Here is a 115,343-nt window from a genome sequence, read left to right as displayed (position 1 = left end):
CAGCAAAGCGCCTTCCGGCCCTTTCAGATCCTGGATCACATAATTGGGCGGTTCAATTCCTGACCATTCCTGCACTCCGAAATTCGGTGCAGCCAGATCAATATGGATATTGGCCGCGTGAGCCAGAGGCGACATGTCGCCGGGCCCGTGCCATGCGGTCTTCACTCCGAACTGCTCCGCAAAAATCTGAAGCTTTCTGGCCGGAGTGATACCTCCGATCTGACTGATATGCACCCTTATATAATCGATCAGGTTTTCCGCGATCAGCGTCTTCCACTCGCAGGGATGGTTGAACAGTTCTCCGATAGCTATGGGGATATCTGTCTGCTCCCTCAGCCTGCGCAGCCAGTTTGTCTGTTCAATTGAAACCGGATCTTCCAGGAAAAACAATTCATACGGTTCCAGTCCTTTTGCCAGCCTGACAGCCGTCATCGGAGAAACTCTCTCATGTACATCGTGCACAAGCTGTATTTTATATCCCAGCTTTTCGCGGATACCCGCAAACAGTCCGATGGTACTGTGCAGGTATTCCTGTTCATCCAGATAAACTCCCGGCTGTGCCCCTGCCGGCGCTGTGCCCGGAACCAACCCGTAGCTTTCGCCGCCGTAGCCCCCGCACTGGCAGCGGATGTGTGTGATGCCCATTTCCTGAAAGCGCCTGATATTCTCGCACAGCTCTTCCAGATCTCTTCCATCTGCGTGGCGGTAGACAGGAATCCCTTCCCGGCATTTTCCCCCGAACAGCTGGTAGAGCGGCATGCCCGCCATCTTTCCCTTAATGTCCCACAGAGCCATATCCACGCCGGAAACAGCATTGTTGGCAATCGGGCCGTTCCTCCAGTAACCGTTCTGATGCATCAGCTGCCAGAGATCCTCAATTCTGTCAACCTCACGCCCCCGAAGCAGGGGGTCCAGATATTCTTCAATTACTGTCATTACCGCAAGATGCCTGTAGGCAAATGTGGCGCAGCCCAGGCCGTATAAACCTGGCTGGTTTGTCTCCACCTTTACCACTACCAGATTGATCCCTTCCGGCGCAGTACAGATTGCTCTGATTCTTTGAATCTTCGTGCTCATTTCGTCTTCCTTTCTTATCATACGTCAGTTGTCCTACATGTAAATGTAAATTTTATTTTCTCATTCTTCCGCCGTCTCCTGGTATTTCATTACATTTGCAACTTATTCCAGAGGCTGCGGCGCTAAGCTGCGCATAAATGCAATTTGTGTGCATGTTTAGGGCAATGAAGTCAAGCGGCTGAATTGTTGCAAATTGGTTATTTACGCACTTTGTCAATTCCATTCTGCATGTGTTCATACATGCAGCTTCTCGCCTGTTCCGCGTCGCCCCTTTCGATGGCCTGTAAAATCTGTTCATGATAATGAATCCCATCGTGATATCCGAAGGTCTTACGGGTGAGCATCTGGCTTTTCTTATTCTCCTGAAAGATTCTGTTCAGGCTCTTTTCCAGAAGCGGGTTCCCTGAGGCATGGCAGATGGCTCTGTGGAAGCTGATATCTGCGGTCACGAATTTCTCGATGTCCTCGCGGCTTTCGACCATAATTTTCAAATATTTCCTCAGCTTCTTCACCAGCTCCGGACTTTTGTTCAGCGTCGCCAGATAACAGGCTTCACTTTCCACAATCCGGCGGAATTCCAACACCTTCTCCGCATTCCGGCAGTCTTCAGCCGTTATCTTATTCGCGTTGGACTGCTCCTCCACCTCGTCGTCAATCAGGAACGTGCCTTTGCCGTGAACGCTTTCCAGCACGCCAATTCCCGCGAAATGGCTGACTGCCTGACGGATGCTGGAACGGCTGACGCCCAGCTCTCCGGTCAGTTCATTTTCCGAAGGTATCTTCTCTCCCACCTTCCAGTTCCCCGACTCAATATTTGACTTCATGTATGCAATTACTTGCTGTGTTATATTCTGATGTACTATTTTACTCAAAGCTCTGCATTCCACCTCATCTTGTCTGACAACTGATAAGTTAAAAATACTCTTGATTGCCCCGGTTGTCAATGCATTTTTATGAATCAATTCTTTTTCAGCAAAATCCGAAAATTTTCTTCTGATTTTTTGTTACTTTTTACTTACTTTGTGGAACAGCTCATGCTGTTCCACCGCCTCTTCAAAGGCATGTGTTACGGGATACTCTGGAGTATACATTGTGGAACAGCGCAGCTGTTCCACCGCCCCTTCAGGGGCATGTGTTACGGGTTGCCCTGCGGGTGCACCAGCAGCTGTTGATACACTTCACGCTTCGAACAGCCCCGGTCCTTTGCTACCTGCTTCATCGCTTCCTTCTGCTCCAGGCCCTGGCCGGTATAGTATGCCATGTGCTGCTCCAGCGTCATTTCCTTCCAGGCTTCCTGGCTTTCTTTGTTTTTTTCTTCTCTGGATTTGCCCTCCAGGACAAGCACACATTCCCCTTTTGGCGTCTCTTCCTGATAATGGGCGCAGGCTTCATCCAGTGTCGTCCGGAAAGCCGTCTCATGCTTCTTCGTCAGCTCCCTGCAGACTGTAAGCCGCCGCGTTCCCCCCAGAAACTCCCTCAGCTCCTCCAGTGTCCTGCACAGACGGTGAGGAGCCTCATACAGGATGATGGTCCTGCTTTCTTCCTTCAGCTCTCCGAGCACTTCTTTTCTTAGTTTTTTATCAGAAGGCAGAAAGGCTTCAAACGCGAACCTCCTGGTGGGCAGCCCTGACAGAGTGAGCGCCGTGACACAGGCCGCGGCTCCCGGCAAAACAGTCACTTCTATGCCAGCTTCCCAAGCAAAGGCCACCAGTTCCTCCCCTGGATCTGATATTCCCGGAGTGCCCGCATCAGTAATCAGGGCGATATCCAGCCCTTCTTTCAGTTTCTCCACAAGCTCCCGGCCTTTGGAAATTTTATTATATTCATGATAGCTGGTCATCGGCGTATGGATGTCAAAATGGTTCAGCAGCTTGATGCTGTTCCGGGTATCCTCCGCCGCTATCAAATCTGCTTCCTTTAACGTCCTCACCACCCGGAAAGTGATATCTTCCAGATTCCCAATCGGCGTGGCGCACAGATATAGTTTTCCTGCCATCGCTCCTTCCTTTCCCGGGGCTGTCAGCGCCCGTCTCCGTAGATTTCCCGGATCTCATCCGTGTATACGTTTGGCCGTTCATAGACGATTAGGGGCCGTTCCACTTGAATACGGGGATTCCCACCCTTACAGGCCTCCAGCAATACCATGTTAGGCTCCTTGTCCACGTACGGGTAAACCAGACGCATCCGCTTAGGCTCCAGGCGGTATTTCATCAGCATGCCCATGATCTCTGCCAGGCGGAACGGCCGGTGAACCAGATAAAACCGTCCCCGCGAAGTCAGCACGGCAGCCGTTTCCCGCACCAGGTCCTCCAGCGTGCAGAGCACCTCATGCCTGGCAACCGCTTTTGCTTCATTCGGATTCACCAGCCCATGGCTGCCCGTCATATAGGGCGGATTGCTGACAACCACGTCAAAAGAAGCCGGGCCAAAGATGGCCCCGGCTTCCTTAATATCTCCTGCGACAATGCGGACCCTTCCTTCCAGATGGTTATAGGCCACGCTTCTTCCGGCCATTTCCGCACTCTTCTCCTGGATCTCCAGTCCGGTAAAGGATTCCCCTTCCGTCTTGGCCGCCAGAAGGATCGGCAGGATACCGGTACCTGTACCCATATCCAGCACCTTTTCTCCGGGCTTCACCCTGGCAAAGCCCGATAAAAGGACTGCGTCAATTCCATAGCGAAAGCCTTCCTCCGACTGGATGATAAAATATCCGTTCTGAAGGTCGTCCAGGCTCTCATGTTCCCGAAGCACTGCCGGCATACGGCGGTTTCCTCCTGTCTGCTTATTCTTTGATCTTCTCCAGCTTTTCCAGCTCTTTCAGCTCCTCAGGGGTCAGTTCTTTTTCTTTGTCTTTTTCTTTGCTGTCTTTGTTCTTCTTATGGCGCTGCTTCATCTTCAGCTCTTCTACACGGTATTCGCGGATCTCTTTTTCATCGCCCGCTTCCACGAGCACCTTTACCGTCTGTCTGAGTACGCTTACGCTCTGGACCTCGCCCTTCAGCCCTTCCGGCGTCATGACCGTGTCGCCGTTGTTGGGCAGCTTCTTGTTTAAATATTCATAGGTTTCCTGCTCGTTCTTCAAGCAGCACATCAGCCGCCCGCAGGTACCGGAAATTTTCGTCGGATTCAGGGACAGGTTCTGCTCCTTAGCCATCTTGATCGACACTGGCGCAAAATCCGAAAGATACGTATGGCAGCAGAGCGGCCTTCCGCAGATCCCGATGCCGCCGAGAATCTTCGTCTCATCCCTGACGCCTATCTGCCGCAGCTCAATTCTCGTCTTAAACACCGCCGCCAGATCCTTCACCAGCTCTCTGAAGTCCACCCGCCCGTCAGCGGTAAAATAGAAGAGCACCTTGCTGTTGTCAAAGGTGTATTCTGCGTCGATCAGTTTCATATCCAGCTTCCGGTCTGCAATCTTCTTCAGGCAGATCTGAAAGGCCTCTTTTTCTTTTCTTCTGTTGGTCTCTTCCTTGGACTTATCCTTCGGCGTCGCAACGCGGATGACCTCTTTCAGCGGCTGCACGATTCTGGACTCCTCCACCTCTTTCGGGCCCAGGACCACCATGCCATATTCCACGCCTCTGGCGGTCTCAACAATTACATGGTCTCCCATTTTAATATCCAGCGCTTTCGGATCGAAGTAATATACCTTGCCCACGTTCCGAAATCTGACTCCAATGATCTTTATCATTCCTAATTCTCCCTAATTGTCAGGAACAGAAGCTCCATTACAAGGTCAAAATTGACATTGGCACGGAGGCGGCTGTCTGCCATATGAATGGCGTCAATGATCTGCTCCAGCCCCTCATAGGAGCTGACAGACGCCCGTTCCTTAATATAATTGATCTCCTCTTTGAAGACGAGATTATCCACTTCCTTAGTCGCTTTAAAAAGCAGCACATCCCTGAACCACATGGTGAACAAATCCAGATAATCATATATGTTCTGTTTTTCCGCCGACATTATTTTAATCGCATCCACAAGCTCATAGACTTCCATCTCCCTGGAATGCTTCAGGATGCGGAGCGCATTCTCCGTCAGCTCCGTAAATTCAGCGGAATTGGCCATCTGCTGGGCCTTGCCGACATTCCCCTGCGCAAAAGAGGCCTGTACCTCTGCCTGATAGTCCGGAATGTGCATCCTGTCCATCAGGTAGTCCTTCACCAGACGGTCCCCCACCGGCTTCAGGCTGAGGATCACACATCTGGAAGTGATCGTCGGCAGCAGTGCGTCCGGATTGTCTGCCAAAAGCATGACGACCGCATAGGCCGGAGGCTCTTCTATCGTCTTCAAAAGAGCGTTCTGAGCCTGGAGCGTCAGCTTGTCGGCATCATTTACAATATAGATCTTGTAAGGGCTTTCATACGGCTTGATACCTACGTCGTTAATCAACTGATCCCGGATCTCGTCGATTCCAATAGAATTAGGCTTCTCATGGGTGATGTTTATGATATCGGGATGGTTCTTATTCAAAGCTTTCTTACAGGATGCACATTTCATGCAAGGCTCGATTCCGTGTTCCTGGCATTGCAGCGTCATAGCAAACAGAGAAGCCAGCAGCTTCTTGCCTGATCCATGTTCTCCGCCAAATATATAGGCATGGGATACCTTGCCTAATCGGATTGCGTTCTGGAGATGGGATATAATTTCCTCATGTCCAACTACGCCGTCAAACCCTGTCAATTCCCCCTGCTCCATCATTCAATCACCTCCCTGTAAGATTACACAGTACAGTATATCATAATTTTCAAACAAGATACAGCCGTTTTTTTATTAAATAATTTCCAGGGAAAAGAGCGGCAAAGGGGGGATACCCCCTCACCGTCCAATTTGAAGCAATAGATATGCCTTTATTTCCTGCAGGCATTGTGACAATTCCCCATTATTCAGGAACCTGCGTCTGATACCTGCAGCCTGTATTTTTTCTTCTGAGAAGTCCTCGCAGTCCGCCAGGTACCGGCGGCACATTTCTGCGTATTTGGGCTCCGGCTGTTTTTCTTCTCTCTGGATCGCGCGTTTCAGGCGGATGCCGTCTTCGGTCTCAATATACAGCGGGCAGACCTTATCTTCACCGAAGTATCCTTTTATCTTCTCGTAGGATTCCAGTGTCCCTATTCCGATATAATCCTGGCAATCCAGGCGGAACTGGCCTTCGTCTGCCGTAAAATAATACCACGGGCCATAAACTGTGTCATATACCCGTTCCTCTATCAGCTTTCCTGACAGCCGGAGCTGGACCAGCTTCAGTTCATCAGTAAAATAATATTCCCGGCCGTTCTGTTCTCCGCTGCGGATCGGCCTGGTAGTATAGAGGATGACCTGCGCCAGTTTCAGATCTTTTTCAGCCAGCAGCGCTTCATAGATGTGGTCTTTTCCGGATGCACTTTTTCCTATAATATAAAAAATCTTTCCCATACCCGATTTCTCTCTCCCTTAACCATATGCGGAATGCATTGCACCGCCGCACAAATACTCTGATGCTTATAATCGTTAATTACATTTCTTTTTCAATCTTAAACCGGCAGTAAACCGCATAGGCCATGACAAACAGGTAAGCCCCCAAAAGGAGCAGCACCGCCGCCAGCGGAAATCTCATCGCAGCAAATACGATCAGGAGAGCGCCGAAAATATATTTTTGCAGGTCATACGCCTTTGCCTTCGCTTTATAGCTGATCGCAAGGTTCCGTTCGTCTTTTGTCTCTATCTCAATTTGTCTTATGATCTCCGGATTTTTCTTAAGCATCCGGCGCCCGAGTACGTTGCCAACTCCCTGGCTGAATATCCCGCAGCCAATACCTATTAAAAGATAGGGAAGGACCTGTAAAAAACCACTGGCACCAGTAAATAATACCAGCATACAGAAGCCTCCAGCCAGCAGCAGCGCTCCGGCGGTGATCATCGCATAATCTGTCACTTTTCTGTTCATACGCCTTCCTCCTCATAAATGAATATGTCTTCGATGCTCATGCGGAAATAGCGGGCGATCTTAAAGGCCAGAATGATTGAGGGATTGTAACGTCCATTTTCCAGCGACCCGATCGTCTGCCGGGACACTCCCAACACCGATGCCAGCTCTTCCTGTTTGATACCCTTTAATTTTCTTATCTCCTCCAACCGGTTCTTCAAACCCGCACCACCTCCAAAAGGAAAGTTTACTTTCCGTAAACAGACTATACATCTTTTAACATAAAATGTCAAGCATACTTTCCATATTGCATCACGCTTTCCCCTACCAGGCCACAGATCAGTTCTATATGACTGAATCGTCTGTTCTGCTAAAAGCTGAGTGCCCGGACCGCGGGCCTGGTTTCCGCAAGTTTCCGGCCCCGTCTATATGAATAAAGCACTGCCGCATGCCTGTTCAGCGCTTCCTGGAAATTCGGAGCGTCCAGTATGATAAAATCCGCAGGATTCCCCACCCTGATCCCGTAAGAAGATCCCAGATGCAGTGTCTTTGCCGCATTTTCTATTGATACATTCCGAATAATCATAACGCTCTTGTTCCTTTCATTTTTCATCCAGAACGCTCTCCCGTTCTGACATCGCTGCATTTAACATTCTATCATCTTATCAACTTCTCTGCAAAGCACAACTTACGCAGCCAGCCCCGGCCGATTCAGCGGATATGGGCCAGATAAAAGAGGCGCCGCAAAAACTCCGGGTACACACATTTCTGCAGTACCCGGAGCTATTATTTTCTGCAATATAAAATTGAATCTATCAATCGTGCCGTAAAACCCTTGCTTTAACTATAGGGATCGTCAATTACGTTCAGAATCATACTATTCCCTCTGTCAGAAAATGAATACAATATCATTCCTTACTCTTTTTATGCTTCTATATTCATGAAAGTCAGAAAACAGGACCGGTCAGTATTAATCATATCCAGAAACAGAGACTTCCTGAAAAATGCCTGTGATTACTATATCCAGGCATTTGAATCTTAAACCTTAAAACGGTACCCGACTCCCCAGATCGTCTCTATATATTGGGGCTTAGCCGTATTGAATTCGATCTTCTCCCGGATCTTCTTGATATGCACCGTCACGGTCGCGATATCACCGATGGATTCCATATCCCAGATCTCCCGGAACAGTTCTTCTTTTGTGAACACCCGGTTGGGATTCTGAGCCAGGAATGTGAGCAGGTCGAATTCTTTCGTCGTAAAGTTCTTCTCTTCTCCGTTGATCCAGACGCGGCGGGCTGTCTTGTCGATCTTGATCCCCCGTATCTCCACAATGTCATTCTGGGGCATCCCGCTTCCGATCAGCCGGTCGTACCGGGCCAGATGAGCCTTTACGCGGGCCACCATCTCACTGGGGGAGAAAGGTTTCGTCATATAATCGTCTGCTCCCAGGCCCAGGCCCCGGATTTTGTCAATATCATCCTTCTTTGCCGAAACCATGATGATCGGCGTGTTCTTCCTGTCACGGATCTCACGGCAAATCTCAAAGCCATCTACCTCCGGAAGCATGAGATCCAGAATAAACAGATCATACTCCTCATTCAACGCCCGTTCCAGGCCTGTATCGCCCCTGTTCTCAATTGCCACTTCAAATCCTGACAGCTCTAGATAATCCTTCTCCAGATCTGCAATTGATTCCTCATCTTCTATGATCAGTATCCTGCTCATCTACCGGTACCTCCTGATATTTTCTAAGCACAAAATGCATTACCGTGCCAACTCCTTCCTTGCTGGTCGCCCAGACCTTTCCGCCGTGATCCTCCAGAATTTTCCTGACAATTGATAACCCGATTCCGCTGCCGCCTCTGGTAGAATTCCGGGAAGCATCTGTGCGGTAAAATCTGTCAAAGATTCTGGACAGATCCTTCTGGGCAATCCCTTTTCCGTTGTCCTCAATTTCAACCTGAATAAAATCGCCCACATCTCTCAGCCGGATATTAATCACGCCCCGGGCTTTATCCATGTATTTAATAGAATTGCTCACAATATTGTTGATCACCCGTTTCAATTGCTCCGCGTCGGCGATTACTACCTCGTCTTCCTCAAGATAGTTGAAATAGGTCAGCTCAATATGGCGGGATTCCAGTTCAAGGCTTAGTTCCTCCACACAGTCTTCAAAATAATCTGACACATGGATCTTCGTAAAGGTATAAGGAATTCTGTTCGTATCAATCTTGGAATAAAAAGTCAGTTCGTTGATCAGACGGTCCATCTCATTGGCCTTATTGTAAATCGTCCGGATATACCGGTCCATTTTCTCAGGCGTGTCAGCCACGCCGTCCATGATACCCTCCACATAACCCTTCACAGCCGTGATAGGGGTCTTCAGATCGTGGGAAATATTGCTGATCAGTTCTTTATTGTCCTTGTCAAAATCTACTTTTTCCTCCGCGGACTCTTTGAGCCGCTTTCTCATATCTTCAAAATCCTCACAGAGGTCATTTACCTCCTTCACACCATTGCCTTCTACCGTGAAGTCCAGGTTGCCGTCCCTGATGTTCTGCGTCGCCTTCTTCAGCTGGTTCAGCGGCGTAACAACTCCCCGGTAAATCCACAGGCTCATAGCAAGGCTGGTCGTCACCAAAATCAAAATCACAATCACGACCATGTCAAACATCCAGTTTCTCATCCCCGGAAACACCTGGTTCATCCGGGTGATCAGGAAAATACTTCCTTCCGCCCCGTCCTGGAACACAAAATCTACCTGCTTGACCAGGGACTGTTCCTCTGTCCGGATATACATTCCGCTGTCAGAGCTGGCATAAGAATCCCCATATTTCGGAAGGGAATCCAGAAGCTTACTGTCGCTGATCGTCGTCGATCCATTATAGTAAATGCTGTCTCCCTTGCGCACTGCCAGATAGGCATTGTCCTCATCCAGGTCTTCATTCAGCTGATTCAAATACGAATTATCCTCCAGTCGCTCGGGATGCTCTTCAGCCTCCTGCTTTAACGACTGGAACTCTGAATCCATCATTTTAGATATCATCAGGGAATTATTATATATATTTTCATATGTGGGATTTTCAATTCCATATTCTTTCCCGATTGCCTGCACTTTATAATGCATGAGGCAATAAAACGCCACCCCCGTCAAGATGACAGGAATAAAAATTATTGCCAGAAATGCGATCGCAATACGGGTCTTCAATCTCATACTGCCTTTCATCTTCATGAAAATCTTCCCTTTTCTGCACTTTCCTCAATATAAAAATGCCAAAAATCTATGTTCATTATAGCATACCACTTTTTCATTTTCATCTAAACTTACTGGTACGATTCTAAAGTTTTTATAAAAATTACGGTTTTGCTTCCAATTGGTCGGTGATGGGGGGAGGGTTTTGGATACCCGGACGAGAGGCTGGGAGGAGGCGGGGCGGAACAGGGACGGCGCCATGGAAGGCTTCGGCCTGAAGTTCTGCTAAACGGCCATCAGCACCTACAGGGAGGGACCAGGGCAAGTCCGGTAGAAAGACTGATGTCTTTCTATCCTCCGTGCCCTTCAGGTATTGTGCGTGAGGCACAATACCTGCCCTCCCTTCCGGCGCTGCTGCCCGCTAAGCAGAACTAATCAGGCCTGCAGAAATCCATGGTGCCGTCCCTGTTCCGCCCCGCCTCCTCCCAGCCTCTCTGGTGATCTAAAACTCTTCACCCAAGTTCTCCGAAAGTGTCATCAGGATGATTTCAGACAGTAATTACTGGCTTATCGCAGCCGACTGGCGCCAGTATTTCTTTATTAAATTTCGAAATCTACCGCCTGAGACTATCGGGGTTCCACCCCTGGCGAGAGCCATTGTACCGTCTGGAACAGCCAAAAAAGCAGCGGGGGACCTCCGGCGGTTGCGGCCTGTTGGGCAGACCTCTGCAGGGTTGTTAGTGATTCTTGACTTCCGGAGGCCACTCTCCAGGGGGCGTCCGCTGTGCCTCAAGCACGGCGGGCGAGGGGGACGGAGGATGGAAGGCATCAGGCCTTCCACCGGACTTTCCCCGGTACCCCTGGAGAGTGGCCTCCGGAAGTCTTAGAATCACTTCAACCCGAAGCCCAGTCTGCCCGGCAGGCCGCAACAGCCGGGGGTCCCCCGCTGCTTTTCGTCCGGGTATCCACCCACCTCGCCACAAAACCGTAATAAGGCCATGTACCGCCGTTTTTTCCGGTCAGCACATGGCCTCTTCACTTTTTAGGAGTTTTTTCTATTAATGGGTGCCGTCTATGATCGCTCCCTGCTCTTTGAGGATCTTCTGAAGTTCGCTGACGTCCTCTTCCAGTTTTCTGGGAGATATGCCTTTTTTCACACAGAGGGCTGCCGCCGCTCCTGCTGCCTGTCCCGTTACCATTGTCTGATGAAGGTATCTCAGGTATGCGTCGCGGTCTGTAGATACGTGTTTTCCGGCTACCAGCATATTTTCCACATCCAGCGGTACCAGGCACCGGTACGGGATATCATAGGAACCGCCGTCCTGGGGGCAGACCTTTTCTACCTGGGCGATCGTGTTCTTATCGACGGTATGGTGAGCGCCGGCTTTGAAATGGCTCTTGCCGATTACATCGTCAAATTCCTGCCCTGCCGCCACATCATCTCTGGTCAGACGATAATCGCCCATAATCCGGCGGCCTTCACGAAGGCGCATCTCCGGGCACATTCTGGTCAGATATGCGTGCTCAAAACCGGGAATGTATTTTCTGAAGAATTTGATTGCCATGGCGTTCTGCCTGCGGCATTCAATCTCACCTCTGGAAAGATCCCACGCGTTATCTGTCAGAACAAAGGGTACCTGGGAGGAGTGCTGCATGTGGGCCTGAATATGGCCGTCCTCGCGTGGTGTCAGGAAAAATCCGACGCCGCTGAACTCATGCCATTCTCCTGTTTCCAGTCCTTTCTTGTGGAATTCCGTAAAGCCCATCATTTCGCCGAACATAGCCGGATCATCACAGGTTTTGTAGAATTCCAGAGCCTTCTGATGGGCTTCTTCCTTCCTCTCGTCCGACCAGTGGGGAAGTGTATGCTCAAACCACACGATCTGATCCGGATTCGAGTGCACCCAGTCCATGAGCTCATCCCAGTTCACGCCGTCCATAGTGAAGGAAATGGTGTGAGGCTGCACGGTCTCTTTATCCACATATTCATAGGGCGCGCCGGCACGGACTGCGATATCTCCTTCACCGGTGCAGTCAATGATAACTTCACCGTTAATGATCATCGTCCCGTTGGTGTTCTCAACTACAACTCCCGTCACCTTGCTTCCGTCCTGCACAACGTCGACTACAAGGCTGTGAAGCAGAAGTTCTACGCCTTCCTCTTCCATCATCTCAAAAATTGTCAGCGAGAACCAGTCGGGGTCCACATAGGAGAAGGTGTATCCGGCTTCAGCCCTGTGCTCCGGTTTTAAATGCGGGAGCGCATGGCCTTCCTTCAGCATCCTGGAATGGATCTCTTCGATGATTCCTGCGGCATCCTGTTCACCCAGCGGGTTAAACAGATGGGCAAAGGCGAATCCGGGAGGTCCGGAGAAGCACAGCTGGCCGCCCAGAGAGCCAACACGTTCAATCAGCAGTGTGGACGCGCCGCCGCGGGCCGCCGCAATTGCCGCCGCCACGCCGGAGGTTCCGCCGCCGCACACGATTACATCATATTTTTTTTCGACAACTATCTCTTTTCTTGGCATATCAATCCCTCCAATACGTCACTAAGAAAGTCCCAGACGGCGGCCTCTCTGTTTTTTCAGCCTGACCGCCCGGCCGGTTCTGTTATTTTTTGAACTCTTCAATGGATTTCGCTATTTTTCCATCCGGAAGCGCCACAGGCTCCACGATTCCCTCGCTGTGCAGCGCCCAGGGAAGGATGATCCCGTCGTGGCCGCCGCGGCCGCCTACTACCACCACTTCCACGTCTTTCGGCGTCCGGGTCACAGGCATCGGATGGCGGTTAGCAAAGCTGGCCGGACGCACCGGCACCAGTCCCCGGTTCCGCACCATCGGAACCTCATGGTAGCAGTATGTATGGATGTGCTCCTGAATCATTTCCTTCGTATAGCCGTCCTTCTTCAGCATCTTCCCGTGATCCGGCGTCAGGCAGACCACCAGCGGGCCCGGCATGTACGCGTTGTTAGATCCCAGCGTGGAGCAGCAGTGCGTGATCGTATCCAGCAGATCATGGCCGTTCAGGCTCAGGAAGTCGATGACGTCATGGATCGGCTCGGCCTTCAGCACGTATACTGTCGTAGTTTCGGAATCGTAGTGCTCTTCGTTGATCATCTTCCATTCCGCAAGCTCCGGTTCTTCTGCGAAGCAGTAGGTGAACTCTGCCTGGGATGCGATGCAGTCCAGGTCACAGACGCCGGGTACAGAGCGAAAGACATTCATGATCACCAGGTTCACGGCCCGGCCCAGGGTGGCGTTTACCGGCCAGCCGGGACCCTGGCAGCCCTGTTTTCCGGAAAGTCCGATTTCCTGAGCGATGGGGCCTGATACCAGCACCAGATTGCCGCCCGGATGGGAGGTGGTCACAGACTGGTTCAGATTGTAGGCCTTATTGTTCAGCGCCTTAAAGGCCGCAACCAGCACCGGCATGGCTTTCGGCTTGCAGCCTGCCATAACTGCCGCGATGGCAACGTCTTTCACTGTGACGGATTTGCCGCTAGGGCCGCTGGGGTCACAGAGCACCGTATCCTCGTCAAACGGGCAGTATTCCATCATCTTTTCATAGCGTGCCTTCGTGGGAGGGATGATCGGCAGCCCGTCGCTGATATGCAGCTCGTTGAAGTAATCATTGATTTCTTCCAGACCCGCGCAAGGCTCTTTCTCGTCAGGCTCTTCAAAAATCTTCGGAAGCAGCCCGTCCTTTGCAGGAGGAATCTGATCCATCTTAAAATCGATGTGAGCCAGCTGTTCCAGCTCTTCACCGTTAGAAGTCAGGGAGCTCAGGATATAATCCCATTTTTTATCCACCTCAGCAGCAACCTCTTCTACAGTGGTAGACTGCATGATATCCACAGAGCAGAGGCAGAGATGGCCCGCTCGGTAGACGCCCACGCCTTCTGTGATCGCGGTTCCTGGAGGCGCCGTCATGTAGACGGCCGGGATACCAAGCTTTTCAAGTTCCATGGTGACGACGGTGGTGGAGGAAGAGGTTCCCATATCACCGAATGCCACAATTGCTGCGGTAGGCTCTTCTTTTGCCAGCATCGCTGCATAATCCGCCAGCATCGCCGCATCTTTTCCACGGACTGTTTCCGTATATTCTACCCAGTTTGTAATCCCCAGCTCAGTCAGATGCTCCTTGATCCGGTCGAACACGGTATAATAATTACAAAAACCGAGTTTCGTGTTGTTGTAAAACAGGATCTTGCCATTTCTCAGTTCATCCAGCGTTGGCCGTTTCGCCAGGGTTATCATTGTTCTCTCCTGATAGCCCCTGGGGTCCAGCAACGGGTTAAATTGTTTTCCCATAAGCTTTTTTCTCCTTTTCATCTTTGTTATGCTAAGATTATCTCATCTCTGTTTCAGGACTTCAATAGTTCCAAAACACATGTCATTTTCTGACAGTTGCCAAAATATTGACAGTCCATTTTCTCTCTTGACATACTTTTTAAAAAATTAATTTCTCCATACACACGATTTACTCTGAAAGTTCCGGACGGCAGCCGGGCTGAGGGCATGCCTGCATGCGCCGAAGCACGGATATCGGACGGACAAGGAAGTATGAACAAGCAGGCCGACAGGCCGGATTGTGAATACTTCCGGCAGCTGTGAGAGCGCCTAAGGCGCGGAACAGCTGACTTTCAGAATTCATAATGTTCGCGTCAGCGAACATGTCCGATTACCCAGAAAGTTCCGGACGGCAGCCGGGCTGAGGGCATGCCTGCATGCGCCGAAGCACGGATATCGGACGGACAAGGAAGTATGAACAAGCAGGCCGACAGGCCGGATTGTGAATACTTCCGGCAGCTGTGAGAGCGCCTAAGGCGCGGAACAGCTGACTTTCAGAATTCATAATGTTCGCGTCAGCGAACATGTCCGATTACCCAGAAAGTTCCGGACGGCAGCCGGGCTGAGGACATGCCTGCATGCACCGAAGCACGGATATCGGACGGACTGTTTTTCACTGCTCCCCTCCCTTTTGATATCCCTGGGAATATACATTTTTCCTGGGCTGTCTGGGTTTGGGCGGGGGATAATACCCCACCCGCTCCCAAAACGGCGCGTTATATTCATATAGCACATCCGTCAGCGCAATACCGATCTCCGGGTCCATCATCACCGGATGAGCAACCCAGCTCCCGCCTGGCGCCATGAGCTCTATGCGGTACCGTATTTCTTGTACTCTCTCTTCATAGGTCACGCCTGGACGGTCCAGAATTCCCTGATTGTCAAAGCCCCCGACAAAGCACAGCTCTTTGGCATGCTTTTTTTTCAGTTCATAAGGATCATTCTGTACCTGCAGCGGATTCAGGGCGTCTATGCCCAGCTCAATGAAATCCTCCACGAGCGTGGCGATGTAACCGCAGGAATGGTGTTCATACAGCATTCCTTCACCCTGCACTGCTTCAATTATGCGTTTCAGGCGCGGTTTGAAGATTTCCCTCCAGACCTCCAGAGACATGAAAGTATTCCTGGCCTCTCCGTAATCGTCATGGAACTGGATCTTATCCGGTTTATAGTATCTGGCAATCAACTGGATCTGCCTGATCCTATAATCCGTCAGTGCATCCAGGAAATCCTCCACGGCCTCCTGCTCCATTAAAAGATAACAGAGGGCGTCTTCAAAGCCGGTCAGCGCGTGAAGCTGCTCAAATAACCCATTTACTATGATTACGCTGCTGATCTTATTCTGCCGATCCCAGCCCGCCGTATCCTTCGCCGCACACTCCTCCCAGTCCCAGCTTTCACAGTCGGGCATCGTTAACTCATCCCGCCAGTTCTCAATATCGGTCAGCCGTTTGGTTCCGGCTGTCACCATCGGCGACGGGTCACCTGGGTTATAATCCCAGGATATGCCAAAGCAGTCCGTACCCCGCCCGAATCCGCTGACTCCCTCACGGGTGGCCGTATACAGGCAGGTATTTTGGTCCAGATACTGAGACGGCACCCAATACGGCTCCTGATGATGATAAGCCATTAAGATATTCTCTCTCGCTGTAATCATAGGCACTCCTTCCCGTTATTCGGTAAAATCCTGATAATTTTCTGCAGTGCACATGTTGCCGGAAATTTTTACAGCCGCATACTCATCGCCACCCTCTTTAAAATCAGAATAGATATCTTTGGTTGTCTCACCGTCACGGCACACGCTTAACATGCCTTCAACCATTTTTTCTGCGAAGTCCATGGCGTCGTAATAGCAGGTAGCTCTCCAGCAAGCGCCGGACTCATTGGCCCACTCTTTGATAGCAAGCTCGCCTCCGGCACTGACGAGGATCGTTTTCTCCTCCAATCCCGCCGCTTCTACCGCACGGCAGGCGCCCATTGCATAGCTGTCAACAGAGCCCATAATAATCCATGCTTCAATTTCCGGATGAGCGGAAAGGACAGCCGCCACCTGATTATAAGAAGCCTCCGTATTATCATTGCTGGTAGCTTCTGCCGCGCAGTCCGCCATGAACACATTACTCTCCGGAATTCCCGGCAGTCCGCCGTTCAGCTCGTTCATAAAGCCGTCGATTCTGGCCAGGTCTGAACGATACTTACTGTTGGTATTCTGGATTACGCCCACCTTAGACAGGTCAGACAGGTCGACGCCTGTAGATTCCCAGTTCTCAGCGACCCACTTGCCACAGTTAGAGCCTACGCCTTCCGCATCCAGCTCCACGTATGGGGCAATATTTTTACCGTCGCCGTCCTGCAGCTTCAGGGTTTCACCAATGACCGGAATTTCCGCATCATCGAATTTCTGTACGGCTGCCGGGGCGCTTCCTTCATCGACGATAAACAGGAAGGCGCCGTCAATCTTCTGCTCAATGGCCGTATCAATCTGCGAAAGCTGCGTATTGATATCACGATTGGCATCTGCGGAAAGAACTTCAAAATTATTCTCTTCTCCCAGGGTCTTCAGGGCTTCTTCAATCTGCTGGATCCACTCAACGGTCATTGAAGTGGCGAAATACTCAAAGGTCAGCTTTTCTCCGCTGTCTTTTCCTGACGATGATGATGCTGAGGATGCTGATGCCGCAGAAGAGGCAGAAGACCCAGTACTTTCAGTCTTGCTCCCCGATGTACTCGCAGGACTGTTCCCCGATCCGCCGCAGCCGCCAAGTACCAGGGCTGAACACAATAAGATCCCGATTGCCATTTTCACCTTCTTCATTTCTTTTCCTCCTTAAATTTTGTGCCGCTGCATTGCTGCCGCAGCCGTTTTATGATTCACGCGGAGCTATCTGACCCGGACCGGCCGAAGTTCTCAGGCAGAAAGCCCCGAAGTGATCATTTAGCCAGCTTCTTCCTGCGGAAGAAGTCAAAGATCAATGCGGCGATCAGCAGCAGGCCCTTCGCCACCACCTGCCAGAAGGAAGATACATTCACAACTGTCAGGCCGTTATTAAAGCACTGCATGATCAGAAGGCCGATAAAACATCCTGCCAGATTCCCTTTTCCTCCGGTAAAAGCAACTCCGCCCAGGATCGCGGCTGTTATCGCGTCAAATTCAGCTCCGGATCCCCCCGCAGGCTGCCCGGAATGCATTTTCGCGGTCATCAGCACACCCGCAAACGCTGCAATCATCGCACTCATCACATAAAGGATTGTGCTGATCCTCTTCGGGTTCAGCCCTGCCAGACGGGCCGCCTCCGGATTCCCTCCCACCATGTAGACGCTGCGCCCAAACACAGTTTTAGCCAGAACGAATCCGAATATAATAAACAGAATCACCATCAGAATAGCCGGGAACGGAATGCCCAGGATCTTCATGGAGCCTATTTCCACATACACCTTGTCATTAACAGGAACTGATTTCCCTGAACAGATCAGGAACGCCACTCCCTCGCAGACAGACGACATTGCCAGTGTTGCGATAAAGGGCTGCAGCCCAAAGATGTTGACCAGGCAGGAATTGGCGATTCCCACTACAGAACTACAGATCACTACAATCACAATTGCCAGCGGCCATGGAAGCCCCGTGTTGATTAAAAGCGCCGTCATGACTCCGAACAGAGAAGCTATATGCGCGCTGGAAAGATCGATATGCCCGGCAATAATCAGGAATGTTTCGCCGATTGCCAGCAGGCCGATTGTGGATGCCGCCATCAGGATGTTGGTCATATTCGTGTAAGTCAGATAATTCCTGTTCATGACTGTAAAAAAGGCTATCACAAGAATCAGCACGATCAGCATCATGACTTCATTCGACTTAAATAGGCTTATTCCCTCCTGTTTGCCTGCTTTCACATTATTTTTATTGTCGTTTTTCATTGTTTTTTCCTCCATCATGCAAAACAGTCCGCATCGCGCATGGCAAGCCGCAAAATCAGTTCCTCTGACAATTCCTCTTTGCCCAGGCGTCCGGTGATACTCCCCTCCTTCATGACCACTACCTCGTCACAGACGTTCAGTACCTCAGGCAGCTCTGAGGATATGAAGATAATCCCCAGCCCTGATTTTGCCAAATCGCAGACCATCTGATATATTTCCGCCTTTGCACCCACGTCGATGCCCTTCGTCGGCTCGTCCAGGATCAGCACCTTCAGATCCGCCAGCATCCAGCGGCCGAGGATCACCTTCTGCTGATTCCCTCCGGACAGCTCCATGACGATCTTATCCGCGGAATGCGTCTTGATTCTGTATTTGTCAATCGCTGATTTAGACAGCTGCCGCTCCTGTTTTCCGTCTATCACGCCGCCTCTGGCGATGGTCTTCAAAATCGGGATGGTCAGATTGTCGCGTACCGACCTTCCCAGCACCAGTCCCTGTTCCTTCCGGTCCTCCGGACAAAGGCCGATACCTGCATTGATGGCATCTCTTGGGCTTTTAATTCTGCACTGTTTACCATCCACATATATCTCGCCGCTCATCAGCTTGTCAGCGCCGAATAAAAGCCGCATGGTTTCAGAGCGCCCCGCTCCTACAAGGCCTGCAAAGCCCAGAACCTGGCCTCTGTTGAGGGTGAAGCTGACGTCATGCACATATTCCCCTTCCAGATGCCTGGCTTCAAGAATCACTTCTCCGATCTTATCATTCCGCTCCAGCATCGAGTAGGCATCTCCGATATTCCGGCCCACCATCCTGGATACCAGATAATTTTCCGTGGCATCCTCTGTCCGGATGTCCTCCACAAAGCAGCCGTCCTTCAGAATCACGATTTTATCAGTGATCCTGAACAGCTCCTTTAGCCGGTGAGAGACATACAGTATAACCTTCCCATCTTTCCGGAGCCTTTCGATCAGCCCGAAGAGCACATCTATTTCCGCATCCGACAGAGAAGCCGTCGGCTCGTCAAAAGCGATAATCTTACTGTTCCGGCGGTAGGCTTTCATAATTTCCACCATCTGCTGATGAGCCACCGACAGCCGGTTAACCTTTGTCTGGGGCGAAAATGGCATCTGGAACAATTCGATGATCTTTTTCATTTCTTCATGTGATTTCCGGAAATCTACGATTCCTCCTTTTTTACGGTACAGGTCTTCCATAAACACGTTTTCCGTTACGGAAAGCTCACCGATCAGCTGACGTTCCTGGTAGATGACGCTGACCCCGGCCCTGATAGCTTCTACCGGGGAAGTGAATCTTACTTCTTCACCGTTGATATAATACTCTCCCGAATCCGCGCATTGTGCTCCGCTCAGAATCTTCAGCAGGGTGCTCTTGCCCGCCCCGTTTTCACCGAGAAGCGCGCAGACTTCTCCGCCGTCTGCCCGGAAACTGATGCCATCAAGGGCCTGGACGCCTACAAAGGCTTTACTGATATTTTTAAATTCTACATAATTCCCCATGTTTTCCCCCAATCTTCCGCGGTTGGCTATCCAAGAAAACCTTTTAAGACAATATTTTTAATTTTCGTCATTTCCTCCAGTGTGGTGAGCCCCTCATTGCCCATACCGCTCATCTTCTGGCCGCCAAAGGGCTGCATCTGGTTCCGATATACGGAGGAACCATTGACCACCATTCCGCCGGTCTGCACTTCCCTCGCCACTCTCATGCCCAGCTTCCAGTCGTCTGTCATGACACAGCCGGAAAGGCCGTAACGGCTTCCGTTGGCGATCTCAATCGCTTCCTCCACCGTATCAAACCCGATGACCGGCCATACCGGGCCGAATATTTCCAGATCCTTAGCCACATCCATATCCTTAGTAACTCCCGCCAGGACTGTGGGCATATAAAAGGCTCCAGTCCTCTGGCCGCCGCACAGCAGCTTCGCGCCCTGGGAAATGGTATGCGCAACCTGCGCCTCTACTTCCTTCGCCGCCCGCTCGCTGATCAAGCTGCCGATGAATTCACCCTTCGTATTGGTGCGGTCCGTGTTGCCCAGGCATTTTTCCATCATTTCTTCTACGTTATCGTCATACCCTACTTCAATTTCCCGGACCAGCTTCACCAGCTTTTCTGTAAACTCTTCTATCACGCTGTTATGTACGATGAACCGTTTAGAGGAAATGCAGATTTGCCCGGAATTCCCTTTCCTTGCTCCGCAGGCGCTGGCTGCCGCCTTATCTATATCGGTATCCGGCATCACGATGAATGCGTCGTTCCCTCCCAGCTCCAGCGTGCAGGGCGCCAACCGCTTAGCCATGATTTCCGCGATCCCGATTCCCACCTGGGTGCTGCCCGTCATGCTGACGGCATCCACGCCGGGATTCTTCACCAGCCAGTCTCCTACTTTGGAACCGCTTCCCGTTACGATCTGCAGCGCATTGCCGGGCACACCTGCCTCCAGCAGCAGCTCTGTGATCATAATATCTGTCAGCGGATTGTCCGTGGGCGGCTTTACTATGACCGCATTGCCCGCCGCCAGGGCGGGGGCCACCTTGTAACTGTACAGAAGCATCGGGGCGTTAAAAGGAACGATAGCAACTACTGTTCCCAACGGCTCATGGGTCACCATAATCATGTCCGAGGCGGTCCTCCCGTCGTGCCCCGGCTCTGACCCTGGAACCAGTAACTGGCCGTCAAGCCGCTTGGCCGACTCCATGTATCCCGTAAATACAGAAGCCGTCTGATTATATTCAAAGATTGTCGTGCCCACATGCTTTCCGCATTCTCTGGTACACACGGCGATGATCTCCTTTTTATGCTCTTCCAGCAGACGCACAAACCTCTGGATGATTTTCTCCCGCTCCATCAACGGGATTGCCGTCCACTCCTTTTGGCCTTTCTTCGCATTGTCAACAGCCCGCTGGACGTCCTCTTCGGTCGCCATCGGAATGGTATCCAGAAACTTCCCGTTGGCCGGATTGATAACGTCAATGGTCCTTCCATCGCTGGAATCTGTTTTCTGCCCTCCAATCAGCATTTTCATAGTCTATTTCCTCCGTTCCTTCTGCAGCCGGGAATATTCGTTCACTCTCTGAATCAGATATTTGAAGTCTTTCATTTTCGTGGTTCTGGGATATGCGCACTGGGTATTCGGCGTCTTATCCTTATTATTGAAGATCGGGTGCTTCAGCATCAGCTCCAAAACCTCCCCGTCGTTATAACCCCATTCTTCAAAATCTCTATCCTGGGCGATGTGAAGATCGGCGTTCAGGTCCATAACCCAGTCAATCAGCATCTTGACTTCAAATTCACCCTCCGGCACTTCCTTTTTGGTAATGGCATTGTAAGCTTTTCTGTATTTCTCCTTACAGCCCAGCCCGTTCCATTCGATCACCGCGGGAAGCACCATGCCGCAGGCATCTCCATGGGGCATATGGAAGGGTTCCTCAGACATGGGATGGGTGATGACGTGATCCTGGCCGATGCTGGCAATCCCCAGGGAAAAGCCAGCGTACATGGAGCCCAGGCTCATCATGTTAGCCCATTTCGCCACCGCCGGATTAGCCACAAAGGGCCGGATCGCCTCACCGATCAGTTCCAGCGCCCTCAGTGAGAACAGTTCTGTAAAATCATTGGCGTTCATATTGGTATAAGACTCCAGCGCATGAGTGAACGCATCCACTGCCGTCGCTGCCGCCACTCCCGTCGGAAGCCCCGCCAGAAGGTCCGGATCCATCAGCGCATAGGTCGGGAGTATGGCATCGTGCATCGGCACCAGCTTGAACCCGTTCTTGTCACAGATCACCGCATTCCTGCATACCTCACTGCCTGTCCCCGCTGTGCTGGGAACCGCGATGATCGGATAAGTCTTGTGCGGAAGGGGCCTGGACGGGGGCCAGCTGTTGAAGTCCATCACATGTGCGTCTGTCTCACCAACAATCGCCACTCCCTTCGCCGTATCCATGGTGCTTCCGCCGCCGACTGCGATCAGGACATCTACATTAAAATCATGTGCGGCGGGTATCGCCTCATTTTCAATGGTGACCGCCTCAGGATTCGGCCGGATATTGGTAAATAATATGTATTCTACATTTTCAGCGGCCTTCAGCATATCTTCAATGGGCTGGATGACGCCCGCCGCGTAAAGCCCCGGATCTGCAATCAGCATGACCCGTTTCCACTCTTCGGTTTCCAGAATCTGCGGGATCACGGAAATGCATCCGGAGCCCTGGTACAATCTCTGCCTGATCCCAAACTGTAAATACTTTTTCTCTCTTGCCATAATGGTTTTCCCTCCTTGCGAATGAACACGATAAGACGCAGTTCATGTCAATTTTTTCACTAATTTGTTTGCAGAATTCTGTTTTGTTATTTATTCTTATCATAGATTTTAGACATTTACAACAAATCAGAAGGACTTGTCAAACTTCACCCTTGACAGAATCTTGACACCTCATTTCAATCATCAAAACGCACAAAAAAATCATTAGTTTTTAGCTTCATTCCAGCAATATTTCATTTATTTATGATCTTTCATGGACTTATAAGGAATAATTTTACAATTCTCCCTTTCAATTTTCTCCTTTTTGATTTAAAATAGAACACAACAAATTTGTGTATGTACTTCTAAGGAGTGAACACTATGTCAGCTAATCACACGTATCGGTCACACTTCAGCCAGCTGTTAAGCGCTTTCCGCGTATCAGGGACGGAATTGGCAGACGTCCTTCATATCGATTCTTCACTGGTCAGCAAATGGAAGAATAATAAGCGGAGTCTCAAGGGGAATTCCCCTCTTCTGAATAGCATTGCGGACTATTTTATATCTCTGGATGCTTTTTCAGACTACAGCAACCTGCGCTCCCTTCTGAGCGCGGAATTTACAAACCTGGATTCTGCTACTCCGGAACAGATCCGGACCGCTCTGAAGCGCTGGCTCTTAAGCACAGTCGACGCCCAGGCAGAGACCCTTTCGCTGCACGACTATCTGAGCAGCAGCAGGAAGGGCAAGGAATACACCCATTTGCAATTCCGCGGCAACGAGGGCAAACGCGAGGCTATCCTTGGCCTGCTGCGCCTGGCTCTGACGCTGCCCTCCGGCCAGGAGCTATGGTGTCTGATGCAGGACACCCAACGATGGTTTACAGAGGACGACACCTACATCAACACCTGGGAATCGGTAAATCTGGCTTTTCTTGCAGCCGGCAACTCAATCCGGGTCATACATACAATTGACAGACATTATGACATGCTCGCAAAATCTCTGCTGTCCTGGCTGCCGCTATACCTGACCGGAAAAGTGATGCCGTATTTCCTTTCCTCACACACCTCCGCCGAATCCATCAGCAAAAGCGTCATTCTGCTGAAGGATAAAATGCTTCTGTATCAGCTTTCACCGGCAAATAATTCCTTCGAAGGTACGACCTTTGCTGTAAGCAATGAAACGGTCCTGCAGGAAGCTTACCAGCTGCTCCAGTTTCCATTCAGCTATGCCACGCCCCTGTTCACGGCTTATTACCGGAATGATCACTACAAATACGCCCATTTTCTCTCACAGATGGTCAATCTGGATGAGGATCAGTACGTTTTCATGCGTTTTCCATTTGTGAACGTGATACCCACTGTTCAGATACAGGAGATCCTGGAAGAAAACCAAGTGGACGACGAAACGAGGGAACGGACGCTGCAGGCCTGCAGCGCGCTGAAGACGGACGCCCGCAAGAACACGGGCCGCCATTTCCGCTACCTGATTCCCAAAACCCAACTGGAGGCGCTGCTGTCTCAGGAACAGATCGTGTTGGATACGCTCTCCTTTTTCTCCGGCAAACCGCTGTATATATCCAACGAGACCTTCCGGAACCTGCTGAGAAAGCTTTCTTACCTGCTGGTCAGTGAATCCCATAAGAATATTCACGAAATCACACTGCTGGAGGATGTTCATGCAAAGCAGCTTCGCAACCTGAATATGTTTGTCAAGAAAAATACCTGCACCAGCATTTTCAACACACCGGAGCACTTCGGCACGGAGGAAGAGCCGCTGCTTCTGACTACCACGGAATCATCGCTCATTCATTCACTGTACATGTTCTGCGACCAGCTCTGGAACCAGGCGCTGCCGCAGAAACGGGAACGAACATATGTAGCCAGACAGCTTCAGATTATGGTGGAAACTATATACCCTTCTACCCCCCCCCCCCCCCCGAATCTGATAACTCAAAAATGAGGACGAAATCGTCTGATTATTTACGATTCCATCCTCATTTTTTTCGTATGTCACATTCAATTAACTGATCTCTCCAAGCTCCGCCGTTTTGCCAGTATCCGGTAGACGAACGTGAGCAGAATACCCGCCGAATTCAGGCCCACCGCAATCAGGAAAGCCCTCTGATAGCTTCCGTCCGCCGTATAGACATTTTTCATGATCGTTGGCCCGAAGAACCCGGCCGCCGCAAATCCGATGAACATGATCCCGTAATTGACACTGTTATTCCTGGCTCCAAACTGATCCGCCGTAAATCCGGGATACACGCCCATAAAGGAACCAAAACAGATGCCTACCAGCGCGATCCCCAAATAAAAGGTCCCCGTACTGCCCGTGCTGCTGAAATAAAGGCTGATCAACCCTGCCACAGACAAGACACAGGCCAGTGTAAGCGTGCTGATCCTCCCGATCCGGTCAGATAGCCATCCGGCTGCCAGGCGGCCGGCCGCATTGAACAGAGCCAGCACCGATACCGCGATGCCGGCCGCGGCCGCACTCATGCCGATCATGCCCGAAGCAACGGCAGACGCCTGGGAAATAATCATCATACCACAGAAGGCTCCGCAGGTGAGCAGCAGGATCATCGCATAAAATACCGGACTTTTCAGCATCTCCCGCCAGCTGCAGTCGCGCACGGCCTTTTTCTCCTTTTTCTCAGCCGGAGGGGTCCAGCCGTCGGGCACAAAATCCGCCGGGCACTTTTCCACCAGAAAGGAACAGCCGCAGATCAGGACCAGGAATACAACTCCGACGATCTTAAAGGCGGCGGGCGCATCCAGACGGCCCACGATCACCGTAACCACGGGAGGCAGGATCACTGATGAAAGGCCATAAGTCGCAGTCGTGATGCCCCCGACCAGTCCCCGCTTATCCGGGAAAAATTTCACACAGCTGCTGATCGTGCAGCCGTAGGCCATGCCCAGCCCCAGGCCGCCGATTAGGCCGTAAGCAACGATCAGGGCGCCGATACTCCCGGCAAAGCCGGAAGCCAGCATACCGCCTCCGAACAGCAGACCGCCGACCAGTATTACCTTTTTCGGCCCAAACCGGTCATTGAACCAGCCTCCGGATATCATAGTAATCGGACCGACAGAATTGGCGATTGTATAGACGATCGCCAGGTCTCCGGACGTGACCGTGACCCCGTGCAGGGCGCTCAGGTAATCCGCCATCGATGAAGCGAACACGCTCCACGCGTAAATTGATCCAAGGCATAAATTTGCCAGACAGCAGGCTGCGAGAATCAGCCATCGTTTTCTTGTGTAATTCATAGTGACCTCCCCGTTTCTTTTTATTTCCACGAATTAACAAGCGGTTCAATCAACCGTATGGCACGGACAATTGCCGTTTTCCGCTCATAATTCATGAATAAAGTATGACAATTCGGGGGGCCGCTGTCAATCTATGCGGATTTTTTGTCCAGAAAGGGTAATTGACAAAACAGTTGTCCATTTCTCACAGCATGTCAGATCCCACATGCCGCCACACTGTTCGATAGTCTTTTTTCAGCCAGGAACCAATGGGTATTTAGCTTAAAACACCAGCTCTGCAACAGCGCTTTCATGCCGGTTCAGGAAGCAGCTATATACCCCGTTTTTCCACACGCCCTTCTTTCCGCAAAACACATTCTCCGGAACCGGCAGGCCATATTCAGCAAATGAAAAACTTATGGTCTTTTCTCTATCTGAATGATTGATCATCAGCAGCCGTTTCCTTCCCGGTTCCTGAAGGTACCAGAACGCGGCGACCCTGCCAGCACCCAGATCCAGCGGTACTGCTGTTTGCCCTGCAGGCTTCAGATGTTCATGGATCAGGCGAAGCCCTTCCTGGTTCAGCATACCGAGACGGTCTCCCAATATCACGTTCCCACCTGAAAATACAACTATATTCGCCCAGGTCTCCGCCTCATACCGGTCAAAAACAGGACCGCTCCGCCAGCAGTGCCTGCCGGTATTCCTCCAAATCTCTCCCATCGGGTTCAGAACATTCGTCTCCTCCTCAAGAGAGGTGTCTATTCCCCTTACTATCATAAAATCCGGATCAATCCGGAATAACCTCCCGTTTTCCCAGAAATTTATCTGAAGATATTCCAGTATCCATAGAACATGTTCCCAATGATTATGGATATCCACACCTATTCTGCAGGAATCAGCATAACCCGCTCCGCACTCCGGAGGATACGCGCAGCCAAGGATATGACTGCCATGCCCCACAGCTTGACGAACTATCTCAAACACTCTGCGCACGGCATCATACGGTCCGCAGCCGGCATCGTAAAATTCCTCAGCCTCCAGCAGCGCATCTACAAAATCCACTTTAAATATCCGGAATCCGGCCTGAAATAATCTTTTATACGTCTGATAGAGAAATTTTTCCCCTGCCGGATGGGTAGGGTCTATTACATAGAACTGATCCACCTGAAGCAAAGTATGGTCCGCGTTCCTAAGCAGCATCTCCCCGTTCCTGAGGGCCGGATAAGAGAGCGGATGGATTTCACAGCCATTCGTCCAAATCCCGGGGATCAGTCCTCTTCGGCTGATTCTTTCAGCTAGGGCCTTCAGGCCGTCCGGAAAACGATAATTCGCATACCATTCTCCTTCCCGGTGCTCCCAGCCCATATCGACAATTACACACTTAACCGCCTCTTTCAGCACTGGGTCCTGTTCTATACAGTCTGCATTTTCCCAAATATCTTCCTGTCTGAGCGCTGAAAAATAATAATCCCAGCTATTCCATCCGATCAGAGGTTCTGCAAATGCTTTTTCCGGAATGACAGAAACGTGCCTTCCATACGCACTGACCGCTTCAACAGGAATCAGCCCCTGATAAATAAAACTGACCTCCGTTCTCAGAACAGAGGCCAGCCCCTGCCCTTTCGGAAAAGTGGTTTTTCCGCTTATCCATACTGTATTCTCATCTATGCGGGTCACTGTATACAGATGAAGATTTTTCTGAGGGATTTCCGTCCCTATGAGCAGGCAAGGGCGATGAGGCCCAAAAAACAATCCCGATAACCGGCTGTCTGGTTTTGTCGACGCCCCTGTATTCAGAGGATAAAGCCCGCAATCCGAAACATACCTGCCTGCACACGGCACCTTCAGATCACCACGCCCCTGCTCCGGCAGGATAAAGCTCAGGGACCACCCAAGGCTTCTGCAGGCTAAACGGCCGTTTCCTTCCCATTCCATCTGCAGTTGCCAGCATTCCTCCTTTTTACGCATATAAATCCGCAGCGTCATATCCGCCAGCGTACCCAGAAACTCCAGGCTCTTCTCTGTCTCGTTTACCAGGCTCATCCGAAAATCTTCCGAGGTCAGGCAAACAGATTCCTTCAGAATTACTTCTGCTTTCATATTTTGAAATCCCGTTCCCAATACACTCTGTATGTTCATTTCACTTTCCCTTCTCTTTTAATAACGTTAGTTATATTCAGAAGCCAACTTTTATTATCATATTTTCCCCTTTCATAATTGTCAATAATTTATTGTGTAATATTGTGGTTTTTTATATTTTTTTTACTATTCTATTGACTTTTTTATACAATCATTATATGATATCAATCATAACGAACGTTATGTCAGGAGGAAACTATGGCAGTTACCAAACAACAAATTGCCGATTATCTCGGCATATCCAGAACGGCTGTATCACTAACCTTAAACCGTTCTCCCAAATGTACTGTCTCTAAAGAGTGCCAGCAAAAGATCATAAATGCCGCAAAAGAACTGGGCTATCCCCTACAGAACACTGAAGTCCTGCCTCCCAAGATCTGCGTGGCCGCCTTTAATATGGATAACAAGGCTGCCATGAGTACTAATAACAACGAGCTGCGCTTGATTGACGACTACATCAGCAGCCAGGGCTATAACATCGTATTTCTAAACGTGTCGAAAAGCGAACATTCCATGAATCGTTTTTATGACTATATCAACAGCGGAGACGCCGACGCTCTTGTTATGCTTTCTGTCACCGATCCGTCTGTCTGCAGCCGTATTGCGGACGGTTCAATTCCCTATGTAATTTTTTCCGAAATTGATAACCAGCCCGGCAATACGTGTTTTCCGGATACATACGAAATTACCCGGCAGATGATGCAGCGCCTCATCAAAATGGGTCATCGCAGAATCGCCTTTTTTACACTGATGTTAGAATATCCGCAGCAGAAACACATACTGAACGGATATAAAAGCGCGCTATCTGAAGCAGGAATCGACTATGACCCTGCCCTTATCCAGGTGAGCAGCCTTCATGACGGAGGTGAACTAGCCGCCCGGATGGAATATCTGGGTATAAAATATACGGCTGCAATCTGCGCTAATTCTGTCCTTCAGTTTGGCGCCCTGAACTGGATGCAGCAGCACGGCATACAGGTGCCTGCGCAAAAAAGTCTTCTTGGCTACGGCATGACCGACTTGGTCACGCTGGCCAAACCTGAACTGTCAACATTCTATATGGATTCAAAAGAGTATATCGAAAGCGGGATGAAATGTCTGATGGAAAGTATCAAAACCGGAAAACGTAATTTCCCCTGCTACCGGGTGCAGAAAGGAGGGTTATATGAGGGCGGCACTCTGGCTCCGCCCATGTAGAATGAGACATTATAAAAGGAATAGCAACCACAGAGGATCAGGTTCAACGTCCCAATGTCTGCACCTGAAACCGGAATAAGCCAACCAGGCGGAAATGAGATTCTCCGCCGCTTCTTCGCCGCCACTCTGCACTTGTTACTATTCCATATAAAACGGACATGTTCACACATGTGAACATCACCGATTTTGAAAGCCGGCTGTCCCGCGCCTTTGGCGCTCTATCAGCCGCCGCCGGTATCCATGGGCTTCTGCATGCAAGCATGCTTCGCCTCACGGCTGCCGCCCGGAACTTTCATAATAAATTATAAAGCAAAGGGCGAGGGAGTACAATATCTTTTTAAAAGAAAGGAATTCAATCAATGAAAAAGAAAAGTTTGACCGCATTGCTCTTATCCGTTGCTGTTACTTCTGCTCTTTTTACCGGCTGTGCCGGCAATGAATCATCAACAACCACTTCAGGTTCCAACACCGGCTCAGCCTCTGCTTCTTCAGGTGCCGCAGCTTCTTCAGACGACGGTAAAACCTCCAAAATCTCCGGCGAGTTGGAAGTTGCCGTATTTTCCAACGGCGAACTGATGGATAAATTCTGGAATACAGTTGTAGAAGAATTTAATTCTCTGTACCCGGATTGTAAAGTCACGCTGAACGCCAGCCCTAAAATTGAAGATACTGTCCGACCCCGTTTTGTATCCAACACGCCGCCGGATATTTATTATATGGGCGGGACAGCCAACGCTGATGAAACAGCTCTGACACAAGACGGACAGTTTATGGACCTCAGTGAGTTTTACAACACTGCCGAAGCCATTGGTTATGACGGACTGTTAAAAGACAACATGGCAGTAGAGCTTTTTAACCGCTCCGGCGACAGCATCTACGGCATGGGCTTTGGCTACAGCGTCTGGGGCTATTATTATAACAAAACCATGGCCGAAGAATACGGCTGGGAACCTCCGACCAACTGGGAAGAATTCTGCGAACTTGCTCCCAAAATCAAAGAAAAGGGAATCTATCCCATCATACATCAGGGCAAATACCCGGATTATATGGGATACGGCTTGATACAACCGGGAATTGCCACTGATGCCGGGAAAGATTTGCTGCTACAGATGGGCAATCTGGACACCAGCGCCTATGATTCCAAAGAGGTAATTTCCGCTTACGACAAGCTGGAACAACTGGTGAAAAATGACTGGACTCCCGCAAACGCTCTTTCCCTGACACATACAGAAGCACAGATGGAATGGCTGCTGGGCAAAGCTTTCATCATCCCCTGCGGCAACTGGCTGGAGGGTGAAATGGCGGAGGATATTCCGGAAGGTTTTGAGATGGCCTTCATGCCCTCTTTCTGGCATGACAGCACCAATACGTCTACCTACGTAGGCAGCAGCCCCCGTATTTCTATCGCGGCCAATACCAAGAATCCTGAGGCGGCGAAAGCCTTCCTCCAGGTTTTATTTTCTAAAAACGTCACCCAGGCCGTCGCAGAATGCCAGATGGGTATCCCCTGCATGAGGGACGATCTTGAGGGCGTAGAACTCACGGCCTCCAATCAGGATATCCTGAAACAGGTCTCCGAGGGCAGCGTTCAGATCATCAACGAGGTCGGTGGCTCCGGCAATTTCGAGCCTTACGCCGAACTGAGAACAGCTACCACAAACGCGATCTCATCTATACTAGGCGGCCAGAAGACATCAGAAGAGGCATTAGAAGGAATTAAACAGGAAGCCGACAGAATTGCTGCAGATGATGGCATTGCAAAAATAACCATATCTTAAATCAATTCCCGATGCGCAAGACCGGGCGGCCCATATCTGCCAGCAGCAAATAGGGCCGCCTAATTTTTTCTACGAAAGGCAGGTTACTTTAAATGAAAAAAACAGTTCTATCACTGCCGCAGAGTCGTAATTTCCGGAAAAGAACCGGCTTTCTGCTGCTGTTTACACTGCCTACACTGGCATTATTTACTTTATTTGTACTGATACCCATTTTCCAGGGAATCTACTACAGCCTGTTCCAATGGAGCGGCATCAGTTCCAACATGACCTTTCTGGGACTGGATAACTATAAACGCCTGTTTGGTGATTCCGTAGTATGGACTGCCCTGCTGAACGATCTTAAAATTGCAGCGATCCGGCTGGCCTTTACGCTGATTATTTCTCTCACACTGGCTCTGCTTTTAACCCGTTTTAAAATATTTGCCAATCAGTTTTTCCGCAAAGTGCTGTTTTTTCCGGTCATGCTTTCGGTGGTGGTTATCTGCACCATCTGGACGATGCTTTACAATCCTAACTTTGGCGCTCTGAACTCTTTATTAAGCGTAATCGGTATACAGCCTCCTCCGGCCGGGTGGCTCGGAGACTTCGGAACCGCGCTCTACGCCACGATTCCTCCGGCTATCTGGTGTACGACAGGATTCTATATGTTGATTTTTATTTCTGCCATAGAATCCATTCCGTCCTCCCTTTTTGAATCTGCAAGACTGGACGGCGCAAGCATTTGGACAGAAATCAGATACGTAATTCTTCCTCTGATAAGGCCTCAGCTAAATTTCTGTGCGATTTATGTGGTGATTTCTTCTATGAACAGCTCTTACCTGTTCGTAAGGCTTCTGACCAATGGCGGACCTAACAGTTCCTCCGAGGTGCTGGGTACTTATATGACCCTTAACGGTTTCAGCTATCATCAGTTCGGCTACGCTTCTGCGATCGCTGTTTTGATACTGGTATCTACCATCATCCTGTCTCTGATACTGAATAAAATCTTCCGGTCAGAGACCTACGAATTATAGAAGGAGGAATTCATATGTCCGTTAAAGCGCAAAAACCCAAGGCAAAAATAAAAGCAAATTCAGTTGTCGGAAACATCATCCTGTGGCTGGCTGTTCTCGCTGTTATTCTTCCCTTGGTATGGGTATTTCTGACTTCACTGAAAAGTAACCAAGATTTTTATTCCAACGTGTGGGGGCTGCCCAAGGAATGGGTGTGGAGTAATTACGCCCGGGCCTGGGAACGCGGTAATATCGGTTCCGGCGTAATCAATAGTGTTGTCGTATCACTCGGAGCTCTTGCGGTAAACCTGGTCTGCTCCACAACCTCAGCCTATGCTCTGTCCCGTTTTGAATTCCGCGGACGGAAGGCTCTGTATGGCCTTTATGTGGCTGCGATCATGGTACCTAGCATCATCACTCTAATCCCGCAGTATTTTATGCTCCTTCAGCTGAATCTTCTGGACACAAGGCTGGGCCTGATTTTAGTATACGGCTTATCCTCCGTTCCCTTTTCCACTTTCATGCTCTTTGGTTTTTTTAAAGCCCTTCCTCATGAATTGGAAGAGGCAGCCATGATTGACGGTGCCGGTTATATTAAAACCTTCCGCACCATCATGCTTCCTCTGGCCCAGCCAGGAGTTATCACTGTCATGATTGTCAATTTCATTGACTACTGGAACGAATATTACAAAGCCATGAGCTACGTAACCACCCCGTCTAAGCTAACCATACCTGTAGGGCTGGTACAATTTACCCAGCAATCGCAGTACCGGATTGACTGGGGTGCCTTGATGGCCAGCAATATCATCATGATTATACCAACTATTGTTGTTTACTGCATTTTCCAAAATTCAATACAGAAAGGATTAACTGCCGGAGCAGTAAAAGGCTAACCCTTATGAATATGAACAATCTTATTTTTGACTTCCCGGACTACAGAATTGAGTTTTCACCCGGCTGTGCCGGATTCCCCTCTTCTCTCAAGCTAAAACAGCGTCATGAGAAAGAGCAGGAGCTGCTTCGCAGCCAGGGATCATGGCTGACCATCCAGGCAGCAGACGGTACGGACATCGTCCCCGTACTGCCCGATGACTACAAACCCAAAACTACACAGTCAGACGGCACCGTTCTCATAGATTTCTGGAATATCCCCCTGACTGCCCGCGGAAAAATTCTGTCGGACTGGTTCTTAAACCTTTCCTACGAACTGAACGAAGACGGCGTCGGGTTTATTCATTTATTTTTCAGCGCGATGACGCTTCCGCTGCCAGATCTGAAGACCTTCCGCCTAAGAATCCCGCTGAACTTTCAGGCTGAGAAAGTAACCTACGGCTATTGGCGCCGACCTGAATCTATCAACAGCAGTTCCATACAAGCTGTAGATTCCTTTGTCCGCAATCAGACAGAGAAAAAGAATCTCCGTTTCAGCCATGAAATTATACCCCTGATCGGCTTTGATTACGGCATATCCCCGGAAACCATATCCTGTCACTTTGAATGGATGGCAGAGGGGCAGAATTCCATAGGCGCTGATCCGAAAAACGTTTCCTCCACCCTCATCTGGGAACAGGGAGAGCCCACTCTCATTTTCGACTTTATTGAAACTAATATTTCTTCCAATGAGCGCCCTTATCAATGGCGTAACCAGATGGGCTTTGTCCTGGGACAGACTCCGAAAGTCCGCAGGCATCCGCCTTTAAGAGTCTACCATTACCTGGATCTGTTCCGGCGCTATCCCACAGATAACCAGATTCAGAAAATGGCGGCAGAGGGGGCGGATGTTCTGATCCTGCACGAGGGCTGGCGCGCCGATCTTCAAAACGGAGGCGTGCCGTACACACCTTCAGAATTTATGCGCGTAGTAAACTGCTGCCACCGGTACGGAATCCGGGTAGCCCCCTATATCCGCGGCAATGAATCTTCAGTCCGGGAAAATCAGGCGTCCTGGTTTAATTTCATCCTGCAGAAGGACTTTGACGGCCTGTACTCCGATTACGGCGGACCAGCCGGTTATTACTCTCAGGATGAGACTTATCCCGGCGGGCGCTTTGCTTATAAGGAACATTACAAAACCATGAAAGCCCTCAAGAATCAAACCATTGGAAAAGACGGAATCTTTTATCTGCATACCGGCCCCTTTTTCAGCGGCAGCACCCTGCCTTCCCTGGTAGACGGTTACACTTCCGGCGAGGGAGAAAAGGGTATTATGCTGTCGTCCCGCCGGGCCCATGCGTATTTCAGCGAGTCGGCACTCGGTCCCGGTTCCCTATGGACAGCCGCGTTTCCAGAATATAAAACCGGCAAAATCCTGCCCTATATGGCCAACATCGGACAAACTCCGCATGTAACTCTGGGCGTACAGCTCCGCAGTTCTTCCCTGGCGCATCCGTCGGAGCCCGACTGTGTCACCTTTGCGCGGCCGTTGTGGAAGCTGTACGGCCTGATGCAGGGGGAGCGCGATCTGCAGTTCTCCAACGATCAATGTGATGAAGAAATCCGCTGCGACAGCATACAAACAGGGGGAGCCCTGTATCGGCTCCAAGACGGTACCACCCTCCTGATCCTGTCTAATTTCAGGGATAAGAGCGCCCGTTGTACGGTAAATGTGCCATGGCTTAAAACAGCCACGGGCCAAGCCTGCTACCGGCTTTCCACCGGCGAGAGCGGTACTTCCTGCATCCGCGAACAGGACACAGACGCAAGAAGCTTCTCTATGGAGCTCCCTCCTTATGGGATTGGAGGATTTCTGATCTGCCCCGAAAATGAAAAATGGAGAAAACGGGTTGCCAAATATCTCCGTCCCTATCCGCAGCCTGATCAGACGGCTCAGTCCTATTGGAATTCTGTCGAACAGATGCGGCGTCTCCGCTTTGAGCCTGAAATTTCAGAAAAACAATATCTTCGGGTGCATATATCAACCCTGGCCCTGGGATGGGAAGACGCCGTCTGGTGGGATTTGTTCGACTCTGTATATGAACTTTATATCACCCCAGATAACGGGGTCCGGACTTTTCTGGGCTACATCGGGAATAATGGTTTTATGACAGAACCTCCGTCCGCGGAAGAAAAATTATGGCCCGGAAAGCAGACACCCTGGATCCCTCTTCACAAATTGCTCCCCAAAGGCCGGACATTGGTGGAACTCCGGGCTCGGCATCTGGGAGAGGACTTTTATTCCTTCGCCGAAGCCGATTGCGCACCCGAACCGGATCGTCAGGTACGGCAAATGATTTATATGAGCGAGCTGGACAGCGACAGAGCAAGAATGACATTTTATGTCTGTTTAAGTTAAAGATGGGATTGCGGCCTGGCAGGTGCGCATAAATGGGGCTGTAAAAAAACAGCCCTAAAGAAAAATCGCTGAGGTCGTGAGACTTCAGCGATTTTTGGCCGTCCAAGATGTGATCAACAGAAATTTCTTAAAGTCATACTCTTTGCTTTCATGGAAAACGGGGGTTCCTGTATCTTCTTGATGGCATGAAGGCACCTTCCTATGCCACCTTTGGCATCTTCATCCGAAATGAACTTACGGACTCCATCGAACAGATTTTCCTGGATGTGAATTCCTATATTTTCCAAAAGGACCATGTGGATCTGGAACATACCTACATCGATGGCACGAAAATAGAGGCCAATGCGAACCGCATACCTGGGTGTGGAAAAAATCCTGTACAAAGAACAGTGAAAGGTTTTTGAAAAGATATCGCTGCTGATCGATGCTATAAACAAGGAAGTGTTAGGATATTTCAATCTAAAACTTGAGAAGCGGCAAAAATATGCCATCGATTATGTTTCAAAACTCCTAGAAATGTACAAGAAAGACACCGGACTGGATGGAAGAAGATTCCACTTTAAATGCAAGCGAGCTGTTAATAAGAATCCATATGGGAGAACGGAAAAAATCTACGAATGCGAATCCTGTGAGGGCTGCCAATATAAAAGAGAATATGGTCCTAAGGCATCGGGCAACCGAACGATTCGTATGAATGAGGGGTTGACCGCCATACATCAGGAAGTAATTTCAAACCTTGAGTCAGTACACGGAGCACTTTTAAGAATGAACCGTAGTATCCAGGCAGAGAGGACGTTTGGCATTTTAAAACGGGATAAGTTATACAAAAGACTCTTGTGGTTTCAACCTTTATAAATATCATAATAAAAAGCAGAGAAAAGAACTAGCGGCTTAAAAGCCAAAAGTGATAGACATAGCCTTATTAAGTGTACACTTTTTTACGAGTAACATTAAGAATGACATGAAATAGTAATTTAAGAAAAGAAGGAATCGCCAGAACTGGCATTTGCCGGAACTGGCGATTCCTAATTAAGGACTTATTTTACAGCCCCTATATCTGTTATCATCTTGTCTCAAAGAGGATCGCTCCCTGACCCACAAGGTTTTCCTGAAGCTCTTTTATATCTGCCTGCAGTGCTCTCGGGGTGACGCCCTTCTTCACTGAGAGGGCTGCGGCGGTTCCCGCAGCCTGGCCTGTCACCATAGTCTGATGAAGGTATCTCAGATATGCGGGACGGTCGGTTGAAACACATTTTCCGGCTGCCAGCAGGTTTTCAATCTTTTTCGGCAGCAGACAACGGTATGGAATATCATAAGAGCCGCCGTCCTTCGGGAAGGCCATATCATTTTTGCCCGTATGGCATACAGCCAGTGTGTCCATGGCTGCTACATGATAGCCGCCCGCCTTGAAGGAACTTTTTCCAATCGTATCCGGGAACTGGCGGCAATCTGCCACGTCATCCCTTGTCAGCACATATTCGCCCACGATGCGCGGCCCTTCTCTCAACCGCAGTTCAGTACAGGTGCGGGTGATATACGCATGTTCAAATCCCGGCACATAATTCTTGAAGAATCTCCAAGCGATCATGTTCTGTTTCCGGCATTCAATGTTACATCTGGTCAGATCCCACGCGTCTGTCGGAACTGCGTGGTCAACCTGTGAGGAATGCTGGAAATGAGCCTGGATGTGACCGCCTTCCTTGGGTGTCAGGAAGAAGCCCGCTCCCGAATAAGGATGCCAGTCTCCGTTTTTCAGGGCCATATCCCGCAGCTCGTAAAAGCCCATGATCTCTCCCAGTTCCTTAATATCATAACATTTTCTGTAATATTCTTCTACCTCTTCCCTCGTATTGGCATTTTCATAGGGGAAGATCAGCTGCTTAAAGGAAAACTGATCCGGATTCGTGCGGATATAGGTCAGCAGTTTATCCCAGTCAACACCGTCCACCGTAAAAGCCAACGTATGCGGTTGAATCGTATCTCTGTCTACGCAGGCGGTTTCCGCTCCTGCCTGCATAGATACATAACCCTCGCCGGTACAGTCAACAACTACCTGTCCGTGAATCGTGTTGCGTCCGTTGGCATTTTCCACAGCTACTCCCGTCACGGTATCACCATCTTTTTCCACGCCAACCACCAGCGTATCCAGCAGTAATTCAACACCCTCTTCTTCCATCATTTCAAAAACAAGCGCTACCCACCAATCCGGGTCTATATAAGAAAATGTGTAGGCCGCTTTTTCACGGATGGGGCTTCTCCATTCAGGCAGCGCATGTCCGCTCTTCAACAGTCTCTGATATGTCTCTTCTACGATTCCGCCCACATCTCTCTTTCCCTGTGAGTTAAACAGCCTGGCATAAGCGAATCCGGGAGGGCCGGAAAGGCTCATCTGCCCTCCGAGTACGCCCGTCCTTTCAATCAGCAAAGTCTTCGCGCCGTTTCTGGCGCTTGCAATTGCCGCGGCTACGCCGGAAGTTCCTCCGCCGCAGACAATTACGTCATATTTTGTATCATATCCCATGATATTCTTCCTTTCTTTATTTTTTATTTCCGTTTAAAATCCTCAAGAGATTTTGCGATTGTTCCATCCGGAAGTCTCAGCGCTTCCACACATCCTTCGCTGTGCAGCGCCCAGGGAAGGATAACGCCAGAGTGTCCTCCGCGTCCGCCGATGCAGACAACTTCCACATCTTTCGGAGTACGGGTAACCGGAAGCGGATGCCTGTTCTCCCATTCCTTCGGACGGACCGGTACAAGCCCTCTGTTCCGCACCATCGGAACTTCATGGTATACGTACTGATGAATGTGTTCCTGAATCATTTCTTTGGTATACCCTGCCTTTTTCAGCATGATGCCATGGTCGGGAGTCAGACAGACGATCAGCGGGCCAGGCATGTATGCGTTGTTGGAACCAAGCGTCGTGCAGCAGGCTGTAATCGTATCAAGAAGATCATGGCCGTTCAGGCTCAGGAAGTCGATGATATCATGCAGCGGCTCTGCCTTTAGTACATATACTGTTGTTGTTTCTGAATCATAATGATCCTCGTTAATCATATTCCACTGTGCCAGCTCCGGTTCTTCCGCAAAGCAGTATGTAAATTCGGCCTGAGAGGCGATGCAGTCCAGATCGCAGACTCCCGGAACAGAACGGAACACATTCATCATGACCAGATTTACCGCACGCCCGATGGTGGCATTGGCCGGATATCCCGGTCCCTGACAACCCTGCTTACCCGAAACGCCTGCCTGCTGCGCGATCGGCCCGGATACCAGGACCAGATTTCCACCCGGATGAGAAGTTGTAACCGACTGATTCAGGTTATATTCTTTATGATTCAGCGCTTTGAAAGCCGCCACCAGGATCGGCATGGCGTTGGGCTTACAGCCTGCCATGATTGCGGCAATCGCTACATCCTTTACCGTCACGCATTTACCGCTGGGTCCGCTGGGATCACAGAGTACCAGATCTTCCTCAAAGGGGCAATACTCCATCATTTTCTCATAGCGGGCGCGGGTGGGCGGGATAATCGGCAGTCCGTCGCTGATGTGCTCTGCGTTGAAATAATCGTTGATTTCTTCCAGATACGCGCCAGGCTCCTTCAGCATCTCTTCCTCTGCTTCTACTGTAAACGGAAGAATTCCATCCTTCGCAGGAGCTATCACATCCATTTTAGCGTCAATGTGGGCCAGCCGTTCCAGTTCCTCTCCGTTGCTGGTCAGCGACGCAAGGATATAATCCCATTTCTTATCAACCTCAGCCGCCACTTCCTCTACAGTGGTAGACTGCATGATATCCACGGAACACAGGCACAGATGGCCTGCACGGTATAAGCCTACGCCTTCGGTAATTCCGGTTCCTGGAGGCGCTGTCATGTAGACAGCCGGAATTCCAAGCTTTTCAAGTTCGATGGTCACTACCGTGGTGGAAGAAGACGTACCCATATCGCCAAAGGCGACGATGGCAGCTACAGGTTTTTCTTTTGCCAGCATGGCTGCATAATCCGCCAGCATGGCTGCATCCTTGCCCCGTACCGTTTCCGTATACTCCACCCAGTTGGTGGCCCCGATCTCAGTCAGATGCTCCTTAATGCGGTCGAACACCGTATAGTAATTACAGAAGCCGAGCTTTGTATTGTTGTAGAATAAAATTTTCCCGCTCTTTAATTCCTCCAGCGTCGGGCGCTTTGCCAGCTCAATGACTGTCCGGTTCTGGTATCCCCGTGGGTCCAGGATTTGATTTAAATTCTGTGACATTTTTATATCTCCTTTCTCGTTCTTTTCCTCTTGCCTTTAACTTTAAACCATATTTTTTTTACCTACAATTCACTTTGCGCCCAGCAAAGATTCCGAAAATGAATAAAGCCCACCCGTAACATTTTCTTATATAATAAAAAGGCGTTGTGCTGCAACGCCTTTTTACTTTAATGCTGGACAGTGATCCACTTCACTTCTGTATATTCTTCCGCCGAAAAGGAACTGTTTTCTCTTCCAACGCCGCTCATTTTCACCCCGCCGAAGGGCGCCCGGGTGGAACCTACGACCGTAGATTCATTGATATGTACCATCCCGGCTTCCATTTCATCTGCCAGCTCCAGGGCCAACGAAATATCGTTAGTCAGAATGGAGCTGGAAAGTCCATATTCATTATCATTGCACAACGCCAGGCCCTGCCGGGCATCCTCCGCGCGAACGACGCTGATAACCGGGCCGAAGCACTCCTCATAAAATACCTTCATATCAGGAGTGACATCTGCGAGCAGGGTCGGCTCATAAAAGGCTCCTTCATGCTTCCCTCCGGCAAGCAGCTTCGCTCCCTTGCCAACGGCGTCACTGACCAGCTCATCCAGCACCATACACTGTTTTTCATGAATCAGCGGCCCGACAATCGTATCCGGGCTGTGAGGATCTCCCACCGGAACTTTAGCCGCTTTTTCAGCCAGCGCCTGGCAAAAATCTTCATACACAGGCGCCTCAACCACTATCCTGCTGGTAGCCATACAGATCTGTCCCTGGTGGAAGTATCCGCCGAAGGACGCCAGCTCTGCTGCCTTGTCCACATCAAAATCCTTTAAAATCAACATGGGATTTTTTCCGCCCAGCTCCAGGGAATACCGTTTCAGCTTGCCGGCCGCCTGCTGGGCCAGCTTTCTCCCTACCTCGCTGGAGCCGGTCAGAGCGACCATCCGGACTCTCGGGTCCATAGCCAGGGCATCTCCCACCGTCTTTCCCGATCCCGGCAGCACGCTCAGCACTCCATGGGGCAGCCCCGCATGTTCAAAACACTCTGCAATGACCAGACCCGACAGAGGCGTATAGGACGCGGGCTTTAAGATAAATGTGTTCCCCATCGCCAGCGCGAAGGCAACCTTGTCAATCGCCAGAAACAACGGATAGTTAAATGGGGCGATCCCCACAACCACCCCCAGGGGATTCCTCACGTAATAGGACAGATGGTTATGATACTCTCCCTGTATGACGCCCCCGCCAATCCGGCTGCACTCGCCCGCCGCCGTCCGCAGCAGATCCACGCAGCTCCCGATTTCCGCGGACATCTTGACATACGAGGAACCACTCTCGTCGATCAGATCCGGAAGAAATTTTTCCGCGTTGGCTTCCATGTAATCCGCCGCCCGTAGCAGGATTTTTTCTCTCTCCTTCGCCAGCGTTTTCCCCCAGCTTTTTCTGGCTTCGTAGGCTCCGGCCAGCGCATCCTCTACTTCCTTCGGCCCGGCCTGCGGCACTCGGCAGAAAACCTCTCCGGTGGCCGGATTCACGTTTTCGATCCAGGCTGCAGTTTCCGGCTGTATCCATCTGCCGTTGACAAAAAGGTCATATATTCGCATCGCTTTTCCCCCTATTTCAGCATTGTGCGCAAGGCCTCAACCGTCCCTTCCAGTCCGAACCCGTACTTGTCATATAATTCCGGCCCGTCGCCAAATCCGGGATACAGCTGGGGTATTCCCATGCGCTTAAATTTACAGTCTAAATTTTTGTCCGCAATTACTTCCGCCACGGCGCTGCCCAGCCCTCCGATGGTGTAGTGATCCTCCAGTGTTATAATGCCGCCCGTCTCTTTTGCGGCCTTCACGATCGCATCCTCATCCACCGGCTTCAGCGTATGCATATCCAGAACGCGGACGGATACTCCCTCTTTTTCCAGGGAATTGGCAGCATCTACCGCCTGGCTCACCATGACCCCGCAGGCAATGATCGTGATGTCCTTGCCGGCTCTCGTCTCTATCGCTTTTCCTACCTGATAGTCCACCTCGCCCGGCTGATAGACCACCGGCTCTCCCTTGCCTCTTGCCAGCCGGATATAGACGGGGCCGGGATAATTCTCTGTCGCCAGCAGGATATCCCTGACAATCCCCGGATCGCCGGGCACAATTACCGTCATATTCGCCATGGATCTCACAAGCGCCAGGTCTTCCATCGCGTTATGCGTCGATCCGCCCGTAGACGTCAGTCCTCCGTTGGTCGCGACAATCCGAACCGGAAGGTTCTGGTAGCAGATATCTGTCCGCAGCTGTTCACAGGCCCGCATGGAAGCGAAGGTTGACATAGTAGTAGCATAAGGGATATTCCCTTCCAGCGCAAGCCCCGCGGCCATTCCGAACATGGTCTGCTCCGCGATCCCGGCATTGATGAAGCGCTCCGGGAATGCTTTTTTACAGCCCTTCACACTGCAGGTCCTCATCAGATCTGCCGTCAGCACATAGATTTTCTTATTTCTTTCTCCCATTTCCTGCAGGGTATCCCCGCAGATGGTTCTCGATGCCGCGAACTGGCCAAAGTTAAAGGTAACTCCCATATCACTCACCCCTTTCCTGATCCCAGGCCTTCTGCACTTCTGCCAGGGCTTTCTTCATGTCTGCTTCACCCAGGGAACCCGCATGCCAGTCCGGGTTATTCTCCATAAAAGAAACACCCTTTCCTTTAACGGTATGGCAGATCACAGCCGTGGGAACCTCCGAATCCGCCGGAGGAAGCTGGTCAATGGCATCTACAAGCTGTTCCATGTCATGGCCGTCCACCTCTGCCACATTCCAGCCAAAGGCTTTCCATTTATCGGCATAAGGCTCCATCCGCATCATTTCTTCTGTAAAATCATCCAGCTGCAGACAATTCCGGTCCACGAACACCACGAGATTTCCCAACTTGTACTGATGAGCGTTCAACGCCGCTTCCCAGGTGGTTCCCTCCTGAGATTCTCCGTCTCCCACTAATACAACGACCCGGTGCTTCTCCTGGTTCACCTTTGCCGAATAGGCCATGCCGCACGCAATCGGCAGCCCGTGCCCAAGGGAACCAGAGGAGGTTTCAACTCCCGGAAGATTTACCTTGCAGGGGTGCATGCCATAAGCGCTGTTCAGCTTTCCATAGGTCCGCACGATCTCGTCAAAATCAAAAAAGCCCCGTAAAGCCATAGTGATATACATGCCCACGGCACCGTGCCCTTTACTGAGAATAAACCTGTCCCGTCCAGGCATACGGATATCCTTCGGATCCACATTTAACCCATAATGGTACAGGGCCGTCATGATATCTGTCATGGACAGGTCCCCGCCTATGTGTACGCTGCCCTCAAAGGTTCCGCACAGCGTCAGAAGATTTCTGCGCATCTGATACGCTTTTTCTTTTAATTTCATTACTGTTTGTTTATCGGCCATAATTTCCTCCCTTCTGGATTTTGCCGTCTTAACATTCAAGTAAAATTTTTGGATATTTTGACTCTTTAAACAATTCAAACGCTTCCAGCGCCTGGGACAGGGGCAATATCTTGCCTATGATCTTATCCGTCTGCACGCGGGGCATCAGGTTTACTGCCCTTGGAAACAGATAATGACTGGTAAATACAGTCTGGATGCTGGCTTCCTTCATATATAATTTATACAGATTCAGCGGCATTTCGTATTCAGGCGGAAATACCGCGAAATATGTCACCTTTCCGCAATGCGCCACCATATCAAGGCATACGTCTGCCGCCTTTGGGGAGCCCGATACCTCAAACACGTGATCAAAACCACAGCCACCGGTAATTTCTCCGCTGCGAGCTTCCAGATCGTCCGACAGCGGATCCAGCGCATATTCCGCCCCCATGGACAGCGCCAGCTCTCTCTTCTCACGCACAGGGTCAATGGCGGTAACCTTAGCCCCTCCTGCCAGAAGCACCATGTTCAACAAAATAGAACCGATTCCGCCGATTCCCGACACTGCTACTGTCTGGCCATGTTTGATGCCTGCCAGATCCATGGCCCGAATGGTGCATACAGCCGGTTCTACCAAAGAATATTTTTTCAAATCTGCATCCGCCGGGATTTTATATACCGCACTGATGTCTGTAACTATATATTCACTGAAAGCAGCGACCGGTTGCGCGTGCAGGCAATACTGAGGCAGCCCTTTCTTACACATCGGGCATTTTCCGCAGACCGCTATGGGTGCCACCGCTACCTTGTCACCTAAATGAAATCCATACCCCTCCGTACCCTGTCCTAACTCTACAATCACGCCAGATGCTTCGTGACCCAGGGGAATTCCCGGCTGTGCGCCCAGTACGCCCATCGTCACCATATGCACATCCGTCGCACACAGCGCCGCATAAGCTGTTTTAATCTTCACCATCCCCGGCAGTACCGGGGGGATTTCCACATCTCTCAGCTCGATCCTGTCTTTCTCTGCAAAATAAACCGATTTCATTTTATTCATTGAACTACCTAGCTTTCCAGCCAGAGAACGCCGGCGGTATCTCCGCCGGCTGCCTCCGGTTTTCTGATTCTTCTACTTTTTTAGTCCAGGCCGGCCTCTGCTCTGATCTCATCAATGGTTTCCCACTTAAAGTCAAGCACCTTGCAATACTGGAGATCAGGATCATAGTAATCCTTCCAATTATCCTGGGTAATTACGCCTGTGGGCAGATCTTCCGCCGCCGGAAGATTGCTGGCGTCGTAGCCCTCTTCAAAAATCATGTGAATCAGGTCGATGCCCGCCGTCGCTGTCAGATCCGGGCTGTTATAGCCGGTACAGAGCATTTCGCCGTTCTCCAGATATGGGAACATTTCCTGGCCGCCGTCCGCGCAGCATGCAACATAAATATCCTTGCCCGGCGTCAGGCCTGAATCCTTAATCGCTTTGATCGCGCCTGCCCCCATAGGATCAGAGCCGGTCATGATCAGATTAATGTCCGGATTGCCTGCGATGATATCCTCGGTTGCCGCCAGGCCTCCTTCATTCGTCCATGCGCCGTCTCCGTTTACCGCAACAACTTCAAAATCCCATTTCTCGCTGGACAGTTTTCCGTTGTCTCTCAGCTCATTAAACATATTATAGGCTTCCATATAAGCATCTTCTTCGCTCGCAAAGGCGTTGCCCTGCTGCGCCGCACGTTCATATACAATACCTGCCATCATTCCGGTCATGCGGCTTTCATCAATGGTATGGCCCATGACGCCAAGGATCATGCCTGCTTTAATATGCTGGCCCTCAAAGAAATCACCCACATATACGCCGGATTCCCAGCCACCGAAGAAATTATTGGCCAGCACGGAGGTGATCACTGGTACATCTGTTGCAAAATCCACACCGCAGCCGATCACCGGTATTCCTGCCTCAACTGCTCTCTTCACATCCGCTTCAGCGGCGATGACGTCCATCGGATTCAGAATGATCGCATCAACTCCGTTCGTAATCATCGCCTCTACATCGGCGCTCTGCTGTGAAATGTTACCATCCGCATTAAACATTACCAGTTCATAGCCGTATTCTTCACATTTCGCTTTCGCTGCTTCATGCATCTGGGTAAAGAAGGAACTGCCCATCTGTCCCATGGACAGGCCTATTACCAGACCGCCTTTTTGTTCCTCCGGAAGAGCTTTGTCAATATCCGCGCGGCTTTTCATATCCGGATTCACAACGCCGCTCAGATTATTCCTCTCTGATACCGTATAGATTTCATGTACACCGGAGCTGCCGGAGCTCTCATCTGTGGATGAAGCTGCAGCTGCAGAAGAAGATGAAGTGCTGGAGGCCGCAGAGGAAGCGCCTGAAGAAGAAGCTTCCGGTGTTGCGGCAGCGCCGCTTCCTGAGGTGGATGTGGCTTCTGTCCCGCAGCCTGCCATCATTCCTGCTACCATTCCTGCTGACACCAGGACCGCCAGCAAACGCTTTACCTTTTCTTTTTTCATTTTAATCTCCTTTCGTGTGTTTAATTTTACAATTACTGCTTTTTACGTCCCAGGCTTTGCAGAAGGACGGAGGCAATAATAATAACACCTTTTACAACTTTCTGAGGGTATGCGGCAATGCTCAGAAGATTCATAATATTTCCTATTAACGCCATAATCAGGACACCGATGACTGTATTTACAACCGAGGCTTTGCCTCCATTGAGATTTGCGCCGCCAATTACCACTGCAGCAATCGCGTCCAGTTCATATCCGCCTGATACCGTAGCCGGCGTGCCGATAGCCGCCCGGCAGGTAACGAAAATACCAGCCAGCGCGCTCAGAACGCCGCAGACTGTGTACGCGGCCGCCTTGTACACATTAACATTGATACCGGACAGCCGTACCGCCGTTTCATTGCTTCCGGAAGCAATGGTAAGCCGTCCATAGGTGGTATATTTCACCAGGAAGATGAACAGAATTACAAACGCCAGCGCGACATATACCGCAACCGGCATACCGATCAGAGGATCTCTGACCTCTGCAAATGCCACCAACGCTTTTGTCGCCGCTGTATCCGGCAGACGTATGGGCTGGCCGCTCGTCAGTATGTACGCGATACCCTGTGCGATTGTCATAACCGCCAGCGTCGCTATGAAAGCCGCCATTTTGCAATAGGCCACCAGCACTCCATTCGCCAGCCCGACTAACGCACCGATGAGCGCTGTCAGGACTACGCAGCCCATGAGCCCCGGAACTGTCACCACATTGCCTCTTTCCAGAAACAATGCAATCACCACGCTGCCCACGCCCAATATCGCACCGCAGGACAGATCAATTCCTCCTGTCATAATTACCAGCATGCTGCCGATTCCCAGCAATACATACGGGACCTGCTGCCTCAATACGTTCGTTATGTTCCTGTAAGTCAGAAAATTCGAAGACAGGCATGCTGAAACAATGATTAACAGTATAAAAATAATAAGGGTATTATTTTCCTTAAAAAATTTCTTATAGTTAAATTTCTTTAACGCTTTTGCCTCGCTCATCTTATAGCCTCCGCAATTGTATTTTTGACCTTTAGTTAACGCCCATGGACAGGGCGATCAGATTGTTTTCCGTTAAATCTTCTTTCCGCAGTTCACCGGTGATTTCTCCGCCGCGCATGACAATGACCCGGTCGCACATGCCCATGATCTCCGGCATTTCTGACGATATCATGACAATCGAATATTCTTTTTCTGCGAAATCATTGATGATTTTATAGATTTCCCGTTTTGCTCCAACATCTACACCGCGGGTCGGCTCATCCAGAATCAGTACCTTGCAGTTAGAAGCCAAAAGCTTGGCAATTGCTACCTTCTGCTGATTCCCTCCTGACAGACTGGAAGTGTCGTCTTCCATACTTCCAATTTTGATAGATAGCTGCTCTACTTTTTCATTGACGAATTTAACCTCTTCTTTTTTAGACAGATATCCCATTGCCTTCCGGAACTGCTTCAGGCAGCCCAGTGTAATATTGTTCCTTATGGAAAGCTCCAGCAGGACTCCCTGTGTTTTGCGGTCCTCGGGTAACAGGCCTATCCCTTCCCGGATGGAATCTCTCGGGCTCCTGATTCTAATTTCCTTCCCGTCCAGAAATATTTTCCCTCTGTCTTTTTTGTCTTCTCCGAAAATCGCGCGGATGGTCTCTGTCCTTCCGGCGCCCACGAGCCCGTTAATGCCCAGCACCTCGCCTTTATGTACTTCAAAGGACACATTTTTCACCTTGCCTGCCACACAGATATTTTCCACTGAAAAATTCACATCGCCGATTTTTGCGTTTCTCGGCGGATATTGCTCCTGCAGCTCCCGTCCGACCATCATGTTCACTAGTTTTTTCTTTGTGATCGAGCTGGTTTCTACCGTATCGATATAATGGCCGTCCCGCATGATCGTGACCCGGTCGCATAGTTCCATGACCTCCTCCAGCCTGTGGGAGATGTAGATGATCGCCACTCCATCTTCCCTCAGCTTTTTCAGAAGCCGGAACAACTGAACCACTTCATTATTGGACAGCACAGAAGTGGGCTCATCCAGAATCAATACCGACGCATTTCTGGATAACGCTTTGCAGATTTCCACTACCTGCTGATAGGCGACCGAAAGATCACCCACTTCATCTGTCGCGCGGATATTGGAAAATCCTGTTTCGTCCAAATAGTGCTGCGCCCTTTGCCGGAGCTTTTTCCATTTAATAACTTTTCCATCGCTGTTCAGATTGTCAATAAAAATATTTTCTGCCACCGTCAGGTCATTGACCAGCATCAGTTCCTGGTAAATGATTGAAATCCCCAGATTCATCCCATCTCTCGGATTTCTGATATTAACAGGTTTTCCGTCGATTAAAATCTCTCCCTCATCTTTGCTCAGGGAGCCGACCAATATTTTCATCAGTGTGGATTTTCCGGCTCCGTTCTCACCCATCAGGGCATGAATTTCGCCTCTTCTCACCTGCAGGCAGGCATGGTCCAAAGCCTGGACACCGCCGAAACGCTTGCAGATATTCCTCATCTCTACCTGATATCCTGCATCGCTCATAAACGCCTCCTATCTTGCCAGCATATATCCGCCGTCGACTGTCAATACTGCCCCTGTAATCTGCTCCGCGGCCTCACTGGCCAGGAATACGGCCGCCGCCCCTATTTCAATGGGTTTTCCAAAACGTCCTGTCGGAGTGCAGGACAGCCAGTATTCGGTCCATCCCTTTGTCTCCCCCTCATCCGGGACTCCTGTCACCAGATTTGTCTCGGTATAGCCCGGAGCTATGGCGTTCACCCGTATTCCGTATTGCGCCCATTCATAGGCGAGACATTTCGTCAGCCTGTCACCCGCCGCCTTCGCAGCGTTGTAGGAACAGCTCTTCTGCGGGATATTTACGATCCTGGAAGAATTTGATGTAATGTTGATAATTCTTCCATATTTCTGTTTCTTCATCTGCAGCCCGGCATAATGGCACATCAGAAAGGTGCCGTTCAGATCCACGTCAAGTACCCGGTACCAGCCGCTTAAGTCCTCCGTATCCTCCATCGGATCAAAAGGAGTGGCTATTCCGGCATTATTCACCAGTACGTCCACTTTCCCGTAATCATTCGCCACTTGCTCTACAACTCTTCTGGCATCCTCCTGCTTAGTTACATCTCCGCCATAAAATCTGTAGGTTCCTCCTATCGGCGTCAGCTCCCGGATGGTTTCCTCTGCGCTCTCCTTCTTCCGGCACATAATCGCCACATCTGCCCCGCTCTCAGCCATTGCCCTGGATATTCCTCTACCGATTCCCTGATTGCCTCCGGTGATCAGAACTGTCCTTCCCTTCAGGGAAAAGGCATCTCTCATAGATTCTATCATCGCTTCACGCCCCTATCTTGAACAGTCAAACACCAGCTTTGCATATTTTCCGGACTTCTGGTCCGCATATGCCTGGCTGCATTCATCCAGAGAATAAATTTTCTCAATTACGGGTTTAAAATTCATCTGCGGAAGCATATTAACCGCTCTGGGAAAAGACTCCTGGGCCAGATACATCCCCTGTATCCGCAGCTCTTTCCGGTATGTATATTCCAGCAAGTTCATAGACATCTCATAATCCCGCCGGTACATGGACATGAAGACCAGATGCGCGCCTCTGGCGGCGAAGTCCAGGGTCTTTCTGGCAGCCGGTCCGTTACCGGAGGATTCGATGATCACATCAAAGCCCTTTCCTCCTGTCAGTTGTTTCACTTGTTCGTCAATATCCTCATCCATTGGGTTCAGAACATAATCAGCGCCCATCTCTATGGCCCTCGCGCGTTTTCCTTCCATCGGTTCCAGCACCGTCACCCGGCCGGCCCCGCTTCTCTTCAGAAGCTGCGCCATCATAAGCCCGATACCGCCGCCGCCCGATACCGCCACATGAGCGCCCAGCCGGAAATCTGCCAGCTCCACTGCACGCACTGCGATATTGAACGGTTCCGCGAGAGCCGCATCCAGCAACGTAACTCCTTCCGGAAGCTTATAGACCTGGTCCTCATGCCACACGATGTATTCTGCCTGGGCTGCCCCCAGCCCTTCCGCGTGTTCACAGAACTGGGACTGCCCGCTCAGGCAGTAATCGCAGCTTCCGCAGGTACGGTAGAAATTTCCCGTCACCTTGTCTCCCACCTTCAGGCCTTTTTTATTCGCCTCAGGTCCCAGCGCTTCAATAATGCCGGACAGTTCATGCCCGCAGGGTGACGGAACCGGCAGATCAAAATAGCCCTCCAGCAGATGGGGATCGGAACCGCACACCGACGCATAGGCAACCTTGATCAGCACATCATCTCCATGGACCAGCTCCGGCTTCGGAACCTCCAGACAGGCCACCTCTCCCCTTTCCTTAGTCTCTTCATTATAGGCTCTTACCAGCATAACCGCCTTCATATTCCATTCCTCCCTTTACCAGATAGTCACTCCGCCATCGATGATGAAATCGCTGCCTGTCGCATAGGAAGACAAGTCAGAAGCCAGGAACACAACAATTCCCATGATCTCATCCAGGGACGCAAAGCGGCCCATGGGGACTTCATTTTCCACATAGGTCTCCAGGGCCGACATGTCCATATTGTCATGAAGACCGGATAAAATCATTCCCGGACTGATACTGTTGCACCTGATGCGGTCCTCTACATAACTGACAGCTATTGATTTTGTGAGCTGAATCACTCCTGCCTTAGCCGCCGAATAAGCCACCATGTGCTGGCTCATATCTTTTCTGCTTCCTTTATTAATGATGTGCCCCGACATGGAAGCTGTATTTATGATAGAACCTCCGTTGCCTAATTCTTTCATTTTATTAGCCGCAATCCTGTCCACCAGGAACATTCCCGTAAGGTTCACATCCAGCACCCGGTTCCACTCTTCAAGATCCATCGAAGAAGGATTATCATCTCTTCCTCCGATCCCGGCGTTGGAAAAAACAACATCCAGTCTTCCGAACCGGTCCACAGTCTCCCAGATCATCCGTTCCACATCCTCTTCATCTGCCACATTGCCTGTGACCTTCTCCGCCCGGCAGCCATACCGTTTCTCAATTTCCCGGCAATTGGCATCCAGCGCCTCTTCCTTGCCGCAGATATCCATCAGAACCACATCGGCCCCTGCCTCGGCCAGCGCCGCCGCACAAGATCTTCCGATACCGCCCGCGCCCCCTGTTACAAATGCTGTCTTTCCCTTTAAGCTAAGCATGTCATAAATACTTTTCAGCTGGCTGATCTGTAATGGTTTCATCATTCTTCTCCTTTTCGCTCTCCTTTAGTTTTTTAGTCCTGAAGCTCAATCAGGTTCCCGTCCGGATCTTTCAAAAACACCCAGTGCTCTTCCGGTGTCGCCCGCATATCCGGCGGGAAGAAAAATTCAATTCCATCCCCCGTCATTTCTTCATACACTTTAAAAATATCATCCACCCTCAGGCAGATATGGGTATAGCCTGGACGGTTCCACCGCACATCCTCCCTGTCTGCAGCAGGCGAAAACTGAAACACTTCTATTACAATTCCGTCCCCGGACTTTAAAAAGCAAAAATCAGAAAAAGCCCCCTCCGGAAGCTGGTAGAGCTGACGATGCCTACCAATAAACTCTTCTGAGAACACGCCTTTCATCTCAAGCTCAAATCCAAAATACTTTGTATAAAACTCAATTGTCTTATCCATGTCCTGAACCGTCATTCCCACATGCAAAAAGCTTGCACCCATCATATGTCTTCCTCCCTGCTATTCAAGATTTCCCGGAACCGGCTACATCCAGTTTAAGCTGGCCGCAGCTCATTCCCCCTTTATTTTTGGGCATAATGCACAATTATTCTTTTATTTCTTACAGAGATTATATGGCTTTGACCATATACAGAGCAATTCAAATACCGTCACCCTATCCATTCCAATTTCGAATAACAAATTATAGTTTTTGTGGCTAGGTGTGGGTGGATACCCGGACGAAAAGCAGCGAGAGGCGAAGCGGAACATAATTCTGCAATTTAAAGGGGCACTCCCATTTTTGCTATGCTCCCCTTTAGGCAGACAGATGAATTAATAAAACTGTTTATCTGGAGGGGAGTTTTATTATGCCCAGAGGAATATTACCAGAAGTGAAGCTGCGGGCTGTAAAAGATTACATTTCAGGAAACGGATCCTATCTGTCACACGCCAGCGAACTTGGAGTGGGTAAAACCGTTTTTAGAAGATGGGTTAACAAGTACAAAACATTCGGTGAATCCGCTTTCATAAGAACCGGGCACAATCAAGCCTATTCAGCCTCCTTTAAAAAATATGTTGTTGAAACATATCTAAACGGAGAAGGATCTTACAGGGAACTGGCGGTCACCTATAACATCCCTTCCGAAAATACGATCAGACAGTGGATTTTGAAGTATAATGGACATGAAACGCTGAAAGCTTCCGGAACAGGAGGGAATGCTATCATGACCAAAGGAAGAAACACATTTATCAGGTGATTAAAGAGGAACATGGAGAACACCATTACCCGAGCCGCTCCTTATGTAAACTTGTCGGCATTACAAGAGCGGCTTACTACAAATGGCTGAACCATATAGAAACAGCAAATGACCGGCTGAACAAACAGATTTCCGACCGGTTGGAAGCAATTCATCAAGAACATCCTGACATGGGATATCGGAGATTGAATGACAAACTCCGTCACGATCATGGCATCAAAGTAAATGATAAGAGGATTCTACGTATATGCAGGAAGCAGCAGATAAGGTCAAACTTGAATATCGTTATGACGGCTGTACCAGACCATCGAAAAATCCAGCTTTTATAGCAGAAAATATTTTAAACAGAGACTTTCATGCAGATAGTCTGAACAAGAAATAGGTAACTGATGTAACAGAGTTTAAGTATGGCACTTCCTTTGACCATATCCATAAGCTATACCTGAGTGTGATTCTGGACTTATGTGATCATCGTCCAGTTGCATATGTGTTAAGTGATCACAATAACAATCAACTGGTATTTGATACATTCGACCAGGCAGTAAAGAACAATCCGGGAGCTCATCCAATCATTCATAGTAATCGGGGATTCCAATATACCTCCCGTGTATTTTACCAAAAGCTGATAGACGCAGGAATGATACAGAGCATGTCCCGAGTGGCGCACTGTACGGATAATGGACCTATGGAAGGATTCTGGGGGATTCTAAAACGTGAAATGTATTATGGGAGGAAGTATCATACCAGAAAGGAACTTGTACAAGCGATAACAGCATATATAGACTATTACATAAATGACCGCCCGCAAAGGTGCCTTGATGTATTAACACCATTTGAATTTCATGAACGGTTATTAGCTGCGTAAAATATTGCCCGGCACAAACCGGGCAACACAAAAATTTATATATTTTTTTCATTGTCTACTTGACGGGTAGCACACCACATAATAAGGAGCACCCCATTTTTTTGTTAATTTTTCGATACTGTTTTCATCCGGAAGTGGTCCAGCACCAAAGCAAATACCAGGAGCAGGCCTTTGGCCACTGACTGCCAGAAGGAAGATACTCCGACTACCGACAATCCCGTGTTGAAGCATTGTATGATCATCAGGCCGATGAAGCAGCCTACCATAGTTCCCTTGCCTCCTGTGAAAGCAACGCCGCCCAGCACTGCTGCTGTGATCGCGTCAAAATCTGCTCCGGAAGCCGCCGTGGGAGCTCCCGTATGCATTCTGGCGGCCAGGATGATGCCGACCAGGGCGCCTATGGCGGAACTGAGCACATAGAGGACTGTGCTGATCCGTTTGGGGTTTATGCCGGCTAAATGTGCCGCTTCGGCATTTCCGCCGATGATATATACCTTCCGGCCGAAGGTGGTCTTTTTCAGGATGAATCCGAAGACCAGAAAGCTGACGATTAAAATGATGACCGGAACGGGGATCCATCCAAAGAGCTTGTAGGTTCCCAGATTGATGAAAGAACGGTTAGTTACACCGATCGGGCGGCCGTCGCTGATGATGTATCCTACGCCTTCACAAATGGAGGCGACCGCCAAGGTGGCGATAAAAGGCTGGATGCTGAAAACATTGGCCAGCGTTGAATTTATAAGCCCTACAACCGCACCTACCAGCAATACCAGAAGCATAGCCAGCGGCCAGGGCATTCCGCTTTTGATCAGCAGTGCTACCATGACGCCGCTCATGGCAGCCAGGGCAGAATTAGAAAGGTCAATGTGTCCGCCGATGATCAGGAATGTCTCACCGATGGCCAGCAAGCCGACCGTCGTGGCCGAATAAAAAATATTTGTAGCATTTTGAGTGGAAAAGTAATTGCCGTTTAGCACTGAAAAAACGATTACCACCACAATGAGGATCAAAAGGAGTATTGCACTGTTTGATTTTAATAGCATTTCTGAAAGTTTGAGTTTTTTCTTATTTTCCATGTCTTATACCTTCTGTTTCCTAGAATCATTCATCGCTGCGGAAAGAACTGTTTCCTCCGTACAGGTATCCGCCTTTCGGTTAAACCTGCCGGTTATACGTCCTTCATACATGACAATTACATTTTCACAGACGTTGATCACTTCTGTCAGTTCTGAAGAGATGAAGATCACCCCGATCCCCCTTTTGGCCAGATTGTGAACCATCTGATAGATCTCTGCTTTTGCGCCTACGTCTATTCCTTTGGTCGGTTCGTCCAGGATCAGAATCCGGGGATTGGCCGCCATCCACCGGCCCAGGATAACCTTCTGCTGATTTCCTCCGGACAGCTCCTTGGCGATCTTTTCTATGGACGGCGTCTTAATATTGAAGCTTTTTACAGCTTCCTGTGAAACCTTCTCTTCCCTGGCCCGCTTCAGAACCCCGCCTTTGGATACCTGTTTCAGAACGGATAAAGTAATGTTTTCACGGACGCTGCTGCCCAGCACCAGACCCTGGGTTTTCCGGTCCTCCGGACACAGGCCCATACCATACCGCATGGCGTCTCCCGGCGATTTAATCTTCACCTGTTTACCATCAATATAAATTTCGCCTGAAGCCAGTGGGTCCGCTCCGTAGATCGCACGCATAGTCTCAGTCCGCCCGGCGCCCACCAGTCCGGCAAAGCCCAGTACCTCTCCCGCATGGAGCTGGAAGGACACGTGGTCGATCTGGTCATTACACAGATCTTTCACCTCAAGCAGCACTTCTCCCATAGTTTCATTCCGGTCCAGAGCATTGTAGACGTCGCCCAGATCCCGGCCTACCATGTGTTTTACCAACTGATCGGTAGTTGTCTCCCCTGTATTTACTGTTGTCACGTAATTCCCGTCTTTTAATATCACTATCCGGTCTGTCAATTCAAACAGCTCCTTCAGGCGGTGGGATACGTACAGGATCACCCGCCCTTCCTCCTGAAGCCGCCGGATGATCTTGAATAATCCATGAATTTCTGTCTCCGTCAGGCTGGCTGTGGGCTCGTCAAAGGCGATCACCGGACATTTCCTGCGGACTGCCTTGATGATCTCCACCATCTGCTGATGGGCCACTGATAATTCCTCTACTTTCTGGGTCGCTTTAAACGGCAGCCCGAACATATCAATCAGGTTCTGCGTGCGTTCATTCGCATTTTTATAGTCAACAACGCCGTGCCTGGCAGGTATGTTTTCCATGTAGACATTTTCCATAACCGTCAGGTACGGCACCAGCTGCCTTTCCTGATAAATAATATTAATGCCGTGTTTTATGGCATCCAGCGGCGACGCGAATTCCATCTCGTTCCCGTCCAGATAGATCTTTCCTGAATCCGGAGTATATACGCCGCTCATGATTTTCAGCAGCGTACTTTTCCCGGCTCCATTCTCTCCCAGAAGCGCTACAATTTCTCCGCTTTTTGCTTCAAAGCTGATGCCATTCAGCGCCTGAACTCCGGAAAAGGCTTTTGATATATTTTTTAACTCTAGTTTATGCTCCATATGCATTTCCCCGGTTTCTTTTCCTAATGCTAGGAGCCGTCGCTCCGGCAGAGCATATGTCTGCTTTTGAAACAGCTCCATTCATTGAATCAGCCTGCTATATAATCTGTATAGTTTTCATATGTAATTGCCGTACCGGAAATTGTCCTTGTCCCGTAAGTCTGACCATCGGCGATGTTGTCAGAATATACTTCTTCCAGCGTAGCCTCGCCGTTGATTACGGACAACAACCCGTCCACTACAGGCTCTGTGAAGTCCATTGCAGTATAATACACCGTCGCATACCATGGGTTTGTAGTTCCGCCTTTCCATTCTGGAATCGCCTGCTCGCCGCCCATGCTGACCAGGATCGCAGTTTCAGCTGCCCCTGCTTCCTCAATGGCACGGCAGGCGCCCAGCGCATAATCATCCTGAACACCGATCACCACCCAGGAGGTCAGATCCGGATGAGCGGCCAAAACAGCGCCCGTCTCCGTATAACCACCGTCTATGTAGTCCGCAGAGCTGGCAGAAATATCTGCTATAAAATAATTTTCCTCAGGGATCTCCGGCATCTTGGCCTTCAGCTCTTCCACAGCGCCTTCATGTCTCAGCACGGCATTTTCCGTCAGTGTATTCGTCACCATGATCACGCCTACCTTCGAGGGATCACTTAAATCAACGCCTGTGGATTCCCAGTTATCAGCTACCCAGTCTGAAGCTACAGTACCGCAGCCCGCCGCATTCAGAACCACACAGGGAATCAGCCAGTTGCCTGCGTCATCTTTCAGCGGTAAAGACTCCCCGATCATCGGAATTCCCGCTTCAGCCACTATCTCAGCCGCCGCAGATGCGATTCCTTCGTCAGCAATGTGCATGAAGATACCATCCACGCCCTGATTAATTGCATCATTGAGCTGATCCAGCTGTGTCGCAGAATCTCCGTCCGCGTCAAATGTCAGAACCTTAAATCCATGCTCTTCCCCCAGCTTCTCAAGAGACGCTTCAATATTCTGGTTCCACTCAGAGGCCAGAGACTTCATCATTAACGCTATGACAATCTCTTTATCTTCACCGGCTTTGGAGGTACCGGCTGCGGAAGAAGTGGATGACGCTGCAGAAGATGATGCTGCACTGGAAGTGCTTTTCGATGTCCCTGCTGATCCCGATGTTGTTTTTGTCCCTTCATTCCCACAAGCCGTCAGGCTAAACCCCAGAGCCAGGCATAATAACCCAGATACCAATTTCCTTGCTTTCATTTCGTACCCTCCTTTGATAGATAAATAAAAGTTTTGCTTCTGTCCCATTACCCGTCTTGTTTCAATCAGTGTATCTTTTTTGTCAGAAATTAACAATTCTTTCTTCCACCCTCAACGATTCCAAATTAGAATAAATGACAGATTATTCATATTCTTTTGCTATTTTTTATACAATATGTACATATTTTGACATATAACACTTACAGCTCTTCCGCCCGGGCTGCTCCCCGGCAAATCGAAATATTACTCCCCTTTTCCGCCATGTATTTGCTATACTAATATGGACATGTCCGCCTCCGGGGACATTGCAGGTCATGAAAACTGATTGCGTCCGCCACAAGCACTTCCGCAATCACCGTCGCTATTCGCGATCCGGGACTTTCATAGAAAAAAAGGAGTCGTACAAATGAAGGAAAATCTAATTACAGAAATCGAACAGAATATGCTTGGCTTCCTTGACAATGCACAGATGCGCCAGCTCCATCAGGTACTGGAACATTGTCTGTGGAAGGTGGATATCTGTCCGAAAAAGGAGAACCCTGCTGATGAATACTCAAAATCTAATGAAAAGCTGCTGGAGCTCTTCCTTTCTTCTAAAGGAATTGAAGGCTGCTCTGATAAGACGCTCCGGTATTACAGCATTACGATCAGGAACATGATGAAAATAGTCAGCAAGCAAGTCCAGCACATAACTACTGACGATCTGCGGGAATACCTCGGCGAATACCAGCAGCAGCGGGGCTGCAGCAAGGCTAACATTGACAATATCCGAAGGAATCTTTCCAGCTTTTTTTCCTGGCTGGAGGATGAGGATTATATTTTAAAAAGCCCCGTGCGCAGAATTCATAAAATCCGGACCGCCAAGACTGTAAAAGAAACTTATTCAGATGAAACGCTGGAATTAATGCGGGATAACTGCAATTCGCTGCGGGATCTGGCCATCATCGACCTTCTGGCTTCCACCGGTATGCGTGTGGGTGAACTTGTCAGGCTGAACCGGAACGATATAGATTTCGAGAGCAGGGAATGCGTAGTATTCGGAAAGGGCAGCAAGGAACGGCCGGTCTATTTTGACGCCCGAACGAAAATCCATTTAAAAAACTACCTGAACAGCAGGACAGACGCCAATCCCGCTCTGTTTGTGACACTCAATCTACCCCACGACCGTCTGCTGGTGAGCGGCGTTGAAATCAGGCTCCGGAAGCTGGGCAGCAAACTAAATCTCCAAAAGGTACATCCACACAAATTCCGCAGGACTCTGGCTACCCGGGCGATTGATAAGGGAATGCCTGTGGAACAGGTGCAGAAGCTTCTGGGGCATTCCAAAATTGATACAACCATGCAGTATGCAATGGTAAATCAAAATAATGTTAAAATGTCTCACAGAAAATATATTTCATAATTTTTCTGTTCCGTTTCCAGATTGGTGAAAAAGGCATAAGATGCTTTTTTTAATCAGCCGCCCCGCAACATAATCCGTATTGTGGGACGGCCGCTTCGATTGCCTTTTTTAGTGCAGGACGGTAATCCATTTTATATTGGTATATTCTTCCGCTGAAAATATACCATTTTCACTTCCAGGGTCACATCCCTCCTGGCAGGTAATCATCGGATTTCCGGGTATCAATTCTGATAGGCTCTGACATGCTCTTTATAGTCATCTGCGGTAATCATGCTGCCCGATATACCCACGGCCGCATAAGTTTCATCACCGTTCCTGTATTCCTCATAGATCTCAGAAGCATCCTTGCCGTCCCGGCAGATTTCCAGCATCCCTTTAACCATAATTTCCACAAAATCCATGGCATCGTAATAACAGGCCGCTTTCCAGCAGGCCCCCGCCTCATTGTCCCATTCCTTTACCGCAAATTCACCGCCGCAGCTCACAAGAATTGTATTATTTTCCATGCCCGCAGCTTCCACCGCCCGGCAGGCGCCCACTCCAAAGTGATCCGTGGTAGCGACCATGATCCATGTCTCTATTTCCGGATGCGCTGCCAGCAGGGGCGATACCAGATTATAGGCGTTCTGGGATTCATCGTCATTGGTCTCGGAAGCTATATCCGCTTCATAATAGTTTGTCTCCGGGATATCCGGAAGTCCGGCCTTCAGCTCCGTCAGGAATCCATTGCCGCGGCCCAGGTCTGACTGATATTTGCTGCTGGATATGGTGATTACACCAACCTTGGACATATCAGACAGATCCACGCCACAGTCTTCATAATTCTCACAGACCCATTTTCCGCACTCTCCGCCTACAGATTCCGCGTCCAGCTCTACATACGGCGCGATATTATTTCCGTTTTCATCCTGAAGCTTCAGCGTTTCGCCGATTACAGGTATACCGGCGTTATCAAATTTCTCAACGACTGCCGTAGCGCTTCCTTCATCCACAACGAACAGAAACGCGCCGTCAATTCCCTGCCCGATAGCCGTATCCACCTGGGAAAGCTGTTCATTAATATCGTAATCTGCGTCTCCGGTAAGAACTTCAAAATTATATTCTTCGCCCAGCTCTTTCAGGGCGTCGTCAATCTGCTGTATCCACTCGATGCCCATAGACAGCGTAAAATATTCAAAGGTCAGCTTCTCATTTCCGGCAGATTCAGAGGAACCTTCTGTTTCTCCCGCCGAAGATGCGGCTGACGTCACTGACGCAGCTCCCGTGCTACTACTCTCAGCTTCGGCTGCGCTTCCGGCCGCTCCTCCGCATCCCCCGAATACCATGGCGCCGCACAGCAAAATACCAATTGCCTTTTTCATCCCTTTCATTTCCCTCTCCTTTCCCTTACTTAAGATTTCATTTATTTTGCCAGCTTCTTTCTCCTGAAGAAATCAAAGATCAGCGCGGCGATCAGAAGCAGGCCCTTCGCCACGATCTGCCAGAAGGAAGAAACATTGACAACCGTCAGGCCGTTGTTAAAACACTGCATGATCAGCAGTCCGATAAAACACCCCGCCAGATTTCCCGTTCCTCCGGTAAATGCCACTCCGCCCAGGATCGCGGCCGTAATCGCGTCGAATTCAGCCCCTGATCCGGCGCTGGGCTGCCCGGAGTGCATCTTAGCCGTCATCAGGACGCCGGCAAAGGCGGCGACCATCGCGCTGAGCACATAGAGGACCGTGCTCACTTTCTTCGGATTTAACCCTGCGAGCCGGGCCGCCTCCGGGTTTCCGCCTACCATATAGACACTCCGCCCGAACACAGTTCTCGCCAGTATAAAACCGAATATCACAAAACAGACCACCATCAGAATGGCCGGAAACGGGATTCCCAGAATCCTCATGGAGCCTATGGCGTTAAACGCCTTATCTCCCACGGGAAGTGACTTACCGGAGCAGGCCAGATAGGCGACTCCGCTAAACACATTCGACATTGCCAGCGTGGCAATAAACGGCTGCAGCCCAAATACATTTACCAGACAGGAGTTCACAAGCCCCGCAACTGTGCTGCACGCCACTACAATCACAATGGTCAGCAGCCATGGAACCCCGGCGTTAATCATAATCGCGGTGATCACGGCAAACATTGCCGCTATATTCGCGCAGGAAAGATCCACATGCCCGGCGATAATCAAAAACGTTTCGCCAATCGCCAGCAAGCCGATGGTAGACGCAGCCATCAAAATATTGCTCATATTTGCATATGTCAGGTAGTTTTTATTTAAAATGGTAAAAATAGCAATTACAACGATCAGCACAAACAGCATCATGACTTCGTTTGATTTGAAAATATTCTTTTTCGTGTTCTCCATATCTTTTTCCCAATACCGAAGCATCGTCCTTTCATCAGTCTCAATTTTCCTGCATCGCCAGAGCCAGAATCCCTTCCTCAGACATTTCCTCCCGGTTCAGACGGCCGGTAATCACTCCCTCTTTCATGACGATGACCTTGTCACAGACATTGATCACTTCCTGCAGCTCAGAAGAAATGAAAATCACACCCAGCCCTTCCCTGGCCAAATCGCATACCATTTGGTAAATCTCGGCCTTAGCCCCCACGTCAATTCCCTTTGTAGGCTCGTCCAGGATCAACACCTTCAGATCGGCAAGCATCCACCGGCCCAGAATAATCTTCTGCTGATTTCCCCCGGACAGCTCCCGTGCAATCTTTTCCATGGAATGTGTTTTTATACGGTATTTGTCAATTGCTTCCCCAGACAGCCTCCGTTCCTTTTTCCGGTCGATAATTCCATTCCGGGAAATCGCGTCCAGGATGGGGATTGTCAGATTATCACGGACAGACCGGCCCAGAACAAGCCCCTGCTCCTTCCTGTCCTCAGGACACAGCCCGATTCCTGCCTTAATGGCTTCCCTCGGGCTTTTAATCCTTGCCGGCTTTCCGTCTATATAAATTTCACCGCTTACTAGCTTATCTGCCCCGAATAGCAGCTGCATTGTCTCCGAACGGCCGGCGCCTATCAGGCCGGCAAACCCCAGAACCTCTCCCTTATGAAGGCTGAAGCTTACGTCCTTAACTCCGCTTCCATACAGATGCCTGGCCTCCAGCACCACTTCCCCGATCTGACCGTTCCGGTTCAGCGCGGAAAATGTATCCCCGATTTCACGCCCGACCATTTTTGAGACCAGATAACCCTCTGTCGCGTCTTCTGTCCGGATATCTTCGATAAAACGGCCATCTTTGAGAATCACAATCTTATCCGTGAGCCGGAACAGCTCTTTCAGGCGATGGGACACATACAGAATCACCTTACCCGCGTCACGAAGCCTTCCGATCAGCTCAAAGAGTATATCAATTTCTGCATCGGAAAGAGGAGCCGTCGGTTCATCAAAGGCAATCACCTGGCTTTTTCTGCGGTATGCCTTCATGATTTCCACCATCTGCTGGTGGGCGACCGACAATTTTTTCACTTTTGTCTGAGGGGCAAAAGGCATATGGAAGCGATCAATGATCTTCTTCATCTCTTCATGAGATTTTTTAAAGTCCACGATACCCGCTTTCTTACAATACAGATCTTCCATGAATACATTTTCTGTCACCGTAAGCTCTCCAACCAACTGCCGTTCCTGATAAATCACGCTTACACCGGCATTGATGGCCTCAATCGGGGAATGAAATTTTACCTCCGAACCATTTATGAAATATTCTCCGGAATCAGCCTGCTGTGCTCCGCTCAGAATTTTCAGGAGCGTGCTTTTCCCCGCCCCATTTTCTCCCAATAGAGCGCAGACTTCTCCTCCGTTGGCACGGAAACTGATCCCGTCAAGCGCCTGAACGCCTACAAAGGCCTTTCTGATATTTCTAAATTCCACATAGTTATTTTCCATGACCTTCTGTCCTCCACACTTGGATATCGCTTCAACTTCCCATGACCAGCACCGGTTTGAGTGCAATCCCCTGGACAGAATCCTCCACTGCCTGTTCAATATCCTTAAAATCATAGAATTTAATCAGCTTGTCAATCGGGAACAGCCCCTTCTCATAAAAGGACAGCAGCTTTGGAATAAACAGCTTTGGATTGCTGTGGCCTTCAATGATCCCCGTCAGGGTGCGGTGCATCGCCGTCACCTCCTCATGGAAGTTAATCCGCAGGTCATAGGCGGCGCCGCAGACAGCGATCACTCCGAAAGCGCCTGTGCAATTGACTGCCGTGCGTATACATTCACCGATGCCGCTGCACTCTACTGCGTATTCCACACCTCTGCCGCCCGTGAGCTCATGGACCGCCTGGACCGGATTTTCCCTTTTGGCATTCACCGCACGGGTCGCTCCCAGTTCCAGGGCCAGCTCCAGACGGGAATCTACCACATCCACTGCAACGATCGGATCACAGCCACACAGTCTGGCGGCCATTAGCGCGCTCATGCCCACTCCGCCGCAGCCCGACACCACAATACCGTTTCCGGGCACAGGTCTGAGATAATTCAGCACACTGCCCGCTCCCGTCTGAATCCCGCAGCCAACCGGCGCGGCAATACGCAGATCCATACCGTCCGGCACCCGCACGAGATTATTTTTATGTACAACCGCATGAGACGCAAAAGAGGACTGCCCAAAAAAACAAGACACCCTCTCCCCATTCCGGGACAACGGCGTTCCCCCATAATAATCGTGCCCGGCAAAATTAAGGTCATACAGCCTGGAGCATCCCCAGCTTCTCCCTGTAGAACAGGCCGGACATTCTCCACACCAGGAAAAAGACATCGCCACCCGGTCACCTGGCTTAAACTCTTTTACTCCGCTCCCGGCTTCCATAACAACCCCGCTGCCCTCATGCCCAAGCACTATAGGAAAAATATTCCCGAAATCTCCTTTCTGAGCACCTACATCCGTATGGCAGATCCCACTGGCAGAAACCTTCACGAGAACCTCATCCGCCCTAGGCGCAGCAAGCTCAACTTCCTCAATGAGATAAGGCCCATTCACTTCATGTACAACCGCAGCTTCAATTTTCACGCCAACTTCTCCCTTCGCCTTTAATCACGTAACCCTATACCGCTTAACTCAGAATATACACATGAGAAAACAGAGAGACAGAAAAAAGAAATCTATACGTCAAATAAAAGTTTTGCTTCCAGTTGGTCGGCGAGGATGTGGGGTATTTGGATACCCGGAAGGAGGGAAGGTGAAAGCCTCGCGGGAGTCGGTGCGAAAATTGGAGCTGCACCATGGAGGGTTTCGGCCTGAAGTTTCGCTTACCGGCCGTCAAAAAGCTCCCTGCTTTTTCGCCATTAAAAAAGCGGACTCCTAAGAGTCCGTCATCTTATCCTAAATCTACCGCCTGAGACCATTGGGGTTCCACCCCTGGCGAAAGACATTGTACCGTCTGGAACAGCCAGAAAAGCAGCGGGAGACCTCCAGCGGTTTCGTCCGGGTATCCAAATCGCCTCGCTTTTCACCGACCAATAGAAAGCAAAATCGAAATTTGACAAATAAGATTATAAATAGTATTCTTTTTGAAACTGGGGAAACGTTGATTAATATCAGACTACTCCCTTTAACGGCGGTATCGGCGGTATCACCTGCATCGCTTTTATTTTTTCATCATCCAGCAGAAATTTCTCATGGATTTGTATTTGCTCTGTGGAACGCCAGGAATAGCAGCATTTCCCACAGGAATAAACCTCCCAGGCATCGTCCACGGGGGCTTTCGCAATTATTTTGATTTCTTTGCTTTTACATCTCGGACATTCCACTGACTGTTCCTCCTTTACTGAATTCGTTGATAAACTTTTCCCATTTTTCCGTCGATGCAGGCGGCTTGAGCAGCTCCACTTCACGGGGATTAGGCTCCGGCGGGACAGGGGTGGTGGCGTCGATGATCATTTTGCTGTGCATGCCGGCGGGGACGCTGGAGGGGTCCAGCGGCATTCCGGGGCAGTTGGGGATGACAGCCACATCCTTGTCAGGGCGTACCCGTGTAGTGACTGCCCACATCACCTGCTCAAGGTTAAATGGATCTACGTACTCGTCTACTACTATTACTATTTTAGAATAAGGCATGCCGTGGGGCGTGGACAGAAGGCGGAAAGCCACACCTTTTCCATATCCACCATATCTGCATTTAGTTGAAATAATCACTCCCATTCCATGAGTATACATCGCGTTGACCGCCACCACCTCCGGCATGGACTCCTTGAGCTGCTTGTACAGCGGAACGCTGGTGTTTAACGCCATCAGATAATCAATTTCCGTCCAGGGAATCCCCAGGTATAGGTTTTCAAATATTGGCTGGTTCCGGTGGGTGATCCGGGTGATTTGAATCTCACACTGGAGGCGGCAGCCGGAATAGGAACCGGGGAATTCTCCGAAGGGGCCTTCCACCTTCCGCACCCTGGGGATCACATAGCCTTCAAGTATGATTTCCGAAGAGGCCGGAACATAGAGATGTTCACAGGTATCCGCCTGGACAATTTCCACCGGCTTTCCATTTTGCAGGGCGCCCGCAAAGGCATATTCACTCTGGTCATAGGCGATGGGCGTGCTGGCCATAAAGGTGACCAGCGGAGCGTTGCCCAGCGCGATGGCTACGGGCAGAGACTGATTCAGACTTTCTGCTTTTTCCAGCTGCACTGCGATGTCATGGAATGCCAGTGCCTGTATCCCTACTCTGTCTCTGTCCTTAATCTGGATTCTGTAAGTTCCCACGTTTAACTTATGTAAATCTTCCGGGCACTCCGGATCTCCTGTCACAACCGCCGCCTTGGAGAGAAAAAAGCCTCCGTCCTGGTCGTTGATGCGGTAAGGAGAAAGCACCCGGAACAGGTCAATATTCTCTGTGATTATATTTTCCTTACAGGGAGCCTCTTCGCGTTTCACGATGACCGGCTCCACTGGGTACTTATCCCACCGCCGGTTCAATTCAAAGAACTGCTCCTTCACCGGGGTATCTTTGTCCATGCCCAGCATCAGGGCATGACTCTTCCAGGATCCGTGCACATTGGTCACCACCGGAGTCGTGTATCCCTTGATCTTTTCAAAATATACCGCAGGCTTCCAGGCCGAATTGGCTGCGGCGCGCCCCGCCGCGCCGATATCCGGTTCCGGGGACACTTCTTCTGTTACGCGCAGCAGCATCTCTTCTTCTTCTAAAACCTGCAGGAACTCTCTTAAACTACAACTGATTTTCGCCATTTGTCCTTCATCCTCTCTTTCGCAGCGCCGGGCTGCTTATTCACAGGGATGACCGCCTTTTATAACTTTCCAAAAGAATCTGTCACATATTCAATGAAGGTCGAAACGGCATCTGTAATCGCACCGTTTCTTACTATTAAAGACAGGTTGATAATGCTCGGATCCTTCAGCCGGATAATCTTAATCCGGGGATCATCCATATATTTGATAGACTGGTGCATCATCAGGGATACACCCTGACCGTTTGCAACCAGGTTTTTAATTGTACTGCTCCGCACGTCCAACACCTGCTCCCGCGGCACAAAACCGGCTTTTATACAGGCCTGGCGGCAGCTTTCGTACATTCCTGTATTGTTTCCCAGGAAGAGAAACTTTTCGTTTTCTGCTTCCTTCAGATCAATTTCATCATACTTTGCCAGCCAGTGGGAATAATTCGTGACCAGCACCAACTCATCATCTACCAACGGAAAGATCTTAAAGTCTCCGACGGGCAGGTAATTATCCCGCAGAAATGCCAGATCCATTTTACCCTTTGTGAAATCCTCTATGATAGGCACACTGTTTGCTTCAATCACATGAAGCCGGATGTTGGAGTAATATTCCTGGAATTTAAAGAATATATCCGTCAGGCCATAATGGTTCATGACCGGAATGGTGCCAATGTTCAGAACCTCCGTATGACCGTCCATATATTTCTTCATATTGTTGATCATCTTCTGATATTCCATCAGAATCTTATCAGCAGAAATATAAAATTCCTTACCCGCATATGTAATATCCAGTTTCTTTGTATTTCTGTCGAAAAGCTCTACTCCTCCCAGCTCCTGCTCCAGCGCCTTAATCTGTTTCGACAGTGAGGACTGTGAAATATAACATTCTTCTGCAGCAGTTGAAAAATTTTTGTACTTTGCGATGGCCATAAAGTACTGCAATTGTTCAATTGTCATTTTAACCTCCCGTATTCTTTGAATATTCCCACAAATTCTTCTTTTCCCTCGTATTACGTGACTATTCTATCATACAATGGCAGCATTTGGAAGGCAAAACACAAAAGACAGCTTGAACACCTCTAAAAAAGCAAATGTTCAAGCCGAAACTTTTAGGAACAATTAAAAGAATAGTTTGTTAATTATAAATCGGGTAACCATTTTTTATAATCCAGCTCCAGGAATTTGGAACGCTCAAAACGCGCTTTCTGGGTAAATGGAACTGTACAGTCAAAAATGGTTTTGCAGGAGATTCCATTATCTCTCAGGTTGATATTATATTCCATCCTCTGAGTCGGGTCCAGCGGATGACATCTGACGCCCGGTATAAATATAGTATCCACATCCCCTTGATAGCGTGTATTCAGCGCCCAGATTACGTCGCTCAGATCGAAGGGGTCCACGTCTTCATCCACAAGAATAATATGCTTCAGCTCCGCGAAGGCTGCAAAGGCCAGCAGGGCCGCCTGACGCTGCCTGCCCTCGTCGCTGGGCTGTTTTTTCTCAAACTGCATGATCGCCATGTATTTGCCGCCGCCTGAGGAGTGGCAGTATACATTTTTCAGCCGGCCCGGCATTGCTTTTTCTACCATTTGGATGATGCTGGCCTCTGTAGGTATACCCGCCATATTTACATGCTCCTCGCTGGGTCCGATGCAGGTCTGCATGATCGGGTTTCTCCTGTGTGTCACGGCTTTTACCCGGATGAGCGGTACAGAAGGATTCGCGCTGCCGGTATAGCCTGGGAACTCAGGCATTGCCTTGCCGGAATTGGTAGTCATATCCTCCCGTACATAGCTGTCAGGAATCAGTTCTCCTTCGATGACATATTCTGCGTTAGCAATACATTTTTCCGGTATTGTCAGGCACGGCGCCAGCTCCACCGGCTGACGGCGGATTGCTCCCGCAACGCTTAATTCATTATATCCCAGCGGAGTGGTAGGCGGTTCAAAACAGGCCGCAATCTCGATCGCCGGGTCTACGCCAATGCTGATGGAGATCGGAAGCGGCTCCCCCCTTCTTTCCGCTTTTTCACGGAATACGCCCAGATGCCTCGCCCCCGGCACAAAATACATGGAAATCGTATCTCTTGTCTGAAGGCACAGGCGGTGGATCGTGATATCGGAATCTCCCGTTTCCGGATCAGACGCATAGCACATCCCCATCGTAATATAAGGCCCGGCGTCCTCCGGAGTGTTAGTCGGCGCAGGGAGAAGCTTGCGGATATCAAACCCTTCCTCATCCGCATAGTGAACCACCTCCTGGCAGACAGCCTTTTCACTGGCTACCACCGCCGGCTGGACCGGATTCTGTACGGCCTCATTCAACAGGAAGCCCAGCCGCTCTGGTTTCTCATTCAGCATCATCCCGACCCGCTCCCGGGAAGCCAGAAGACCGATGAGCACTCTCGCTCCCTCATGGCCCTCCACATTATTAAACATAACCGCCGGTCCCTTTTTTGTCGGGCGCTTTACCGTACCGCCCGCGCCGACATACCGGTAGATACCGGATATTTCCGCATGTGGTTTCACAGCTACATCTGTCTCCGCATATTCTCCCGGAACAGTCTTTAAATATTCAACTGCATCTCTTAAACTTCTTATATCTGCCAAAATCCCATCCTCCTCTAAACAGCCTGTCGCTCCTCATTGATCCAGGGCTGCCGCCTTCACAGGGCCGACGATCTTCCAGTATTCATCCATATATGCTTCCGGCTGACTGCAGAAAAATGACCGCCATGCGACAAAGCTTCCTCCTGGTCCGAGCTCTTCAAGCACTCTCCGGAGTTCTGCCCTCGTCTCTTCTTCTGTGCAGTCCTCTCGGTCCAGAATGTTCACATTATCAAAACCACCCAGAATCGTGATTTTATCTCCATATTTTCCCTTGAGTTCTGCCGGATCATTGGAGACTTGCACAGGGTGCACTGCATCCACTCCGAGTTCGACGATATCCGGAAAAATGGGTTTATAGTAACCGCAGCAGTGAAGGATATAATACAGCCCACATTCATGCGCGGTATCCACGAGACGCTTTAGCTGTGGTTTGATCAGGTCGCGGAACACATCCGGACTGAACATCATGGATTCTTTTGCACCATAATCGTCAAAAATCATCACTGCATCCGGCTTGTAATATTTCGCTATCCTCCGGATTAATGTACAGCGGTAATCCGTAAACTTCCTGAACCAGCCTTCCATTGCCTCCGGCTCTGTCAGAAGACCCATCAGCACATTTTCATATCCCATCGACATATGCGCACGCTCAAACATGCCGTTAAACATCTGCACGATGGAAAACCTGTTCTTCCGGTCCCATCCGGCCGTGTCCCGGGCAGCCGCCGCTTCCCAGTCCCGGTTATCCAAATCCGGAAATTTTATGTCTTCCCATTCATCCACATCGCCCACCAGCTGGAATCCGGGTTTCAGCACCGGCCCGTTTGCCTCTTCATTGTAGACATATTCCAGGCCAAACTCGTCGAATCCTGTCGTTTTTCCCTCGTACCGTTCCATAACGGCAGACTGGAGGACAATATCACAGTCTGTCACGCTGTTTGGAATCCAGTAGGGTTCCTTGTGCTGAAATGCCAGAATGACATTATCTCTAGGTTTGATATCCATGGTTACTCCTTTCCCCTTGGATCTGTCTCCCGCTTACGCCGGGAAGATTCATTCCGCCGGAAAATCATTCCGGCTGATAGATATATTTTCCATGGTTTACATCACGCAGCGCCTTCTTCATCTCTGCATCCGATGTCTTTCTGGGATACTGCGGAAGATCCCGGCCCGCAAACTGCATATCGATGATCTGATCGCACAGCTCATCCGGGCATCCGCCTTCAATACCGCGGGATTTTGCGTATTCATCCATCGTCATGTTATTCAGGATGTTCAGATCATAGTTCAGTTTCATCAGTTTCTTAACTAATACATTCAGGTCGAAGTCTTTATACGCAACCGTCTCCAGGGGATACATTGCATTATAGACCTTCCAGAATTTCTCCCGCTTATTCTCCCCGTTCCATTCCACGAACCAGGGAAGCAGGATCGCGCATGCGTCGCCGTGAGCGATATGCAGAACTTCTGTGATCGGATGATTACATGCATGAATCTGTGCGATAGAGGAACAGTTCCAGGAAACTCCTGCAAACATCGCGCCGCGGCAGATAGCGTCGGCAGGCCCCTCTTCTGCGGGGTTGCGCACATATCTCACGATATTCGGTCCGATCAGTTCGATCGCGTGAAGCGCGCACAGCTCAGAAAACTCTGTTGCAGCGCGGCTTACATAGGATTCTATTGCCTGTACCAGCGCATCCATAGCCGTTGCCGCTGCCACATGGGCCGGCAGGGTCGCCATCAGATCCGGGTCTTCAATCGCATACGCCGGAAGGATGCAGTCGTGCATGGGAACCAGCTTGTGTCCTGTGACGTCGGAAATAACCGCGTTGCGGATGACTTCTGAACCTGTACCGAACGTGGTGGGTATACATATCATCGGGAATGTATGCCAGGGTGTGGCTACATGGGGATCCAGGGCAAATAGGATTTTTTCCAGCTCATCTATCGTCTTGCCGCTGTCGCCCATCATTGCAATGCCTTTTGCACTGTCCATGGCTGAACCGCCGCCCACTGCAATAATCGCGTCTGCTCCAAATTCCTGATACATCGGGAATCCGATCGTCTCGATATCCACCTGCAGCGGATTCGGTTTGATCTCTGAAAAGATCTTATATTCAAGCCCTGCCGCTTCAACCGTTTTAATGATAGAATCCGCGCCGCCCGCCGCGAGAACGCCGGGGTCAATCACAAGCAAAAGTTTTTTCCATCCTTCAGAGTTACAGATCTTACCGATCACAGAAATAGAACCGCTGCCGGAATACACATAGCCTTTTACACCAAACGGTCTGTATTTTTCAAGCTGTCTTTTCGTTGCCATAACTTTACTCTCCTTTTCTATTATCAGGAATCCGCGTTTCACGTATTGTCTTTTACGTTAGTCAGCGCGGTAAAAATCCTTCATGATGATTACTTTTTCCTGCATCATTTCGCCGAGTGTCATAAACCCTTCTCTTCCCATGCCGCTGTGCTTATAGCCGCCGAATGGATGCATCATATTGCGGTAAGTGCCGGTTCCGTTGATGACAACGCCGCCGGACTGTATCGCGCGCGCCATGCGCATGCCCTTTTTCCAGTCTTTGGTCCATACGCATCCCGACAGGCCATAACTACTCTGATTCGCGATTTCCAGGGCTTCTTCTTCCGTGTCAAATCCGCAAATTGGAAGTACCGGCCCGAATATCTCCATATCCTTCATAATATCCATGTCTCTGGTCACGTCGCCGAGAACGGTGGGCTCTATAAAGCATCCGTTCCTTCTGCCGCCTGTCAGGATCTTCGCTCCCTGGGCAGCCGTCTTCTGAATCTGCTCCTCGACAGTCTTAGCTGCCCTTTCAGAAATCAGCGGATTCATAATCATTCCCGCATGTGCCATCTTGGAGAAATCCAGGTTCAGGAATTTCTCTACTTCTGCGTCATAATCCATATCATAGCCCATATGAATCGTTTTGGTAAATTCCAGAACTCCCTGGGTAAATGCTTCTTTCAGGGAATTATGGACAATAAACCGTTTGGGTGAAATGCAGATCTGTCCGGCGGAATTCATCCTCCAAAAAGCGCCGTCTGCAATGGCCGCCTGAAGGTCCGCGTCCTCCATAATTATAAAGGGATCATTTCCACCCAGCTCAAGCGCGCAGGGTGAAAGCTTCTTTGCCATGATTTCTGCGATATGTACGCCTACTTCCGTGCTTCCAGTCAATGTAACGGCGTTAATCCGCGGATCTTTCGACAGGTAATCACCGATCTCGCCCCCGTTTCCCGTGATGACCTGCAGCGTGCTGCCCGGGACGCCGGCCTGCCACAGCAGTTTACAGATCATTATGACTGCCAGCGGGTTCGTCGTGGGCGGCTTTACAATCACCGCGTTTCCAGCCGCAAGTGCAGGCGCCGCTTTATATGCAAACAGCATGATGGAAGCGTTAAATGGGACAATTGCCAGGACTGTCCCTACCGGCTCATAGGTTACGAGCTGCATATCATTCTCTGTTTTCCCGTCATGCCCCGCTTCGATGCCAGGCACCATGAGATGTCCATTATATCGTTTCGCTGTTTCCAGATATCCGCGGAACAGCTGGGGAAGCCCTTGGATCTGCATCAGCCCGTTTCTGAGGCTGCTTCCGGACTCTTTGCATACAACTGTCAGAATTTCTTTTTTGTTCTCCTCCAGCAGTTCTTCAAACCTGTCCAGGATCTGCTCTTTTTCTCTGAGCGGGATCGCCTGCCATGCCTTCTGTCCCTTAACCGACGCGGCAAGCGCTTTTTCCATATCTTGTTCTGTCGCCGCAGGGATCGTCCCCACCAGCGAACCATTTACGGGACAGGTGACATCAATTGTTCTTCCGTTGGACGCATCCACTTCGCATCCGTCAATGAGCATTTTCATATTCCTTCTCCTTCCTTTATTGCTCCATCCACCGTCTGTACCCTTCCGCTTCAATCCCGAAACGCTCCAGGCACTTGCAGGCCATATGATGAACCATATCTTCAAGTGTTTCTGGCTTGTTATAAAAAGTCATCACCATGGGCAGGATATCCACACCCAGATTACAGAGCTTCAGCATATTTTCAAGATGAATGCTGCTGAATGGGCATTCCCTGACCATGAGCACCAGCTTTCTCCGTTCCTTCAGAACTACGTCCGCCGCCCGCAGGAGCAGCGAATCACTGTATCCGTTGGCAATACCCGCAACTGTCTTCATGCTGCAGGGCACGATGATCATGCCATCATTCCTGAAGCTCCCGCTGGCAACCGCGCTTCCAATCGAATGGGTATCATAGACACAGTCCGCCAGCCCTTCAATATCTTTCACGCTCCAGCTGCTTTCATATGTAATCGTTACCTTTCCACTGTCAGAAATCACCAGATGGCTCTCATATCCCTCCTGCTGTTTCAGAAGTTTCAGCACCTCAACTGCAGCCGGAATACCACTCGCCCCGCTGATTCCCACGATAATTCTTCTTTTCTCCATATAAATGAATCCCCACCTGCTTTCCAACATTAGTTTGCGCTCATTTTAATTTTTCTGCAATTCTGTTTTAAATGAGATATTATTCCACAAAAGAATAGGTTATGGCAAGTATTTCTTTTATAATTTACAATGAAAGTTTCGGACGGAAAGAGAACCGTACCCCTGGATTAATTCTGGGTTGCGAAAAGATGAGGTGAATACATATGTCATACGTTATTTCAGCACAGGTTAATACAGGAAGCCGGTTTGAAATCACCGCCACCGCAATTCCCTGCGGAAAAGACTGGAACATCGCTGTCTGCGGCGGCACGCTTCATCATGTGGGAGCTATCGCCGTCTGTTATCCCGATTCCGAAAAAACCACAGTCAACATGATCGCCCTGCCCGGCCACAGAGACGATCTGGTGGCAGAATTATTTGCACAAAAAATATCCCTGGCCTTTCGCTGCCACGCGGCAGCCAGCGCAGGGATACATATTGATAACGCCTCGAAGGGAGACATTCAGATTTTAATAAAAAGCAGTGAAAAATGCTGTGAAGAATTAATAAAAAAAATGAAACAACACAGCTCACCTACAGACGCACTTATACACGCCTGAATACAAACCGTGGAACTTCTATATACCCAGCAGTTCAAATTCAACAGCCAGCGTCTCCGCTTCCCTCAGCGTATTCTTCCACCCATACTTTTTCAGATCCACAACCTGACCTTCATCCGTAATCATCACCTGGATCCCTTCTTTTTCCAAAAGCATTTTCTGAAGACCCGGAACCTCAAATGAGGCCGCCCCACTCAATACCCCTCTTGCATTCACCATCCGATGAGCGGGCACATCCCCCGCCAGCCCACATCTGAGACCATACCCCACCTGCCTGGCATTCCGTGGTTTTCCACACAACAAGGCAATCTGACCATAAGTAGCCACCTTCCCTTCCGGAATCCTCCCACAGGCCACCTTCATCCTCTTGTAAAAATCCAAACCACGATCCTCCTTACCAAAAACTCATTTCTTTTATTGTAACGCCTTATGCAAAAATCCACAAGCCGCAAAACCTCACTGATTTGGGTTTTGGGCGAGAGGGGGGGGGTGGATACCCCCCTCCCCCTCCCCGACCATTTGGAATCAAAACCATATTTTTTCTTGTAATGCTCCATTTTTTGGAGTATACTTTAGTTAAACATTTACTAATTAAGGAGTTTATATATGGAACCTTCACTGATTGAACAATTTATTACATCCATGTCCCGCCTGAAGAAGCTGGAATCAGTTTTTTCATCAGAATGTGAGATGCAAATCAATGAGATGGCCATTTTATATCATATTACCACGCTCTGCAATGAATGCCCCGACGTCCACCTGAATGTCCCGATGATCCAGGAACAGCTTCTGATTTCTAAACCAGCCGTTTCCTACATACTGAATTCGCTGGAGAAGAAGAACTATATCACACGGAAGATTGATCTTTGTGACCGGAGGAAGATCTCTATCAGCATCACTGATGAAGGCAGGGCCGCTGCAGACCAGTCCATGAAGAAGTATTATGGAATATGGGCGGAGATCGTGCGTCGTTTCGGGGAAAATAATATGAGACAGCTGATCGAACTGCTCACAGATTTGAATAATTTATACAGAACACTGGACGGTATGCCAGATCATTGAGGGGCTGTCACACTAAGTGATTAGTGCGGGCCCTTTTTTCATACTTCAATCGGAAGTTTTGTGGAACAGGAGGTTTGTGATGGAATATCAGGAGATTATGAAAGTGCTGTCAGATTGCGGGCTGGGCGCATTGGTCGCTGCTGACGACTGGAAGATCTGTGAGGTAAATGAGGCGGCTGTCCGGCTGCTGCATGGACAGGAACATAACTGGCTGATCGGCAAGTATCTTTTTGAAATTGCTGAGCCTCTATGTGCAGAGCCAGAGCAAAAAATGTATGCTTACATAGGTTTTAACGAATATCTGCTACGCTGTCCCACTCCCGCGGCACACAATCTGCCGCCTGACTGCCGGCTGATTGTGTTCCGGGCTGCGACTAGAGACGCACAATGCGACATGTTCGAGCACGCCTTAGAACAGGTGAGCGACGCAGTCATCATGTGCGATGAAGAAACGCGGATCAGCTTCCTCAACAATGCCTGCATTAAGATGGATGAGGTTGTTCCAGGTGATGTCATTGGAGAAAAAAATGAAGACGTATACGAACCTTTGGATGGGCAGGAACTGATTATTCCCTGCTCCATCCGGGAAAAGCAGGTATTTCTTTCCAGACGGCAGATTTATACGACCCGCTATAATAAAAACGTGGATATCACCGCCAATACTTATCCTATCATCCAGAATGGCCAGGTACTCGGCGGATATAGCATCATGAAGGACTGGAGCGCCGTCGATTCCCTGAATAAAAAGATCATAGAGCTGCAGGCGAAGTTGATCGCCCAGAGCGATCCGGGAAAGCAGCGCAGCGGAAAGAGCGCGCTGTCTGCTAAGTATCATTTTAACGACATAACCCACATCAGCGCTTCCATCGAAACACTGATTGAACAGTGCCACCGGGCCGCCAAATCAGATTCTTCTGTGATGATATACGGAGAGACGGGAACCGGCAAGGAGCTGTTCGCGCAGAGTATCCACAATGACAGCCGCCGGGCAAAAGGCCCATTTCTTGCAATTAACTGTGCGGCAATTCCTGAAAACCTGCTGGAGGGTCTGTTATTCGGTACGGAAAAAGGCGCCTATACCGGCGCAGAACACAGACAGGGATATTTTGAGCAGGCGAACAACGGCACACTGATGCTCGATGAACTGAACTCCATGAATATTAATTTACAGGCAAAGCTTCTCCGTGTCTTACAGGACGGCGTAGTCCGCCGTGTCGGGGGGGCCTCTGCCATTCACGTAGATGTCCGCGTGCTGTCTAACCTGAATATCCCGCCTATGCAGGCAATTGAGGAAAATAAGCTCAGGCGGGACCTGTTCTACCGTCTCGGCGTTGTCAATCTCACGATCCCGCCCCTGCGTGAACGCAAAGAAGACATTCCCCTGCTTGCCAAACAGTTTATCATGAAGTGCAACGTCAGGCTTTCGCGCAATGTCCGGGGACTGGACCCCGCAACTGTTGATCTGTTCAATGCGTATAGCTGGCCAGGCAACATCCGCGAACTGGAGCATATCATCGAGCATGCGATCAACATTCTCCCGGACGACGAGCCAATGATTAAACCGGATTATATTCCCAAATATATGTCTGAATCACAGTCACTGCTTCACCCTGTGAGCCGCCCGGCAGAATCACCCGCGCTCCGTTCCTCACTGAACAGCACCATGCAGGACGTAGAGCGCAGTACAATTTGCAAAGTCCTCAGGGAGCACGGAGGAAACATTTCAGCAACTGCCCGCGTTCTCAAAATGAGCCGGCAGAATCTACAATACCGTATCAGGAAATACGGAATCCAGGTAAAAGAATTGCTCATGTAAATGTATGGGCATCACAGAAACTTCTAATTGAATCCCCCCCTCACGTTTTGGAGGATAAATATCTTGGCAGAATGCAAATTTTATTTGCATTCTGCCATTTTACTTTTGACTATTATGCTTAATATTTTTGCATGCGCAAAAATATTAAGCATATCATGCAAAAATATTATGCGCTATTTATATAGCCAAAACTGGTAACCGATTCAGAATCGACGTAAGCAGTAACAATTTACACAATTATTTCAACCGATAATTGAGAAATTTTAACAAAAGATACTAATGAATGCAATTTCCCGGCAGCATTTGAAGACTGGCACGCCAATTGCATCAATAATTGTAAAACGGCATTTTTAAAAGTAATTGCATGTGCGTTTCCGGCATTCAATTTCTTTAGAAAGGCTGAGAATCGAAAGGAGATCATAAAATGTTGCAGAATCAAGACCGCAGATTTAAACTGGGCATGCACAGCTATACCCTCCATCTTTCCGGGTTTGGCGAGAGCTGGGGATTTCAGGAATATGGAGAACATCACACTTTTGAGCAGGTAAAAACCTTTGAGGATCTGGTTGATATTGCCGTTGAGGTGGGGCTGGATGTCCTGCATATCACACTGGTTGACATCCAAAACGACATTTCCGCAGAGCATCTGGCCGCGTGCCGCAGATATGCAGAGGAACACGGAATCGAGTTGGAACTGAACGTTTCTTTCCATGCACCCTCTGATCCACGCGTAAACTGTACCATTGAAGATTCTTTGGAAATCGCCCACACTCTGGGATGTAAGCTGGTAAAATACAGCACAGATGTAAAGCATCCGGAGAAATCCTCCCACTCCTGCATGTGTGCATCTGTAGTCGCACAGCTGGCGGCCATAGCTGAAAACTTCCGCAAAGCAATCCCGCTCATTGAAAAGTATGGGCTGCAAATATCTATTGAGAATCACTGTGATCTGTTCTCTGACGAGGTGATCTGGCTGGTCGAAGAGCTGGCCCATCCACAGATCGGCGCCTGCTGCGACACTATCAACTCTCTGATGCTGATGGAGGGAATTGAATCATGTGTCCGCAAGATGGCTCCTTATGTAAACTGTGTCCATTTTTGCGACAACCGTGTGTTTGCTGATCCGGACGGCACGCATTCTGTGGGTACTGCCATCGGCCAGGGAAACGTTGACTGCGCTGCAATCATAAAAATCCTGCGGGAACAGGCGCCGAAACAGCTGGATACCATTGATCTGGAAATCGAATTGCCTCTGTCCGGTTACTCCATAGAAGAAGGGCGCAAACTGGAGCTAAAGGGGCTGCGGGAATCTTGCGAATATATGTATAAAACATTGGGCGTCGGTTACAACGCAGCAAATATTTACAATCATTAAAACTGGAAAAGCCGCTCAATCACCATATACAATGATTGAGCGGCTCTCTGCTTATGAATTTCGGCGCACTGCAAGGCAGATATCTTCCTCCCTGCCACTGGCGACAATTTCATCTTCCTTCTCAAAACCGCCTTCCAGAATCTGATCCGCGACCGCGTTCTGCAGCACCGACTGGATAGATCTCTTCAACGGTCTCGCTCCATATATAGGATCAAAGCCTTTGGCAGCCAGCACATCTACGGCGCTGTCCTCTACAACCAGCCTGATTCCTTTTCCCGCCATTCTGGCAGACAGACGTTCTGTCAGCCCCCGGGCAATGGCCCGGATATCTTCCCGTCCCAGCTGGCGGAAAACAATGATTTCATCCAGCCGGTTCAGGAATTCCGGTGAAAATGTCATCTTCACTTCTTCCATAACCGCACTGCGGATCTCTTCCGCCGACCGTGTCTCGCTATCCTGGGCGGCCCCGGCAAAGCCGAGGGATTTCCTGCCCAGGATATCCCTTGCCCCCACATTGGAAGTCAGGACAATGATCGTATTCTTAAAGCTGACGGTACGTCCCTGTCCGTCCGTCAGGCGGCCGTCATCCAGAATCTGAAGCAGCGCGTTCCACACGTCTGGATGGGCCTTTTCTATTTCATCAAATAAAACTATGCTGTAGGGCCTTTTCCTCACCTGCTCGGTCAGCTGTCCGCCTTCCTCATACCCCACATAACCGGGCGGAGGTCCTACCAGCCTGGCAACTGTATGCTTTTCCATATATTCCGACATGTCCATCCGGATAATCGCGTTTTCATCCTGGAACATCACCTCAGCCAGCGCCCGGCACAGCTCTGTCTTACCCACGCCGGTCGGACCTAAAAACAGAAAGGAACCGATCGGACGGTTGGGATCTGCAACCCCTGTCCTGCCCCGCCGTATGGCACGGGCCACAGCCGTCACAGCTTCTTCCTGCCCGATCACACGCCTGTGCAGCGTCTCCTCCAGCGACCTCAGCCTCTGGCTTTCCTCTTTCGTCAGCATGGTGACGGGAATCTTCGTCCAGGCCGAAACCACTTGGGCTATGTCTTCAGCGGTCACCTGGCTTCCCTGCTCCTTCTGCCAGAGCTCCTGCCGGTTCTTCAGCGTCTTTTCCAGCTCTGTCTGCTCATCCCGCAGAACGGCAGCCCGTTCATATTCCTGCAGGGCCGCCGCTTTCTTCTTCCTCGCACAGACATCCTGGATCTCTTCCTCCAGGGCCTGCAGATGCGGCGGAACCGTCATGCTCCGCGTCCGGATACGGGAGGCTGCCTCATCCATCAGATCAATGGCCTTATCCGGCAGATACCTGTCAGGAATATAGCGGGCCGACAATTCTACCGAAGCCTTCACAGCTTCATCTGTGATCTCCAGTCCATGGAAATCTTCATAACGGCCTCTAAGCCCCCTGAGGATATTCACTGCCTCCTCCTGAGACGGCTCCTCTACCAGGACAGGCTGAAACCTGCGTTCCAGAGCGGCATCCTTTTCCACATATTTCCTGTACTCTGCCCGTGTGGTGGCGCCAATCACCTGCAGCCCACCCCGGGCCAGCACTGGCTTCAGGATGTTGGCTGCATCCATGGCGTCCCCGCTGCTCGCTCCCGCACCGATCAGTGTATGCAGTTCATCCAGAAACAGAATCACATCTCCTGCTGCCTCAGCCTCTTCCAGAAATGCTTTCATCCGTTCCTCAAAATCCCCGCGGAACCGGGCGCCGGACACCATGCCCACCAGATCCAGTGATATAATACGTCTGTTCTTCAGGTTCTGCGGAATCAGCTCGCTGGCGATACGCTGGGCCAGCCCCTCTGCGACAGCAGTTTTTCCAACGCCAGGCTCTCCGATTAACACAGGGTTATTCTTCGTACGCCTGGAAAGCACCTGTACCAACCGCTCGACCACATCCTCCCGCCCAATTACAGGATCAAATCCTCCTTCACGGGCCTTCTGTGTGATATCCCGCCCATACTTGGACAGATTTTCTTCTCCCTGTCCTTTCCTGCCCTTCACCTCTGCGGGAGGAGCGGCTGTTTCCCCCACCGTATCACTTACCTGCTTGAGTTCCTTCTGCAATTGTTCCGGGTCAATATCCAGCGACTGTAATATTTGCGCTCCCGCGCTGTCCTCACCTTCTAACATGGCAGCCAGCAGATCTTCAGGCTCCATTACCTCCTGAGCCTGATTCTCAGCTATCTCCGCGGCCCGTCTCAGAAGCTGCTCCGCCTCTCCCGACATCTGAATCGCCTGGACTCCGCTGTCTGCATCATCCTTTTCTCCATATTCCTGTAAATACTCACTGATCAGCTCGCCGTTTACTCCGTATCTCCTGAGTATCCTTCCGGCTTTTCCCTGATCCTGAGTCATCGCCCACAGCAGATGCTCACTCCCTACGAATCCGCAGCCCATATGAGCCGCAAACTGCAGGGACAGCTGAAACATCTGCAGCACGCGTTCACTATACGCTTCCTGTGCAGTTTTCATGGGAATACACCTCCTTCTCTATGACGGCAATATCGTCTCTGAGCCGTGCCGCTTCTTCGTAATTCTCCGCTTCCGCCGCTTCATGAAGGCGGTTCTGCAGCGCGGACAGCTGGCGTTTCCTCTTCAGCAGATCTCCCGCATCTTCAGGAAACAGCCGCTCTCCCGGCTTCCGTTCCTCCAGTTTCCCCGGCCACCAGCCGGTATATTTCTTAAAGGTATCTTCCTGGCCTGCTGCGCCAGCCTTCTGCCACATCTTCTTCATGCACTCTTCACACATGGCAATCTGATAGATACCGCCCATCCAGTTAACATAAAACACTTTATCTGCTTCATTTTTCTTGCAATACTGGCACTTCATAGGTCTCACCTCTCTTCACCGAGTTCCAGTTTATTAAATCTCAGCTGTAAAATTCTATTAGCTGCAAGCTACATTTATAACTAAAAGCTTTTAATAGTTAAGCTTTTAATTATAATACTTCTAAACTAATATTCTGTCAACCAATTTCACAGTTATTTAATAAAAGGACTGATGGGTTTGTGGCGAGGGGGGATGGATACCCGGACGAAAAGCGGCGGGAGAGCTTCAGCGGTTGCGGCCTGCCGGGCAGACTGGGCTTCGGGTTGAAGTGATTCTAAGACTTCCGAAGACCGCTCTCCAGGGGTACCGGGGAAAGTCCGGTGGAAGGCTTGATGCCTTCCATCCTCCGTTCCCCTCGCCCGCCGTGCTTGAAGCACAGCGGACGCCCCCTGGAGAGCGGCCTCCGGAAGTCAAGAATCACTAACAACCCTGCAGAGGTCTGCCCGGCAGGCCGCAACCGCTGAAGCTCTCCCGCTGCTTTTCTGGCTGTCCCAGACGGTACAATGGCTCTCGCCAGAGGTGGAACCCCGATGGTCTCAGACAGTAGATTTCGGGATGAAACGAAAAATCACTGGCATTAATTATTAAACATCAGATGTCGGAATTAAGCGAAAAAAATTCCGGCGCCAATGACCCCAATTCAGTCATGCATTACCGTCTGAAACTATAGGGATGACACTTTCGTTGAACCCGGGCGAGGCGTTTTCGATCACCAGAAAGGCTGTCGGGAGGCGGGATGGAACAGGGGGGTGCCATGGATTTCTGCAGGCCTGATTAGTTCTGCTTAGTGGGCAGCAGCGCCGGAAGGGAGGGCAGGTATTGTGCTTCACGCACAATACCTGAAGGGCACGGAGGATAGAAAGACATCAGTCTTTCTACCGGACTTGCCCTGGTACCTCCCTGCAGGCGCTGATGGCCACTTAGCAGAACTTCAGGCCGAAGCCTTCCATGGCACCCCCCTGTTCCATCCCACCTCCCGACAGCCTTTCGTCCGGGTATCCAAACGCCTCCCCCCCTCACCGTCAAATTGGAAAGCCCCTTGCTGCCTGACTATTTTGTCAGTTGACAGCAAAGGGTCTTTTATTCCTGATTATAAATATTTTTTCAGAGCGTCTGTTTTATCCAGCTTCTCCCAGGGCAGATCCAGGTCATTTCTTCCGAAGTGTCCATAGGCCGCCGTCTGCTTATAGATCGGACGGCGCAGATCCAGCATCTTGATGATTCCGGCAGGGCGAAGGTCGAAGTTCTCGCGGACGATCTCTGTCAGCTTCTCATCAGAAAGCTTACCGGTACCGAAGGTTTCAACCTGGACGGATGTGGGATGGGCTACGCCGATGGCATAGGAAAGCTGAATCTCACATTTATCTGCTAATCCTGCAGCCACCAGGTTTTTAGCCACATAACGCGCCGCGTAAGCTGCGGAACGGTCTACCTTAGTACAGTCCTTGCCGGAGAAAGCGCCGCCGCCGTGACGGGCATATCCACCGTATGTATCCACGATGATTTTCCGTCCTGTCAGTCCGGAATCTCCATGAGGTCCGCCGATTACGAAACGTCCGGTGGGATTAATGTAGAATTTCGTATCATCATCAATCATATTCTTCGGCAGGATCGGATCAAACACATATTTTTTGATATCTTCGTGGATCTGCTCCTGGCTGATCTCCGGGCCGTGCTGCGTGGACAGGACAACCGCATCCAGGCGGAACGGTTTACCGGCCTCGTCATACTCAACCGTAACCTGAGTCTTGCCATCCGGTCTGAGATAGGGCAGCGTGCCGTCTTTGCGGACCTCTGTCAGCTTCAGGGCCAGCTTGTGGGCCAGCGCAATCGGATACGGCATATATTCCTCTGTCTCATTATTCGCATAACCGAACATCATGCCCTGGTCTCCGGCTCCGATTGCATCAATATCCGCGTCAGACATGGTATTTTCTTTCGCTTCCAGCGCCTTATCAACGCCCAGCGCGATATCTGCCGACTGTTTATCCAGCGCTGTTATCACCGCGCAGGTTTCCGCGTCAAATCCATATTTACCGCGTGTATATCCGATCTCCGTAATCGTGTCGCGCACGATCTGCTGAATATCCACATTCGCCTTGGAGGTAATTTCGCCCATAACCATGACCACACCTGTTGTCGTACAGGTCTCACAAGCCACGCGGCTCATTGGGTCCTGTGCAACGAGGGCGTCCAGGATCGCGTCTGAAATCTGATCACAGATTTTATCCGGATGGCCTTCAGTAACAGATTCAGAAGTAAACAATCTTTTTTCCATTCTAAGTTCTCCTTTTCTTTTGCTGCTTCTTCGCTCTCTTCTCCATTGAAAGGGATAATAAAAAGTCCATCATAAGATGGACTTAACAATACAATTATCAAATCCCCTTATTGTTCGAAAATTTCGCTCAGGCTGGCACCTTCCTTCAACGGGGTTGCCGTGGTTTCACAGGTCCTATGTACCTCCGCCACTCTGAATAAGAGAAAAGCACATATGAAATTAATAATCTTCGCTACATACATTACCCCTTTTTACCTGGAACGTCAAGAGGCATTTGCGGTAAATGCGACACTGCCATGAAATTGTCCAAACTAAGATTCTATCGTAATTCTTTGCAAGCTGTTTCTTTTGTGTTATCATGGTTATAGTTGGAAGCATACGCACTCCTGCATCATGGCTGCCGAAAGGACGTTTATTATGACGCTTCAGAATTTTGTATACAACAAGAATACCTTTAGCAAGAAGACATGGGCCGCGATTTTTTTCGGCATATTTTTTAGCGGAGGGATTTTCGGATTCATATATGAAACTATTTTTTACATCATAAATAATGGAGCGCTCACCAGAAGGGGCACCTGCTTTGGGCCATGGATCGAGATCTACGGGTTCGGAGGCCTGATCATTTTTATCGTTTCCTATGGCCTCAGGAAGAAGCCGTGGCTTGTTTTTCTAATGAGCGGGCTGGTCTGCGGGCTGTTGGAATACGCCGCGGGGTTTGCCATATACACATCCACAGGAACAAGAAGCTGGGATTACAACACTGAAATCTGGAATTTCGGCAATATTGGCGGTTTTATCTGCTTAAGATCCGTTTTGGTCTTCGCTTTTGCAGGGCTGCTCCTTATGTATGTGATAGTGCCCGTTCTGATTTGGCTTTTAGAAAAGATCGGCGAGAAACGATTTTTTATTCTGATGACGGCCGTGGGGCTGCTGTTTCTAATTGACATTCTCTACAATGATGTGCTCGCCGGAATAGCCCCTGTAACTAATGCCATAGAATTTTACGGAAAATCCGGATGGTACCCAATCGTAACCGGATATACAATGAGGTAGCAATGGAAGATCACAAACAAACAGAAATAACGCAGCCGCAGCCCCTGCTGGACGATCAGGGGCATTTGTTAAATCCCGGATACTGCAAACGGAATCACTACATCTACAATAAGGAAAACATCAAAAAGCACAGATGGAGAATTAAAGAGTGGGATTATTATATGATCTCCGACGGCCGTTATATGACCGAGCTCAATTTTTATAACATTTCTATATTCGCCGCTATGATCGCAGATGTCATTGATCTGAAGACAGGGAAGCATTACAATGACCTGGTGATGGAACCATCTTATCCCGATAAATATAAAATGAGCCATGCGGCAGACAAACCGTTTCAATTTTCCTATTACAAATTCGGCAGAAAAGCGGAGTTTATCACGGATGCCTCTTCTCATAAGCTGTTTTTTAAGGGAAAATATAGAAGAAAAGATTTCAAAATAGATATCACTGGCAAAAGGCTTCCGGACCAGGAAAGTATCACGGTGGCCACTCCGTTTAAAAATCCTCATTGCTTTTTCTATACCCAAAAGCTCAACTGTATCCAGGCAGGCGGAACGATAAAAATAGCCGGTCAGACAATCAAATATGACCCAAAGGACACCTATATGGTGATGGACTGGGGAAGAGGCGTCTGGCCCTGGAGAAATACATGGTACTGGTCAAACGGCAGCACAGTCATTGATGGAAAGCTGTTTGGGTTTGAGCTTACCTGGGGTTTCGGTGACGAAAGCGCGGCAACGGAAACCGCCGTATTTTACGACGGCAAATGTCATAAGATAGGAAGGGTCAGCCTGGAAAAGGATCCAGAAAAGGAAAGGTGGATGAAACCCTGGCATTTCATCTCAGAGGACGGCCGGCTTGACCTCACACTCACGCCGGGATATCACCGGAGCAATGGGCTGATATTCCTAAAATTAATAGGAATGAAAAGTAATCAGGTGTTCGGGAAATTTAACGGATCTGTGCTTCTGGACGACGGCACAAGGATCGAGGTAAAAGAAATGCCGGCATTTGCTGAAAAGGTCTATAATTGCTGGTAAATAAAGAAGCAACCTAAAAGGTTAGGAGACAGGAGCCTCTGCGGATTCCTGCTTCCTAACCTTTATGATTATCTAAACATATCGCCGTCCTACTGATACTCAGCGGTCCTCTCTGAAATACGACAGCCCCAGATTCGCCGGCGGCTGGTTTTCTTTCTTTTTCCGGAAGCTGGCCACTATCAGCACAATGATCGTCACCACATAGGGAACCATCTGGATCAGATCTGTCATATAACTGGCTACCTTAATGCCCAGAAGGTTCGGGAGGAACTGGTAGAGCCAATACAGCATACCGAAGAGATAAGCTCCCCAGATGGCGTTTAACGGCTTCCAGGTAGTGAAGATTACCAGTGCCACAGCCAGCCAGCCCAGGGCCTCAATCTGTTCTGTGGTCGCCCAGATCCCCTGGTTGTAGTCCAGTACGTAATACAGGCCGCCGATTCCGGACAGTCCGGCACCGATACAGGTGGCCAGATATTTGTAGCGGGTGACGCTGATTCCGGCGGCATCCGCTGTGGCCGGGTTCTCTCCTACGGCGCGGAGATTCAGGCCCACACGGGTCTTGTTCAGTATGAGATGGAAGATCACCGCTATTATGATCGCCGCATACACGAGAAATCCATAGCTGAATACTGTCTGACTGACGACACCCAGCTTTGAAGACAATACAGGTATTTTCTGGGCAAAAGCGCTGTTGGCCAGGGGCGCCGCCGTATAACTCGCACCGTTCAGAATGAATACGCCGAAGAAATTAGCCACGCCCATTCCGAAAATCGTAAGCGCGAGACCGGTTACATTCTGATTCGCCCGTAGGGTGATGGTGAGAAAGCTGAAGATCAGCCCGCCCAGCATGGAGGCCGCCAAACAGCAGACCAGAGCGATGATCACACAGACCACAGCGTTCGGGTTTGGCATCAGCTTTTCATAATAATAAGAACTGGCAAACCCCGCGAAACCGCCCAGATACATGATACCGGGCACGCCCAGATTCAGGTTGCCGGACTTCTCAGTCAGGATCTCGCCCATGGCGCCGTACATGATTATTGTTCCGAAAGGAATAGCCCGGATAATCCATGCGATGAGATTTTCCATACTATTTCACCTCCTTATTGGCTCTGCTGCGGAAAATCATCTTGAAATTGATGAAAAATTCACTTCCCAGTATAAAGAACAGAATCACTCCGGTAATAATATCGGAAGCATAGTCGTTCAGGCTATAGGCAGAAGCGATCTCCGCGGCGCCCTTTGACAGGAAGATCAAAAGGAAGGAAATCAGCGCCATATAAAATGTATTAAATTTAGCCAGCCAAGCCACGATGATAGCGGTAAAGCCCTGGCCGCCGGCAGTATTCGTTGAGATCGTCTGATCCCTGCCGGCTACGATCAGGAAACCGGCCAGTCCGCAGATAGCGCCGGATATGAGCATTGTGCGGATTCTGACCCGCTTTACATTAATTCCCGCATAGCGGGCTGTATTTTCCGATTCTCCCACAACACTGATCTCATAGCCATGCTTGGAATATTTCAGATAGAGGAACATGACCACCGTGAGGATTGCCACGATCAGGATGTTGATATTATACCTCTGTCCCAGGAACTGCGGAAACCATCCCGCCTGAGTGCCCATATTCAGCTTTCCAAGGCTGGAAGCCTTTCCCCTGAGAATATTGGTAAAACACGCCACAATGCTTGTAGCGACGTAATTCATCATCAGGGTAAAGAGAGTTTCATTAGTGCCCCATTTTGCCTTAAAAAAGGCAGGTACGAAGCCCCAGACCGCCCCGGCGATCAGGCTGGTCAGAAACATGACCAGGAAAAGAAGAGGCGTGGGCAGCGTGCTGCCGCAATATACCATCACAACGGCTGTCGCCAGGCCGCCCATCAGCACCTGGCCTTCGGCCCCGATATTCCAGAACTTCATTTTAAAGGCTGGAGCCAGGGCGATGCCAATGCACAGCAGAGTAACCAGATCACGCATTGCCCAGGAAAAGCGGATGGGTGTGGCAAAGGTACCCTGGAACATCACTCCGTAGACGTCCAGAGGGTTCAGCCCCGTCACGCCATAGATAAACACAGCGTCCACCACAAGAGCGAGCAAAATCGCCACAATGCGCACAAGAATCTTCAGCCTCATGGTCGCCCCGTCACGTTTGATAATCCGGACAAAAGGCTCCTTCATCTTCCCTCACCCCCGTTCTTCAGATTGGTCATCAGCAGACCGACTTCTTCCTTCGTGGTCTTCCTGCCGTCCAGCATTCCGTTAGCTCTGCCTCCGCAAAGCACCAGAATCCGGTCGCACAGGTCTATGAGCACATCCAGGTCTTCCCCGACGTAAATGACCGCTACGCCTTCTTTTTTCTGCTCATTCAGCAGATTATAGATTGTGTAAGATGTATTGATGTCCAGTCCTCGCACCGCATAGGCCGTCATGAGAACTGTCGGCGAGGACGCGATCTCCCTGCCCACCAGCACCTTCTGGACATTTCCTCCGGAAAGCCGGGAAACAGGGGTGTTGATGCTGGGCGTAACTACCCCCAGCTTTTTCCTCACCCGTTCTGCCAGCTTTTTGGGGCTTTTTCTGTCTGTCAGAAGAGATTTACCATTGTCATAGGTCTTCAGCATCATATTATCCGTCATTCCCATCGAGCCCACAAGCCCCATGCCAAGACGGTCCTCCGGCACAAAAGCCAGATGGATACCAGCGTCGCGGATAGCCCTGGGCGTCTTGCCCACCAGTTCCATCTTCTGGTCAGCCTGTTCGCCGCCATAAAAGGTGATACTGCTGCCCTGAGACGTTTTCTGAAGCCCCGCAATCGCTTCCAGAAGCTCCTTCTGCCCGTTGCCGGAAATTCCCGCAATGCCCAGGATCTCCCCGCCATTTACGGTAAAGGACACATCGTCCAGTATTTTCACATTTTCTTTGCTGATAACCGTCAGGTTCCGGATATCCAGGCGTTTCTTCACATTGTCCGGTTCAGGCCGTTCAATGTCCAGATCCACCTTCTTACCCACCATCATCTCTGTCAGGGAAGCTTCAGTAGCTTCCTTTGTCTCCACAGTACCGATATATTCACCTTTCCGCAGAATCGCAACTCTGTCGGAAACCTCCAGCACCTCATGCAGCTTGTGAGTGATGATAACCACTGCTTTCCCGTCAGCACGCATGTTCCGTATCACCTGGAACAGCTTGTCCGTCTCCTGAGGCGTCAGTACGGCCGTAGGTTCGTCGAGGATCAGAATATCTGCTCCCCGGAACAGCACCTTGACAATCTCCAGCGTCTGCTTCTGGGAAACGCTCATCTCATAGACCTTCTGATCCAGATTCAGGTCAAAATGATATCTGTCACAGATTTCTTTTGCCTCAGCCCGGACAGTCCTCAGATCAAACCGCTCATTCTTTTCCAGACCCAAGGCGATGTTTTCCGTCGCATCGAATACATCCACCAGCTTAAAATGCTGATGTATCATGCCAATACCCAGCTTGTACGCGTCTCTGGGAGATCTGATCTCCGCCAGCTTTCCGTTCACGAAGATTTCTCCTTCGTCCGGATAATAAATGCCGGAAATCATGTTCATCAGCGTGGTCTTTCCGCTTCCATTCTCCCCCAGAAGGGAAAGTATCTCGCCCCTGCGTATTTCCAGTGAAACGGATTTGTTGGCAACTACCCGGCCAAAAGTTTTTGTGATATTCTTTAATTGGATGGCGTTTTCCACGGGATGGAACCCTCCTCTCTTCCTTTTACCGTCCGGTATCTGGCCCAGACGGCATTGTTCTTTCCCGCCCGTCTGTTCCGGGCTGGATATAAACGGGGGAGCTTATGAGAGCTCCCCCGTTCCTTCTCTCCGCGCAAAACCGGCGGAATCCGCCCAGAAATTTGGATTTATTCTTCTGTAAGGTCCTCTGTAATTCCATCGATGTGAAGCAGGAAATAAGGAGCACTTCTCAGCGTTGATTCAGCGAAATATCCATCCTGGATGGCTTCCTTGGTCTCACCGGCATAGATGGCCTCCGGCGGATTCTGGCTGTAATCATAGAAGCTCAGGTCGATTTCCGCAGTTGTCACTTCCTTGCCGTCCACGGTAAACTTGGAGGTATCAAATACATGCAGAGTTCCGTCTGTTAACTGTTTTTCCACATCTGCCACGTATTCGGCAGTTCCTTCCGCACAGGCGTCTCCCAGTGCCGTAATACCTACAGCGCCGTCCGCATAACCCTGTGACCAGTCTGTATCAATCGTTCCGCCGCTGGCAGCCGTGCCGATCGCATACTCGTAATAAGCAGCCCAGTTGTTGGTCGCAGATGTGAGCGCCGCTGTCGGAGCGGTATCCAGCATATCGATATTATATCCTACAGAGTAGCAGATCTTCCCTTCCTTGTTCAGCTTCTCGGTAGCCGCAGGAGCGCCTGTGGAATCCGCGTGCTGTCCGATAATCACACAGCCATTGGCAATCAGCGCCTCTGCTGCCGCGCCTTCTTTATCGATATCAAACCAGGAATTCGTATATTTTACTTCCATAACCACATTCGGCATAACGCTCTGGATGCCAAGGAAGAATGCGGTATATCCCGATACAACCTCTGCATAGTTAAAAGCGCCAACATAACCGACTTTTACATTGCCTTCGGCGTCGAAGCTGTTCGGAGCTGTCTCTTTAGTGAGAGTACCGTCTTCTGTGATCTCCTTCAGTTTCAGCCCGGCTACTACACCTGATACATAACGGCTCTCATAAATATTTGTAAAAGCATTCTTAAAGTTGGGCAGGTTGCTGATGGCAGCGAAATCGCCTGTCATAGAAACAAACTGCACATCCGGATACTCCCCGGCAACTCCCGCTATAAACGTCTGATGGCCATAGCTGTTGGAAATAATCAACTGGCAGCCAAGCCCGACAAGATCCGTCGCCGCGTCCGCGCAGGAAGAATCCTCCGGAACCTTATATTTCCAGATTACATTGTCACTGGAAAGACCCAGCTTCTCAATTGCCGTATTAATTCCGTCTATGTGAGCCTTTGAATACCCCTCGGTTTCATCGCCGATGAGAATTACACCCACCTTAAAATCTTTATTGATTGATTCTGTTCCCGCTGACTCGCCGGAGGAAGAGTTGTCCGCTTTGGATGCGGATGATGCAGATGATGCGGATGACGCACCGGATGATGATTCACTTTTGGCACTGGAGCTGGATGCGGAATTCCCACAGCCAAACAGTCCCAGGGCCATAACTCCGGCTACCAGTAAACTGAGCACTTTCTTTTTCATAATAATATAACCTCCATTGTATTGTGCTGTTGTGCAAAAACAGCCATATATGTGCTAAGTATAGCATATTTTCGACCCTTGTCAAGCAATTGTCTGTCACGATACGACTGTCTTTTACAGCTAAAGAAGGCCGCCGCAAAAAGGAATTATGCGGCAGCCTTGTTGATTCATTATCCCACGCGGAACTTAAACTTCTGAATCTCTTTTTCGCTGGAAACTTTTTCTATTTCTGCTCCGAGGCCTTGAAGCTTTTGTTCAAAATCTTCATACCCCCGTTGGATATAGATGATATCATCCACTACGGTAATGCCCTCCGCTGCAAGCCCCGCAATCACCAAAGCAGCGCCTGCCCGGAGATCCGGCGCACTGATCCTGGCTCCTGTCAGCCTGTCCGTCCCATCAATAATAGCGGTGTTCCCCTCTACCTTGATATTGGCTCCCATGCGGGTCAGCTCATCGGCATATTTAAAACGGTTCTCAAAAATGCTTTCTGTCACAATGCTGGTTCCCGACGCCAGCGTCAGCGTCACACCGATCTGAGGCTGCATGTCCGTCGGAAATCCGGGATAGGGAAGAGTTTTCACATGGGTCTTGCCCAGCCTCCGCTTTGCGCTGACCCGGACCGCATCGTCAAACTCTTCTACATCGCATCCGATCTCCTCCAGCTTCGCCGTCATGGCTTCCAGATGCTTCGGAATCACATTTTTAATCAGCACATCTCCCCGCGTCGCGGCGGCAGCGAACATATAGGTCCCCGCCTCAATCATATCAGGCACGATGGAATAGCTGCTGCTGTGCAGGCTCTCCACGCCTCTGATCCGGATAATGTCTGTGCCTGCTCCCTTGATGTTCGCCCCCATACTGTTCAGGAAGTTGGCGACGTCCACCACATGCGGCTCTCTGGCAGCATTCTCAATGATCGTGTTGCCCCTGGCCATGGCCGCAGCCATCATGATATTGATCGTGGCTCCAACCGATACCATGTCCAGAAAGATATGGGCGCCCCGCAGATTCTCCGCTGATGCAACAATCGCGCCGTGACGAATACTCACATTGGCACCCAGAGCGCGGAAACCCTTTAAATGCTGGTCAATCGGACGGCTGCCAATATTGCATCCGCCCGGAAGGGGTACTTCTGCTTTCTTATATTTGCCCAAAAGCGCTCCCAGCAGATAATAGGACGCACGGATTTTCTTAATAAATTCATAGTCAACACTGACTGAACCAATGGTCGCACCATTGATACGCACAGTATGACGGTCAATTCTCTCCACTGTTGCCCCGATGACGGAAATCGCCTCCAGAAGCACATTTATATCGCTGACGTCCGGTATATTATCAATCATCACTGGTTCATCTGTCATTACCGCGGCTGTCAGTATAGCAAGTGCAGCGTTCTTGGCTCCCCCAACTTCCACTTCACCGACGAGAGGACTGCCCCCTTTTATTACATACTGTTCCATTTTCCACCTCGAAATTAATTTTATACGCGACGCAAGACGCAGCAGGTGAAAAATCTTTTCACCTCCGGCGTACGTGATTTCACCCCTGACCTGGAGAAATCACAGCCCTGAAATATGAAAGTGTATGCCTATAATATTAACTCATCTACATCAATTTGTAAACAAAAATTAAGAATTTCCCGTAAAGTTGATTCGATATCCTTATTTTCCTCGTCGATTATAACGTCCGCATATTGCTGATACAGGACACTTCTTTCTTCAAAAATGTCCCGTAAGGACTGATTTTCTTTTAAGACAACTCCTCTTCCTCTTAAGTTTCCCAGCCTTTCTCTCAGTTTTTCAAACGGAAGCCGGAGATAGATGATGGTTCCAATCTCCCGGAAATGCTTCATCGCTTCTCTTCCGTATACGGCGCTTCCTCCGGTGGCGATCACTGTCCGCTCCGCCTCTATTCCGGAATTCACCTGATTCTCAACATCCAGAAACCCGTCCACGCCTTCCTGTTCAATGATTTCCCGCAACAGGCGGTTTTCTTTTTTTTGAATAATCAGATCAGTATCCATAAACTGATATCCAAGTTCCTTAGCCAGAATGACGCCTATGGTGCTCTTTCCCACTCCTGGCATACCAATTAATACTATGTTATTCTTCATCTGAATATTCCCCTGACCGCCGTTTTCTCCTGCCGAATCAGCAGACGCCCTGGCAGATCATCGCGTTAACTACTTTATTAAATCCGGCAATGTTGGCTCCTGCCACATAGTTTCCATCCATTCCGTACTTTTTCGCCGCCTCATCAATGTTGTGAGTGATGCCGATCATAATATTCTGCAGCTTCGAATCAACCTTCTCAAAGCTCCAGCTGATACGCTCGCTGTTCTGGGACATCTCCAGGGCAGATGTGGCTACGCCGCCGGCATTGGCAGCCTTGCCCGGTGCGAACAGCACTTTATTCTGCTGCAGATATGCGGTGGCATCCAGCGTTGTAGGCATGTTCGCGCCTTCGCAGACTGCGAGTACGCCGTTTTTCACCAGCATTTTTGCATCTTCCAGATGCAGTTCGTTTTGAGTCGCGCAGGGAAGGGCGATATCCACTTTTACAGACCATACGCCTTTGCCCTCATGATATTCTGCGTTCGGACGGTAATTTTTATACTCGGTCAGACGTTCTCTTCTGACTTCTTTGATCTCTTTGAGCGCTTTCACGTCAATTCCATCGGGATCATAGATCCAGCCGGTAGAGTCAGAGCAGGTCACAACTTTTGCGCCCAGATCATGCGCCTTCTCAATTGCATAGATCGCAACGTTGCCGGCGCCGGATACGGAACAGATCTTTCCGCTGATATCGATACCGTTAATAGCCAGAAGCTCCTTGGTGAGGTACATAAGGCCATAGCCTGTAGCTTCTTTTCTTGCCAGTGAACCGCCGAAGGTAACGCCCTTGCCTGTCAGGACTCCTTCATAGCTTCCGCAGATCCTCTTGTACTGGCCGAACATATAGCCGATCTCCCTGCTGCCCACGCCGATATCTCCTGCCGGTATATCAGCGTCGGCTCCGATATATTTGTGAAGCTCTGTCATATAGCTCTGGCAGAACGCCATCACCTCACGGTCTGATTTTCCCTTGGGGTTAAAGTTAGATCCACCCTTTCCTCCCCCGATCGGAAGCCCGGTCAGAGAATTCTTAAAGATCTGCTCAAATCCCAAAAATTTAATGATACCTAGATTTACAGATGGATGGAAACGAAGTCCTCCCTTATATGGACCGATCGCGCTGTTAAACTGCACGCGGTAACCGGTGTTGACATGAACCTGACCGCTGTCATCAATCCATGGTACACGGAATTTGATCTGACGCTCCGGTTCAACCAGGCGTTCCAGTATTGCCTGTCTTTTATATTTTTCTTCCTTCAGCGCAATGATAGGGCGGAGAGTATCCAGTACCTCTTTTACCGCCTGATGGAATTCAGGTTCACCTGGTGTGGTCCGAACTACCCGTTCAATCACTTGATCAACATAAGACATTTGTGTTTCCTCCTTTTATCATTTCTATCCTATATGTTGTCACTAAAAAAGGGAGCTGATCCTTCAAATCAGCTCCCTTTTTTCAACAGAGCCTTTTTGCTCACTGTTGAATTATAGCATGCGATTGTACGATATGCAAGATTCAATTTCGTTTCCTGCATTTTTCATTTCTTTTTTTTTACACTAAATCCGAAATCCCCCAGTTTTTTTCCTAATCCAAAGTATTCACCATGGGAATAAGTCAGTGGTCTGGCGCTTTTCAGATCAAATCTGCGCCTGTTATCCATATATGCTTCTTCCGCATGTACTGCAAGCACTTTTGCAAGAAACAAATCGTGAGAGCCCAAATGCTTCACTTCAGTAACGCGGCATTCTATTGATACAGGAGCCTCCGCCAGGAGCGGTGCTTTCACAAAAGCCGCTTTTTCCCTCGTCAGCTTCAGCCTTTCAAACTTATCCTCATCCTTACCGGATCTGACCCCACAGTAGTCAGCCGCATACGCCAGCTTTTCCGTCGTCAGATTAATCACAAATTCACCGGTCTCCTGAATCATGTGATGCGAGTAACGCTCCGGACGGACTGAGATGGATACCATGGGCGGATTCGTGCACACGGTTCCTGTCCAGGCTACTGTAAATACGTTCTCTTTACCCATCCTGTCTGCCACTGTAACCAGCACGGCCGGCAGGGGATAGAGCATATTTCCCGGTTTCCATTGCTGCTTTGCCATATACTCCCTCTCTTTTCTACCTCTGCTGAAGTGCTGTCATAAATGCGGGAATCAGCTGCTTTTTCCTGGACACTATCCCGGAAAGCATGCAGCTCTTATCTCCGGCTGTTACCTGGAAGGCCGTCTCGATCAGCTCCTTCGCATGGTCTCCATAATACAACAGCTCTGTGGATTCATCAATGATATTCGTGAGCATGAAAAACACCATTTCAATTCCGTGTTTTCCACATTCACTCTGCAGATGGGGTATCAGATGGCTTCTGATATCGGCAAGCTCTTCTCCGTCCATGGAACTGATCTGCCCGACGCCAAACACAGCATCTTCCATAATGAACTTCTTGAAATCCTGATAAAAGATTTCTTCTGCCGACTTATCCTTCAGATTGCTGCCCGCATGGAACATCTCTGCTGCGAATCTCTGGATGTCCCCGATACCGGCCCGTTCCGCCAGCCGCTCTGCTGCGGCCTGGTCCGCCGGCGTACAGGTGGGCGAACGGAACAGCAGCGTATCTGATATGATCGCCGCACAGAGAAGTCCCGCGATATTCTGAGGAATCTCCAGATTCCTCTCCTGGTAAATCTGATACATGATTGTAGCCGTACAGCCTACAGGCTGATTCCGGAACAGCACCGGCGCCATAGTCTCCAGCGACCCCAGACGGTGATGGTCGATTATTTCCAGAATATTCGCTTCTTCTATATTATCAGCCGCCTGGGATTTCTCATTATGGTCTACCAGGATCACCTGTTTTTTCCTGTTGCCGATCAAGTTCCGCCTGGAGATGGTGCCGATATATTTTCCCCGCCGGTTAATGATCGGATAATCCCTGTGACGGCTGCTCCGCATGATTTCCTTGATATCCTCCAGCTTGTCGCTGGTGTGGAAGGTGATCAGGTTGTCCTTCGTCATCAGATACTTAATCGGTATAGACTGATTAATTAGCCTGGCAATGGTATAGGTGTCATGGGGCGAGCTGATGATCACACAGCTCATATCCTCCGCCAGTTTCTGAATGGTCTTCGATACCTTCGCGCCCAGACCGACCACGATACAGCTTGCCTTCATTTCTATGGCGCACAGCTGATCTTCCGCCCGGTTCCCCAGGATCACCAGATCATCCTCATGGATATAATTCTCCATGGTATCCGGATGAAAGGCCCCGATCACCACCCTTCCTTTGATAAAATACCCATGCTCATTCCCTACAATCACCGTCCCGTCCAGTGTCTCCGCAATACTTCGGTATTGGGTCCTCGCCTGGGACATGACGCTGCTGTCGTAGGCGTCCATATATGATTTTGCAATATCGCTGACCGTAATCAGGCCCTGCAGGTCATCCTCCTTGGAGGTAATCGGCAGCGTGACCACATTCAGCTCCCGCATGGTTTCCCAGGCCCTTTTCACCGAAATACTCCCCCTGACCCCGGCCACCTCATGAATATCAATTTCTTTCACCTGAGTGCCTGCGTCAGACATGTACCCCGGCGCGTTCATCTGGAACTTCTTCAGCACATATTCCGTCTCCTCATTAATCTGCCCCGCTCTTTTCGCCACGAAAGTGCCTTTTTCTGTTCTATTTTTAATATCTGCGTAAGCGATAGCAGAACAGATGGAATCCGTATCCGGATTCTTGTGTCCGATTATATAGACTTTATTTTCTTTTCGCATTTTCTTCTCCCGGCGAGTCATGTAAATATGTATACTCACCTATTTTCCTTCATTCTCTTTCATTTGCATCATATCATTGATTTTTCTTTCGGTAAACACTTTTCTATGGTATACTAGAGAAAAAAATAGCATGAGGTGAAAAAAATGTCAGAAGAAAACATGAGTATGGACGATTTTTCCCAGGCAGTTGATGCTTCTTTCAACACCTTCAAGGATGAAGACCAGATGGCTTGGGAAAAAGTAAAACAGTACCGGGAGGAAAAAACTGTTTTAACTGTAACCGTAGACGGAATCGTGAATAAGGGCGTCGTTTCATACGTAGAAGGCATCCGTGGATTTATCCCCGCCTCCCGCCTGGCCCTGGGCCACGTAGCGGACTTAAACGAGTACCTCGGAAAAGAGATCCAGGTTCAGGTTTTTGACGTAGACGAGGAGAAGAACCGTCTGATGCTCTCTGCCCGCGAACTCCTCCGGGCTAAAGCCGAGGAAGAGAAAAAAGCCAAAATAGCGGCCGTCGCTGTCGGTACTGTCATGGATGGCGTCGTGGAAAGTCTTCAGCCTTACGGCGCTTTCGTAAAGCTGGACGACAGCATGACCGGACTGGTACATGTGTCACAGATTTCACACACGCGCATTAAAGACCCTTCTGTAGTTCTGAAGGTAGGCGATGAGGTTAAGGTTAAAGTAATTGCCATCAAGGACGGAAAACTGAGCCTGTCCATCAAGGCACTTGCCGAGGACAAGGCTGCTGCTGAGGAAGAGGAAATACGCAATATCAAGCTTCCGAAAAGCGAAGAGCTGACAACAAATCTGGGAGAGCTCTTTAAAAATCTGAAGTTATGATTCAGAGCATTTCGTAAGGTCTGCAGCATTTGAATGCCCGGACGAAAGAACGGGGATAGAATACGGGGAGCAATGCTCCCCATTCTGTCCCCGTTCTTCTATCCGGGTATCTGCAATGCTGCTGAACCATGCCAGACAGGAATCAGGCCACGTAGAGATACATCATCATAAAATGACAAAAGCTTCCCCCCATTACGAACAGATGGAAGATTTCGTGGCTGCCGAAGCAGGGATGTCGTCTGTCGAATGCTGTGGGCCTGAGCGCATAGATAATTCCACCCACTGTGTAGATCACGCCTCCTGCAAACAGCCAGCTGAAGGCGGGTTTAGACAGCACGGGCAGAAGCCAGGGGAAGCTTACTACTACCAGCCAGCCCATCGCTATATATATGACGGATGAAAACCATTTGGGACAGGTGATCCAGATACCCTTTATCAGCATTCCGGCCAGCGCCATCGCCCAGATTACGGTACAGAGTATTGTTCCTGCCCTGCCTCCCATCACCAGGGTACAGACCGGAGTATAGCTTCCGGCTATCAGAATGAAAATCATCATATGATCCATCTTCCGCAGACGGCGGTTCACACCGGGATTTACATCCAGGCTGTGGTATAAGGTGCTGGCGCCATACAGCAGGATCATGCTGAGCATAAATATTCCTAACGTCACCACTCCCGGAATCCCGCGTCCGGCGGCGGCTTTTTCCAATAAGGCAGGAGCGGCCAGAACAGAAAGCATACATCCGATGCCATGAGTAATCGCGCTGCCAGGATCTTTCAGCCGGGAATTTTGTTTCACTGCAACGCTTTTCATATGTCATCACTCCTTTTCTATATAATATAGTTATTATTACTACGTGTTATAATAATTATACTACATCACTCTATAGAAAAAAGCAATCATTTTTTTCTCAATTCTTTTTTTTATTTTCACCAATTTCTGCAAAAAAATACTTTTACGTTTATACCTTTCAGAAAGACTTTTCTGCTGTAAATGCATACTTTCAAATACAGAAAAAGAAAATCAGGCCCTTCTTTTATGAAAGGCCTGATTTTATCTGTAAGCCGCCCAGGGCTCACATAAATAGCAGCTCTTTTTCTTGTCTGGTAAGCTGTTTTATTTCCCATTCTCTTCGCATGGCGGCTTCTTTTTGTTCAAATTTCTCATAATAGACCAGTGTAACCGGACGGCGGGCTTTTGTGTACTTCGCCCCTTTACCTTCGTTGTGATTCTGTATCCTTTTTTCCAGGTCATTTGTCCAACCAGTATAATACGTACCGTCGCTGCACCTCAATATGTATGTATAGTTCATCTTTCAATCTCCCTATCACCATATTTTTTTAAACCAACAACATTTGATCCCGGAGGACGGCTTTTTATGCCAATCAGCTGTGCTTTGCAGATCTCCCCGCAGACGTGACAGGCCCGGAACGTCTTCCCGTCCTTTTAGCCCTCCGCGCCGCGCCGGAATAGTCATTTCTGAAGTTTTGTCTTGATCCGCCCCTGGTCTCCGGTACGGCAAGTGTCTGAAACTGGCTGTCCCCGCCAATTAATTTCTCAGCCAGTATTAAAGCAACCTGTTCCGCATCAAGGCCTGAATATTCATCTCCCTTCAGCCGGTTAACTAGCATCCGGGCGGCTTTTCCCGTCCCCTGCTCCAGGAGGGGAAGTGTCTCATCCGCGGCTTTCGCAACCGCATGTTTCATCATATCCTTTCCAGTGGGAAGACGGCGTTCTGCAATTTCACTCCCGGTAAAACGCATCAGCCGGCGCAGGGTAGCTGCCTGCCCGCTGTCGGTAATAAGCGTTTGCGACAGGCCTCTTTTCCCCGCCCGCCCTGTACGGCCAATGCGGTGCACATAATATTCAAAGCTCTGGGGCAGATCGAAGTTAATTACTACCTCTATTTCTGAAACATCTATCCCCCGCGCGGCAACATCTGTTGCAACCAGAATCTGTGTGCTGCCGCTGCGAAACCCTTTCATCACCTGGGTCCTCAGGGTCTGTGTCATATCGCCGTGCAGCCCGGCAGCCCGGATACCCTGCCTGCGCAGAGTTGCTGCAAGCTCATCCACCATACTTTTTGTATTGCAGAACACCAGCGCGCGCCGGGCGCCGCCCTGCTGCAGCAGCAGGGAAAGAGCCTCCTGCTTTTTTGCGCGGGGTACATAATAATACGTCTGTTCAATATCTGCCTGGACTTCCTGACCCTCCATCACATCCACCATCTGGGGATCGCTGAGGAATTGACGGGCGATGGAAAGAATCGCCGGCGGCATAGTTGCGGAAAAAAGTACCGTCTGCCGTTCGCTGGGCGCCTGCATCAAAATCGTCTGGATATCCTCCACAAACCCCATGCTCAGCATTTCATCCGCTTCATCCAGTACGACCATCTTAATATCGTTCAGCTTCAGCGTTTTACGGCGCAGATGATCCATCAGGCGCCCCGGCGTTCCAATGACAATATTCGCCCGTTTCAAAATACGAATCTGATCCGTCATCGACGCCCCGCCATAGACCGTGGCAACACAGATCCCCTCTTTGTATTTCGCAAATTTCTGCATTTCCAGCGCAATCTGCATGGCCAGTTCCCGGGTCGGCGACAGCACGAGCACCTGCGGACGTTTCATCCCGCCATCCACACACTCCACAGCTGGAATTCCAAACGCGGCAGTTTTTCCCGTACCGGTGCTGCTGCGGCCGATTACATCCCGCCCCTCCAGCAGATAAGGGATTGCCTGCGCCTGAATATCTGTGGCCTGCGTATAACCAATCTCAGAAACAGCGCGTGACAGCTGCGGTGACAGTGACAGTGAATCAAATAAAGAAATTTGCGACATATAATTCTCCTCAATTTTTAATATACAGCATAAAAAATAAGATGCCTTTATGCTGCGTGGCATAAGGGCATCAACTTTCTGCTACGAACTATTTTTTCTTACTGCATAAAGCAGCTTTTATAGTTTACCACCTTTTCCCCATATTTGCAAGCATTTAAATACAAAATTACAGTTTTGCTTCCAATTGGTCGGGGAAGGGAGGGCGTTTTGGATACCCAGCCTCTCTGGTGATCTAAAACTCTTCACCCAAGTTCTCCGAAAGTGTCATCAGGATGGTTTCAGACAGTAATCACTGGCTTATCGCGGCCGACTGGCGCCAGTATTTCTTTATTAAATATCGAAATCTACCGCCTGAGACTATCGGGGTTCCACCTCTGGCGAGAGCCATTGTACCGTCTGGAACAGCCAGAAAAGCAGCGGGGGATCTCCGGCGGCTGCGGCCTGACGGGCAGACCTCTGCAGGGTTGTTAGTGATTCTTGACTTCCGGAAGCCGCTCTCCAGGGGGCGTCCGCTGTGCCTCAAGCACGGCGGGCGAGGGGGACGGAGGATGGAAGGCATCAAGCCTTCCACCGGACTTTCCCCGGTACCCCTGGAGAGTGGACTCCGGAAGTCTTAGAATCACTTCAACCCGAAGCCCAGTCTGCCCAACAGGCCGCAACCGCCGGAGGTCCCCCGCTGCTTTTCGTCCGGGTATCCACCCCCACCTCGCCACAAAACTATAATTTATGTACAGAGGCCGCCACATGCAAGGCGCGCAGCAGCCCCATATTTTATAGAAAGCAATCGATAAAAAAGTACCCTACCCATTTGAAAATACTGCCAGTATAGAACTTCGATTGCGTATTTTCCGTAATGGCAATTCTTTATCTCTTATATTATATACAAAATTCCGAAAATTGTTAATCCCTTTACTCCGCCTGAAGTGCCAGATATTCTGTTGGGTCCAGAGACGCTCCGTCTTTTGTCATTCCAAAATACAGATTGCTTCCCTCTTTTACGTAATATCTCGTGGGCTCACTGATATTGCCGATCACCGTTCCGGCTTCTACCGTATCGCCGGCCTGCAGTGTGACATCCTTCAACTGTCCGTAAACTGCCTGATATCCGTTACCCATATCCATTGTAAGTGTCAGCCCTGTCTCTGCCGTTTCTTCTACGGAAACTACCTGGCTTTTGGCAACAGCCGCAACAGGCGTGTCCACTTCAGCAGCCAACACTACCGCCGGGCTGCACTTATACACATCCAGAGTGGGGAAATACACAGTGCTGTCCATGCTGTAGGGAATCAGCACTTCGCCGGAGATTCCTGACATGGGTGCCGTCAGCACAGTATTCTCATTAAAGTCCAGATTCGGGAGTACCGTATCTGTAGCAGTCTGTCCGGCTTCCGGGGCAGGTGTTTCAGACGGTGCTTCTGTAGGCTCTGGTGTCGCCGTCACTTCCGGCGTCACTGTGGGGCTTGTCTCCGCAGTCTCATTTTCGGGCAGATCAGCGTCTGCATTGCTGGTGTTTACGTCTTCTGCCGGTTCTTCTGTGGATTCTGAAAGGTTATCCTTTACTTCTTCCTGCTGCGCCTTGGCCTGTTCCTCTTTCGCATGATCCTGATTATACGCAAAGATTCCGGTAGCGACTACTGCGGCCAGCAGCAAACCGGAAACTGCCAGACGTACTTTTCTCTGATTAGATTTCATATTCGTCACCTCGTTAAGTTCATTTTCTTTCCTTAGTAGGGTTGCCGGATTTATGAAATCTATACATTCATTTTAGTTTCATTGTTCTCATTATTTGTATCAGTTCATCCTTCCAGGATCGCTGTCACAGAATCATGTTCATCCGTTACATTTGTATCATCCAAAATATCCCGTAACTCATGCACCTGGCAGGGAGGGGGAACAGCTCTCGCTGTTCCACGAAGTATTCCCCAGAGTGTCCCGTAACTCATGCACCTGGCAGGGAAGGGGAACAGTTTGTACTGTTCCACAAAGTATTCTCTTTAATGACGTAAGAATCTGGATCGCCCTGCATGAGCACTGGAACACCTGGCAGAGCAGCGAATGGCTGAACGATCACCGTCATCTCTGCATGACATCGCATCGTGGAAAGTAGTACTTCAGAATTTCCGTGCAGCTCTTTCCCTGCTCCGCCAGAACATTCGCCCCATACTGGCTCATTCCCAGCCCATGCCCGGCTCCTTTACAGAGAAACCGCAGATTTCCGTCCAGCTCCTGCATGGAGAAACAGGCCGAGGGGAGTTCCAGCAGTTTCCGGAAATTTTCACCGGAAAGGTGGGTGTCCGCCACCTGAACCTCCATTACGTATCCCGCGCTGTCTGTAGACAGGACACTGATTTGTTCATAGACGGTTTCCTCCTTCAGTGAGGTATCCCCTGTATAGTCCAGCAGCTTCTGATATAAATCTGCTCTCCCAAATAGAGTCCCGGACAGATAACCGGGGCTGTCTATATCCATACTGCTCTCCACACTCACCAGCCATCCGTAATCATCTTTACTCATGACCTCAATTCCGTCCCTGGTCTTCCCGTTGCCACAGGCAAAAAACGGCCCTTCCACGACCTGTCCGCCATATGTAAGCACCAGCCCTTCTGTATCTGCCACAGCCTGTCTGCAGCTCGTCATAACATCCGGATAGACGGTATGAGCCTTTTCATATTCTCTGTTTTTCTCCAGGATCTCCCTGGCATTCCCGCCTTCTGAAAGCTCCCGATACAGGCGGCTCCTGGCCAGTATAGCCTGGGCCTTAATCATCTCAGCCTCCGCATCCTCCGGTATCTCCTGATAAAGGCGGACAGGGAGCAGCATCTCTATATCAATATCTTTTGATACGGATACCGCTCCCTTTCCAGACAGTATTACGGTAAGCAGAAACGGGAGCATCAACAGCAGCACCCCGACCGAAAACAAATATTTCGCTGATTCTTTCATATACTAAACGACCCCAGGGATTTGGTTCAGTATATGGAATTTAATAGCATTTTATGTATAACAACGTATTTATGCGGGTTTCCGGGCTTTTTTGTGACAAACGTGTGACTAACCGTTCACATTTATTCTGTCTTATTTCCTATTATATATGTCAGCTGAAAGCAATAAAAAATTTCCCTGAGTTGTCTCTGCACGTATTTATACATATCGTTATTGACACACGTATTTATACGTGTTATAATAATATCATAGAAAGGGGAGACACATGAAGACTCAAGAATTAATAAAGCTTCTTAAAAAGAACAAATGCTACATAATACGAAACGGGAGTCGACATGATATATGGTACAGCGAGATTACAAAGAGACAATTCCCGGTTCCCAGGCACAAAGCCGAAGTACCAATTGGAACACTTAATAACATACTTACCGATGCGGGGCTTAGAAAATAAGCCCCTCCATCCATATAAATAAACATGAAAAGGAGACTAACATTATGGCAAAATATGTATACCCAGCAGTCTTTACACCTGAAGAAAACGGAAATTATTCTATTCTTTTTCCTGACTTAGATGGTTGCTATACCTGTGGGGATAGTTTAGAAGATGGTATTGAAATGGCCGAAGACGCACTGGCACTTATATTATATGGATATGAAAAAGACAATAAATCAATACCTGCTCCATCTAATCATGAAACTATTGCACTAAAACCCGGTGAATTTGTAAATTACATCGCCTGTGACACTATGATTTATCGAAAAATGTATAATAATAAAGCAGTAAAAAAAACCCTTACTATTCCAGAATGGCTAAATGAAGCCGCTACTGCTGCCGGGTTAAATTTCTCCCAGGTATTGCAGGAAGCTTTAATTCAAAAAATGCAGAATCATTAAAAAATTCCCCTGGCCCACTAAGAAAGTAGAGCCAGGGGTGCCTTATTATGCGACCCGTTTCTCAATGGCGAATGAGATAAAACCTTGTCGTATTATAACGAATAATGTAATTATATACAATTTAACATGGAAATATTTTACAATCTCTTTATAAAAATGTAAGGAGGGAATTGTAAAATGAAAAGAACAGATAAGCTTTTGCAACAGGCAAAATTTTCAAAGCGTTATCAAGGTTATCATTACCTGCTTCTATGCGTAGAATTAGCTGCCGAAGATGAATCACGATTATGTTCATTAATCAAACAGATTTACCAGCCTGTAGCAGACCAGTATCAGCTCACCTATCAAGACATCGAGCGAAATATTCGAACTGCCCGTGACTACGCCTGGCAAAATGGCGGGAAAGAATTTATCGAAAAAATCAGCAGTGGAAAGTTCTATGAACCTCCGACTGTAGGAGAACTAATAGAAATACTTGCAGGATATCTAAATGAGGATAACTAATTGAATCCCCCGGAGCCGAAGCTCCGGGAGATGCTACTTACAGCGCGATCAAGTCTTTCCAGGTTTCCGGCCCTGCCACGCCGTCTACTTTCAGACCGCGGTCCGCCTGATACTTTCTGGCTGCTTTCTCTGTCTGCGGTCCAAAGCTCCAGTCCAGGCCGCCTTTATAATAGCCCCTTGCTTTCAGGATCTCCTGCAGGAGCAGGACTTCCACTCCCTGATCTCCGGTTTTTACCTGTTTCAGCACATAGAGGCCGTTTCTTTTTGGCAGCGCCAGGAGATCCGCCCAGGTAGCAGCTCCCAAACTTCCGTCTACGGCCAGGAAGCCGCGGCTCTTCTGGTATGCCCTGACAGCCGCTTCCATCAGCGGGCCAAAGCTGCGATCCAGTGTCCCTTTGTAGAATCCCCGCGGCAGCAGGATCTCCTGCGCCAGCAGGACATAGATCCCAACACTTCCCAGATCAATCTGTTCCAGCCCGAAGCTGTAGGTGTTCACAGACGTCTCTTCCGCGCCGCTGCCTGCAGAATCCTTCCGATCTGCCCGATCTGCCAGGTAAAATACCTTCACACGCCCCTCAAAATCGCTCCACGGGTGCCAGCCGTCCCTTGCGGCTGATGCCGGGTCATGTACGTAACATCGGTTGCCGTCATACTCGGTAATCGTGATATAATGTCCGCCTTTCGTAAATACGCCCGGTCCCATGAGCAGGATCCCGTAGTGGTTTCCTGCCCACATGGCGTTCTTCCAGGTTGTCTCCGCAGCGCTTCCCTGTACGCCATACAGGCTTGTTCCGTTTAGCTGCCTCCCATTATATCCAAAGTGATCCAGGGCCACGTCTATATAGGACCAGATCGTCCCGTGCCCGGAGACTGTGCCGCCCTTCGATTCTATGTATTTTGCAACCTCCGTGGGCATCTGTTGGACGATATTGGCCACCGCGGTCGGCCCGCAGCCAGATCCGGCCATGGTGTCACCAGCATAACGCTTGCTGGCCCATCGGTTGTCATACTGCTTGTAATTCTCACATGACATGATTCTTACTCCTTTACTCTTCTCCGCCGCGGTTACTACTCTTCTCTTCCTCTATACCGGCCGTTTCCTCCGCGGCGTTTCTTATTTTTTGTACGATCGGTTTCAAAAACCCGGGGATTGCCACCCCCATATCTACGATGTTCTCCAGTATGCTAATCAGCTCACTGCAGACAATCCAAATCGCTACCACACAGGATACCAAAAACGTAAAAGGCAGTTTGTATCCCAGTACTTCTCCTGCATACAAAATCAGCTGATCCACGATGGCGCCGACCACCACTAACAGCCACATGCATACCTTCTTGATCACTCCCCGGATCGATTTGTATGAATTAATCCGTTCCTTCCGGTAAGAGGAGGCCATCAATCCTGTTGCATAATCAATGATGTTACACAGCACCATCAGCAGGATGGGCACCGCCAATGCCCCGCACAGACTGGTCAAGAAAGATAGGATCGCCGTAATTCCCGCTTTGATTACATTTGTCTTTTCCATATTTTCCTCCTTAAGATGTCCGCACCCATCTCATTGCCAGTCCGTCCTGTGTAGCTCCCGTGTTTTCCCATACCTGCCCAAACTGGCGATACAAGTTATTCGGATCCGTATCATCTAGAAACATTATGACTTCTCCTACCGGGTGCGCTAAATTCATCGCCGTTTGGTAGTCCACGATCCCCATGGCTCCGTCTTCCCCTCTTAATCTGCACAGATAGGTAACACTTGCTGCGTCGGAAGTTACTGCAATTACGCGGTACAGATAGGAGTACGTATCGTTTGCCAATAGAAGATCTCCTGCCTTCAAGCTCCTACCTTCCGGAATGGTAATCGTCGACAAAGGAATGCTGGTTGCAAGAGTGCTTGTGTTTCTGCTGCTTTTAAAAATGCTCAGTCCTTCTGCTCCGGCTTCCCCTTTTTCTCCCGGATCTCCTTTTGCTCCTTGTGGCCCCGTCTCTCCCGGATCCCCTTTCGCTCCTTTTGGCCCCGTCTCTCCCGGATCCCCTTTCGCTCCTTTTGGCCCTCTCTCTCCTGCTTCGCCCTTCGGTCCCACCAGGGATGCCAGCCACTCCTCTTCTGTGCCGGTATAGCCCTTTTCTACCGCTGTCTCATAGGCGGATTTTCCCGTTACCTTGCCTAAGTCAATCGTAATTGTTGCCATCTATTTTTCCTCCTTAAATTATTCGAAGGTTGCGATCAGATGTCCCGCACTATTAATAGAAAATGCGGGGGTTTTCCCGTCCGCTCCTGCCGGACCGGTCTCTCCCTTTTCGCCTTGCGGACCTACCGGACCCTTTATATGGTTCCTGATCTGCTCTTCGATCAGCTCCTCATACTGCTTCGCTGCCGTTTCGCTGGCCTGTGCATGAGACGCGGATACGCCGGCTGCCGTCTCGCTGGTCTGTGCCTGCGCCTTTGCGTGTTCCGCTGCCGTCGCCGCCGCCAACGACCGGTTCATATAGTCCCGGAAGCCCGACAGATCTGATTCCGACAGGTAATCATCCTCGTCATAGAGCTGCCGGTTGGTCTGGGTGTAAAACTCCGGGGTGGTGATGAGCTCTGCCGTCTCACTGTTCAGCGTCAGGGTATAGGTGGTGCGCCCCGGCAGATCCGCAAGGGCGGACGGCAGGACATAGGTCACTGTGTTTGTGGGCTGGCCTTCTGCGTCTGTCACGATCGTGCAGTCCCCAAAGAGGATCGTATCGTCCGCCTTTACCCCTTTGATGGTCACGGTCTGCACATCCTTCATATCCAGCTTTTTCCCGTTGTTCATCAGGACGATGTATAAGCGTCTCGACCGGGCATCCCCTTCACTGATCAGGATGGTATTACTTTTTAAAGGCCTGGCCAGGTCTATGATCAATGTATAGGGTATCTCCATTCCTTATTCCCTCCTGACTGGTTTTCCCTTATTGTACACGGTTTTTTTTCAAATTCATACCTTACCCCTTACGTCACCTTGTAATAGGGGGAATCCGGTAGGTTGTTATAGAGGATGCTATAATCTTCCGTCCCGGATCCAATGACTTCCCCGCCGGAGGCTGTGATGATCCGATAGGATCTCCTGGAAAACCAGGTGGTAAAGTCTGTTCCACCAGCTGCAATCCCGCGGCAGCTTCTCCAGCTTACCGACGGGCCCTCACTCCAGCGGCCTTCCTGGCAGAACAGGCTGGTGCTGATTGCCCGAAAGTCTCGGTTTAAGGAGGGATCCTCTTCCCCTGCCATGTCCAGGGTATATACATCTGCTCCGTCCTTGCTTTCTATCGTTTCTGTAATCGCCTTCAAAGAGACAAACCAGTATTCAGCTACCTCTGTGTGATCGACATTCCCTGTCGATTCGTTCTGCTCGATATAATTTTCCCGGATCACGCTGCGGACATGTACCCGGTACGGATACCGCTTTTCGTACTCCTCCCAGGCCATCAGACGGATGCTGCTTCTGTCATAGAGGCGTATCTGGTTCCTTACCACCTTTGCCGTGACCGGGGTAATCACCCCCTCCGGCAATTCTTCGATGTCTTTTTCTGTCAGGTAGGACGAAAGCTCGTAGCCATTTCCCAGAAGATACTGGGGGGTAACGCTCTTCGAAGTGTTGTCTTCGTAGATCAAGAGTACCTCTGCATTTCTCAGCAGCTGGAAGATGCGGACCGCATATTTCTTCACCTGTACCCCGTTCTCCATGAGCGTTACTTCCGGAGGAGAAAAGTGTAAGGGGATATCTGCCGGCTCCTTATAGAAGACCAGCTTCTTGATCCGTTTTTCTTTCGTGCCCGTGGTGTAGGTGTATCCGTCACTGGAGGACCAGGTATAGCTGGTATACCCATCCGGGTCCTTCCAGGCGATTGTCTCGCTGACCACGTGCTCCGATTCATTGAGGTCGTAGACGTATACCTGGAAGGAGGTGGTAAACTCCTGACAGCTTTCTTTCTCAAACCACCAGACCGGGCAGGCCTGGCTGTAAAATCCTGTGCCCTCCCTCCGGTACAGATCCCCTCCGGCAATGGTACAAGCACCCGTGACATCCACATGGCTCCCATCCTCATACACCGCCTCGATCCGGACGCCCGTGTGGTCTGTACTCACAAACAGCGCCCCCTCCGGGATCTCATAGGATACGTTGTCCGGCAAAGCGGCCACATAAATGTACAGCGGCCGCACCGGGACCGTCTCTTCCCCTTCCGCGCGTACGGAAAGCTCAAAAGAGGTGTGATAGATCTTCGTCTCCCCGAGATACTCCACCTGGCACTCCAGGATCCCCTGATCCGTCCGATACAAAAGATCTCCGTCCCGTGGAAGGATCGTACACTCTTCTGTCACTTCCGTCCGGCCCTCTTTCTGCACCAGACAGATGACAAGGCCTGTATAGTCGATGGCCACAGACAGCTCCAGGCTTTTGATGACGTAATACACCCGGTCTGGCAGATGGGTTACCTCCAGGTAGGAGGGATCGTCGGTTGGGAGCACCTCCGAGGGGTTGGGATAGTTCGCGTACCGTAAGTCCAAAAGGGCCTGGGCGAATTCGCTGGCCCGGTACAGGCGCTTCCGGCCGTTCCGCTTTCGGATGGCGTCCGCGATCTGGTACAGGTATGCGCCGTCCAGCTCCACGTTTTCGTTCTCGTCGCAAAGCTCCACACAGAACATCGCCCAGAACTTGCGTCCCAAGACCTCTTTATAAAACCAGAGTTCCACCATGCCAGCATCGGTGCGCTTCAGGGTCTGATCGATGGCCGGGGGATAGGCTTCCTTGCTTCCGTCCCCGTACACCAGGTGCGCCGTCAGCCCTGTGATGTCCAGTACCGTGCTCTCCTCGCCTTTTTTTAAGACATACCGCCTCCTATAGGGCTGGGTAGTCACCTCCAGGCGTTCCGGATACTTGATTTCTTTTAAGGCTCCCTCTTCCACGGTGACTGCATATTTCACCTGCTCTTTTTCTACCAGGGCGTACTCCTTCCCCTCATAGATCCAGACGCTTGCCTCCCCTTCGACGGTCTGGGTCGGAAGGGATACCTCCTGGATGGCGGCAGGAAGGACGGAAAGCGCATAGGTAAGACCCTGATCTTCCTTCAGCGTGCGCAGTGCCTCCCCGACCTTTTTTATATACGTTTTGCATACCACTGTATTACACTCTGCCATGGCCTTCCTCCTCAATACGACAGGTTGTTCCCGTCCGTCAGCTCCACGGTCACCGCCGCCGACCCGTCATAGGTATAGGTGGTGTTCCCAAGGACGACGGAGAGCGCGTAGGGGCAGGGCAGGGAGACCGCCAGCTGCTCCGCCTTTTTCACCGCCGCCAGGGCCCGGTTTAAGAGATCCTGGAAGCCCGTCAGATCCGACTCCGACACGTAATCATTTTCGTTGTATAGCTGATTCCCGACGATCACATAAAACTCCGGCGTGGTGATCCGCTCGGCCGCTTCGCTGACCAGTGTGACGGTCACAGACGTCCTTCCCACCACGTCCGAGAGATCCGCCGGCAGCACGTAGGATACCACGTTTGTTGGATTCCCTGTTCCATCCGTCTCGATCGTCCCGTCCCCAAAAACAATCGCTTCGTCCGGCTTGACCGCCTTGATGGTGGCGGTCTGGACGTCGGACAGATCCATGGCTTTTCCATTGTTCATGAGGACAACTTTCAGCACCCGGCTTCTTTGGTCCCCCTCGGCGATCAGGATGCTGTAGCTCTTCTTTGGCCTGGCGAAATCCATCACCAGGGTATAGTCAATCTGCATGTATTGTTCCTCCTTAATTCTTTGGATCCGATTTTGGCCGGTTCGCTCCGCTTTTGCCCGTTCCGCTTTCGGTTGATACAGGCTTCGTCCCGGCCGGATCCGGGTTTGCTACTTTCTTTATCCTTCCGCCGTAAACCACCGGGCGATCTGGCGCTCGGCTTCCCGCTTCGTTTTCCCAAGCGCCATGTAGATCGCCAGCAGGCGGTTTAGAAGCGTCACATCCCGGCTCTCTACCAGTCGCTCTTTAAACTGGCGGGTGAGGGCGCCCAAGATATTCCCCGTATCACCCCCGCTCATGGTATAGGCTTCTTTCAGTGCCCCCTGGTAATCGTCCCCGGACTCTACCGCGTCCAACAGGCGGCCGTACTTCTCTCCGCTTGTGGTGGCATAACCGTTTGTCCAGTTCCGTACGATCACCTCCGCCTGGTCATAGCCCAGTGCTTCCAGGGCTTTCCGCGCCTTCGCCTGCTCCGTCCCTAGGGTAGAGGGCATGTGCTCGGAGCGGTAGGCAAGATCCTCCGCGTAGTCTCCCCGGAGATGCTCTTTGACGCTTTCCGGATCCTTCCCTGCCTCCACAAGGGTGGCCACAGCTTCTTGAATGCCGTCTCCCTCCTTCATCGCCGCATCCAGCTGCTCATAGGTGACGGATGATCCTACCCAGCCTACCAGCGTCTCCTTTGGGTCCTCCCCCAGCGTTTCCAGGGCCGGGGAGAGCTTCTCCTCCAGGGACTTTTTCTCTTCCTCATCGGCCGTTCGGTAATCGGCCGCGTATTCAGAGCGCAGGGCAGAGAGGATCTCACTTCTGTGATATCCCTGGTCCATCAAAGCCTCCATCGCTTCCCTTGCATCCTCCTCACCCTCCACGGCGTCCAGGTATTCCCTGAAGATTTGTCTCTGTTTCTCGGAGGCGGACAGCTGCTTCGTTGTCAGCTTTAAGTTCTCCGCCTGTTTTCCGATCAGGGCGTTCCACCAGGTCTGCACCTCCCGGAGGGCGCCGTAGGCCGGGATTCCGGTCAGCATCGAGAATGCCTTGACATTATCCCGGAACATTCCGTAGGGCGTCTTTTTGGAGCTTCCGTTTACAATTGCCTGCACATCTTTTACCAGGATTGTAACGGCGCTTGTGATTCCGTCTATATCCATCCTGGACTGGGAGTAATTCGTCCCGTTCAGCGCCGCTGACAAACCGGAGGAAATTTCCTTCAGGAACGGAATCATGTTCATCGGATTGATGTTGTCAATCGCATTCGAGCCGAATGACTCCATCCATTTCTCCAGCCATTTTTTCTCTTCCTCATCGTCTCGGAAGGCGTCCACCACGGCCGCCACCGCCGAGGTTAAGAGGTTCGTCAGCACATGGGTTGCGGCTGCCCGGGCTATGAACCTGTAATTGCGGTTCGTACGCTTCGTGCCGCTTTGTCTTGTCTTGGTCAACGCCCTGTGCAGCAGATTGTAGCTTTTGGTGGGCTCCGCCATGAAAGCGGTCTCCATCTTAGCCATAAAGTCCGTGCTTCGCATGAACTGCGACCTGTGGATGAGGGAGTCAATGACCTGTGTATGATCGATCACATCGTCAAAGCGTCTGATGCATGCCTCCTGGTAATCCTGGGTGTCCGTTGTTTTCCCTGCCTTCCGGAACTCTGCGGCCTGCTCCAGCTTGACTGCCTGGTACAAAACTCCCCAGGTCAGATCATCCGCAAGGCCTGCAGCCTTTGTGGCCGCGTCCCTGATTTTATCTTTGGTGGTGGCAATGCCTGTCAGGATCTGCTTCTCGGTCCTGCCGATCGAGGTGTCGTAATAGCCCTGGCTCTTCCACCAGGCCGCCATGCTCTTCTCCTTCACTTCCGCTGCCAGCTTTCTCGCCTGCACAAGGGAGGGCACCGCCGCTGCCAGGTATTTTGGATTCATGACCGCCGCCGCCCGAAGATACGCCGTCGGCTGCTGAAGGACTACCCGGAAGTTGGCGCCCACCGCATGGGCTTTATAGTTGGACATGAATTTTGCCCCATACTGTGTCCCGTAGGAAGACCGGCTCATGCCGTTGATGTCCTTGATAAAGTTCTTGAAGTAATCCTTCCACTTTGTTCCGAAGGCAGCGTCCATCTCCTCCTGCATGGACGCATACAGCTTCTGCTTCTTGTTCTGGCTTATTACTTCCTTGTAGTTGATCCAACGCATGGCGTCCGAAATCGGCATCGCGAACGCGTCATACGTGGCCATCTGTACGACATGGTCCGTAAACACATCAAAGATGTCCTGAAGCATCAGCGGATTATTCGCTTTTGGCGTCAGGGCCTTTGAGGCAGAAATGTTCTGTACCGCATAGTAGGAGGCGTTCTCTTCGCTCTTGTCGGAAACCGCTACGGTGTTCTTATCTACCTTGATCGGAAAGTAATGTTCTTCTGTGAACTTCTCGTACCCATACATCTGCATGGACACGTTGTTGCCCCACTTCGCGCACTGGGCGCCCATATATTTCTGTATGGCGTCTGCAATCCGCTTTTGATCTGCCGTCAGGGTGTCCGTAATCTCTTGCAGCTCCCGCCTGCTGACGTGTACGGCCCTTGCCTGGCGCACTTCCCTCCTGCCCATACGTATCGCGTCCGCCTTGATGCCGCCTACCAGGATGTGGGCTTCCGCCTGCGGACGCTTTGCGAGTTCATATAAAGACATGACCTGGGCGGCTGTCAGGCGGATGTCCCCTTCCAATGTATGGAACGTCTTCACTTCCGCCTTGTCGCCGGTCCATTTGGATACGTTGGTTTTCCCTATGGCCGATTGCATGTACTCATTGGTTTCTTTCAGGTGCCGGATCCGGGTGTCAAAGCCCTCCCGAATTTCCCGGAAGACGGAGTTCGACGCCTCGCCCATTTCCTCAAAGTAGCTGAAGGGATCCAGCATATCGATGTTCAGGAGCTCATGCATCCGGTTGCCGGCTTTTGTGCGGTCCTTCGCGCGGGGCAGGCGGTTCAGTTCCGCAAAGCTTGCGGCCCCTAACGCCTGAACGCTTTCATACCTGGCGTTTTTATAGTTCTTGTTCATCTTTGAGATCGCCGCTTTCCAGGAGCGCAAAACCTGGCGCAGCTCGTACAGGTCCTCATACTCCATCTGAGAAACCTTCGGTGTGTTCCTGTTACGCTCCAGCCAGTTGTTCAGTATACTGGCCGTGTCCGGGTCTATGACATAGCGCACCTGTTCCAGCTCAGGATCCTGCTCCCGGTTGTTCATGACCCGGTTCAGTATCGTCTGAAGGCCCCTCATTTTTTCCTGCCAGCGCACAGTCTCGCGCGCATCCTCACTTGACCGATGGGATACCAGGTCAATTGCCTTGATGAATTCAATGGTCTGCTTTTTCATGTTCTCCGGTACATGCTTTTCATCCGTCGGCCGCAGGAGCATCTCTGTGATCGCGTGCGCTTCCCGTATGATGGCCACTCGCTCCTTTGACGCCTTTCTCCGGTTATTCGCTTCTAAAGCGCTCTGCCGGTGCCTTGCCTTTAATCTTGCCAGCTGCTCTTCCGTCCTCTGGTTCTTTTCACTTCGCAGACGGCTGATCCTCTCCTGGTAATGCTCTTTGATCTCTTTTCTGGCTTTTGTAAGGCGCTCCTGGTAGCGTGTCCGCACCCTGGCGCGGTACTCGGCGTTTTTCTTCTGGAGCCGCTTCGCCGCCTGATACGCCTTTGCCTGCCCCGTTTCTCTTCCCTGGGCCTCGTAGTAACGCTCCACGATCTGCAGCGCCAGGTCATAGGCGGCGTCACTGTTGTCCCCGCCATATTCATTTTGCTTCTTTGGCTTTAGCTGTTCCAGCAGGTCATACAGCGCCAGGGGCTGGTTGCCGGAGCTCTCCATGGGATCCAAGATCCCCAAAGACTGCTCGGTGATCTCTCCCCACAGGGAATCTAAAGCCGTCCCTTGCTCCGTCACGTGGATACGGCCTGCAACGGCGGCCTTAAATGCCTGATAGCTTCCAAAGGCGTTTACAACCTCTGCCTTCTGCTCCTTGTTCAGAGCGATCCGGTAGGAAGAGAGGGCTTCCTTTACCGCCTGGTAGTCTCCGGAGGGAGATATGGTATCCCGGGAGGCCTCCACCACAGGAGACGCCACCTCCTGCATCACCCGCAGCATGTCCTGAAAATCTACGGACTCTTGAGTCTGCATGTAAGAAAAGACCTTTTCTAAGTTGGAGGCGAAGGTATTCCGGTCATAGGCGGAATCGTACTCTTGCAAGAGGGAGGAGGCCATCCGCCGGATCAGGGACCGGTTCACCGGATGGCCCTTTAAGGCTTCGTTCCCTTCTTCCAGGATAGAAGCGGCTTCCCGGATGGACTCCTTCTGGTAGTTGACGGTTCGTTCGTTTCCCGCCTCGTCCAAAAACACCTCATCGGCAACATCCACCCCGTCCAGGGCGTCAAAAAGGGCCTCATCGATGTCCAGGGAATGGCGAATGTCCGTTTCGTCCGAAATGGGAGTTGCATTTTGGTGAGAATCTGGTATACTGTTCTTAGAATCAACCGTTGGAAACACGACCGGCAATTGGAGCCCAGTAGTAAATTTCCAATGGTTGATTCTTTTTTCATCCCTGGCCACATACAATACAGTGCTTGTACGGATCAGATTCTGGATAGAATCCTTTCCGTAAGCACTAGCCAATTTTATTTCCTCCAGAACAGCTCCCTTCTTATCCTTCGGTTTCATCTCGAGAACAGCGATTACCGTGTGCCCGTTGGCATCTTCCAGTTCATTGAGCAGTACGAGCCTGCTTTCAGATTGCTTCGACCGCAAGATCAGCAGGGGATCCATGACCACGCGTGGCAGCTTTTTCAGCACCTGATCCGTCATTCCTCGATGTTTCTCTTTGATCTTTTTCAGCTTGGCTGAATCGACCATAATGTTTAAGGGGCGATACCCCAGCTGGCGAATCGCTTCTGTAGCAATGCCTACGCGAAAAGTTTTTGTCGGATCCTTCTGGTTCCACTGATCATACTGGCGGGAGAACTCCTCTTCTGCCACATCGATCGAGAACCGGATCTCCTCCACGGCGTTCACCGCTTCGATCCGGGCCTTCTGGTCCTCATGGGCGTACACTGAGTAAGGGATCCCTTTTTCTGTCAAGGCATCCTTTACTTTTTGACTGGCCGTATCCGGAAGGACTGCCTGGGCGATCTCTTCAAAGCCTACCACTCGCTCTGGCTTCGCCTCGAACATGTCTACGGGCATTTTCGCCACTTCCTGCATGATTTCCGCCATCTCCTGCGCCTGCAGGCGCGTTACGGTCCAGGCATAGGGCTCAAATGCCTTCTGCACCTGCTCCGCCGTGGGATGCTGTGCCGCCAGTACCATGATGTCTCCAATCTCGTCAAACGCCATCAGATCATCCGTTCTTCCGCTTCCGTCCCGGACGTCAGCTAATACCTCCATCAGCCGGTCGTCCAGCTTTTGTACCAGCTGGGCATAGCTTTCTGTGTCCAGCCTCTGGAGCCTTGAGGATTCCTGTTTGATTCCCCGGATGCTCGTAAGCGCCGGCGTGGCCTCCGCCCGAATGGTCTTGATCCCGTTAAACCCTGCCACATTCCTCGTGCCCTGGGCCTTCATGGCTTTGACCACGTTCTCAAGCGTGAAGGGCAGGTGGGTGCTCTGAAAGCTCCTCCGGTTCCCGGAGGGCGTAAAGGGATCCTTTCCGTTGGGAAGTCCGGCATCCGCCTCGATCTGTCCAAACAGCTCCTCCAGCCACGCTTCATAGCCATCCGGATCCGTCCGTTTTTCGATCTCTCGCTTCATCGCAGCGTAGTCGACTTCCGTTTTCACGTCCACGCCGCCGTTCTCCCGGTATTTTTTGGCCTTGCGGTATTCGTTTGCAATCTGAAACTTTGTCATGCTGCTTACGACCTGCTGCGCGGTCTCTTCGTTGATTCCGTTTCTTTGGTAATAGGCGAGCAGTGCCTGTTTGATCCG

Annotated in this window: 95 protein-coding genes, 2 pseudogenes and 1 riboswitch (2 of these 98 running past the window's edge); of the genes and pseudogenes, 21 read left to right on the top strand and 76 right to left on the bottom strand. The window is 50.2% G+C overall.

Features of this window, described 5'->3' with window-relative positions; all coding sequences use genetic code 11:
• The 20 genes from H9Q79_RS14800 to H9Q79_RS14705 form a co-directional block, all read right to left on the bottom strand.
• Positions 1–1,077, bottom strand: the 5' portion of a protein-coding gene (locus H9Q79_RS14800; protein WP_249328632.1) for an enolase C-terminal domain-like protein. The gene continues 171 nt to the left of window position 1, outside the view; only the first 1,077 of its 1,248 coding nucleotides appear in the window; it begins with the start codon at positions 1,075–1,077; its stop codon lies off the left edge, out of view.
• Between the two features lie 197 nt (positions 1,078–1,274).
• The gene (locus H9Q79_RS14795; RefSeq protein ID WP_330597011.1) at positions 1,275–1,964 is read right to left on the bottom strand and encodes a FadR/GntR family transcriptional regulator; all 690 of its coding nucleotides are present in this window, start codon (positions 1,962–1,964) and stop codon (positions 1,275–1,277) included.
• 248 nt (positions 1,965–2,212) lie between these two features.
• Positions 2,213–3,073, bottom strand: a complete 861-nt coding sequence (rsmI, locus tag H9Q79_RS14790; RefSeq protein WP_118646415.1) for a 16S rRNA (cytidine(1402)-2'-O)-methyltransferase — start codon at positions 3,071–3,073, stop codon at positions 2,213–2,215.
• A gap of 23 nt (positions 3,074–3,096) precedes the next feature.
• The gene (locus H9Q79_RS14785; protein WP_118646417.1) at positions 3,097–3,837 is read right to left on the bottom strand and encodes a tRNA1(Val) (adenine(37)-N6)-methyltransferase; all 741 of its coding nucleotides are present in this window, start codon (positions 3,835–3,837) and stop codon (positions 3,097–3,099) included.
• A gap of 22 nt (positions 3,838–3,859) precedes the next feature.
• A complete protein-coding gene (locus H9Q79_RS14780; protein ID WP_118646419.1) occupies positions 3,860–4,771 on the bottom strand; it encodes a PSP1 domain-containing protein in 912 nt (303 codons plus the stop codon).
• 2 nt (positions 4,772–4,773) lie between these two features.
• The gene (locus H9Q79_RS14775; protein WP_330596825.1) at positions 4,774–5,781 is read right to left on the bottom strand and encodes a DNA polymerase III subunit; all 1,008 of its coding nucleotides are present in this window, start codon (positions 5,779–5,781) and stop codon (positions 4,774–4,776) included.
• 117 nt (positions 5,782–5,898) lie between these two features.
• Positions 5,899–6,495, bottom strand: a complete 597-nt coding sequence (locus H9Q79_RS14770; RefSeq protein ID WP_118646421.1) for a nucleoside/nucleotide kinase family protein — start codon at positions 6,493–6,495, stop codon at positions 5,899–5,901.
• Between the two features lie 79 nt (positions 6,496–6,574).
• A complete protein-coding gene (locus H9Q79_RS14765) occupies positions 6,575–7,006 on the bottom strand; it encodes a hypothetical protein (RefSeq protein ID WP_249328630.1) in 432 nt (143 codons plus the stop codon).
• On the bottom strand, positions 7,003–7,206 hold the full coding sequence (locus H9Q79_RS14760; protein ID WP_118646425.1) for a helix-turn-helix transcriptional regulator: 204 nt from the start codon (positions 7,204–7,206) through the stop codon (positions 7,003–7,005). The genes H9Q79_RS14765 and H9Q79_RS14760 overlap by 4 nt, the downstream gene beginning before the upstream one ends.
• Before the next feature lie 149 nt (positions 7,207–7,355).
• Positions 7,356–7,598 carry a hypothetical protein gene (locus tag H9Q79_RS14755; protein WP_249328629.1) on the bottom strand — a complete coding sequence of 81 codons (243 nt, stop codon included), beginning with the start codon at positions 7,596–7,598 and terminating at the stop codon, positions 7,356–7,358.
• A 425-nt stretch (positions 7,599–8,023) separates the two neighbouring features.
• The gene (locus H9Q79_RS14750; RefSeq protein WP_118646431.1) at positions 8,024–8,713 is read right to left on the bottom strand and encodes a response regulator transcription factor; all 690 of its coding nucleotides are present in this window, start codon (positions 8,711–8,713) and stop codon (positions 8,024–8,026) included.
• Complete coding sequence (locus H9Q79_RS14745) at positions 8,685–10,202, bottom strand: sensor histidine kinase (protein ID WP_118646493.1); 1,518 nt, start codon at positions 10,200–10,202, stop codon at positions 8,685–8,687. Before H9Q79_RS14745 ends, H9Q79_RS14750 begins: the two co-directional genes overlap by 29 nt.
• Before the next feature lie 1,037 nt (positions 10,203–11,239).
• Positions 11,240–12,709, bottom strand: coding sequence for an FAD-dependent oxidoreductase (locus tag H9Q79_RS14740; protein ID WP_249328628.1), 1,470 nt, complete (start codon positions 12,707–12,709; stop codon positions 11,240–11,242).
• An 82-nt stretch (positions 12,710–12,791) separates the two neighbouring features.
• Positions 12,792–14,492, bottom strand: coding sequence for a UGSC family (seleno)protein (locus tag H9Q79_RS14735; protein WP_118646433.1), 1,701 nt, complete (start codon positions 14,490–14,492; stop codon positions 12,792–12,794).
• Positions 14,493–15,144: 652 nt separating this feature from the next.
• Positions 15,145–16,188 carry a uroporphyrinogen decarboxylase family protein gene (locus H9Q79_RS14730; protein WP_118646435.1) on the bottom strand — a complete coding sequence of 348 codons (1,044 nt, stop codon included), beginning with the start codon at positions 16,186–16,188 and terminating at the stop codon, positions 15,145–15,147.
• A gap of 15 nt (positions 16,189–16,203) precedes the next feature.
• Entirely contained in the window at positions 16,204–17,346 is a 1,143-nt protein-coding gene (locus H9Q79_RS14725; protein ID WP_249328627.1) for a substrate-binding domain-containing protein, read from the bottom strand.
• Positions 17,347–17,462: 116 nt separating this feature from the next.
• Positions 17,463–18,446 carry an ABC transporter permease gene (locus H9Q79_RS14720; protein ID WP_118646495.1) on the bottom strand — a complete coding sequence of 328 codons (984 nt, stop codon included), beginning with the start codon at positions 18,444–18,446 and terminating at the stop codon, positions 17,463–17,465.
• Positions 18,447–18,460: 14 nt separating this feature from the next.
• Positions 18,461–19,963 carry a sugar ABC transporter ATP-binding protein gene (locus H9Q79_RS14715; protein ID WP_249328626.1) on the bottom strand — a complete coding sequence of 501 codons (1,503 nt, stop codon included), beginning with the start codon at positions 19,961–19,963 and terminating at the stop codon, positions 18,461–18,463.
• 26 nt (positions 19,964–19,989) lie between these two features.
• The gene (locus tag H9Q79_RS14710) at positions 19,990–21,486 is read right to left on the bottom strand and encodes an aldehyde dehydrogenase family protein (protein ID WP_249328625.1); all 1,497 of its coding nucleotides are present in this window, start codon (positions 21,484–21,486) and stop codon (positions 19,990–19,992) included.
• A 3-nt stretch (positions 21,487–21,489) separates the two neighbouring features.
• On the bottom strand, positions 21,490–22,725 hold the full coding sequence (locus tag H9Q79_RS14705) for an iron-containing alcohol dehydrogenase (protein WP_249328624.1): 1,236 nt from the start codon (positions 22,723–22,725) through the stop codon (positions 21,490–21,492).
• 360 nt (positions 22,726–23,085) lie between these two features.
• Here H9Q79_RS14705 and H9Q79_RS14700 point away from each other — a divergent pair, with 360 nt between their 5' ends.
• Positions 23,086–24,666 carry a hypothetical protein gene (locus H9Q79_RS14700; RefSeq protein WP_249328623.1) on the top strand — a complete coding sequence of 527 codons (1,581 nt, stop codon included), beginning with the start codon at positions 23,086–23,088 and terminating at the stop codon, positions 24,664–24,666.
• A gap of 56 nt (positions 24,667–24,722) precedes the next feature.
• On the opposite strand, the gene H9Q79_RS14695 is transcribed toward H9Q79_RS14700, so the two are convergent.
• Both H9Q79_RS14695 and H9Q79_RS14690 read right to left on the bottom strand, forming a co-directional pair.
• Positions 24,723–25,976 carry an L-lactate MFS transporter gene (locus H9Q79_RS14695; RefSeq protein WP_249328622.1) on the bottom strand — a complete coding sequence of 418 codons (1,254 nt, stop codon included), beginning with the start codon at positions 25,974–25,976 and terminating at the stop codon, positions 24,723–24,725.
• Between the two features lie 261 nt (positions 25,977–26,237).
• Positions 26,238–28,097: an alpha-amylase family protein gene (locus tag H9Q79_RS14690; protein ID WP_249328621.1), complete on the bottom strand. Its 1,860-nt coding sequence runs from the start codon at positions 28,095–28,097 to the stop codon at positions 26,238–26,240.
• A gap of 198 nt (positions 28,098–28,295) precedes the next feature.
• Here H9Q79_RS14690 and H9Q79_RS14685 point away from each other — a divergent pair, with 198 nt between their 5' ends.
• From H9Q79_RS14685 to H9Q79_RS18730, 6 genes and pseudogenes are all read left to right on the top strand, one after another.
• Positions 28,296–29,294 (top strand): LacI family DNA-binding transcriptional regulator, encoded by a 999-nt coding sequence (locus H9Q79_RS14685; RefSeq protein WP_118646449.1) that lies wholly within the window; start codon positions 28,296–28,298, stop codon positions 29,292–29,294.
• A 359-nt stretch (positions 29,295–29,653) separates the two neighbouring features.
• Positions 29,654–31,072, top strand: a complete 1,419-nt coding sequence (locus H9Q79_RS14680; RefSeq protein WP_249328620.1) for an extracellular solute-binding protein — start codon at positions 29,654–29,656, stop codon at positions 31,070–31,072.
• Positions 31,073–31,164: 92 nt separating this feature from the next.
• Positions 31,165–32,085 carry a carbohydrate ABC transporter permease gene (locus tag H9Q79_RS14675; protein WP_118646455.1) on the top strand — a complete coding sequence of 307 codons (921 nt, stop codon included), beginning with the start codon at positions 31,165–31,167 and terminating at the stop codon, positions 32,083–32,085.
• A 14-nt stretch (positions 32,086–32,099) separates the two neighbouring features.
• Positions 32,100–32,957 carry a carbohydrate ABC transporter permease gene (locus H9Q79_RS14670; protein WP_118646457.1) on the top strand — a complete coding sequence of 286 codons (858 nt, stop codon included), beginning with the start codon at positions 32,100–32,102 and terminating at the stop codon, positions 32,955–32,957.
• 5 nt (positions 32,958–32,962) lie between these two features.
• Complete coding sequence (locus H9Q79_RS14665) at positions 32,963–35,356, top strand: hypothetical protein (protein WP_249328619.1); 2,394 nt, start codon at positions 32,963–32,965, stop codon at positions 35,354–35,356.
• Positions 35,357–35,452: 96 nt separating this feature from the next.
• Positions 35,453–36,251, top strand: a pseudogene (locus tag H9Q79_RS18730) (transposase); the annotation flags it as partial.
• A gap of 168 nt (positions 36,252–36,419) precedes the next feature.
• On the opposite strand, the gene H9Q79_RS14655 reads toward H9Q79_RS18730, so the two are convergent.
• The 13 genes from H9Q79_RS14655 to H9Q79_RS14595 all read right to left on the bottom strand — a co-directional run bounded on the left by H9Q79_RS14655 (position 36,420) and on the right by H9Q79_RS14595 (position 51,269).
• On the bottom strand, positions 36,420–37,877 hold the full coding sequence (locus H9Q79_RS14655; protein ID WP_118646463.1) for an FAD-dependent oxidoreductase: 1,458 nt from the start codon (positions 37,875–37,877) through the stop codon (positions 36,420–36,422).
• 23 nt (positions 37,878–37,900) lie between these two features.
• Entirely contained in the window at positions 37,901–39,610 is a 1,710-nt protein-coding gene (locus H9Q79_RS14650; protein WP_118646465.1) for a UGSC family (seleno)protein, read from the bottom strand.
• Positions 39,611–39,777: 167 nt separating this feature from the next.
• Complete coding sequence (locus H9Q79_RS14645) at positions 39,778–41,199, bottom strand: aldehyde dehydrogenase family protein (RefSeq protein ID WP_118646467.1); 1,422 nt, start codon at positions 41,197–41,199, stop codon at positions 39,778–39,780.
• Positions 41,200–41,210: 11 nt separating this feature from the next.
• The gene (locus H9Q79_RS14640) at positions 41,211–42,167 is read right to left on the bottom strand and encodes a transketolase family protein (RefSeq protein WP_118646469.1); all 957 of its coding nucleotides are present in this window, start codon (positions 42,165–42,167) and stop codon (positions 41,211–41,213) included.
• A gap of 1 nt (position 42,168) precedes the next feature.
• A complete protein-coding gene (locus H9Q79_RS14635; protein WP_118646471.1) occupies positions 42,169–43,026 on the bottom strand; it encodes a transketolase in 858 nt (285 codons plus the stop codon).
• Positions 43,027–43,054: 28 nt separating this feature from the next.
• Positions 43,055–44,065: a zinc-dependent alcohol dehydrogenase gene (locus tag H9Q79_RS14630; protein WP_249328618.1), complete on the bottom strand. Its 1,011-nt coding sequence runs from the start codon at positions 44,063–44,065 to the stop codon at positions 43,055–43,057.
• An 80-nt stretch (positions 44,066–44,145) separates the two neighbouring features.
• Positions 44,146–45,540 (bottom strand): substrate-binding domain-containing protein, encoded by a 1,395-nt coding sequence (locus H9Q79_RS14625; RefSeq protein WP_249328617.1) that lies wholly within the window; start codon positions 45,538–45,540, stop codon positions 44,146–44,148.
• A 32-nt stretch (positions 45,541–45,572) separates the two neighbouring features.
• Entirely contained in the window at positions 45,573–46,568 is a 996-nt protein-coding gene (locus tag H9Q79_RS14620) for an ABC transporter permease (protein ID WP_118646479.1), read from the bottom strand.
• 31 nt (positions 46,569–46,599) lie between these two features.
• The gene (locus H9Q79_RS14615) at positions 46,600–48,099 is read right to left on the bottom strand and encodes a sugar ABC transporter ATP-binding protein (RefSeq protein WP_118646481.1); all 1,500 of its coding nucleotides are present in this window, start codon (positions 48,097–48,099) and stop codon (positions 46,600–46,602) included.
• Between the two features lie 9 nt (positions 48,100–48,108).
• Positions 48,109–48,906 carry an SDR family NAD(P)-dependent oxidoreductase gene (locus H9Q79_RS14610; protein WP_118646483.1) on the bottom strand — a complete coding sequence of 266 codons (798 nt, stop codon included), beginning with the start codon at positions 48,904–48,906 and terminating at the stop codon, positions 48,109–48,111.
• A 12-nt stretch (positions 48,907–48,918) separates the two neighbouring features.
• Positions 48,919–49,956 (bottom strand): zinc-dependent alcohol dehydrogenase, encoded by a 1,038-nt coding sequence (locus H9Q79_RS14605; protein ID WP_118646485.1) that lies wholly within the window; start codon positions 49,954–49,956, stop codon positions 48,919–48,921.
• 15 nt (positions 49,957–49,971) lie between these two features.
• A complete protein-coding gene (locus H9Q79_RS14600) occupies positions 49,972–50,805 on the bottom strand; it encodes an SDR family NAD(P)-dependent oxidoreductase (protein ID WP_249328616.1) in 834 nt (277 codons plus the stop codon).
• Positions 50,806–50,834: 29 nt separating this feature from the next.
• Positions 50,835–51,269 carry a VOC family protein gene (locus tag H9Q79_RS14595; RefSeq protein WP_249328615.1) on the bottom strand — a complete coding sequence of 145 codons (435 nt, stop codon included), beginning with the start codon at positions 51,267–51,269 and terminating at the stop codon, positions 50,835–50,837.
• Positions 51,270–51,631: 362 nt separating this feature from the next.
• Between H9Q79_RS14595 and H9Q79_RS14590 the strand changes: the two genes are divergently transcribed.
• The 3 genes and pseudogenes from H9Q79_RS14590 to H9Q79_RS18555 all read left to right on the top strand — a co-directional run.
• Positions 51,632–52,021, top strand: a complete 390-nt coding sequence (locus tag H9Q79_RS14590; RefSeq protein ID WP_249328614.1) for a transposase — start codon at positions 51,632–51,634, stop codon at positions 52,019–52,021.
• Positions 52,018–52,350 (top strand): IS3 family transposase, encoded by a 333-nt coding sequence (locus tag H9Q79_RS18690; protein WP_408646440.1) that lies wholly within the window; start codon positions 52,018–52,020, stop codon positions 52,348–52,350. The genes H9Q79_RS14590 and H9Q79_RS18690 overlap by 4 nt, the downstream gene beginning before the upstream one ends.
• A gap of 68 nt (positions 52,351–52,418) precedes the next feature.
• Positions 52,419–52,886 (top strand): annotated as a pseudogene (locus tag H9Q79_RS18555) (transposase); the annotation flags it as partial.
• A 104-nt stretch (positions 52,887–52,990) separates the two neighbouring features.
• Here the strand turns inward: H9Q79_RS18555 and H9Q79_RS14580 are convergent.
• The 3 genes from H9Q79_RS14580 to H9Q79_RS14570 all read right to left on the bottom strand — a co-directional run bounded on the left by H9Q79_RS14580 (position 52,991) and on the right by H9Q79_RS14570 (position 56,712).
• Complete coding sequence (locus H9Q79_RS14580) at positions 52,991–53,962, bottom strand: ABC transporter permease (RefSeq protein ID WP_249328613.1); 972 nt, start codon at positions 53,960–53,962, stop codon at positions 52,991–52,993.
• A gap of 3 nt (positions 53,963–53,965) precedes the next feature.
• Entirely contained in the window at positions 53,966–55,474 is a 1,509-nt protein-coding gene (locus H9Q79_RS14575; RefSeq protein WP_249328612.1) for a sugar ABC transporter ATP-binding protein, read from the bottom strand.
• 89 nt (positions 55,475–55,563) lie between these two features.
• Positions 55,564–56,712: a substrate-binding domain-containing protein gene (locus H9Q79_RS14570; protein WP_249328611.1), complete on the bottom strand. Its 1,149-nt coding sequence runs from the start codon at positions 56,710–56,712 to the stop codon at positions 55,564–55,566.
• Positions 56,713–57,118: 406 nt separating this feature from the next.
• Between H9Q79_RS14570 and xerA the strand changes: the two genes are divergently transcribed.
• On the top strand, positions 57,119–58,114 hold the full coding sequence (gene xerA / locus H9Q79_RS14565; RefSeq protein ID WP_118646829.1) for a site-specific tyrosine recombinase/integron integrase: 996 nt from the start codon (positions 57,119–57,121) through the stop codon (positions 58,112–58,114).
• Positions 58,115–58,335: 221 nt separating this feature from the next.
• Here the strand turns inward: xerA and H9Q79_RS14560 are convergent, their stop codons facing one another.
• The 12 genes from H9Q79_RS14560 to H9Q79_RS14505 all read right to left on the bottom strand — a co-directional run bounded on the left by H9Q79_RS14560 (position 58,336) and on the right by H9Q79_RS14505 (position 72,376).
• Positions 58,336–59,484 carry a substrate-binding domain-containing protein gene (locus H9Q79_RS14560; protein ID WP_249328610.1) on the bottom strand — a complete coding sequence of 383 codons (1,149 nt, stop codon included), beginning with the start codon at positions 59,482–59,484 and terminating at the stop codon, positions 58,336–58,338.
• A gap of 32 nt (positions 59,485–59,516) precedes the next feature.
• Positions 59,517–60,467 carry an ABC transporter permease gene (locus H9Q79_RS14555; protein WP_249328609.1) on the bottom strand — a complete coding sequence of 317 codons (951 nt, stop codon included), beginning with the start codon at positions 60,465–60,467 and terminating at the stop codon, positions 59,517–59,519.
• Between the two features lie 40 nt (positions 60,468–60,507).
• Positions 60,508–62,001, bottom strand: a complete 1,494-nt coding sequence (locus H9Q79_RS14550; protein ID WP_249328608.1) for a sugar ABC transporter ATP-binding protein — start codon at positions 61,999–62,001, stop codon at positions 60,508–60,510.
• 31 nt (positions 62,002–62,032) lie between these two features.
• Positions 62,033–63,130, bottom strand: coding sequence for an NAD(P)-dependent alcohol dehydrogenase (locus tag H9Q79_RS14545; RefSeq protein ID WP_249328607.1), 1,098 nt, complete (start codon positions 63,128–63,130; stop codon positions 62,033–62,035).
• Between the two features lie 527 nt (positions 63,131–63,657).
• Positions 63,658–63,870, bottom strand: a complete 213-nt coding sequence (locus H9Q79_RS14540) for a non-oxidative hydroxyarylic acid decarboxylases subunit D (RefSeq protein WP_249328606.1) — start codon at positions 63,868–63,870, stop codon at positions 63,658–63,660.
• Positions 63,851–65,308 (bottom strand): non-oxidative hydroxyarylic acid decarboxylases subunit C, encoded by a 1,458-nt coding sequence (locus H9Q79_RS14535; RefSeq protein ID WP_249328605.1) that lies wholly within the window; start codon positions 65,306–65,308, stop codon positions 63,851–63,853. Before H9Q79_RS14535 ends, H9Q79_RS14540 begins: the two co-directional genes overlap by 20 nt.
• Before the next feature lie 59 nt (positions 65,309–65,367).
• Entirely contained in the window at positions 65,368–66,255 is an 888-nt protein-coding gene (locus H9Q79_RS14530) for a LysR family transcriptional regulator (RefSeq protein WP_118646819.1), read from the bottom strand.
• A gap of 182 nt (positions 66,256–66,437) precedes the next feature.
• Positions 66,438–67,910, bottom strand: a complete 1,473-nt coding sequence (locus tag H9Q79_RS14525; protein WP_334298982.1) for a UbiD family decarboxylase domain-containing protein — start codon at positions 67,908–67,910, stop codon at positions 66,438–66,440.
• Positions 67,911–67,940: 30 nt separating this feature from the next.
• Complete coding sequence (locus tag H9Q79_RS14520) at positions 67,941–68,912, bottom strand: uroporphyrinogen decarboxylase family protein (RefSeq protein WP_118646817.1); 972 nt, start codon at positions 68,910–68,912, stop codon at positions 67,941–67,943.
• A gap of 64 nt (positions 68,913–68,976) precedes the next feature.
• Entirely contained in the window at positions 68,977–70,227 is a 1,251-nt protein-coding gene (locus H9Q79_RS14515) for an iron-containing alcohol dehydrogenase (RefSeq protein ID WP_118646815.1), read from the bottom strand.
• Between the two features lie 57 nt (positions 70,228–70,284).
• Complete coding sequence (locus H9Q79_RS14510; protein ID WP_118646813.1) at positions 70,285–71,790, bottom strand: aldehyde dehydrogenase family protein; 1,506 nt, start codon at positions 71,788–71,790, stop codon at positions 70,285–70,287.
• Positions 71,791–71,806: 16 nt separating this feature from the next.
• Positions 71,807–72,376, bottom strand: a complete 570-nt coding sequence (locus tag H9Q79_RS14505) for a UbiX family flavin prenyltransferase (RefSeq protein WP_249328603.1) — start codon at positions 72,374–72,376, stop codon at positions 71,807–71,809.
• A gap of 203 nt (positions 72,377–72,579) precedes the next feature.
• Here H9Q79_RS14505 and lpdD point away from each other — a divergent pair, with 203 nt between their 5' ends.
• The gene (gene lpdD / locus H9Q79_RS14500; protein ID WP_249328602.1) at positions 72,580–72,975 is read left to right on the top strand and encodes a prenylated flavin chaperone LpdD; all 396 of its coding nucleotides are present in this window, start codon (positions 72,580–72,582) and stop codon (positions 72,973–72,975) included.
• Between the two features lie 18 nt (positions 72,976–72,993).
• Here the strand turns inward: lpdD and H9Q79_RS14495 are convergent, their stop codons facing one another.
• A complete protein-coding gene (locus H9Q79_RS14495; RefSeq protein WP_118646809.1) occupies positions 72,994–73,356 on the bottom strand; it encodes an MGMT family protein in 363 nt (120 codons plus the stop codon).
• Positions 73,357–73,581: 225 nt separating this feature from the next.
• On the opposite strand from H9Q79_RS14495, the gene H9Q79_RS14490 reads away from it, so the two are divergent.
• The 3 genes from H9Q79_RS14490 to H9Q79_RS14480 all read left to right on the top strand — a co-directional run bounded on the left by H9Q79_RS14490 (position 73,582) and on the right by H9Q79_RS14480 (position 77,228).
• Positions 73,582–74,037, top strand: coding sequence for a MarR family winged helix-turn-helix transcriptional regulator (locus tag H9Q79_RS14490; protein ID WP_118646807.1), 456 nt, complete (start codon positions 73,582–73,584; stop codon positions 74,035–74,037).
• A gap of 79 nt (positions 74,038–74,116) precedes the next feature.
• A complete protein-coding gene (locus H9Q79_RS14485; protein ID WP_249328601.1) occupies positions 74,117–75,853 on the top strand; it encodes a sigma-54 interaction domain-containing protein in 1,737 nt (578 codons plus the stop codon).
• A 424-nt stretch (positions 75,854–76,277) separates the two neighbouring features.
• Entirely contained in the window at positions 76,278–77,228 is a 951-nt protein-coding gene (locus H9Q79_RS14480; RefSeq protein WP_249328600.1) for a sugar phosphate isomerase/epimerase family protein, read from the top strand.
• Positions 77,229–77,279: 51 nt separating this feature from the next.
• Here the strand turns inward: H9Q79_RS14480 and H9Q79_RS14475 are convergent, their stop codons facing one another.
• The 3 genes from H9Q79_RS14475 to metK form a co-directional block, all read right to left on the bottom strand.
• Positions 77,280–79,730, bottom strand: coding sequence for an ATP-dependent Clp protease ATP-binding subunit (locus H9Q79_RS14475; protein WP_249328599.1), 2,451 nt, complete (start codon positions 79,728–79,730; stop codon positions 77,280–77,282).
• Positions 79,705–80,088: a UvrB/UvrC motif-containing protein gene (locus H9Q79_RS14470; protein ID WP_118646797.1), complete on the bottom strand. Its 384-nt coding sequence runs from the start codon at positions 80,086–80,088 to the stop codon at positions 79,705–79,707. Before H9Q79_RS14470 ends, H9Q79_RS14475 begins: the two co-directional genes overlap by 26 nt.
• A 1,090-nt stretch (positions 80,089–81,178) precedes the next feature.
• Positions 81,179–82,366 carry a methionine adenosyltransferase gene (gene metK / locus H9Q79_RS14465; RefSeq protein ID WP_118646795.1) on the bottom strand — a complete coding sequence of 396 codons (1,188 nt, stop codon included), beginning with the start codon at positions 82,364–82,366 and terminating at the stop codon, positions 81,179–81,181.
• Between the two features lie 104 nt (positions 82,367–82,470).
• A riboswitch (SAM riboswitch) is annotated at positions 82,471–82,569 on the bottom strand.
• Positions 82,570–82,783: 214 nt separating this feature from the next.
• Here metK and H9Q79_RS14460 point away from each other — a divergent pair.
• On the top strand, positions 82,784–83,419 hold the full coding sequence (locus H9Q79_RS14460) for a putative ABC transporter permease (protein ID WP_249328598.1): 636 nt from the start codon (positions 82,784–82,786) through the stop codon (positions 83,417–83,419).
• Between the two features lie 2 nt (positions 83,420–83,421).
• Complete coding sequence (locus H9Q79_RS14455) at positions 83,422–84,459, top strand: DUF2804 domain-containing protein (protein WP_249328597.1); 1,038 nt, start codon at positions 83,422–83,424, stop codon at positions 84,457–84,459.
• A gap of 99 nt (positions 84,460–84,558) precedes the next feature.
• Here the strand turns inward: H9Q79_RS14455 and H9Q79_RS14450 are convergent, their stop codons facing one another.
• The 9 genes from H9Q79_RS14450 to H9Q79_RS14410 form a co-directional block, all read right to left on the bottom strand.
• The gene (locus tag H9Q79_RS14450; RefSeq protein ID WP_249328596.1) at positions 84,559–85,551 is read right to left on the bottom strand and encodes an ABC transporter permease; all 993 of its coding nucleotides are present in this window, start codon (positions 85,549–85,551) and stop codon (positions 84,559–84,561) included.
• A 1-nt stretch (position 85,552) separates the two neighbouring features.
• Entirely contained in the window at positions 85,553–86,638 is a 1,086-nt protein-coding gene (locus tag H9Q79_RS14445; RefSeq protein WP_118646785.1) for an ABC transporter permease, read from the bottom strand.
• Positions 86,635–88,173: an ABC transporter ATP-binding protein gene (locus tag H9Q79_RS14440; RefSeq protein WP_118646783.1), complete on the bottom strand. Its 1,539-nt coding sequence runs from the start codon at positions 88,171–88,173 to the stop codon at positions 86,635–86,637. The genes H9Q79_RS14445 and H9Q79_RS14440 overlap by 4 nt, the downstream gene beginning before the upstream one ends.
• A 167-nt stretch (positions 88,174–88,340) precedes the next feature.
• Positions 88,341–89,720, bottom strand: coding sequence for a BMP family ABC transporter substrate-binding protein (locus tag H9Q79_RS14435; RefSeq protein WP_249328595.1), 1,380 nt, complete (start codon positions 89,718–89,720; stop codon positions 88,341–88,343).
• A 170-nt stretch (positions 89,721–89,890) separates the two neighbouring features.
• A complete protein-coding gene (locus H9Q79_RS14430; protein ID WP_118646781.1) occupies positions 89,891–91,183 on the bottom strand; it encodes a UDP-N-acetylglucosamine 1-carboxyvinyltransferase in 1,293 nt (430 codons plus the stop codon).
• A 128-nt stretch (positions 91,184–91,311) separates the two neighbouring features.
• A complete protein-coding gene (locus H9Q79_RS14425) occupies positions 91,312–91,836 on the bottom strand; it encodes a shikimate kinase (protein WP_118646779.1) in 525 nt (174 codons plus the stop codon).
• Positions 91,837–91,873: 37 nt separating this feature from the next.
• The gene (gene gdhA, locus H9Q79_RS14420; RefSeq protein ID WP_249328594.1) at positions 91,874–93,208 is read right to left on the bottom strand and encodes an NADP-specific glutamate dehydrogenase; all 1,335 of its coding nucleotides are present in this window, start codon (positions 93,206–93,208) and stop codon (positions 91,874–91,876) included.
• A 164-nt stretch (positions 93,209–93,372) separates the two neighbouring features.
• Entirely contained in the window at positions 93,373–93,939 is a 567-nt protein-coding gene (locus H9Q79_RS14415) for a flavin reductase family protein (protein ID WP_118646777.1), read from the bottom strand.
• Between the two features lie 16 nt (positions 93,940–93,955).
• Positions 93,956–95,608, bottom strand: coding sequence for a putative manganese-dependent inorganic diphosphatase (locus H9Q79_RS14410; protein ID WP_118646775.1), 1,653 nt, complete (start codon positions 95,606–95,608; stop codon positions 93,956–93,958).
• Between the two features lie 144 nt (positions 95,609–95,752).
• Here H9Q79_RS14410 and H9Q79_RS14405 point away from each other — a divergent pair, with 144 nt between their 5' ends.
• Positions 95,753–96,451 carry a S1 RNA-binding domain-containing protein gene (locus H9Q79_RS14405; protein ID WP_249328593.1) on the top strand — a complete coding sequence of 233 codons (699 nt, stop codon included), beginning with the start codon at positions 95,753–95,755 and terminating at the stop codon, positions 96,449–96,451.
• Between the two features lie 142 nt (positions 96,452–96,593).
• Here the strand turns inward: H9Q79_RS14405 and trhA are convergent, their stop codons facing one another.
• From trhA to H9Q79_RS14375, 6 genes are all read right to left on the bottom strand, one after another.
• On the bottom strand, positions 96,594–97,265 hold the full coding sequence (gene trhA, locus H9Q79_RS14400; RefSeq protein WP_249328592.1) for a PAQR family membrane homeostasis protein TrhA: 672 nt from the start codon (positions 97,263–97,265) through the stop codon (positions 96,594–96,596).
• 262 nt (positions 97,266–97,527) lie between these two features.
• Entirely contained in the window at positions 97,528–97,764 is a 237-nt protein-coding gene (locus H9Q79_RS14395; RefSeq protein ID WP_118646771.1) for a GIY-YIG nuclease family protein, read from the bottom strand.
• A 73-nt stretch (positions 97,765–97,837) separates the two neighbouring features.
• A complete protein-coding gene (locus H9Q79_RS14390; protein ID WP_249328591.1) occupies positions 97,838–99,292 on the bottom strand; it encodes a DEAD/DEAH box helicase in 1,455 nt (484 codons plus the stop codon).
• Between the two features lie 909 nt (positions 99,293–100,201).
• Positions 100,202–100,984 carry a M23 family metallopeptidase gene (locus tag H9Q79_RS14385; protein ID WP_249328590.1) on the bottom strand — a complete coding sequence of 261 codons (783 nt, stop codon included), beginning with the start codon at positions 100,982–100,984 and terminating at the stop codon, positions 100,202–100,204.
• 104 nt (positions 100,985–101,088) lie between these two features.
• The gene (locus H9Q79_RS14380; RefSeq protein WP_249328589.1) at positions 101,089–101,274 is read right to left on the bottom strand and encodes a hypothetical protein; all 186 of its coding nucleotides are present in this window, start codon (positions 101,272–101,274) and stop codon (positions 101,089–101,091) included.
• A 91-nt stretch (positions 101,275–101,365) separates the two neighbouring features.
• Positions 101,366–102,235 carry a SpoIID/LytB domain-containing protein gene (locus tag H9Q79_RS14375; protein WP_249328588.1) on the bottom strand — a complete coding sequence of 290 codons (870 nt, stop codon included), beginning with the start codon at positions 102,233–102,235 and terminating at the stop codon, positions 101,366–101,368.
• Between the two features lie 265 nt (positions 102,236–102,500).
• Between H9Q79_RS14375 and H9Q79_RS18550 the strand changes: the two genes are divergently transcribed.
• The 3 genes from H9Q79_RS18550 (at position 102,501) to H9Q79_RS14360 (ending at position 103,633) form a co-directional block, all read left to right on the top strand.
• Positions 102,501–102,686, top strand: coding sequence for a type II toxin-antitoxin system HicA family toxin (locus tag H9Q79_RS18550; RefSeq protein WP_118647165.1), 186 nt, complete (start codon positions 102,501–102,503; stop codon positions 102,684–102,686).
• A gap of 44 nt (positions 102,687–102,730) precedes the next feature.
• Positions 102,731–103,129 carry a type II toxin-antitoxin system HicB family antitoxin gene (locus H9Q79_RS14365; RefSeq protein ID WP_118647167.1) on the top strand — a complete coding sequence of 133 codons (399 nt, stop codon included), beginning with the start codon at positions 102,731–102,733 and terminating at the stop codon, positions 103,127–103,129.
• 177 nt (positions 103,130–103,306) lie between these two features.
• A complete protein-coding gene (locus H9Q79_RS14360; RefSeq protein ID WP_118647169.1) occupies positions 103,307–103,633 on the top strand; it encodes a sporulation initiation factor Spo0A C-terminal domain-containing protein in 327 nt (108 codons plus the stop codon).
• Positions 103,634–103,670: 37 nt separating this feature from the next.
• Here H9Q79_RS14360 and H9Q79_RS14355 read toward each other — a convergent pair whose 3' ends face one another.
• The 7 genes from H9Q79_RS14355 to H9Q79_RS14325 form a co-directional block, all read right to left on the bottom strand.
• The gene (locus H9Q79_RS14355) at positions 103,671–104,666 is read right to left on the bottom strand and encodes a peptidoglycan-binding protein (protein ID WP_118647171.1); all 996 of its coding nucleotides are present in this window, start codon (positions 104,664–104,666) and stop codon (positions 103,671–103,673) included.
• Between the two features lie 13 nt (positions 104,667–104,679).
• Positions 104,680–105,162 carry a phage holin family protein gene (locus tag H9Q79_RS14350; RefSeq protein WP_118647173.1) on the bottom strand — a complete coding sequence of 161 codons (483 nt, stop codon included), beginning with the start codon at positions 105,160–105,162 and terminating at the stop codon, positions 104,680–104,682.
• Positions 105,163–105,172: 10 nt separating this feature from the next.
• Positions 105,173–105,823, bottom strand: a complete 651-nt coding sequence (locus tag H9Q79_RS14345; protein ID WP_147371489.1) for a collagen-like triple helix repeat-containing protein — start codon at positions 105,821–105,823, stop codon at positions 105,173–105,175.
• Positions 105,824–105,841: 18 nt separating this feature from the next.
• Positions 105,842–106,543 (bottom strand): BppU family phage baseplate upper protein, encoded by a 702-nt coding sequence (locus H9Q79_RS14340; protein ID WP_249328587.1) that lies wholly within the window; start codon positions 106,541–106,543, stop codon positions 105,842–105,844.
• Positions 106,544–106,611: 68 nt separating this feature from the next.
• A complete protein-coding gene (locus H9Q79_RS14335; protein WP_249328586.1) occupies positions 106,612–108,795 on the bottom strand; it encodes a hypothetical protein in 2,184 nt (727 codons plus the stop codon).
• 11 nt (positions 108,796–108,806) lie between these two features.
• The gene (locus H9Q79_RS14330; protein ID WP_118647181.1) at positions 108,807–109,391 is read right to left on the bottom strand and encodes a BppU family phage baseplate upper protein; all 585 of its coding nucleotides are present in this window, start codon (positions 109,389–109,391) and stop codon (positions 108,807–108,809) included.
• Between the two features lie 117 nt (positions 109,392–109,508).
• A protein-coding gene (locus H9Q79_RS14325; protein WP_249328585.1) for a MuF-C-terminal domain-containing protein crosses the window boundary here: on the bottom strand, positions 109,509–115,343 show its 3' portion. It continues 5,097 nt past the right edge of the window; 5,835 of the gene's 10,932 nt are visible here — the last part of the coding sequence; its start codon lies off the right edge, out of view; it ends in the stop codon at positions 109,509–109,511.

This window comes from Wansuia hejianensis (genome assembly GCF_014337215.1).
In the GTDB taxonomy this organism is placed as follows: Bacteria; Bacillota; Clostridia; order Lachnospirales; family Lachnospiraceae; genus Scatomonas; species Scatomonas hejianensis.
The sequence above is the reverse complement of the archived record's forward strand: the minus strand, read 5'-3'. Positions and strand labels throughout refer to the sequence as shown.

What these genes read in the sequence shown, in the direction of transcription:
- H9Q79_RS14745 (WP_118646493.1), bottom strand. Translation starts at nt 10,202, where the DNA reads ATGAGATTGAAGACCCGTATTGCGATCGCATTTCTGGCAATAATTTTT.
- H9Q79_RS14605 (WP_118646485.1), bottom strand. Translation starts at nt 49,956, where the DNA reads ATGAAGGCGGTTATGCTGGTAAGAGCCTATAATGAAGAGACTAAGGAA.
- H9Q79_RS14340 (WP_249328587.1), bottom strand. Translation starts at nt 106,543, where the DNA reads ATGGAGATACCCTATACATTGATCATAGACCTGGCCAGGCCTTTAAAA.
- H9Q79_RS14785 (WP_118646417.1), bottom strand. Translation starts at nt 3,837, where the DNA reads ATGCCGGCAGTGCTTCGGGAACATGAGAGCCTGGACGACCTTCAGAAC.
- H9Q79_RS14715 (WP_249328626.1), bottom strand. Translation starts at nt 19,963, where the DNA reads ATGGGGAATTATGTAGAATTTAAAAATATCAGTAAAGCCTTTGTAGGC.
- H9Q79_RS14450 (WP_249328596.1), bottom strand. Translation starts at nt 85,551, where the DNA reads ATGGAAAATCTCATCGCATGGATTATCCGGGCTATTCCTTTCGGAACA.
- H9Q79_RS14365 (WP_118647167.1), top strand. Translation starts at nt 102,731, where the DNA reads ATGGCAAAATATGTATACCCAGCAGTCTTTACACCTGAAGAAAACGGA.
- H9Q79_RS14615 (WP_118646481.1), bottom strand. Translation starts at nt 48,099, where the DNA reads ATGAGCGATGCAGGATATCAGGTAGAGATGAGGAATATCTGCAAGCGT.
- H9Q79_RS18550 (WP_118647165.1), top strand. Translation starts at nt 102,501, where the DNA reads ATGAAGACTCAAGAATTAATAAAGCTTCTTAAAAAGAACAAATGCTAC.
- H9Q79_RS14710 (WP_249328625.1), bottom strand. Translation starts at nt 21,486, where the DNA reads ATGAAAATGCTGATTGGAGGGCAGAAAACAGATTCCAGCGATGGAAGG.
- H9Q79_RS14375 (WP_249328588.1), bottom strand. Translation starts at nt 102,235, where the DNA reads ATGAAAGAATCAGCGAAATATTTGTTTTCGGTCGGGGTGCTGCTGTTG.
- H9Q79_RS14520 (WP_118646817.1), bottom strand. Translation starts at nt 68,912, where the DNA reads ATGGATATCAAACCTAGAGATAATGTCATTCTGGCATTTCAGCACAAG.
- H9Q79_RS14515 (WP_118646815.1), bottom strand. Translation starts at nt 70,227, where the DNA reads ATGGCAACGAAAAGACAGCTTGAAAAATACAGACCGTTTGGTGTAAAA.
- H9Q79_RS14645 (WP_118646467.1), bottom strand. Translation starts at nt 41,199, where the DNA reads ATGCGAATATATGACCTTTTTGTCAACGGCAGATGGATACAGCCGGAA.
- H9Q79_RS14705 (WP_249328624.1), bottom strand. Translation starts at nt 22,725, where the DNA reads ATGGCAAGAGAGAAAAAGTATTTACAGTTTGGGATCAGGCAGAGATTG.
- rsmI (WP_118646415.1), bottom strand. Translation starts at nt 3,073, where the DNA reads ATGGCAGGAAAACTATATCTGTGCGCCACGCCGATTGGGAATCTGGAA.
- H9Q79_RS14335 (WP_249328586.1), bottom strand. Translation starts at nt 108,795, where the DNA reads ATGGCAGAGTGTAATACAGTGGTATGCAAAACGTATATAAAAAAGGTC.
- H9Q79_RS14570 (WP_249328611.1), bottom strand. Translation starts at nt 56,712, where the DNA reads ATGAAAGCAAGGAAATTGGTATCTGGGTTATTATGCCTGGCTCTGGGG.
- trhA (WP_249328592.1), bottom strand. Translation starts at nt 97,265, where the DNA reads ATGAAAAGCGTTGCAGTGAAACAAAATTCCCGGCTGAAAGATCCTGGC.
- H9Q79_RS14485 (WP_249328601.1), top strand. Translation starts at nt 74,117, where the DNA reads ATGGAATATCAGGAGATTATGAAAGTGCTGTCAGATTGCGGGCTGGGC.
- H9Q79_RS14430 (WP_118646781.1), bottom strand. Translation starts at nt 91,183, where the DNA reads ATGGAACAGTATGTAATAAAAGGGGGCAGTCCTCTCGTCGGTGAAGTG.
- H9Q79_RS14740 (WP_249328628.1), bottom strand. Translation starts at nt 12,709, where the DNA reads ATGCCAAGAAAAGAGATAGTTGTCGAAAAAAAATATGATGTAATCGTG.
- H9Q79_RS14490 (WP_118646807.1), top strand. Translation starts at nt 73,582, where the DNA reads ATGGAACCTTCACTGATTGAACAATTTATTACATCCATGTCCCGCCTG.
- H9Q79_RS14665 (WP_249328619.1), top strand. Translation starts at nt 32,963, where the DNA reads ATGAATATGAACAATCTTATTTTTGACTTCCCGGACTACAGAATTGAG.
- H9Q79_RS14330 (WP_118647181.1), bottom strand. Translation starts at nt 109,391, where the DNA reads ATGCAGATTGACTATACCCTGGTGATGGATTTCGCCAGGCCAAAGAAG.
- H9Q79_RS14685 (WP_118646449.1), top strand. Translation starts at nt 28,296, where the DNA reads ATGGCAGTTACCAAACAACAAATTGCCGATTATCTCGGCATATCCAGA.
- H9Q79_RS14395 (WP_118646771.1), bottom strand. Translation starts at nt 97,764, where the DNA reads ATGAACTATACATACATATTGAGGTGCAGCGACGGTACGTATTATACT.
- H9Q79_RS14655 (WP_118646463.1), bottom strand. Translation starts at nt 37,877, where the DNA reads ATGGGATATGATACAAAATATGACGTAATTGTCTGCGGCGGAGGAACT.
- H9Q79_RS14595 (WP_249328615.1), bottom strand. Translation starts at nt 51,269, where the DNA reads ATGATGGGTGCAAGCTTTTTGCATGTGGGAATGACGGTTCAGGACATG.
- H9Q79_RS14480 (WP_249328600.1), top strand. Translation starts at nt 76,278, where the DNA reads ATGTTGCAGAATCAAGACCGCAGATTTAAACTGGGCATGCACAGCTAT.
- H9Q79_RS14455 (WP_249328597.1), top strand. Translation starts at nt 83,422, where the DNA reads ATGGAAGATCACAAACAAACAGAAATAACGCAGCCGCAGCCCCTGCTG.
- H9Q79_RS14560 (WP_249328610.1), bottom strand. Translation starts at nt 59,484, where the DNA reads ATGAAAGGGATGAAAAAGGCAATTGGTATTTTGCTGTGCGGCGCCATG.
- H9Q79_RS14505 (WP_249328603.1), bottom strand. Translation starts at nt 72,376, where the DNA reads ATGGAGAAAAGAAGAATTATCGTGGGAATCAGCGGGGCGAGTGGTATT.
- H9Q79_RS14625 (WP_249328617.1), bottom strand. Translation starts at nt 45,540, where the DNA reads ATGAAAAAAGAAAAGGTAAAGCGTTTGCTGGCGGTCCTGGTGTCAGCA.
- H9Q79_RS14775 (WP_330596825.1), bottom strand. Translation starts at nt 5,781, where the DNA reads ATGATGGAGCAGGGGGAATTGACAGGGTTTGACGGCGTAGTTGGACAT.
- H9Q79_RS14640 (WP_118646469.1), bottom strand. Translation starts at nt 42,167, where the DNA reads ATGGGAGTTACCTTTAACTTTGGCCAGTTCGCGGCATCGAGAACCATC.
- H9Q79_RS14390 (WP_249328591.1), bottom strand. Translation starts at nt 99,292, where the DNA reads ATGTCGCAAATTTCTTTATTTGATTCACTGTCACTGTCACCGCAGCTG.
- H9Q79_RS14425 (WP_118646779.1), bottom strand. Translation starts at nt 91,836, where the DNA reads ATGAAGAATAACATAGTATTAATTGGTATGCCAGGAGTGGGAAAGAGC.
- H9Q79_RS14360 (WP_118647169.1), top strand. Translation starts at nt 103,307, where the DNA reads ATGAAAAGAACAGATAAGCTTTTGCAACAGGCAAAATTTTCAAAGCGT.
- H9Q79_RS14435 (WP_249328595.1), bottom strand. Translation starts at nt 89,720, where the DNA reads ATGAAAAAGAAAGTGCTCAGTTTACTGGTAGCCGGAGTTATGGCCCTG.
- H9Q79_RS14720 (WP_118646495.1), bottom strand. Translation starts at nt 18,446, where the DNA reads ATGAAAAACGACAATAAAAATAATGTGAAAGCAGGCAAACAGGAGGGA.
- H9Q79_RS14345 (WP_147371489.1), bottom strand. Translation starts at nt 105,823, where the DNA reads ATGGCAACAATTACGATTGACTTAGGCAAGGTAACGGGAAAATCCGCC.
- H9Q79_RS14670 (WP_118646457.1), top strand. Translation starts at nt 32,100, where the DNA reads ATGTCCGTTAAAGCGCAAAAACCCAAGGCAAAAATAAAAGCAAATTCA.
- H9Q79_RS14510 (WP_118646813.1), bottom strand. Translation starts at nt 71,790, where the DNA reads ATGAAAATGCTCATTGACGGATGCGAAGTGGATGCGTCCAACGGAAGA.
- H9Q79_RS14550 (WP_249328608.1), bottom strand. Translation starts at nt 62,001, where the DNA reads ATGGAAAATAACTATGTGGAATTTAGAAATATCAGAAAGGCCTTTGTA.
- H9Q79_RS14580 (WP_249328613.1), bottom strand. Translation starts at nt 53,962, where the DNA reads ATGGAAAATAAGAAAAAACTCAAACTTTCAGAAATGCTATTAAAATCA.
- H9Q79_RS14590 (WP_249328614.1), top strand. Translation starts at nt 51,632, where the DNA reads ATGCCCAGAGGAATATTACCAGAAGTGAAGCTGCGGGCTGTAAAAGAT.
- H9Q79_RS14695 (WP_249328622.1), bottom strand. Translation starts at nt 25,976, where the DNA reads ATGAATTACACAAGAAAACGATGGCTGATTCTCGCAGCCTGCTGTCTG.
- H9Q79_RS14650 (WP_118646465.1), bottom strand. Translation starts at nt 39,610, where the DNA reads ATGTCACAGAATTTAAATCAAATCCTGGACCCACGGGGATACCAGAAC.
- H9Q79_RS14680 (WP_249328620.1), top strand. Translation starts at nt 29,654, where the DNA reads ATGAAAAAGAAAAGTTTGACCGCATTGCTCTTATCCGTTGCTGTTACT.
- H9Q79_RS14385 (WP_249328590.1), bottom strand. Translation starts at nt 100,984, where the DNA reads ATGAAATCTAATCAGAGAAAAGTACGTCTGGCAGTTTCCGGTTTGCTG.
- H9Q79_RS14630 (WP_249328618.1), bottom strand. Translation starts at nt 44,065, where the DNA reads ATGAATAAAATGAAATCGGTTTATTTTGCAGAGAAAGACAGGATCGAG.
- H9Q79_RS14725 (WP_249328627.1), bottom strand. Translation starts at nt 17,346, where the DNA reads ATGAAGAAGGTGAAAATGGCAATCGGGATCTTATTGTGTTCAGCCCTG.
- H9Q79_RS14730 (WP_118646435.1), bottom strand. Translation starts at nt 16,188, where the DNA reads ATGATTACAGCGAGAGAGAATATCTTAATGGCTTATCATCATCAGGAG.
- metK (WP_118646795.1), bottom strand. Translation starts at nt 82,366, where the DNA reads ATGGAAAAAAGATTGTTTACTTCTGAATCTGTTACTGAAGGCCATCCG.
- H9Q79_RS14575 (WP_249328612.1), bottom strand. Translation starts at nt 55,474, where the DNA reads ATGGAGCATAAACTAGAGTTAAAAAATATATCAAAAGCCTTTTCCGGA.
- H9Q79_RS14750 (WP_118646431.1), bottom strand. Translation starts at nt 8,713, where the DNA reads ATGAGCAGGATACTGATCATAGAAGATGAGGAATCAATTGCAGATCTG.
- H9Q79_RS14355 (WP_118647171.1), bottom strand. Translation starts at nt 104,666, where the DNA reads ATGTCATGTGAGAATTACAAGCAGTATGACAACCGATGGGCCAGCAAG.
- H9Q79_RS14600 (WP_249328616.1), bottom strand. Translation starts at nt 50,805, where the DNA reads ATGATGAAACCATTACAGATCAGCCAGCTGAAAAGTATTTATGACATG.
- lpdD (WP_249328602.1), top strand. Translation starts at nt 72,580, where the DNA reads ATGTCATACGTTATTTCAGCACAGGTTAATACAGGAAGCCGGTTTGAA.
- H9Q79_RS14535 (WP_249328605.1), bottom strand. Translation starts at nt 65,308, where the DNA reads ATGGCGAAAATCAGTTGTAGTTTAAGAGAGTTCCTGCAGGTTTTAGAA.
- H9Q79_RS14415 (WP_118646777.1), bottom strand. Translation starts at nt 93,939, where the DNA reads ATGGCAAAGCAGCAATGGAAACCGGGAAATATGCTCTATCCCCTGCCG.
- H9Q79_RS14350 (WP_118647173.1), bottom strand. Translation starts at nt 105,162, where the DNA reads ATGGAAAAGACAAATGTAATCAAAGCGGGAATTACGGCGATCCTATCT.
- H9Q79_RS14610 (WP_118646483.1), bottom strand. Translation starts at nt 48,906, where the DNA reads ATGATAGAATCTATGAGAGATGCCTTTTCCCTGAAGGGAAGGACAGTT.
- H9Q79_RS14675 (WP_118646455.1), top strand. Translation starts at nt 31,165, where the DNA reads ATGAAAAAAACAGTTCTATCACTGCCGCAGAGTCGTAATTTCCGGAAA.
- H9Q79_RS14445 (WP_118646785.1), bottom strand. Translation starts at nt 86,638, where the DNA reads ATGAAGGAGCCTTTTGTCCGGATTATCAAACGTGACGGGGCGACCATG.
- H9Q79_RS14470 (WP_118646797.1), bottom strand. Translation starts at nt 80,088, where the DNA reads ATGAAGTGCCAGTATTGCAAGAAAAATGAAGCAGATAAAGTGTTTTAT.
- H9Q79_RS14690 (WP_249328621.1), bottom strand. Translation starts at nt 28,097, where the DNA reads ATGAACATACAGAGTGTATTGGGAACGGGATTTCAAAATATGAAAGCA.
- H9Q79_RS14405 (WP_249328593.1), top strand. Translation starts at nt 95,753, where the DNA reads ATGTCAGAAGAAAACATGAGTATGGACGATTTTTCCCAGGCAGTTGAT.
- H9Q79_RS14530 (WP_118646819.1), bottom strand. Translation starts at nt 66,255, where the DNA reads ATGACAATTGAACAATTGCAGTACTTTATGGCCATCGCAAAGTACAAA.
- H9Q79_RS14765 (WP_249328630.1), bottom strand. Translation starts at nt 7,006, where the DNA reads ATGAACAGAAAAGTGACAGATTATGCGATGATCACCGCCGGAGCGCTG.
- H9Q79_RS14735 (WP_118646433.1), bottom strand. Translation starts at nt 14,492, where the DNA reads ATGGGAAAACAATTTAACCCGTTGCTGGACCCCAGGGGCTATCAGGAG.
- H9Q79_RS14635 (WP_118646471.1), bottom strand. Translation starts at nt 43,026, where the DNA reads ATGGCCGATAAACAAACAGTAATGAAATTAAAAGAAAAAGCGTATCAG.
- H9Q79_RS14700 (WP_249328623.1), top strand. Translation starts at nt 23,086, where the DNA reads ATGTCAGCTAATCACACGTATCGGTCACACTTCAGCCAGCTGTTAAGC.
- H9Q79_RS14780 (WP_118646419.1), bottom strand. Translation starts at nt 4,771, where the DNA reads ATGATAAAGATCATTGGAGTCAGATTTCGGAACGTGGGCAAGGTATAT.
- xerA (WP_118646829.1), top strand. Translation starts at nt 57,119, where the DNA reads ATGAAGGAAAATCTAATTACAGAAATCGAACAGAATATGCTTGGCTTC.
- H9Q79_RS14770 (WP_118646421.1), bottom strand. Translation starts at nt 6,495, where the DNA reads ATGGGAAAGATTTTTTATATTATAGGAAAAAGTGCATCCGGAAAAGAC.
- H9Q79_RS14755 (WP_249328629.1), bottom strand. Translation starts at nt 7,598, where the DNA reads ATGAAAAATGAAAGGAACAAGAGCGTTATGATTATTCGGAATGTATCA.
- H9Q79_RS14555 (WP_249328609.1), bottom strand. Translation starts at nt 60,467, where the DNA reads ATGGAGAACACGAAAAAGAATATTTTCAAATCAAACGAAGTCATGATG.
- H9Q79_RS14460 (WP_249328598.1), top strand. Translation starts at nt 82,784, where the DNA reads ATGACGCTTCAGAATTTTGTATACAACAAGAATACCTTTAGCAAGAAG.
- H9Q79_RS14410 (WP_118646775.1), bottom strand. Translation starts at nt 95,608, where the DNA reads ATGCGAAAAGAAAATAAAGTCTATATAATCGGACACAAGAATCCGGAT.
- gdhA (WP_249328594.1), bottom strand. Translation starts at nt 93,208, where the DNA reads ATGTCTTATGTTGATCAAGTGATTGAACGGGTAGTTCGGACCACACCA.
- H9Q79_RS14475 (WP_249328599.1), bottom strand. Translation starts at nt 79,730, where the DNA reads ATGAAAACTGCACAGGAAGCGTATAGTGAACGCGTGCTGCAGATGTTT.
- H9Q79_RS14620 (WP_118646479.1), bottom strand. Translation starts at nt 46,568, where the DNA reads ATGAGCGAGGCAAAAGCGTTAAAGAAATTTAACTATAAGAAATTTTTT.